The sequence below is a fragment of the Brevibacillus fortis genome, from assembly GCF_003013395.1.
In the GTDB taxonomy this organism is placed as follows: Bacteria; Bacillota; Bacilli; order Brevibacillales; family Brevibacillaceae; genus Brevibacillus; species Brevibacillus fortis.
The window spans coordinates 228,465-316,036 of the sequence record NZ_PXZM01000036.1 but is presented as its reverse complement, the minus strand read 5'-3'; the positions used below and the strand labels follow the sequence as shown (position 1 = coordinate 316,036).

Below are 87,572 nucleotides of genomic sequence, written 5' to 3'. Positions count from 1 at the left end.
TTTCTTGGGTAACAGTTCACGCTAGCGTCTTGGGACCTATTTTTCTATGATTCTCGAAGTATATTTGCTCATGTATCTTTCCATCATAGAGGTGAAGATTGGAAAATACACAAAACAGGAGTGAGTGACCTTTGAGCGTCAATGTCTACCTTACTTTCAATGGGAACTGTCAGGAAGCAGCCGAATTCTATGCAAAAGTCTTTCGTACAGAACCACCACAATTTATGAGATATGGCGATACGCCACCTGATCCGAATTTCACCATGCCTGAAGAAGCGAAAAATCTCATTATGCACACACGCCTTGTCATTGACGGAAGCTCTGTCATGTTTTCCGATGTATTCCCTGGCATGCCTTATGTCGAAGGAACAAACATCAGCCTAGCCATCGTCAATAAAGACCTTGAGGGCATTCACTCGTACTTTGAACAATTAAAAGAGGGCGGAACTGTCAGAATGGAACTGCAAGAGACGTTTTGGAGCAAATGCTATGGCAGTGTCGTCGATCGATTTGGTATCGAGTGGCAGTTTAATTACGAGGAATAGCGATCAGGTGAAAAGCATGCAATTCAGTCCTCTGAATTGCTTTTTTTGATGACTCCAAACCCTACCCTGGATGGGAGATTCTTTACATCCTCACTGTGATAAGCATGGATGATATCCGGTACATACTCTTCCGTCAATCGTATGCCTGCAAGAATCATTTCCTTCTCTTCCTCTATCACACTGAAGAACGGGTCACCACATTTTTCGCAAACCATCACCCACCGCTCTTCCAACTTTTGCAGGCGATTCATATCCCATTGCACATCTTGCTTACATGTTGGGCAGGCAATAGTTTTCATCGTCTTTTCCCCCTGTACTCACGGCTTGCTTTTCTTGCATTTTACTAGAAATGACAAAAAAAGACACTAACATCGTGTTAGTGTCTTCTTATATGATCGATACGATGGTTAGATTCCTATGGTGACGAGAATCCCCCCATATATGTAAAGCTTATCTCCCGCACCTGCACCTGCTGCCTGCCGACCGGACTTTCCAGCACAACAGAATCGTGTGGAGCCGCTAGCAGCAGTTGCCTGCCTATGGGCGATAAGAATGAAATTCTGTTGTTATCCGGGTCAATGTCTGTGGGGTATACCACAGTAAATGACTCCTCAAATTGATCATCTTCAAATAGCACTTTTACGTTGCTGCCTAATAACGTAATTGCTTTAAGTGATTGAAATAGTGCACTGTCTTCTTTTGCCAAAAGGTTTTCGAGTGTTTGCTTGTAACGCTCCACAATCTCATCGATGGCTTGCTTTTCTTTCCCATAATTCCGTACATATTGATCGTAAAAGAGTGAATACTGCTCGTCAAAAAAGACGAGCTGGTTGATCAGATGATTTCTGGTGCCATTCAAAATACTAGGGTTCATAGTAGATTTCACCCCCCAGTTGTTTTTCATAGACGTGTTTGATGAACGTAATGTTCTTCATCGGAAAAGCCCTCCTTAAAAAAATAGCCCCCGAAGGGACTCTCATCATTGTATCAATAATTTCAAAATGATTCCATCTACTGTTTAGGAATGCTTTGCAGAGGATGATCAAAACGATCACGCTCCGGCATAAAGAATGCTTCCTTCAATGTCCACGTGCCAATCTCAAAGATCAAGCCCGTTTCTTCCGCTATCGGGATGAACACACCCGGTGACAGAATTCCTTTTTCTGGATGATCCCACCGAGCGAGTGCTTCCACGCCAATAATCGAGATCATTGGTAAAAAACTGAAATCCGTTTTTCCCGTTTTTCTTCACTTCGTACATGGCAGCATCTGCATTTTTGAGCAATTGCTCCTCACTGCATCCGTGATCGGGATACACCGCGACACCAATACTCGCAGTGACGTAATAATCTTTTCCTTGCAAAAGATAGGGAATCTCAATTTCCTTTACCACCCGATCAGCCAACGTCGAAAACTTGTGGTCATCTTCAGCATTTTGGCAGATCAGTGTGAACTCATCACCACCCATACGGGCAATCGTCACATCGAATCCTTCCGCGCTTGTTTTGATCCGATTGCTCACTTCTTGCAAAAAACGATCCCCGTACGTATGGCCAAAAAAATCATTAATCATTTTAAAACGATCGATGTCCAGTACCAGCACAGCAAATCGCGTACCTTTTTCTCTATTATTAGCAATCGCCTCCTGCAAGGCTTGATGGAGCTTCCTTCTGTTCGGCAAGCCTGTTAATTCATCATGAAACGCTTGATATTCAATCATCGACTTGGCGCGCTGCTCCAGTATACGTGTCTGGTCTTCGTAAGCCTCCAGTACCAACTGCTGCTCAAAGCTGAGCAGCTTCGTAATGGCTTGTGCCAGTTTTTTCGAGTCAGGATACATTTCTTTCCGATCATCTATGATTCGCATAAGTGTGCCTAATAGGTTTTGAAAAGAACCCATGTACCACTTGGGAGGAAGTCCGATTTTTTGATGGACCATCGCAATCTTCAAGCGTTTTTCAATGAAGGTAGGATCGATCCGGCCGTCAAACATTTCGATTAAATGATTCTTTATGATTTGACGTAAACGGTCAACGGTAGTGTGCTCCATCACAATATGTTTCAAAGAGTCCACATGGAGAATCGATTCATAAAAAGAAGAAGTAATCTGCTCAATTTCGGTCTCAATGACAGGACGAAACGCTGCGATTAACTGCAAATCCTCTTCCGTCAAGCTAATCATGTTCATTTGTGCTAAAACTTCGGTGTTTCCTTCTATTAATATCCGAGCAGAATCGTCTGCCGGAGAAATCGACGGTTGGCAGCATGCAGTGCTTTTTTCTTTGGATGAACTTGATGACTTCTGCATTTACATAGATTCTCCTTTTCCATGGAACCAACGTACTTCTAGGCTCAGGCTTATTCATAAATATACGTTCGACATAATTCTACATTGTCCTCCCATGTTTATCCATGACAATGATGAATACTACTTCACGGGAAAAAGAGACGACAAAAGAAATCATGAAGCCGCAAACGATTATTGCACGAGAATTTGAACGGGGAAAGCACCGGCAAGCCGAACATCTACTATTTACGGCAATATTAGAACGCTAATCTTACATCCTCTTCAACAAAGTTGGTACGTGAACACACAAAAGCAGCGACAGACTAGGTTTTTCGGGTTCCTAGTTCTGTTACTGCTTTTTTAACCAATGATTCTATTAAATTGACTTCGATTTCTTAATAGGGTTTTGAGCCTGTTACTGTCTGACCTTATCTGGTTGAAGCTGACCTTTTCCGTATGGATTATCACCAATAAAAACGATCTTATCATCTTCGGTGACAAGCACATGGTAATGCGAGCCTGGCCCTTCGATCGCATAGTCGTACAAAGAGGAAATCAGTCTAACAGGACCAGCCACTTTTTGTTTTTTAAGCGGTTCCCATTCGTGTTCGAAGATTTGCCCATCCTTGGTTATCCGCAGACGTCCGCTCATCATGGCAATGTCTTCTTCGGTTTTTGGTTCCAGCTTCACTTTGATAGCTCCTGCGTCATTACCTTCGCTCTCTGGGTAAACCTGAATTTCGTGAACCTTGCCTGCGTCATTGATCGCCCATACTGATGCGGTATCCTTTGTATAACGGACAAAATACTCAGGCGCGAGCTCCCGAATCCCTTCTAAACCAGCTATCTGCGCAAATGAAGTGAACGGTTCATCATTCTTCCGTTCTGCGTACAATACTTGACCATTTTTCGTCACAGCAAAAAACGTATAAAGATTGGCATAAAGCTTACTCACATCCGCAGCTACTTTAGAATCTAGTTTGAGGGTTTCCACTTTTTGTGGGCGCAAGTTCGTGGTGACAGATAACCCTCCGCGTTCTGCGGAATCATAACTGAATTCCACCGTCAGGAATTGGTCATCTTCTGTACGCAACAAGAGATGCTCCTCTCCCCCAACGAAATCCTTGATGCGTGAAGGCAACGCCAATGTTTCACAGCTGCTAAATTCACTGGTCCACAACTGAATTTGTCCATTCTCATTCAAGGTAACGGGCGAATCCAGGATGCTATCCATTGTTTTTACTTTCTTAGGTCCTTTCACTTCATATGGCACTCGATCCAAGCCGAAACCCCATACAGAACCATCATTACGCACGAAGTATGGTTTATCCAGCTCTGTTACAACCTGCTTTACATCACGTAATTCGCCCAATTCTGTCCATTTGTCAAAAGTAACAGGGATTCGACCCAGCTGTCCTGTCATATTGCTGCCAAATGAATAGACGTTTCCTTTCTTATCGAGAGCAATCACATGATCTGTGCCCGCTTGTACGTCGGTGATATCAGAAAGACCTGCTAGTTTGACAGGCTCCTCGAGCTCATTTTCTAGATTCGCACCGAGCATTCCAAGTGTATTATGTCCCCATCCCCAAACAGTTCCGTCCGCTTTTACGATCAAGTACATTCCTTCTCCGCCAACTGCCATCCGCGTAGCACCATCTGCATGAGCGGCACGCACTACTTTTTTATCTTTTTTTGTACTGTAGCTATACACTTCGCCTTTTTCTGTTTGGATCAAGGCGCGATCCGTATAATCGACGGCTACCTGTTTGACTTTCCCTGAGATATCTATTACCTGTACATTTTCTGTGTGAAGCTCTCCGGATTTGCCATCGAGATAGAGAAGCTTCCCTTGGTCATCTACTGCAAACAAGGAAAAGGCAGAGCTATACAAGTCACGGATATTTGAAAACTTCGTCACCTTCTCTACTGCTTTCGCTCCTTTTTCCCATTTCAGTACGGTACCATCTTCTTTTAGTAAAAAGAGTACGCCTTCATGAAGATCGAGCTGCTGAATTTTCTTGATTTTATCCAGGCCGGCCAGTTTTTCAGGTGCCTTCTTCTCATCGATCTGCCATACTTCAGCTGCGCCCGTAAGGACATAATCCGTCGTGACTTGCTTGGCATCTTTAATCCCGGCTAACTTTTGTGGTTCATAATTCTCGTCAGATTGATATCCCCATTTCCACACTTGCCCATCCTCGGTGAAGGCATACGAAATGCCCGGTCTCCATCCATAACCTGCTTCATCAAAAATGATGCCTGTTGCAATGGCAGTAATCCCTTCCATTACCGGCTTATTCTCTAATGGTTTCCAGGACTTCATCGTCGTGTCCGAGTCATCCGCTACCGCATCATCTTGACTGCAAGCCTGCAACTTCACCTCGGTATTGCCCGTAGTACCAGCTGATGCTTCTACCTTTTGGGAATCTGTTTTCGCAGGGGATGCAGCAACAACCCCACCCGTCGTCAATAGGGAGAGTACCGCGGTATAGCTCAACAATGTTACCCATTTCTCTCTTCGTACCATCATGAATCTCCTCGCCATCTTCTAATGTAAACAATTGTAAGACGCTGGAAACTCGAATTGGGTTACTGTTTTTTTCGATTACTTTAACACGCTTCTCACTGTTTCAGCCCAGATATCCCTCTGATCAAGCTCAATCCCCATTAGCATGTAATTACTGATATTATCAACGACGAGTGCTAGAATATGAGCTTTTGCTACGACACGATCAGGCGTGACGACACCTAACTCTATCCCTCGCTCCAATAAGGAGGTAAAGCCCTGCAAAAAATCTTCTTGCATCAGACGCAGCTTGTCACGGTACTTCTCTTTTTGACTGACAGATAGTAGAAATTGATTGAAGACACGCAAAAAGGCATAATCCTCTTCCTCGCTCGGCAATAGCTTCAACCCATTTTCGATAAGGAGTTCCACGAAATTGTCAGCTGTAAAATCCGTAACCGTGAAAAAATGGGAAAATGTATAGTTTCCAAATAGTTGATCAAACAAATAATCGAGCAGTGCATCCTTTGATGCAAAGTGGTAGTAAATCGCCGGCTTGGTGATCCCTACTTCTGTAGCAATCATCGTCAGGCTCGTCTTTTCAATCCCATGCTCCGCGAATAATTGAAAGGCTGCTTCCACAATATGTTGATGTGTTTTATTATCTTTCGACATGAATGACGTCTCCTTTGGCAAATCGATCCTATACGTTTTAGCCTACTGATTGTTAAGTAAAAATGCAACCGGATACAAAAAAAGAGCTTTACCATGGATTCGGCAAAGCTCCGTTGTTCGTTCCATCTTGATTGTTCACTCGGGTCATCAGTAAGGCTTGGACGGACGAGACTTTTGTTCGGCTTCCTTGACAGCCGCTCCTGGATTCGTTGCGCCCATCGGTCCGCCCATCCCCTGATTGTTTCCGCCATTGTCCTGCGCGATTCCAGCTTTCAAGCGCTGACCGTACTCTTCGTCACATTGCGAGAAATATCCGAGCATTTTCTCTTGAATGCGCGGGTCACAGGAGAGGAGTGCATCCGTCAGATTGGCAATGAGGTCTTCTCGTTCCCAGTCTTCCAAGAGGCGATAACGTTCTCCCGCCTGTTTGAAATCGTTGGTGCGATCAATCTTTTGACGGACGACCTTCCCTTCCACTTCTGGCTGATGATCAGGAGCGGCTTGCTTGGCTTCCTGCAATCCGCCAATCGTCGATGGCTCATAGTTAATATGCCGTTGCGTCCGATCTACTCGATACAGCATTTGACCGCCTTCCTGGTTGGTAGCTACACGCTTTTTGGGAGCGTTGACCGGAAGCTGCAAGTAGTTGGCGCCAACCCGATAACGCTGCGTATCCGAATAGGAAAAGGTCCTTCCTTGCAGTAGCTTGTCATCGGAGAAATCAAGTCCATCCACTAAAACACCTGTCCCAAAAGCTGCTTGCTCGACCTCTGCAAAATAGTTATCCGGGTTTTTGTTCAATACCATTTTGCCTACAGGAAGAAACGGGAATTGATCTTCGGGCCATATTTTCGTTGGATCAAGCGGATCAAAATCGAGCTCAGGGTGGTCGTCATCACTCATGATCTGGACGCACATTTCCCACTCCGGATATTCGCCTCGCTCAATCGCTTCATACAAGTCCTGCGTGGCATGATTAAAGTTTTTGCCTTGGATCTCTTCTGCCTGTTTTTGAGTCATATTCTTAATCCCTTGCGTTAACGGCTGCCAATGGTATTTGACCAGGACCGCTTTTCCTTCGTGGTTTACCCACTTGTACGTGTTTACGCCAGAGCCTTGCATTTGTCGATAGTTCGCTGGTATTCCCCACGGAGAGAACAAAAACGTGATCATATGCATGGCCTCAGGCGTGTTTGAGATAAAGTCAAAGATCCGTTCCACGTCTTGAATGTTTGTCACTGGATCAGGCTTGAACGCATGTACAAGATCAGGAAACTTCATCGCATCCCGAATGAAAAAAACTTTGAGGTTGTTGCCAACCAGATCCCAGTTCCCGTCCTCTGTATAAAACTTCACCGCAAACCCACGTGGATCGCGTAACGTCTCGGGCGAATGCGTCCCATGAATAACCGTAGAAAACCGCACAAATACAGGCGTTTTTTTCCCCTGCTCCGAAAACAGCTTTGCCCTCGTGTGAGTAGAAATCGGCTCATCCCCTACGGTTCCATACGCTTCAAAATAGCCATGCGCTCCTGCACCTCGGCTATGCACGACACGCTCAGGTGTTTTCTCCCGATCAAAATGTGTGATTTTTTCCAGAAAGTCGTAATTCTCCAGAACGGTTGGCCCGCGATTCCCTACTGTTCGCAAGTTCTGGTTGTCTGTGATCGGATGGCCTTGGCGATTCGTCAGGATATTTTCTTCTGACTGGTTGATGGACTTGCTGTCGTCATCCATATGAATCCTCCCTGTCCAGTTTTTCTCATGTGTGGTTCATAACCATGGTTACCGAATGAGGGATTCTTTATGCGAAAAGACTAAATGGCTTCGTAAGCAAAATCATCGTTTAGGACTGGGACAGTGGAACTCCGATTCCATTGTGCTGCAAGTGCGACATCTTCCGGGTAGCCCATGCTGATCAGTTCTTGGCCTGACGCACATTTCTGCAAGTAAAAGGGAATATGATCTTGGGCAGATCGAAAGGCTGCCACCGCCATTTCGGCCTCTGGTGACAAGCGATATCCCTCCAATTCGTGAAGGAGTGAACCTGCTGCAATCATGTCCTCAATAGCGGGTCGCAACGCTCCATTCCCCCACCGTTCACCGCAAGCAATGACCGTTACGGTTCCTTTATGCTGCTGTATGTATCTGGCGACGGATAGCGCATTTCGCAAGCACGCAGCGATTACCTTCGCCCCTGATTTCTTTGCCAATACGGTACAGGTCGATCCGTTTGGCGAGGGTAACACCACCCTACTACCCATTGGTACCGTTTTCAGACAAGCAGGTGAAAGCGAAATTGGCTCTCCCCGTTTTCCAGCGAGCAGTGCTGCTTTTTGTTTGGCAAACTCCACAGCGGACGCATCCTTCATCTGATAAGGATAGACGATTCCCCCACGTCCAGTTACGATGTCGACACATGTACTAAAAGAGAGCACATCAATGATGACGATCATATCCGAAACGGCCCCGAGGTGCTCCACTCCTTCGTAGCCCCATTCAAAGCGAGCCGTATAGTCTAGTTGTTTGCATACATGATTGGCTACCATGAAACTCCACTCTCCTCTACCAAAAATAGGTACTCGTCCCCTTACGTTCGCCGTTACAAATTCACACAAGAAACAATATCGTATTATTGTCCCACTAGTTTATATCCAAATTGGAGTGATCAAGATGACGGAAAAAGAATTCGAAGAGCGTCATAAGCACCATAAGCATCATGGGCACCATAAGCATCACGATGATCGCAAGGATCGCAGGGATCACGATGATTGCAAGGATCACAGGGATCACGATGATTGGAAGGATCACAGGGATCACTGCGATCACAAGGATCACAAGGATCGCTGCGATCACAAGGATCACAAGGATCGCTGCGATCACAAGGATCACAGGGATCACTGCGATCACGATGATCACGATGATTGCAAGGATCGTAAGGATCGCAAGCACCGCAAGCCTCACAGAGATACACTTGTAAGAACAACTGGTATTTTGCAAAATAATCTCAATGTTACGCTTACAGCTCACCTTGACATCGTCAATCTATTTGACCGAGGCGTGGAAGTGCGCGTACAAGTATTGAACTGGGGTAATGCTGTTACTCAAACAAATCCAGTCAGTACATTAGTTGACGTTACGCAAGTTCTCCCAGCAAACACTCGCACTGTATTTAATGCGGCGATCCCTGCTTCCTTCCACTATGAGGTACGCCTTACTGTAGCCCGCAACAATGAAAACGTTCTTCTCACCACATACGGCCGCACTTCGATTGGCGGCGGACAAGTGAATGGCCTAACAGTGATCGATAGCCAATTTCAGACGATTGAACTCGAAACTTGCCCTTAGTATGTTAGCAAAATGGAAATAAGGAATTATGGTGTGGCGCCATAGTTCCTTATTTTCTCTTTTATTGAGTGGCTAGAAAAACCCTATCATTACTACCAAACAAAAAAAACTGCCCTTAAAAGGACAGTTTTTTTATAAGGAGACTTACAGTTTTACTACGTTCTCAGCTTGTGGGCCACGGTTGCCTTGAACGATGTTGAATTGAACTTTTTGACCTTCGTCCAAAGTTTTGAAACCGTCACCTTGGATTGCGCTGAAGTGTACGAATACATCGTCTCCGCCTTCTACTTGAATGAAACCGAAACCTTTTTCTGCGTTAAACCATTTTACTGTTCCGTTCGTTTGCATTTAAAAAGACCTCCAAAAATTCAATTTGAATATGCTAGTCATATTTACCGAAGCAAATAAAGCTCACATATCATGAAGAAATACCAGATCATGTACTTTGATACGCCTTCATGATATGTGAATTTTACCTACTCAGTGAATATGCGAATGTCATAGGACGGAACTGCAAAATTAAAAACTAAACCTTTTGAAAACCTAAAACAATGAAAGCCCTTCCTCTCTTCCATCCTTGCGGCTCCGATGACCGCGCCAGTGTGAATCGGGGATTCAAAAATGTTATCCATCAGCATACACCTCGATGAATGATAGGTATCAATTTTTCAAGTAGCAACCCCATTCTACCATGGTTGTCCAATAAAAGCAACCGTTCACCCTTATACTGGAGTAAGCGGAACTCTGTTACAATAAGAGTGGGAGGGATTTCATTGCAAAATCATACTTTGACAACTATTCAATTATCAGAAACGCTCCAACAGAAAAAGCCTGTGCTTTTATTGGACGTACGCGACACCGAAAAATTCATGACTGGCAGCCTCGTTCACGAAAACGCACCGACTCGTAACGTCCCCTATCTTCTAATGAAAGAACTGGACAAGCCGTTCGATGAAGAAACCGAAAAACTTGCGCAAAACGTACAGATCGTTACCGTATGTACAACAGGTAACAAAGCTCAAAAAGCTGCTGCTCTCCTTCGTGAGCATGGTTTTCATGCAAATGCATTGGAAGGCGGCTTAACCGCATGGAAGGAACAATCAAACGAAGCGAAATGAGCCTAATTTATCAACGTTTCTAGCTATTTGCCATATATTACTCCTTTATTTCGATTGGGATTGTCTGATATCGTTGTTCATGCCAAACGAAATAAGCCGAGACTTCCTCTTGCAAAGGAAGTGCGGGGGACTATCTTGTGGATGAGCTTTTCCACATTGGGGTGAATCGCCGAACTGGCGTAGGGTTGTTTCCTCAATCCGAATCCGACAACTAACCTCGTAGGCAAAAAAAAGGAGAGATTTGTTTAATGAAACGTTTTGGTTCTGTTACAATCGCGATGACTCTTGGTCTGGGCTTGGCTCTCACAGGCTTCGCTACTTCTGCTTCGGCTGCTTCTAATTGCCCTGTTCCTGGCGGACAGTTCCAATATTATATGCCACAATACCAAAAAGCTCCAAATTCCCAACAATTTTGGAACTTCTATCAACCAAAACAAGGCTTTGCCCCTGGACAACCAATGCCAGTACAGCAGCCAGTGACGCCGATGCAACCTGCAAAGCCAGTGCAACCAACGCCGGTACAACCAGCACCAGTTCAAGCTGCACCAGCGCAACCTAGCAATAATGTCACTCAGCCTGCCGCTCCAGTAAATCAAGTGGATCAAGGAAAAACTGGTGATTTTGCGAAACAAGTCGCGGATTTGGTGAACCAAGAACGTGCAAAAGCAGGTCTCAAGCCTATTCAAATGGACGCAGCACTGTCCAAAGTAGCTTTGGCAAAAGCACAAGATATGTCTGCTAACAACTATTTTGATCACAACAGCCCAACGTACGGTTCGCCGTTTGATATGATGAAGCAATTTGGCATCCAATACTCGACTGCAGGTGAGAATATCGCCATGGGTCAACAAAGTCCACAAGAAGTAATGACACAATGGATGAACAGTGAAGGTCACCGCCAAAATATTATGAACCCTGCGTTCACAAAAATTGGTGTAGGCTTCACAAATGGCTACTGGGTACAAGAATTTATCGGATAGATCGCAATGCACGAACCGAAAAGCCGGTGTCTCTTAATCGAGACCCGGCTTTTTCGTATAGGCGTTATTCCTGCTGTGCTTCAGATGCCTGTTTTTCGGGGGAACAACAGCAGCTATCCTGCTCATTTACCAAAGCGACATTTTTTTGATGCATTTTTTGTTTGGTTGGGTAAGCAGATACTTGCTGTAGCTCGGCATTGACATCAGACGATTGATTCATCCGTATGGCCCCCTCGCCGTTTTTTGTGGTGCATCCCTAGTATGCTCGCGGTTGTAAACGACTCATTCCTAAGGAACACTGGAAGCACATGCAAATTAGCCTATCTGCTAATGATATGTTCAAGGTCTTTTAAGGCAGCTGCTGCTGCCGCGACAGGATCTGATTTTCCTCCAACGACCAATAAATCCCCCATGACATCTGTTTCTACCCGTATGGCTTTTGTCGTACCTGATACAGATGCAAATGGATGACTATGATCCACTGCACTAAGCTCGACGGCTACAGAAAGCGTGCCATTCGCTTCCTTTTGGATGGTTCCGATCAGCTTGGGAATCTTTGCATGCTTTTTCCACGTCTCGATTTGTACTGATGTTATTTCGCGGATACTTGCGCGTGCGATATCGGACAGATTTACTTGCGCGCCAAAAGCGGCGTTTGCGAGGATCGTGAGCTTCGAAGCTGTATCCCAACCATCGATATCATAAGAAGGATCCGGTTCGGCAATCCCCATCTTCTGAGCGAGCTCGATTGCTTCCGCACAGGTGAGCCCCTCTTCCATCATTTTTGTGAGCACGAAGTTCGTCGTTCCCGTAAAAATGCCTTCCACTCGCTTCACTTCACAGCCTGCCAAGTTATACTGCAAAAGATCGATCGTCGGTAGAGCAGCTGCTGTTGCTCCACTAATTTTCAACGCGACGCCATGTTTTTTGGCTAGAGCGGCTAAACCAGCATAATCGACAACAAGTGCCCCTTTTGAAATGGCAATCGCATGCATGGCATTCTCCAATGCATAACGAATATAAGTCAGACCGGGTCCTCCCTCTTTTTCAGATGGACCTGCCTCGATGAGCACATTTGCTTGAGCTGACTTGATAAAATCCAGTGCGTCCCATGATGGATTCCGTGTTTGTTTTGTATGCGTATAGTCTTCCCATTTTCCTGAATCGATTCCGTTCTCATCATAGAGGCCGGACCCTGAACGAACAACTCCCACGAGTCTGACATCCGCTTGATATAGCTCGCGGTACCGCTCCCGGCGCTCCTCCAGCAGTCTAGCTACCTGCTGTCCTACTGTTCCAAAGCCAGTTAATATAATATTCCAACGTTTCATGAGTCAATCTCCTTGCTGTTTTATGCTCTGTTTATTTCCACCATTTTTTCCTACTTTCAACCTGTATCCGGTGCATATCTTTTCGATTCAGTTTCTTTCCTGTTTTTGCTGAGTAGAGCTCTTCCGTATGATCAATAAACAAAATCCCTTCCAGATGGTCCAGCTCGTGCTGAATGCACCGAGCAAGGAAATCTTCTGCTTCGATTATCATGTTTTCTCCTTCGCGGTTCAACGTCCGAACTTTGACATAATTCGCCCTACGAACGATTCCAAAAACACCCGGTATCGAAAGACACGCCTCTTGCCCTACCTGCTCACCTGATTTTTCCATCAACACCGGATTGATCAGTTCAATCAAGCCGCTGCCGCAATCCATCACAACCAAACGCTTCGGAATGCCAATTTGGATCGCAGACAAGCCTGCTCGACCTTTCGCAGCATAAATCGTTTGGGCCATATCATCCAAAATCTTTTCAACCTGCGGAGTAATGGATGGTACTCTTCTTGAAGTTTCACGCAAGATAGGGTCCCCTAGGCGAACGATCATGCGTTCTGCCATTTTCTTCTCCCTCCCGCATTACTCAGTTTTCGATTTCAAGGTAGCAAATCAGGTCCTCGCTGTCAAAAGGAACCTTGCAAAATCTGAAATATCCGGCTGGGCAAGGGTGACAAATGCATGTAGATACGCTATCTTTATTGGTAAAGATAGATGTTTGTAAATGAAAAGGGAGGCTACCATGCATTCATTGGCATCAACGCTGAACGAAACCATCCAACGGGAAAACCCGCACGTTTATGAAATGTTATCCGATATCGCCAAGCTGATTTATTTCCCAAAAGAGGGGATTCTCAGCCAGTCGGCAGAAGCGAAAACAAAAGCGAAAAAGTACAACGCAACCATCGGAATTGCACTGGAAAACGGTCAACCGATGCATCTCAAAGTCATCCAGGATAACCTATCTGCTTACGAACCAAAAGATATTTACGAATATGCTCCCCCGGCAGGAAAACCTGAGCTACGTGCAGCATGGCGTAAAAAAATGATCGAAGAACAGCCTGCACTGGCAAATCATACGTTTAGCAACCCAATCGTTACAAACGCTCTGACGCATGGCCTGAGCATCGTATCGGACTTGTTCGCTGACAGTGGCGACAGTGTCATCATCCCGGACAAAAACTGGGAAAACTACGAGCTTACCTTTTCGATCCGCCGTGGTGCTGAAATGGTCTACTACCCATTGTATAACGACGAGATGAAGTTTAATGCTTCTGCTTTGCGTGATGCGATTCTCGCACAAAAAGACAAAGGCAAAGCCATCGTTGTACTCAACTTCCCGAATAACCCAACTGGCTATACACCAGGTCCAGAGGAAGGAAAACAAATCGTCGCTGCACTCAAAGAAGGCGCTGAAGCCGGAATCAACATTGTCGCGGTAACAGATGACGCATACTTCGGCTTGTTCTTCGAGGATTCGATGCACGAATCTCTCTTCGCCAGCCTGTGCGACGTTCACCCGCGTATTCTTCCTGTAAAAGTAGATGGCGCTACCAAAGAAGATTACGTATGGGGCTTCCGTGTTGGCTTTATTACGTATGCAGCTCCATCCAGCGACTTGCTCAGCGCTTTGGAGCAGAAAACAATGGGGATCATCCGCGCTACTCTTTCCAGCGGATCACACCCTTCTCAAACGTTCGTTCTGCACGCAATCACTGCTCCGGACTACAAAGCACAGAAGCAGGAGAAATTCGATATCATGAAAGGCCGCGCCAACCGTGTCAAGGAAGTGCTCGAAAGCGGTAAATTTGATGATGTGTGGACCTACTATCCATTCAACTCCGGCTACTTCATGTGCCTCAAACTAAAGACTGTCGAAGCAGAAACATTGCGTCAGCACTTGCTGGAACAGTATGGCGTCGGTACGATCGCACTCGGTCAAACCGATTTGCGCATTGCCTTCTCTTGCATTGAAGAAGAAAACATTGCTGACTTGTTCGAATTGGTCTACAGTGGTGTGAAAGATTTGGAAAATGCATTGACCAAATAAATCGATTAAGCGTCTTGACCTCGTGTCAGGGCGCTTTTCGTTTTCTTTCAAAAAAAGCCCCGGATACCCCCGAGAGTGTACGCGAGGTTTTCCGAGACCTTTCTATCATGCCATATCTATCAGCTTTCCAGTGCTGAACTCGTACGTCGTGGCTGCTGTGTCCCAATAAAAATGGAGGCAAGCACCAGAACCATCCCTACTCCATGCATCCAAGTAAATGCTTCGTTCAAGAAAAAGACAGCCACGAGAGCAGCGCTTATCGGCATCATTCCTGTGAACAAGCCAGCCTTAGAAGCCTCCACCTTCTCCACTCCTTTGTACCAGAGAAAGAAGGATAAGACGCTGGCGGTAAACGCATAGTACGCGAGAAGCGACCATACATTTGCAGGTACGGCACTCCAATCAAAACGCAAGCTTTCCCAGATCGCAAACGGAAGAAACAAGACAAAGCTGATGACATTAATCGCAGCCGTCATTTGAAAAGGTGTAATTTTCCCAGACAGTCTTTTTGCGAATATCGTGAAGAGCGCTTCGCTGACGACTGCAAAAAATACGAGCAGATTGCCAATCATGTTGATCCAGTTTTGCTCCCCACCGCTTCCTGTGAACGTAATGAAACCGATGCCGCCCACTGAAAGACCGATCGCCACTAAGCTGTTGGCGTGTAATTTTTCTTTGAGAATCCAGAACGAAAACAATGCGATGCAGGCAGGTACCGTACTCGTAATGATACCAGCGGCAGTAGCTGTCGTCCACTGAACGCCATATAGCATGCAAATACTAAACAGAAACACGCCGAAAAACGACTGCCAGAATAACACCTTGCCTTCCTCACGGCTAAAGGTCGTTTTCCATTCCCCACGCATAGCAAGCAGCGGCAGCAGGATGACCATCGCGAGCAAAAAGCGAAGCTCCGAAAACAAAAACACAGGGACATGGGAAACAATTTCTTTGCCGATGGAGATGTTGCTTCCTACCAAAGCCATAGCCAAGGCTAACTGAATGTAAGCTAACAGCATGACGACTCGCTTCTCCCTTCATCCCCCTACTATTTCTACATCTGGCCAAACTGCTTTCGATTAACCTGCATTTTGCCATTCCTTTTGAGAGGACGGGATCTTTTTTGTCTTTTTCTCTGCTGCCCCCACCAGCCATGAACCAAACGGCAGTTTTCCTAGCCCATATGATATGGCAAAAGAAAGAATGGCGCACAAGACGAATGCTACCACACTTCCCCACACACCTGTGTGAAAAAGCTGAAGCCCGCGCAAACCTTTCATCAAGTACGTCAAGATCAGCGCATGAATCAAATAAGCTCCATACGAATATTTCCCAAGGAGTCCTAGCCAATGTGTCCATTTTGATTGCTTTTTGCTCAACCATAGGCAGAGACCGTACACAGCCAGCAAACAAGCCATTGTATAGAGGAACATGGACGGTTTCAATGACGTCGCGACATTTAAATCAATCTTGCCTTCCCCTGAATAACGGAAAAGTTCATAGCCAATGACTGCGTACAGGACACCAACCGAAACGATGATCCATTGCCAGTATCTTTTCAACATTGCACGAAATGCTGGCAACGTGAAGGCGACCAAGCCACCAAACAAAAAGTAATAGAAATAATAGAACGCATTGCGATCGCGGTATTTGATGAAATACGTATCCAACCAATTCATATCGAAGCGGAAGCCGTGCGCCGGGATGTATCTCGCTGAAAACCACATGAGGCCCCCATAAATCAATCCGGTAACTCCAAGAGCGACAACGAGACGGAAGCGACTTGTCACGAATCTGCGGAAAAGTTCAAATACTCTTCGCCAAAACGGATACAAAAGATAGAACTGAAAAATCATCACGACGAACCACAGATGATAAGAGGATGTCCCTGTCAGGAAATTTTTGCTTACATTCCAAACGAACGCTGCGCCCTCACCCAAGGGCTTTTCCATGAAATAAAGATAAACCACCGACCATATTCCATACGGAACCAAAATCTCCGTTATCCGTTTACGCGTGAAGGAAATATAGTTCACTTTTTCGGAGTAGTTGTAAAACAAAACAAGACCCGTGATGAAAATGAATGCTGGTACCGCGAATTTTAGCAAATGAAACACCATTCCGTAGATAATCGACACCTGCTCTGTCAATCCCGGCTCACGGATATACACACCAATGACATGCTGATAAACCACAGCCAAGAATGCAAAGGCCCGGATCAGATCCAACTCACCAATTCGTTCTTTTCGAGCCATAACCAAATACCAGATCCTTCCTTTTTTACGAAAAAAAGTGCTACCTCCCATCTTACCGACCAAAAGTCAGTCTGACAAGCCTCAAATCGAAAAAGACTGATACCCTGTTGTACTGGTATCAGTCACGAATATCCACCTTGATCCGAAGATAGATCCGCTAGACTTCGAATCGGCCAAATAAGACTTTGTACCCCACGTGAATACAGTGCAAGATCTGGAGAATCCGCTAGTGGGATCGACAGGTTTTCGGTCATCGAGTTTTCACGAATATGGAAGGCTGCCTCCTGTAGCTGCCATGGTTCGTGCACCACATCCGCATACATCATTTGCTTTGTTCTGTTACACCTGCAAAAAAGCGTGTATCGCTCCGTTAACCAATGCACCAGCGTTCCCTCTTTGGCGAAAAATTTGTCAGCGCGAGGCTGGTAGCTACCTTCGAACGAGGGGGAATGAGGTAGACCAGATATACGTCGAGAGGTAAAATCGATCCGATCCCCTTGTGGTTGAAAGGCCATCTGGGCCTGATAATATGGCAGTCGGTACCAATACGTTGCAATTTTGATCACAAGAGGATTTGATGCATCCAGCGAAAGAAAGTATACGCCCGTCTTCCCTTTCGCCTTCACATACGTCCGGACATTGATTTCAGGGAATGTCGTCGTGAATGGTACGGATGGCATCCGACGCAAACGCACGCTGCTCAGCAAAAACGGAATAATACTGATCCATGCCTTGCCATCGTAAGTATCGAGCTCAAGTCCTGCTGGAATCAGCGCTTGGATAGACGCTGGAGAAATCGCCCAATGTAAAAAAAGAAGATGCTCCCACGTCTGCGTCATGGTCCATCCGTTATACTGTGCAGCCGACTTGATTTGGATGATCCTCTGTTCGATACGAATCCCTCCCATTCGTACGTCTATCAAGCTGTTTAACTGGAAGAAGATGAATGATAGGCAAGGGGTACTTTCGTCACTTTGCTCGTCATCTCATCGAGTGAGACGAGATCCGCAGCCGTAACCTCACGAAGAGACGTTTTCCCCAGAGCGAGGATTGCTATTTCCATCTCATCCACAAACGAAAGAAAAAAGTTAGCCAAGTATTTCGTGGCTGAATCGGGATCGAACTTGTTTTTCAAGCTCCCTGGATAGGTGGTCAGCTCTGTTGGTGGTTCCCACGGTATTGCTTTTGTCACCTGATCATGAGTCATCGCCCACAGAACAGCCGTCCCCATAAATATGCCATCTGCTCCCAAAGCAATAGCTTTCAAGCATTCACCCGGGGTATTATATCCGCCCCCAGACAATAAGGTAATTCGTTCTTTCACACCTTTTTTCTTCAAATAGCGCACAGCCCGGGTCAGCGCATAAATGGTCGGCAAACCGAAATCATCCTCCAAGATTGGAGGTCCTCCTTTTGTTCCCGCTTGTCCACCATCGATACTGATGAAATCTACGCCGGCTTGGATCGCAATCTCCAGGTCTTTTTCAAGAACGGCACTCGCACAGATTTTGACGCCAATCGGGACGCCGTCTGTTATCGTGCGCAACTTGTCAACGAGCTTCTTGAGATCCTCCGGCTTCGATACTTCCGGCTGCCGCGAAGGAATGATGATCATTTCTTCATCCTGGACTCCCATGATTTCAGCAGCTCTTCCCTGAATATATTCAGCGGGAATAAAGCTCGCGGCAGCTGCTGTGGCCCCCTGCCCAAAATGGATTTCGATGGCATCTGCCTGTCGCAAAATTTCCGGTTCCTTTGCCCACTTTCCCGAGTTGTATTGGAGCACCAGATGTTTGGCGAATTTCCTTTCTTCCGGCAATAACGGACCTTCCCCCGTATTCGTCAAAGTCCCCACTGCGGCCGTTCCTTTTGCAATCGCGATTTTCACATCGGCACTCACACCGATACCGTACCCCATGCCCCCTACCATGAGCGGAATGTCCAAAGTTAACGGTTTTTTTGCCATGGGTCCAATCGTGATTTGCATATCCACTTCAGTATCCTCGCTAGAAGGTAGCACGGCCAACTGAGCGGGCGAAAATATCAAGCTATCGAAGTTTAAGAACTTGCGCGGACTCCCGAAAGGACGTTCGATGGCTTGGCCAGTAGCTGCTCGCAAGCTATTCTCCAAAATGTAGCGTGGACTGACTTTGGTCATTGCGGAGACCATCTCAAAAATATTTTCCGGATAGCGGTCTGACATGAGGCGCTTCATGAACTTGGCGAGCACCCACTGGGTAAGAGGTCGAAAAAGACAGATTAATAGCAGTCCCACCACGATGAGTGCAGCCATCGATCCTACAAAGGAGCCGATCAAAAACGGAATCCAGTTGCCAGCCATCCTCTTTCTCCTTCCTACTGTCAGAGCGCTGCTGCATGTTACGAGGCATGTGAGATAGGAAAATTTTGCCCCAATCCTGCCACTTTTATCCTATGCTCTACCCTTACGCTGAAGGTACAAAAAAACGCCCAGATTACCTGGACGTTTTCGAACAAAGCCATTTCCACAAATAAAAATAACAGGATGTCAGCACAAGCACGACAGCAATTGTCATGATAGTGTCAAATTGCATGAGATCCTCCTTATCTTTTCATTGGTACAAATTTTCCATATGTCAAACAGCGCCAAAGCCATTCTGCCGGACCAAACTGATAGTTGGCGAGCCACCAGCGACTCACGAAGATTTGTGCAATGAAGATTACCAAGCTAAACACCAATCCGAGAGCCAACCCAGGCGTTCCGTACAAATGTCCAACACGCACAACCACTACTGCAATAATGGTTTGACTCAAATAGTTGCTCAGCGCCATTCTGCCGACCGGTTCCAAATGCTTCAACATGCGCTTGCCGCTCTCTTTCCGATAAAGAAGCAGCAGTGACGTGATGTAAAAAGCGCACAGGCTAAGACCGCTCCAAGTAACAAATGTCTGAACGGCGATCGAGATCGAGGCTGGAAATTTTACGATACCAAATTGAACGAGCGGAATCATCGGTACAAGCACAGCACTCAAGCCCAGTGCCAGCCACCATACGCGGCGAATGACTGGAATAAATTCTTCGGTCCTCTCAAATACTCCCCGCTTGGCTGCCAGAAATCCGAATAAAAAGAGCGGCAGTACAGATAGGATAACAAAGAACTCAAGGGAGAAAACCACTGGAATTTCGTGAGCAACCCGGAATTGGAACCACTCGATAATCGACCCATTGGTATAAGCATCGATAGCTTTTTGTATGAGCGGTGACTGATCTGGTACAGGAACGAGGTCCTCAGGAACGGTCAGCATCAGAGCTGACAAGGCCTGCATACCAATCAAGAGCGTCCACGCCCATCTTTTGATCGTCTTTTCTTGCCTGTGGTAAAACAGCAACAAAAGAAAACCAGCTAAGGCGTACGTATGAAGAATGTCTCCATACCAGAGGAAAACAAGATGTGCCATTCCCACAATCAGCAGCACCAATAATCTGCGAGTAAACAGGCTTTGATAAGGCAGCTGTTTGCTCTCGGCACGATGCATAAACAGAAAAAAGCCTACCCCAAACAAAAACGAGAAGATGGTGTAAAACTTCGTCTGTACAAACATGTTAAACAAAAGCCGTATCCAACCATCTATATCCGAATGGGTATTGACCATCCCTGCATCTGGTAAAAACAAGAGCGGATACATAAATGACGGCATATTCACCAGCAAGATCCCAAAGAGGGCAAAGCCTCTAATCCCGTCTAGCTGTCGAATTCGCTGACCTTCCGCAACAGGTGCTACTTTCACGCAATGAACCTCCTCAACGACTCTTTTACGCTTTAACACTTTTAATACGAATGAACCTCGAAAAAAGTAACAAAATGCTTCTTCCACAACAAGAGAGCTTCGCGAAAACGAAGCCCTCTCTTGCATGCTAACTTATTTTGATGAAGAAGTCGTTGGTCCTGTTCTTGTACGGTTTGTCCTTTTACGAAAATCGAGCAGAATACCGACAAAACCAGCGAATAACGCTGGCATGATCCACCCGGCCCCTTCCTTATAAAACGGAAGAACACCCAAGATATCGTTCCAGCTCTTATTAAAAAAAGTAAGATTCATCAAATCCACGACACCAAAAACCGTCACAACTGCAACAGTCATCATATACACAGACGAATGCTCAGGTATCCAGCGCTCAAGCAACGCCAATAAAATAAGCACGATCGCAATTGGATAAATAGCGCCCAGGATTGGAACAGATACACTTAAAATCTCCGATAGTCCCAAGTTTGCCACTCCCATGCTCAGAACACAGAGAATCACTGCCCATTTATTGTACGACAAACGGCTGAATCGTCCATGAAAGTATTGACTGCAAGAAGTTACGAGTCCAATTGATACACAGAGGCAGGCAACGGTAAAGATGACACCAAGAATCAGTGTACCGCTTGTCCCAAAAAGCTGTCTCATGATAGCGGTCAGGAGCAGCCCGCCATTCTCCGGCCTACCTAAAGAGGCACCGGATGAACCCAGCAATCCCAAAATGACATAAATAAATGTTAGCAGCATACCTGCTCCGAGACCTGCTTTGATCATATTCGTGGACAGTTGCTTTTTGTCTTCGATTCCCTTGCTCCGCAGCGTGTTGGCAATCACAATACCAAATACGAGTGCAGCCAAAGCGTCCATCGTTAAATACCCGTCCAGAAAACCTTGCACAACCGGATTAGTGGCATAATTTCCTGCCGGTATCCCCGTTGGGCCCAGTGGTGTGAATAAGCTCTTGATGTAGATCAATGCAATCATGGTCAAAAGCGCAGGAGTTAGTATTTTCCCAAAGCGATCAATCAATTTGGAAGGAGTAAGACTAAACCAAAAAACAATGCCAAAAAATACGATCGTATAGAGGAAAAGACTCCAGGTAGAATCAGCGGCTTGTGCCGGCAAAAATGGAGCCATCCCCATCTCGTACGCAAGACTGCCTGCACGTGGGATCGCAAGTGCGGGTCCAATCGACACATAAATCAAAATAGGAAAAATAAGAGCAAAGCTTGGATGAACACGACTCGCTAATTGGTAAAAGCTCCCTGCTTTTGCGATGGCGATCACCCCAAGGATGGGAAGACCGACAGCAGATAACACAAAGCCTACAATCGACAGCCAAACATTGGTTCCAGCCTCTTGACCTAGATAGGGTGGAAAAATAAGGTTCCCCGCACCAAAAAACATCGAAAACAGCATAAAACTGACCAGCAGCATTTCTTTCTTAGACAAAGTTATCATCGACGTGTATATTACCTCCCACCTTATTGAGAGGCATTCTATCAACTTTTGCGTTCCTTAGCTAGTAGCAGCGTCATAGTTGTAATTGCAAGATCATTATCATAATTCACACGATAATTGTAAGTAGAAAAACAGGGAAAACCACCTGCCCATTTCTTACCGTTTGAACATCGACAAGTGGTTCTCCTCTTATCGTTTTCTCATGGAGACAATTCGTTTGTAAAAGGACTGATCCTCCAGTTTTTGAAAGAGAGAAAGGGATGGTCGGAAGTTCGCTTCAATAATCCACGGTTTGCCATCCACATCAATCCCTAAGTCCAAACCGATCTCACGAAGTGTCGGATAGGCTCTTCCCAATCGATGAGCGGCCGCCGCAGCTACCATGCGGATTTCACTCAAGAGATGCGGGCCAGCTTCTATATCCGACAGCTTGATTGCCGTGCGAACAGGCAATACTTTTCCACGGCTGCGAGCTACATTTGTCACAACAAAGCCCGGACCTGCAAGCTTTGCACACCACCCTGTTATGACCCAAGACTCTTTCCTGTTCCTTCGCTGAATCATGACACGCACATCAAAAGGCTTGCCGTTGATTTTACCGAGTGGGATACGCGGCTGGAGCAGGTATGTTTTTGGTCGAAACAACGATTCCACATATGTAATCGTGGCTTCCTTCCCAGTCACGAGACGCCGATGACTCCCACTATGCACCAAATAATTCTCTTCTCCTCGCGCTGTTACTTGAATAATTCCTGCCCCACCGCCGCCTCCCGAAGGCTTCAGCATCACATGTGTAAATGCTTCTGCATACTGCCATAGCTCTTCAGGAGAGTACACGCGGGTTTTGGGCAAATGCTCCTGCAAAAATTCATCTTTGACCAAGTGCTGATGCTTGCCCCATTTTCCAACGTTTGGCGGTTTTATGGCAGTGTCTCTCCATTCTTTATCAGATGATGCTCCTCTATTTTCGTGATACGATTCCGTTCGTCCACAAAGACGACCCTGGGAATGAGCTGTTCGATCTCGGATTCATCGTACATGCCCATACTCAAAATGATGACCATATCTCCTGGCGAGAATAAATGGGCAGGTGGACCGTTCAGGCAGATGACTCCGCTCCCCGATGCTCCGGGTAACGCGTATGTTTTCCAGCGCGTCGCATTACGCAGACTGGTTATTTGCACGATTTCATATGGCTTGATATCTGCCGCATTCATAAGGGCAACGTCAATCGTGATACTCCCCACGTAATCCAGTTCGGCCTGCGTAACTGTCGCCCTGTGAATTTTGCCTTTGCACATATGTCGTTGCATAGGCGGTTCACTCCTTTCCAAACCGATGACATTAGTCTATGTGCGATGCATTGTCCTTGAAACCATCGGCGAAAGAAATCTGGTTAGGGGATGTGATACGCTGCCTGCAAATCGACTCCATAGGTGCGGCATAATTGGCTGAGTTCTTCAGTCAGATTCGGATTGAATGGAATGCCATTTTCTATGCGTTGTTGCTTTTTTCGGCTCTCGATTTCCCCTGGTATGAAAATTTCGGATACGCCTTCTTTCATAGGAACGCTTTTCACCTCACGGATGTACGCATCCATATTGGCACAAAAATCGGGCAGTGGCATAAATCGTTCAATATTCACCGTCAAGAAAAGATGTCCGACGTTTTGAGGATCGTTCCAGTTGTCATATAAGCTTTTTACATGTGGTCCCGTCGCTGCACCCGTTAGCAGCCCACACAAAATATCGATGAACATCGCCAATCCGTAACCCTTTGCTCCCCCGATCGGCAAAAGTGAGCCTAGCAAGGCTTGTTTGGGATCAGTCGTTTCCTTCCCGTTGCGATCGATAGCCCAATCCGCAGGAATGGATTCCCCTTTTTTAACGGCCAAGGCGATTTTTCCCCTGGCAGCGACACTCGTGGCCATATCTAACAAAAAGGATGGCTCTTCCCCTGCCGGTATTCCCACCGCAATTGGATTCGTTCCGAAAAAAGGGCGAATCCCTCCAGTCGGTGCCATCGCTTCAGGGGCATTGGAAAGGACAAGAAGAATCATTCCTTCTGCTATCGCTCGTTCGGCATAGTATGAACAAGAGCCAAAGTGGTTGGAATGACGAACACCAACTATCCCGATTCCCATCTGCCGCGACAGCTTGATCGCTTCCTCCAATGCCACAACCCCGACTACCGCACCCAGCTGGTTTTTGCCGTCTACCAGAGCTGTTGCTCCCTCCTGTTTCCATACCACTGGTTCCTCGTTCAATTCGATCAAGCCAGCTACGATTCGTTGGAGATAAATCGGCAACCTCTCCAGACCATGGGACTCAATGCCTCGCAAATCAGCATGGACGAGAGATTCAGCGACAAGCCTTGCATGCTCGCGTCTGGCACCTGCCTGTACTAGCACTTCTGATACGACTTGCTCCAAACGCTTCCAATGAAAGAGTGCAGGGTGCATCTTCTCTTTTTCCCCTCCTTCACCGCTGTTCTGTACTTCGCCTGCTTCCTGATCTGAATATAGATATGTCTCCCGCTGATTGACCGCTACAGGCATTGACCCAGTTCATGCTTCGATAACAACCTAAAAAGGAGCTCCCGGTAGTAGGGCTCCTTTTTTGCGATATTCTTATTCATAACTAGCCAGTATCGTAATGATCTGGTCCTGCATCTTGGTAAATAGCTCTTCATCTTCGACATGTCCATTGAACATTATCGAAACAATGAGCTTCTCCCCGCCTTTGGTCGTGATATAGCCCGACAGCGTGTTCACCCCTGTCATCGAGCCTGTTTTCGCATGAAGATTATTCGCTGCGGGTGTTTCCTTCAAACGATTTTTCAAAGTACCATCAATGGCCGCTATGGGTAAAGATGCTTTATACGTGGCAAATGTCGATTCCTTGGTCATTCCCTCAAGTACGGATGCGATTTGCCGGGCAGAAATAAGATTGTAGCGCGTCAAGCCTGACCCATCCATCATGTCAAAGGTGGTATTCCCGCCGAGCGAAGATACGGTTTCCAGAACAACCTCTGCGCCAGTGGCTGCGCTCCCCTGCCCTTTCTTTGCGGCTCCGAGCGTCTTGAGGAGCATTTCTGCGTAGTAATTGTCACTGCGCTTGTTGAGGTACGCAACGATCTCCTTCAACGGCAGAGACTCAAATTGCGTCCATTTCACTGCTGCTGGGGGAATCGGCTGGATCAGCACTTCGCTTGTCGGAGCAAACGAAATTCCTTGCTGCTCCAACGTTTCCTTCAGCACGGTTCCAACGTACTTGGCTGGCTCTTCCACAGGTACGCGCTCGTAATCCCCTTCGTGATCAAGCGGGAGGTTCCCTGACAGTCTGATGGTATTTGTTCCACGGTCACGCAGGATAGCAAACGTATTTTCTTCCCCTTTTTGTACGGTCTTGGTTTCATTGATCACTTGCACATACGCTGTTTTGGGAAGCACGTTGATTTCCACTGGCTCGCCAGCATCGTTAGCGGGCTTAAATTCGATCATGACCGTCCCACGGTTCATAGCAAGAGCGCCAATGGTCGGGTTGTAATAGTAGCTCTCGTCATCCCATGCCCAGCCGAGGCCCAGCCGTTGTTGGTCAAAGTAGCTTTCATCCATCACGAGATTCCCGTTGATACGCGTGATTCCTTGTTGCTTGAGCCACCCTGCTATTTTTTCAATCGACACGCCTTCCTGCACCTGAAGCGCATTCTCCGTATGCAAGGTAGGGTCACCGTATCCTTTCACATACAGATTACCTTGTTGTACGCCCGTAGAGGTGATCGGTGCGTCTCCATACAGTTCCGTTTTGAATACGTAATCCGAACCAAGCTGGTTCAACGCTGTGGCAGTCGTCAGCAGCTTCAGATTCGAAGCTGGAGTAAGTAATGTGTCCGCATCCCTCTCGAATAATATGGGGTCACCTGATGAATCCAACGATTTGATCATGATGCTAGCCGTTACACCTGCTGCTTCTGGTGTATCGAGGATGGGATCGATCAAAGCAGAGAGTGGGTATGTCTTTTTCTCTGGAGGGCTGAATCCTTCCGGTGCTGCGATATCAGGGTAGGTGGTTAACAAAATTCCGATTCGATCCTGTAGCTCCCTCGCATACTTCGATTTATAGATGCCGTTGATCAAAATCGAAAAAGCCAGCTTATGACCATTTTTTGCCGTTACATAACCCGACATGGTGTTGACTCCGCTTAACGAACCTGTCTTTGCTACCAAATTCTTTTCCGCACTTGTTCCTTGCATGCGGTTTTTCAATGTGCCGTCCACTCCTGCGATTGGGAGTGATTTTTCCAATTCCGTTCGATATTCTTGTTCCTGCAAAAAGATGAGGGTTTCGATCATCTGTTCGGGAGTGATCATATTAAATCTCGACAACCCCGAGCCATCGACCTGGCGGAAGCCCGACGCAATGCCAGCGCGATTCATCACGTCAGCTACCGCTTCACTGCCTGCCTCAAAGCTGCCCTCGCTTTTCTCGGTGACGCCCAGCGTCTTTAAGAGCATCTCCGCATAGAAGTTGTCACTATCCTTGTTCAGCTCCACCGTAATCTCACCCAACGGTTTGGACAAGTGGGTATAGAGCGGTACTCCGCTTTGCAGGACTGTTTTTTTCACTTCTGTCTTTGGATGTAAGGCAATCCCTTGTTTGAGCAACTGATCCTTCCATAGATCGCCCACATAAAAAGCTGGGTCTTCCATCGTGACATCTTCATCATAAGGAGCCGCTTGTATCCCGATCGTGCCGGATACGATGATTTCATTTTTTCCGCGCGGTCGATCGACAAGCACGTTGCTCTCCTTGCCCTCTGTTGTTTTCAACTGGTTTGTGACTGTTATGTATGTGGTAGCCGGATTCATGGTCAGGACGGGGGCATCGTTCACCGTTTTTCCAGGGGTTGCGGTTAGGGTCGTAAAGTTTTTATTTACGGCTAATCCACTTACCTGAGCGCTGTACCCATACGGTTCGTCATCCCACATCCAGCTCGTGCCCAATCTGGCCTCATCGAAATAGCTGTCATCGAGAAGCAGGTTTCCATTGATTCGTTTGATCCCCGCATCTTTGATGGCTTTTGCCATTTGTTGCAAATCGTCTGGCGTCAGACTAGGATCGCCATAGCCTTTTAAAATCAAATCTCCTTGCAAAATGCCGCCGTTATTTACCTTTCCTGATACAAACACCTCAGTCTTCCACTGATAATCCGGCCCCAGCTTATCCAGGCCAGCGACTGTTGTAAACAGCTTCATGTTGGAAGCAGGGATAAAGTTACGCTCGGCATTGTGCTTATATACGTACTTTTTGTCGGTTAAATCGTAGACTGCGATTCCAGCGTACATCCCCTTGCTATTCTCATCGTTTTTCAAATCGGCGAGGAATTTTTCTATGCTGAGGGCAAGAGGACTGGAAGTAGCGGCCTCTTCTCTGGCGAGCGCAGGCGAAGCTGCTACCTGCAACAAAAGTGCCAACACGAAAAACCACATACCGGCACGTCGAAAAGCAACGAAATGATTCATGATAACCTCCTCATCATAGTCTGGGCGATTTCAACCAACAAATCACAGTACGCCATCATGATAGCACGAATTCTATTTATTCGGAATATTACCATTATACTAAAAGTCTATAGGCATGAATGATTCCCATTCCGTTCATACTATCTTCAAGACTTCTTTCGTTTGGAGGAAATGGTTTTATGTTCTATCGATTGCTGCTCTGTTTGTCACTACTCTGCGCCTTTTCATTCCCCGTTCATGCCCAAACCGACATCGGGCGTGTACATGTAGATCCCTCACCGTATCCTTCTCTTGCGGAGCTTGTAAAAAGGTCAGACTTGATCGTCATCGCATCGGTAAGCGGTGCTCATCAGCCTTATCCAACGGGACGCACCGTTCCCCAAGGCAAGATCGTGAATTACACACAAAGCCTCCAAGTAAAAACAACGATAAAAGGCACGTCATCCAGACGATTAACTGTGATTAGCACTGGTGTAGAGCCGCTTCCCGATGCCTCAAGTCCGCTCAACCTGCAATATCCCGGTCCGCTGTCGGAAGGGAATTATTTATTGTTCTTGCGAAAAGTGAGCGGATCACAGCTGTACAGTACAGCAGGCCTCTGGCAGGGCGTTTACCCGATCTATCAAGGAAAAACGATTGCCCTGTCCAATCTTGGCTTTACGGAGCTGAACCAGTTGTCACAAGAAGAAGCTGTCCGAAAAATAACAGCGATATCCCGCTAACGTCACAGCAAAAAACCGCTCTAGTAAGCGAGCGGTTTTTTGACGTTTCCATCAAGTGCTGTTAGTTGCGCATCACGTAGATGAATATCACCATAGACACAGCACAAGCGAGTACGCTGAGAATAAAACCCCAGATAACCCATTTGCTATTCGTCTTGTTTATGTGTTTGTCGTCCATGGAAACTTCTCCTCATTCAAAGCATTCAGCTTCTATTATAAGGCTGTTTGATAGGAAAGGGAAACGGTTAATGTGGCGAAAACTGTTAGATATCTGTTCTCTTCACCGAGCCATCACGAACCTGATTCAAAACAGCATCGTTCACAACCCCGAGGGCTGTCACATCCTTTTGCAAACCATGCTTTCATCTGACCAGCAGCACGCTCGCCTCATCGTCACTGACAACGGAAAAGGCGTCGCAAAACAATTGCTCCCTGACTTGCTGGAATTGCCGTATTCGTCGAAAAGAGTAGCGCCCGTACAAAATGGTCATGGATTGGGCCTACCGATGGTTGCGCGAATTGCCACAGCCCATCGTGGACGACTTCTGTTAGTAAGCGATATAGGAAAAGGAATGACAGTAGAAATTCTTTTGCCACGCTCTTCATGACGCAAATAGAAAACACCCCCTCTGTCTCGCTAGATGAGAATGGAATCTCAAAAGCGTGCAAAGGGGGTGCTTTCTTTTTTGTCGTCGGTTACTTCACGAGCGCGCGCATCATCTCGTCGGCTTTGACGTCAGTTGTAATCAGCTTCTCTTTTTTCATCCAATCAATCAGTGTTTGCCAAGATTCCACCGTCTGGTATCCAAATGGCTTTTCTCCCGCATCCATCAACGGAATCAGGATATCCAAGCTCTTGGTCTCAATGTCTTTTTCCAGCGGGAAATCGCCAGCCTGTTTGGACAACAACAGATCGAGTGCCTTTTCCTTATTATTTTTCACATAGTCCTGGCCCTTGCCAATCGCACGCAGGAAACCTTCCACAGCTTGCTGCTTTTTGCCCAACGTATCGTCACTGGTCGCCAATACGAGCTCATAGTAGTCTGGAACACCAAACTCAAAAGGCTTGAACACATTGACTGGAACGCCGTGCTTCTCCAAAATCGGTTGCTCATGGTTGATATAGCCACCTACCACTGCATCGACCTTTTTGGCCGTCAACGCTGGAACGATGTCAAAGCCGATATCCGTGAAGGTCAACCCGGAATCATCCCCACCAGCATCCTTCACAACTTGACGTACGATCGATTCATCGAGTGGAAGTGATGGATAACCGATATTTTTTCCAGCCAGCTTTTGCGGAGTATCGATTCCACTGTCTTGGCGCGTCATGATAACGTTTAACGGATGACGAACGAGTGCACCTACAGATACGACAGGAACTCCTTCGGCACGCGCTTGGATGAGCTGTGGTTGATAGCTGATAGCCAAATCTACTTTGCCCGCAGCCGCCATCTTCAACGGATCATTGCTGTCTGAAGGCATTTGCATGGTCACCTTGAGGTTCTCGTCTTTGAAATAGCCTTGCTCCTCTGCGGTATACAAGAAGGAATGTACAGCATTCGGATACCAATCGAGCGCAATCGTCAGCTCAGTCGGTTCCGCTCCTTTATCAACTGGGGCTTGCGTCTGACCAGCATCTGTGCTCGCCTGATTGCCGCAAGCAGCAAGACCAGTTGCCAATGTGAGTGCCATGAATGCTTTTGTCCATTTTTGAAAAGGTTTCATTGTTGTTCTCCTTTGATTTTCTTATGCGGGGAAAAATGGCGTTCGATCCGTCCTACCAGCCAGAAAAGCAGCATGCCGAGAATCGAGAGCAAAAGGACCGAGGCAAACAACGCGGGAGCCTGAAAATTGCCTGATGCCCGTCTGCCAAAATACCCGAGTCCCTCGCTAGCCCCCAGCCATTCCCCTATCGTCGCCCCAGCCACACTGTAGGTAGCCGCCACTTTGAGACCACTGAAGAAATGGGGTAAACTCGACGGGAGTTGCAGCTTCGTGAAAATTTGTCCGTTTGTTGCCCCCATCGTTTTTAACAGCTGGAGCATTTCCTTGTCCGTCGAGCGAAGTCCATCATACGTGTTGACGACGATCGGAAAGAAAGTAAACAGAATCGTAACGGCGATTTTTCCAGATAAATCATACCCGAACCACAAAATAAACACGGGTGATAATGCTATAATTGGGATCGTTTGGGAAATGACGATATACGGATAGACCAAGCGCTCTACAATCCGACTGCGAATCATCGCAAACGCAAGGCAGATTCCAAACACAATCGAGATCGATAGGCCAAGTAATACTTCCTTTAACGTCGCCCAAAGATGTACACCAACTAGAGAAGTACGTAAATCCCACAAAGACACGACTACAGCGCTAGGTGGCGGTAAAATGAATGGCGGCACTCCGAGGAAGCGACACCCAGCTTCCCACACCAGGAGAAAAAGGGCGATGGAGATGCCAAACCAGATGCCTCTCCCCATCATGCTTCTCTCCTCAACGGCTTCATCGCTTCTTGACGCTGCTGCCGAAGCAGCTCCCAGATTTGTTCACGCAATGCCAAAAATCCGCCTTGGTTGCGACTGCTTGCCGTTCGTGGTCTGCTCACCGGAACGATTAGTTCAATCGGCTTGGTGATTGGACTACCTGTCAGCACAACAATACGATCTGCCAGCAAAATAGCTTCGTCGATGTCATGTGTAATCATCAGCATCGTACTGCCTGTTTCCTGCCACTTTTCCATCAGCCACTCTTGCATGTCCATTCTCGTAATCCCATCCAATGCACTAAACGGCTCATCCAACAGCATCATCTCCGCGCCGGAAAACAATGCGCGCAAAAAGGAAACACGCTGACGCATTCCACCGGAAAGCTGGGCTGGATAACTGTCAGCCCAATCCTGAAGGCCGTACCTTGGCAATTGCAGTCTGACTCGCTCATGCGCTTCTTTTTTCGTCATACCTTTGATCTCTAGCGGCAAAGCTGCATTTTCGACAATCGTACGCCATGGCATGAGCAGATCGCGTTGGGGCATATAGCCGACCTGCCCCAAACGATTTGCTACAGGCACATTGCCGAGTCTGATTTCGCCTTGTTCCGGCGTAAGAACACCTGCGATGAGTTGAAACAAGGTGCTTTTCCCGATCCCGCTCGGACCGATCAAGCTGACAAACTCTCCTTTTTCCACACGCAGATCAAAATGATCGAGAATCTGCTTGTCGCCATACGAAAAGCTGACATCGGAGAAAGCTAGTTGTTCTCCCACGGCCACATTTCCTCTCTGTAGGACATGTCCCAGAACATGTACTCCATTTTGGAGGTATTGACAAAATACTCTTCCATTCTAGCCATCTCTTGCTCGCTCTTTCCTTCCGCCAATTGATTCATGATATCAATCAGCCAGATTGCAAGCTGCCCAAATTCATCGGAGCTGTACATGCGTACCCATTCCCCGTACAATTCGTGATCCAAGGCCCCTTCTACTTGTGCCAAGCGTTTTCCGATTTCCCAATAGCTCCATGTGCATGGGAGAAGTGCACTCACCAATTCCGCCAGCGATCCTTGATGAGCGACACGCAGCATGTAGCTGGTGTACCCCAGCATGACAAACGAAGACTCTGTCGCTTCCAGCTCCGCGCGGGAGATGCCAAAGCGCTCGGCATACTGGCGATGCAGCTCCATCTCTGTATTCAGCGTCGATTCTTGTAAAGCAGCGAACCTGGAGCTTGTTTCCAGATCGTACGCCTTGACACTCGCAATCGCGAACATTTTCGCGTAATCAATCAGATAGATGTAGTCTTGTTTCATGTAATATTTGAATGCACCAACAGGCAAGGTGCCATCACCAAGTCCAGTGACGAATGGATGCCGATGAACACGCTCCCAGATTGGAGCTACACTTTTTCTCAAACGATCAGTAAAGTTCGTCATGCGATACTCACTCCTTCGCTTCCTTTGGGGTATTGCACCAGGTGGCAATGAAGCGGGCCATGATCTGGGCAAAATGAACAAGCTGGTCAGGATCAATCGACTCGTCTACAGCATGCGCATACGTGAGCTCACCGGGTCCGAATAGCACAGCCGGAATGCCCGCATGCGCGAACCAGCCTGCATCTGTCACAGTCGGCGACATATTGACGACAGGTGCTTGCTGCAATTGACTCTCATATGCGGATTGCAGTGCTGCTAGACCCGGATGCTCGATATCCAACTCCAGTGAAGGGAAGATTTCACCGCGCTCTTCAATCATCGAACGTCCACCCCAGCGGAATGTTGGGGGATTGTCTCTCAGCCAAAGATCAGCTGCTGCTGCACGCCCGATGTGATCCTCGATCTCACGGATGATCTCTTCATAGGATTCGTTCGGATAAAAATGCACGGTAATCCACAGAGCGCAACGGTCAGCGATGAACGCAGCGTGACGACCTCCCTCGATGACTGCGGGATTGATCGTATTGCTGCCTGCCAGGAAGCCAGAATAAGACTTCATGACAGCCCAGTCCCGCTCCAGCTCCTGAAGTGCGGTGATCACCTTCGTCATTTTTTCAATGGCAGAAGCTCCCCGCACGCGCCCACCCGCATGAATAGTCTGTGCGCGCATTCCGTCATGCAGCGTCGTCGGACTCTCAATCGTAATCCAGCCTGTAATGACCCCGCCTTGTCCTTGCATTTGGAGATTGCTCGTATCCACGACGACGGCGTAGTCAGCCTGATAGCCGCGCTCGATAGCGACCAATGTCCCCGCTTCACCTGCTTCTTCTCCGATGACGGATTGAAAAAGCAGATCACCTTGGAGCTCCATTCCGTGTTCACGCAGCATTTGGATCGCAAACAAGCTCGCTGCAAGTCCGCCTTTCATATCGGCAACACCACGGCCGTACAGGCGCCCATCCTTGCCATGTGACAGAGCAAAAGGTGGATAGGTCCACCCCGTGTCATCTCCGACTTCAGCCACATCGATATGCCCGTTGATAATCAAACTGTTTGCCTGAGTTGAAGCACTCCCTGATAGCCGCCCGACGATGTTGTCGTCTCCTGGATATACCGTCCAGCGATCCACTTCGAATTCCATCGCTTGCAGCCTGTTGGCGATGACTCCTTGTGCGGCATCGCTGTTTCGCGCGGGAGGACTCACTGTCGGATGAGAGATGAGCTCTGCCAATAATGCGAACAACTCCTCTTTACGGCTGGCAATCGATTCTACCGCTTCCGTCAGCCGATCCATGTTACTCAATCATCCCTTCGGTCGGGCTGCTCGCGGATGCGTAACGCTTTTTCGCGATACGGCCTGCCAAGAAGCCTTTGCGACCTGCTTCCACGCCGAGCTTCATCGCTTCTGCCATCAGGACCGGATTGTCTGCGAGCGCTACTGCCGTATTTAACAAGACACCGTCCGCACCCAGCTCCATCGCTTTGGCGCAGTCTGCTGGTGATCCAATTCCTGCATCCACGATAATCGGTACTTTCGCATCCTCGATGATAAAGCGGAGGTTGTTTTCGTTGACAATCCCTTGTCCGGAACCGATTGGTGACGCACCTGGCATAACCGCATGTACGCCAACCTCTTGCAGACGTCTAGCGAGAATCGGGTCATCATTGGTGTAGGTCAGTACGATAAAGCCTTCTTCCACCAAGATTTTCGAAGCCTCTAGCGTGCCAATTGGGTCAGGGAGAAGTGTTTTCGGGTCTCCAATGACTTCGACCTTGATCATGTCACACAGTCCAGATGCTTTAGCCAAACGGGCAATGCGCACTGCTTCTTCTGCTGTATAGGCACCTGCTGTATTCGGTAGCAGGGTGAATTTTTTCAAATCGAGTTGTTCCAAAAAGTTCGGTTCTTGCGGATTTTCCAAATTCAAGCGACGAATCGCAAATGTCAAAATTTCTGCTTCCGACACCTCTACCGCTTTCCCTTGAGTATCCAAATCAGTGAATTTACCAGTCCCGAGAAGCAAGCGAGAGCGAAACTCGTAAGATCCAATTTTCAATGTATCCATCATGATCATCCTCCTCCGACAAAATGAACGATTTCTATGCGATCTCCGTCTGCAATCGGTGTTTGTTCGTACGCTGAGCGATCAATAATTTCACCATTTCGCTCTACGACGACAATTTTCTCTTGCAGGGAATAAGAAGCAAGCAAGGCTCGCACTGTTGTGATCTCTTCCGCCAACTCTACTTTTTTCCCATTCAGCTGAACAATCATGGATAACCTCCTTCTACTGGAAAAAAACGGCTTCCCCCGCCTGCCTGAGTCGATTCAGACAAACAGAAGAAGCCGTATACCCATCCCATCTCACCGGACGAATGGCATAAAAAAACCATCCGCCTCGGATGGTTGAGTGTCATCTTATCATACGTGCACGCAAACAAGCTTTTCTTCGCCTCGAATGCGACACCGTGATTCCGATTCCCTATACCTCTTCCTCCGCTGGCATGACCCAGGTCAGGTTCAACGGTCAGTAACACACTCGTTACAATCTCAGCCAACGTTGCTTGGCCCCCGTTTGGTAGTAAAGCTATGCAATTGTCGTACATTCGAGTACTACAGTACCACTCTATTTCGTGTTTGTAAAGGCTTCCTTGTGCATCTTTTCCAGCTCAACGAGACAACGCTCTGCCCAAGTAGCCATTTTTTTCAGCTTATCCATTTCTCTCTGCATTGCCTGACGCACGGATTCCTTATAGTCTGGAATCGCCCCATTATAGCGAATGACTCCTTGAACAGGCGTCATGAATTTTTCCATGTAAGAGAGTGCTGGACGCTGGTGAAACAGCGGCACATCTACTTCGTAGGAAGAATGCAAATCGCCTTGTGTCGGGTATTTGGTGACTGCCAACACTTTTACCAACAGCTTCGAGTCGTGGATTTCCAATACTTCTGCAATATATTCTCCCGTTCGCTGCGCAACGCGAACGATATCTCCCGGATTCCAGTTCATCGCGGTTTCCTCCTTTAATTAAATCGAATGCATTTACATTAGTGAGGCTTCGAGCAGTTTGCGAGCATGCAGCAATACTTCTTCCGCATCCACTGCGCGCTGCCCGCCGCCCTGTGCCATAGCAGGATTTCCCCCACCTTTACCGTCAATAACCGGCAAGGTTTCTTTCAACACTTGATTGATGGCTACGTTGGCTTCTTGCCCACGAGCAAACACGAGTTGCATCTTGTCTTCGGTAGTAGCAGCCAAGAGGCAAATCGCATCTGGCGCCATAGCAGTAGCCAGCTGTGCAAACTGTTGAAGCTGTTGAATGGTTTTCTCTGTGAAGGTACGCATAATGAGGCGAGAATTCCCCAGTTGGCTAGCAGCAGATAGTTGTTGATTGACTTCCACTTCTAAGAGCTGCTTATCCACTTCAGCCAATTTTGCCTTCAAGGCATCGCGCTCAGTAAGGAGGCGTTCCGTCTGTGCGATCAGTTCACCTTCATTGGTTGCCAGCAGCTTCGCTGTATCGCGAACGACAGCTTGCTTTTGGTTGTAATCCCGCAAAGCTCGCCAGCCACAGATGAATTCCAGACGAATGTTTCCGCGATGTCGCTCCCAGCCCAAGATCTTGATCATCCCGACTTCGCCCGTATGCCCTGGATGTGTTCCTCCACATGGATTGTAATCAAACTCAGGTATCATCACGACGCGAATATTTTCGGTAACAGTCGGCTGTTTTTTCAAGGGCAGCGTTGCCAATTCCTCATCATCAACGAACCGCGCAATGATGGGGTGGTTTTCCAGAACAATCTGGTTGGCTCGCTTCTCTACCTTCTCCCATACATCTGCTGTCAACTCATCCAGTCTTACATCAATGGTGACACGCTCTTTGCCCAAGTGAAAGGCAACGGTCTCAGCCTGCACGACTTCCAGGAAGGACGCAGATAAAATGTGCTGACCAGCATGCTGCTGCATGTGATCAAAGCGGCGGTCCCAATCGATGTGACCCGTTACTTCCGCTATGCTTTCGGACAAGGGAGCTTCCAGTCGGTGACGAATTACGCCTTCTACTTCTTCCACATCTACTACGCGAATCTCTTCCAATACTCCCAGATCGGATGGCTGTCCACCTCCGGTTGGGTAAAAAGCCGTTTGATTAAGGACCACATAAGGTGTTCCATCTTGTTCGACACCTGATCTTGTCACCTGGGCCGAAAATGTTCTCGTATAGGCATCCTGATAATAGAGTCTATCGTCCATCGTTACTCCTCGCTGCATGGAACAAAAGTTCCAGCCTGATTCTCCCACTAGGGGGCAAAGCAAAAAACATATGTATAAGACTTAACCAAACAAACGATCCATTTGTTTTTCGCGCTCTTGGCGCTCCTCTGGGCTTGCCAGGTCATACTTTTTCAATAAATGAAACAGCTCGTTTAGACGCTCTTGGCTGAGTTCGCCATTCAACTGATTTTTGAATTGACTCACACGCAGCTCCGACAGATGTGGAGCTTGTTCTGCCAGTTTTTTGAGTACGTCCTCATGGCTGTGATCCAATTTGCATTCTCCCATGATTTCTCCCCTTTTCCTTCCTGTCATCTTCATCATACCATGATTTTTCATTCGAAAAAAAGGCGTACAAACCGAGATGGAATGTACGCCAGATGACTATGCCCGCTTACGGACACGAAAGTTCTCCTCGATCAACAACCAATTTTGCGGAAATGGCAAACCGAGTTTCCAGTAACTGACGCCCCTCAAATCAAGTTGTTTAACCAGATTAAACTTGGCTTGGATCGACCGCGCATCCTCAAACCACACCTGATGTCGCTTGCCTTGATCATCGGTGTACGTAAAAAACGGAGCCTGCGCGCGATAGTCATACCGGATGACTGCATTATGCTGCGCAGCCAGCGCAATTGCCGCCTGTGGACTCAGAGCTTTCGCTGTTGTCCCTGGTTCATACGGTAAGGTCCAGTCGTATCCGTACAGATTTTGACCCATCAAAATTTTCTCGGCTGGCATCTCGGTAATGGCGTATTGCAAGACACGTCGCACCGGCCCGATCGGAGAAACCGCCATGGGAGGACCACCACTATAGCCCCATTCATACGTCATGATCACGACAAAATCGGCAATGGCTCCAATCACCTTGTAATCATGGGCGGAATACCATTTACCTGCTTGCTCGGCACTCGTCTTCGGTGCTAGCGCAACAGACATCATCAACCCCGCTGCATGTATACGGTCCCTTGCTTTTCGCAAGAAGTTCGCGTACGCTTCTGCACCTGTTGTGGGCAATGCTTCCAAATCAAAATGGATATCCCCCATTCCCAGCGCACGAGCTGTCGCGAGAATATTATCCAACAATTTGCTCTGGAACTCTTGATCATTGAGGATAAGTGCACCCAATTCCGTACTGAACTGACCTTTTTCCAGATTCGTAACGACCATCATGAGCAGGACTTGGTTTTCTTTTGCGATCGCAGGAAATTCGTTCAGCGTTGGTCGCTCGAGGGTTCCATCTCGTTTGATGCGAAAGCTGAACGGTGCCAAATACGTAAGATGAGGGGCAGCCGTCCGAACATCCGCTTCCATCTCTGGTGGGACGGTGCGGCGCGGTTCCACATACGCATTGAAATCCGCCGCTCGTCTAGGGCGAGGCGGGATGTAAAGCTTTTGCCCAACTTGTAGCGGTTTATAGGGAGAAATCCCATTGACGCGAGCAAGCTCTGCTGCGCTGATCTGATAACGCTGCCCGACGGTATACAGCGTATCTCCTTGTTTGACCCAATAATAGCTTCCTACAATCGGAATCACCATCGCCTGACCGATAGCCAGCTTTTTGGGGTCTGGTAATTCATTTGCCTTGGTAATCGCTTCGGGCGTCGTTCCGTACGTCTCGGCGATGCTCGCTAAGGTTTGTCCTTCTTCCACTACGTGGATTTGCATACGCCTCCTCCTTCGCATTTCATCTCTCTTTGTCATATTCATCGCGAAGGAAATAGGTGTATGTCTAGGCAAGTGGTTTCAGAACTTCGTACAAAAATCCAACAGACTGGATGGCGTAATGGCGTTCCATTAATTCATTTCTGCGAAAAATAAGCAAGGCGGGAACGCTGGTCACATGCCATTGTTCAGCTAATGCAGGCGCCGTATTAATGTTGATCTGATACAGAGGAACGGTAGGCAATGTTTCTTGCATGATGCCGAGCATACGTGCTGCGAGCTTGCAGGTCCCACACATCGGTGTATAGACAAAAAGAGCGACCGACTCTTTTTCTTGCAGATATTGGATCAGTTCTGTTGAGGTTAGTTCTTGCAAGTCGTTCACTCCTTTCTATCACATCGAACATGATCCTTCATGCTAGACTCACTGTTCGTGGATGTCAACAGAGAATACATAGACTCTCGGAACAGTTGACAGTCTAATTAATGTAAAATCTTGGTGCCATTCATGATCGAAAAGATAATGTCAGAGCGTTTTTGCTGTTTGCCTGTTTTTTCGCCTTTTATTTGTCGATGAATGTGCCTTTCCTCACTTATATGAATCAAAACATAGCCGCTCTTGCCCCAATTAGCCCTTTCTACGGCGTGCCGTTTACGTTAAATCTGCTTCTTTATTTTGCAGCAAGTTATGTTCGGACAATTCTGGTTTTCGACCTGGTTCAAAGCAATCCATGCCGCACGCTTCATCATGCATCTACGCCATGTGAAAGTAAAGAAAGCATTGCTTGGGATCATCCTGTTGTTCGACATAGTGACGTTAGGGAACAATGTCGTGAAGAACTTAGAGGCTTTGCATGTGATTGAACAGTCTTATTTACAGATGAACAAGACAAGTGAGTAAATGCTTCGGGAAGAGGGGCTTACGGAAAAAAGTAGACTACAAGCAATAGTTGCTGTAGTCTACTTTCTCTTTCAAACTCAACGCTTAACGCGCAATCGTTGTATGAGCCAGTTCCTCAGTCACAGTACAAACCGCACTCGAATCCCAGCTTCCCTTACCCTGTGCTTTCGCTGCCTCATACATTTGTGCAACCGTTCCTCCAACGAGAACAGGCACTTGCTGTTCACGTGCGGTTTGCGCATAGAGCTGCAAATCTTTGTGCATATGATCCAAAGAAAAGACCGTATTTTCATACGTACCGTACAAAATGTTTGGCCCAAAAACGGAGAGCACACGATTGTGGGCTGAGCCTTTGTCCATGACGGCTGCCAGCTTGTGTGGATCGACGCCAGCTTTTGCCCCGACACTGAACGCCTCGCCCAACGCTGCTGTGATAACTGCAACGACAGAGTTGTGACAAAGCTTCGCCACTTGTGCAGAGCCGGATTCCCCCAGATAAAAAATTTCCTTTCCAATTACCCTGAGATAGTCCATGATTTCCGGAAGCTTTGCCTCATCACCGCCGACCATAATGGTCAACGTTCCGGCCGCTGAACCCGCAGGTCCTCCACTCACCGGACAATCGTAGTAGTAGACCCTTTTTTCTACGCTGTGCTGATTCAGACGTTTTGCTGTAGCAGGATCGATCGTACTTGTATCAAATACGAAACTGCCCGCGCCTAATGATAAGAAAAGTCCGTCCGCACCCAGCATGACTTCCTCAACAATCGCAGGACCTGGAAGCGAGGTGAAAACGACACGTGCTACGCTACCCACTGCCTGTGGAGACTCGACGACCGTCGCTCCTTTTTCCTTCGCCCAGGCTTTTGCTGCCGGACTTGGATCATAGGCATACACGTGGTAGCCTTTTTGCAACAGATTGCAGACCATCCCTTTACCCATTGCACCAATGCCGATAACACCAATCGCTTCCATCTTCGCTCCTCCTGCTTTCCTTATACTTATGGCCGAATATAAACCGTCTTTGTCTCGACGTAAAAATCGAGCGCTGACTCCCCTTGCTCTCTCGGACCCAATCCGGATATCTTTTTGCCACCAAACGGAAACTGTGATTCAAAATGAGTCGACGGCATATTTACATGCGTGACGCCTGACTGAATGCCTTTGACAAATTGGAAGGCTTTTTGCAAATCGTTCGTAAAAATCGTGGAGGACAAGCCGAATTCCACCTGGTTAGCCACTTCCAAAGCATGTTCGAAAGAATCCACATCGATCACGGCGATCACAGGGCCAAAAATTTCTTCGTTGGCAATCGTCATCTCCTGCGTAATACCGGTAAACACAGTCGGCGCGACGAAATAGCCTTGGGAGAGATCACCTTCTACAAGGCGCTTACCCCCGCATTCCAATACGCCGCCTTCTTCGATCCCCCTCTGCACATAGTGCAAATACAGATTGAGCTGATGCTCGTCCACTACTGGACCATTATGATTGTCTGGATCGAATCCATTCCCGATTTTCAAGCTCTTCGCTCGCTCGATCAGTTTTGCTTTTACTTGTTCGGCTACTTCGGGGACGACCAAAACTCGACTAGTACCCGTACAACGTTGTCCATTATCGAAGAAGCCACTCAGTACGATGGAATCGATGGCGAGGTCAATATCGGCGTCCGCGAGAATGATCGCCGGATTTTTCCCGCCCATCTCCGCCTGAATCTTGCCTCCTCTGGCTCCTACTTCTCTCCCCAAGGCAAGTCCCACTTCAGAAGAGCCCGTAAATGAAATGCCCTTGACCAGTGGATGTTTCGCCAATTCATCACCAATTACCGAACCCGGTCCTGTTACCAGATTCACTACGCCACTCGGAACGCCGCTTTCAATCAGGAGCTCTACCAGCTTTACACTAATCAAGGAGGTGTTGCTCGCCGGCTTAAACACAACCGTATTGCCTGCGAGGATGGCAGGGACGATCTTCCACAAGCTAATCCCCAGTGGGAAATTCCACGGAGCAATAATCGCGAAAACTCCGATTGGTTCTCGCACCGTATAACCGATTACCCGTTCATCAAAGGAAGGCACCGTTTGACCTGTCAAGCGAGTGGCTTCCCCAGTCAACTGCTTCATGGAAGTGATTGTCTTGGTGACCTCGCCTCTCGCTTCCCGCAGTGTTTTTCCTACTTCACGGGTGATCGTTTCTGCGAGCTCTTCTTTATGTTTTTCCAATAAGTGAATGAGAGAGAACAAGAATTCTCCACGTGCGGGAACCGATTTTTGCGACCATTTACCAAAAGCATTGGCAGCAGCTTCAATGGCAGCACGCGCATCCAGCCCGTCCGATTTTTGAAAATAACCGAGAACCTCATTCGTATTGGCAGGGTTCGTGCTAGGAAAAACTTGTCCAGTATGGCTCGTCACCCAAGCTCCATCGATGTAGTTATTGTAGGTTGCTGTCAAATCGTCTCCCACCTTCCGCATCTTATAGGAGTATTGTATATAGTAAAAATTATGAATACAATGTATATACAGACACTTTTTTCCAACTATCAATGTGTATTTCTCTACATGGAGGACACGTGGATGAATTCATTTTCGCTCCTGCTTGAAAAGCTGCACGAATGGCTCGGCGATCAGCCTTTTTCGATATGGTTCCAATTTTCGCGTGATCGACATTTTCGGCTTATTTTCTCATCTGTTCATGAAAGCGCTGCCACGATGACTCCCCCGGTGACAGTCCCTTTCAGTGACAACGACGCTAGCCACATGCGTTATGGATATGAGTCCCTTCGCTCACAACAGATGTACCGTTTTTTCTACGAAAAGGAAGGACAAGCCGTTATTTGCCTTGAGCAGAAAGCCAAACAACAGATCATCCTTACCTCTGACCAATGGGACCTATTATGGTTCGGGATTCGCTTGTTGTTGGCAGAAGAAAAAGTGACAGCCAAAGCGGAGGAAAGCAAGAAGCTCTTTGAAGGGATTCGCTCGATCTCTGCTACCCTCGACCTTCACCAAATCATCCGTGGCATCATTGGTAACGCACTTGCTGTTATCCCAGCTGCTGACGCAGGTCTCTTGCACTTGTATGACTCCACTATCGACCGTTTGATTCCGAAAGCGACCGTCGGTTTTCATGATACGGTGTTCCAAGATCTCAAAATGCGGGTTGGAGAATCCATCGCTGGCAAAGTGTTTGAGGACGGAATCCCTCGCATGTACAAAACCAGCCAAGAGACAACCCTCGCGATGAAGGATATCTCCGCTGACAACTTCCACTCCCTGAACCACGCAAAAACATTACGAGACTTGAATGGGTTGCTATGCGTTCCGATATCACGTGAAGAAAAGCGTATCGGCGTGCTTGTCCTGCATCAGTTTCATCAAGAAAATGTGTTTACCAAGTACGACCTCGACCTTCTCCAAGGCTTCGCAGACCAAACCTCCATCGCCCTGCAAAATGCCGAGCTCTATGCAGAAGTCAAGCAAGCGTATGAACATATGGCTGGCATTAGCGCCCAACTGCAAGCCAAGCACGATGATTTGATACACCGCAACCATATTCATGAATCCATCAAGCAGTTGTCCTTGCAAAATAAAGGGGCAGAAACAATCGTAAAAACCCTCGGCAAAATGACATGCCATCCCATCTATTTCGCCGATTGGCTTGAGCAGAAAATGTATCCTGAAAAAAGTGTTTTATTTTTTAGCTGGGATGAGCTGCATGTCTTGCTGAACAAAAGAAGACAGCCTGTTTTAGTAAACCTGTTCTCTCCCACTTCTGGTGACGTTCAACTGTTCTGCTTGTATCCGCTGATCAATGGGAGCATCTTTCTCGGATGTCTCATTCTTCACTTAGAGGAACGGGGGCTATCTGATCTTGCACGGATGACCGTCGAGCAGGGAAGTGCTGTGCTCATACTTGATTTAGTGAAAAAGCAATCAATTAGCTCCGTGCTGTACAAACGGGCACACGATCTTTTTCAAGAGCTGATCGCAAGCAAAGGAAATGAACTGTTTGACCGCGCTCGTTCGATGGGGTTACAGTCGCAAGCAAAATACTACGTGATTTATGCCCATCTGACGCAATGCCACGATCTGGCTTTGCTAGAAGCGAACATTCACCGTCTCATTACCCGCTGGAAATGGGAGTTCAGTAAAACACAGGTGTTTGTCTACGGATTCCACAACCATGTCACCCTACTTATCCGGTCTCTCGGCTCCCGAGATGGCAAGGACATTCGGGAGAGGCTGCAACAGGCGTCCTATGAGTTTGAGCTCGGCAAAGTAGCATCTTTAGCGATTGGCGTGGGAAGTATGGCTAGCGGGATTGAGCAAATCAGCAAAAGCTACGAAGAAGCCAAGAAAGCCGCTCACTATTTGACCAACCGCAGTCGTTCTGGTGTGGTGCACTATAAAGACCTGGGTGTTAATCGCCTCATGCTGAACCAGAGTCAGGCCGATATTGATGCATTCATTCACGATGTCTTCGCCCCTTTCGGGCAAGACCCGGAAAAATATCTGGAATGGGAACAGACGATCATGACTTATATGAAATGCAGTCAATCCCCGCAACTGACCGCCAAAGAGCTGCACATTCACGTCAATACGTTGTATCAGCGATTGCGCAAAGTCGAGGAGCTTCTTCAAATCGATTTGCGAAATCCGGAAGACTTGCTGAAATTACAGCTCGCTTGTCATTTGCGCCAGGAAGGATAAATCGAAAAAGGCAGGAGTAGCTTTGGACTGGAAAAAGTCCTGGACTACCGCTGCCTTTTTTGTTAACAAATTCTTTTTACGTGTGCTTGATAATCAGTTTACCATAATTAAGTTATGTAAATATTTTCGTCTCGTTCAACATGCCACAGCTTTGCTTACTTTAATACATCCATCACGAGCTTGGTAGCCTCTGCAATGAGGGCATTATCATAGGTAGCGTCCTTTGTATCTCGGCTGGACAGAACAGCCAGGACGATGGGCTTTTTGTCAGGTGGCCAAATAACGGCAATGTCGTTTCGCGTTCCATAGCTTGCGGCTCCGGTCTTATCTCCGACCTTCCATTCTTTCGGTAAGCCTGCACGGATCAATTTATCTCCGGTGGTATTCCGCTGTAGCCAATCATTGAGAATTTTCTGCTTGTCTTCTGTCAACACGTCACCGACGGTATAAGCCATGAGGCTGGTTGCAAGTGCTTTTGGTGTGCTTGTGTCTCGAATATCTCCAGGGATGGCCTCGTTCAATTCCGGCTCATTACGCTCGGATGTGGTTACTTGATCGCCGATCTTTCTTAGTGCTGCTTCGAACCCTTTAGGGCCGCCCAGTTCTTTGAACAATAGATTTCCTGCCGTGTTGTCGCTATAGCGAATGGCAGCATCAGAGATTTCCCGAAGCGTCATTCCAGTGGAGACATGCTTTTCGGTAATCGGCGAATAGGTGACTAGATCACTGCTTGTGTACTTGATTACTTTGTCGAGCTCGTCCAGCGATTTTTGATGGAGTAGTGCGCCTACCACGAGAGCCTTGAACGTAGATGCAAAGGCGAAGCGCTCATCAGATCGAAAAGCAACCACTTGATTCGTGTTCGTGTCGATCGCATAGACGCCCAATCGAGCTTCAAACTTTTTTTCAAGATCAGCGAACTTCTGATCAATCTGAGATACTTGTTCTGTTTGTTTCGAGATTTCCGTTTGGGTAACAGGGGCTTCTACAGCCGCAGAACAACCGGCAAGCGTGAGCGTGAGCAAGCAAGCTTTCGCTGTGATTCCGATGAGTCTAGATGGATAGATTTTCTTCAAGTTCCTAACCTCTTTCTGTAATATCTTTCTGTAGAAGCGTAATACGATTAGGACTTGGATTCTATGACAGTACAATCATAATTCCATGTAAAGAGTGCAAAAACAGATGTCTATTTTTCACTTGTAAAATTTGGTTAATCATCCATAATGAACATGGGGGCATCAGGCACCAATCACCCCAGAGATTCGCGCCCTACTACAGGTAAAGGAGTGATGATGTTTTGGATTCGCAAAAACAAATGGAAAAGCATATGAGAGGTGCCAAACGATAATTTCATCCCTTCTCTCATATGCTATGGGAGGAAATGAACGAAATGTTTGCTCAAAAGATGGTTGAAGGAACGGAACTCACAATGGATTGCTTCCATAGCGCGACCAATCTGTTCGAAGCGCTGAAGCATCATGTATCAATCAAAGGGGTACTGGCAGGTGTTATTCCTGGTAGAGTATTCCTGTCAAATGACGCGAGATCAGCCTTGTTGACTAGCCCCCAAGGTATTTTTCTAGGAGGCAGTGTTGATAATCCCCTCTTCTTTGAAGAAGTGAATACATTGCTCAAAGAGGAGATATTACCACAGCTTGCTGCTGATGAACAGCTTGACTACGTCCTGTTTTATCCTACTGATGAGAAGTGGGATGACATTCTCGATATCGTGATGAAAGATGTATTTCCCATGAGAAGCGGACGAATGACTTTTACTCACCATTTACAGAATCTTTCCTCTTATGCTGACGACCATATTGTCCCGATCGACAGTGACTTGTTGAATCGTAAACAATTGGTAGGTCTTGAGGATATCATCGATGAAATAGCAGAGAACTGGCCATCCATGGCAGCCTATGAAAACAAAGGCTTCGGTTGTGCCGCGATTCAAGATACCGATGAGGGTACTACCATTATTAGTTGGTGCATGACGGATTGGGTAGTAGAAGACGAATGTGAATTGGGTATAGAAACCCATGAAGACTATCGGGGTAACGGATGGGCACGAAAGACAGCCTTGGGTGCCCTCTCACTCGCCAAACAACGTGGAATCAAAAGAGTGGGATGGCAGTGCTGGTCGAACAATGATGGATCGCAGCGAACAGCCTTGTCTGTCGGTTTCGAGCTACTCGCGGAGTTCCCGGTTCTGTTCGGATGGAACCTTCCTTTAAACAATTTCCTTGTCAATGGCAACCACTATATGCGTGGCGATCTGAAAAGTGGCGTGGAAAAAGACTACGCCCGCGCAGCATGGAGTTACGCCCAAGCACTTGATAAAGGCTGGGATTGGGATGGCGATGCAGCCTTGTATTGGAATGCTGCTTGCTTGTTCTACCTGATTGGTGAAGAAGACCGCGCAAAGCAGTACTATAAAAGGGCGATCGAGCATGGCTGGGTAAGCATTCACCACCCTCATTATCATGATTATGTGTACCGAGAACCGGACAGCGAACAGATCGCTCGCATTCTTGCTGCATCACTTAAATAAATGAAAGGGCCGCCGTTATATCGGCGGCTTTTTGCTACTTCTGTTCCTTTGAATGAAAAAGAAATGGCGTGCCTTTCAAGTAGTTTTTGATGATAGCCAGCGCATAAGGCTGTTCTTCTTTTACCCCCTCGGTTTCCCTGGGGTCAGGAGCATGATGAGCATAATTTTCAATCATGACCATCACCGTGAAACTCTCTAGCGTGGAGAGCCAGTCCCCTTCTAGTTTTCGCAAACTCTCGTAACCTTTTATGACAAGCTCTCTTTGTACAGGATATAAACCCAAAATGGTATGGGCGATATCATAAAGATAGTAGCCAAACCCACATCTCCCAAAATCGATTGGTCGAGGATCTCCGTTATGAAAAACGATGTTACCTTGGTGCAGATCGCCGTGAATGATGCCATAGCCGTTGCGATCCTTATCCAAGTTGTCAAAACAAGTGAGTATTTTATCCGCAGCCAATTGATATAGCTCGAATTCTTCGTCTGTGAGAAACCGATCGTAATGCTCGGTCAAACGAGTCATCGAGTGCTGAAAGCTATCCGCTCCCCAGACAGGACAGGCAAATTCTGGAGACAATTGGAAATCCTCAGATGCTGTATGGAGCTTTGCCAAAAGGACGCCTTCTTTGTAAACTTGGTCTTGCGAAATCTCTTCCTCTGCATGCTCCCCTTCGACCCAACGCATGACAGAAACGAAGACGCACTCACCTCCCGCAAGTTCGATGCTCACTGTCTTGGAACCATTTCGGTAATCTAATCCCGTTGGAATCGCTACATCTATTTTTTCATGCAAATAACTAAGCCAAGCAAGCTCGGATTCAATTTCATGTCTGTTCTTGGTTCCGTGAATACGAAGTAAATATTTCCCATCCCGGTCTGTTTCAATGACAAAGGTACAAGTGTCGGACAGTTGATTGAAACGAATGTGTTTCCAATCCAAGTCGTATTCGTCCATCGCTTTTTGTGCGATTTGCTGCGACTGGGCCACTGCTTTCTCGATTTCATCTTCAGAATCCAACTGAAATAACCTCGTCATGCGAATCCCCCCATCCAATATATGGATCATATGCTTACATTCGTTTGATTTCTTCCATACTCCTCTTTTCATTTTTTACGCTTGACTCCAACCTAAGGTCAGACTGCAAACTCAACTTCAGGAGGTGAATCGCTATGTTGTATACCGTTAACGATGTAGCCAAACTGTCTGGTACCACAATCAAGACACTGTACCATTATCAAAAGATTGGTTTGCTAATGCCCGCAATCATTACAGAAAATGGATACAGATATTATGGTGAGAATGAACTCAAGCGGTTACAACAAATCTTGTTTTATCGTGAGCTTGATTTTTCATTGGACGACATTAAAGCTGCACTTGATCACAAACCAGACAGACTTCGTTGCTTATGTGAGCAGCAAGCGATGTTACAGGCACGAAAGCTTCGATTGAAGCGCATTTTGCTTACTTTAGAAGAAACGATTCGACATGAAAGGAAGAGAGAAAATATGTCCACTACAAACATGTTTGATGGATTGAACGAAGAAGAATGGAAGCAGGCATTTGCTCAACAAAATGAGCATTTGCAGGCGGAATATGATTATCAATTGGATACAGAAAATCTGGACGCGGCTACCATGAATGAAAAAGCTGCCGAAGCGACAGCATTCATGACGTTTATGGCAGAGGCGTTGATAAACAACAAAAGTGTCGACGATGTAACAGTTGTTTCTGCGATTGAAAACCATCTTGCTTTTTTACAAAAGGACCATCCGATTGACGCGAAGGCTTTTGCTGAGCAGTCAAGGTTCTTCCTATCCGATGAGTTCCACCGTGCTATGTTGGAAGAACAACAAACGGGGTTAAGCTACTACATTTGCATTGCTGCCGAAAATTACGCTTCTAAGTAAAGTGTGGTTAAACGAGCGTTTAACAGTTAAACCGGGTGAGCTGCAACTCCCCGGTTTATTGTTCCAATTTCTACCTGTTTCCTAATACACTTCCGAGGTCTCAAATCAGCAGGGATCAAATGCTCCTTGATCAGCATCCACCGATCACGAGGATTCACAGGTTTCTTCCTCTGCATCACTTTCAAAAAATGGCATATTGATGTATGGTAATGTATGTGCATTTATCTACTATACTTTACTAAGGAGAGTGTACTTTGTGCGTGAAACCTGTGTTCCAACTGGCGTAGAGCTGAAAGACACTGGCTTTGGATACACGTTGTCCTTAATAGGCGGTAAATATAAAATGATCATTCTGTATTGGCTAGCTGAAAAAAAGGTGATGCGACATAATGAATTAAAGCGAAGTATCGGTACCGTTTCCTTTAAAACGCTTAGCATGATGTTAAAAGAGCTGGAGGCAGATGACTTGATCATCCGCAAGGAATATCCCCAAGTCCCTCCTAAAGTGGAATATTCCTTATCAGAGCGTGGTCTTTCTCTCATTCCCTTGTTAAACATGATGTGCGACTGGGGAGAGAAAAACAGCTTACCCCCTCAGGAGGCTGTAAAACAGCAGGCATAACGATTGATTCTAACAGCAAAAGAAGTATCTCCTACACGAGGAAATACTTCTTTTTTCATGCACTCTCTTACAGATTATCAACGAATTTCAAATAATCTTGCGCGCTCTTATCCAAGAGGCTACCAGTCGGCTCAAGCTCGTTGCCAGGTTCATTTTCCCCTGACTCAGTCTCTGTACCATAATACGCAAAGAATGAGCGATAATCTGCATAGCAGTAGCGGAAGGTTAATTCAAAAGGTGTCAATATTTGCTCAAGTGTATACCGATATCTTCCCTCTTCATGATAATCCTCTTCCCTAATTCCGGCAGATACGGCTAATGCAGCTTTGCGATTCTTTAATTTATCGCCTCCCTTTGAACCGTATGCCCAACCATATGCGAAAACATCGTCAAGCCATTTTTTCAAGAGAGGCGGACAATTAAACCAGTAAACTGGGAACTGTAAAACAAGATTCTCATGGGATTCAATCAATTGCTGTTCTTTTTGCACATCAATGTTTCCATCTGGGTAAACCTTATGCAATTCGTGTACGGTATACTTTTCTGGATATTTTTTGAGTTCTTCTACCCATCGTTTATTGATGACGGATGTTTCGATGCTTGGATGAGTGACGATTACAAGTGTTTTCAAAGTATGGTCCTCCTTGAAGGTTTGTTGTTTTATGAGTATAAAATACTCGCTGCAAATTTGTAAGTATGCACATTTTGTTCAGTTACTTACATAAAGGTGAGTGTAACGAACAGAAAGAAGCCTCCCCTCGACCTAATAATTCTAGGTTGCATCGGTGGGAGGCCCTTTGAAAATGTTTGTTTTATAGCAGCTTGTTCTCCATATACAGCGTGCCTTCAATCGGATTAAAACGATAAGGATCAATTGGATAGAACCCTAACGCGCGGTAAAGCTGAATCGCTTGTTCCATCGTAGGTAGTGTATCTAATCGAATGAATGAATAACCTCGTAGTTTCGCTTCGTCCATGATCGCTAAAGCTAATTTTTTCCCTACTCCTCTTCCCTTACATGCAGGCTTCACGTACAGTCTCTTCATTTCGCAAACCTGTTCATCTATTTTTCGTAAGGCGACACATCCTGCTGGCTGCTCGTTATCTAACGCCAACAAAATGCATCCGTCGGGGGGTGCGTATTCGCCCGGTATATTTTGTAATTCGGTCGCAATGTTTTGAAAACTCAAATCAACTCCTAATGAATCTACATATTCCAAGAAAAGCTCACGTGCTTGTTCGTATTGATATTCCTCCGTTGCATGAATCAAACGCAGCAATCCAAACACCTCCACATTCCGTTATAACACGGCAAGCTGAAGCTCGTACAGCTTCCTTACACGAAAAATCCAGCTTACAACGAATGAAGATCATTGTGTAAGCCGGATTTTTATCATTTGGTTGACCGGTCGTTTAAGAGGTGCGTAATGAGCGACGCAAGATTTTCCCCGTACTGTTTTTGGGAAGCTCTGCTACGAATTCGACTTGACGAGGAACTTTGTATTTCGCGAGCTTGTCACGACAAAAGGCCATAATATCCTCTTGGGAAACGGCTACTTCCTTCAATGCCACAAATGCCTTGACTGCTTCGCCATGCACCTCGTCAGGAATTCCGATCACAGCCGCCTCGATGATTGCTGGATGCTCGTAAAGCACTTCTTCTACCTCACGCGGGTACACATTATAGCCGTCAACGAGAATCATGTCTTTTTTGCGATCAACGATGTAGACATATCCTTCTTCATCCATATGGGCCATGTCTCCCGTATACAGCCAACCGTCCCGGAGCGCCGCAGCCGTATCATCTGGCAAGCCGAGGTACCCTATCATGACGTTGGGCCCTTGTACCACCAGCTCGCCCACTTCTCCACGTGCGACTTCCTTTCCTTCGGGATCGACGACTTTGTTCTTCACAAGCGGAATATCGACTCCAACTGATCCAGGCTTTCTGGTCCCGTGCAGTGGATTAAATGTTGTAGCTGGAGCTGCCTCTGACAAACCGTAGCCCTCCAGTACCTTCGCATCGTATTTCGCTTCGAACTTGTGCAGGAGCTCGACGGGCATGGATGCACCTCCCGAGCAGTATATCCGGATGGAGGAGAGATCTTCTTTTGTCGCAGTCGGCAATTGTAGCAGATAGTTATACATGGTCGGGACACCTGCAAAACATGTGGCTTTTTGCTCACGAATCGTTTGGACGACGTCTGCCGGATGAAATTTCGGCATGATAATAATGGTCGCTCCCGTGCGAATCGGGCCATTCATGCATACTGTCATGCAGAAGACGTGAAACATCGGCAGTACCGCAACCATGCGATCTTCTGGCACCAGCTCGAACAATTTTCCCATCGCTTCCGCATTCGAATCCATATTGCGGTGAGAGAGCATCGCTCCTTTTGGCTGGCCAGTCGTACCTGAGGTATAAAGGATTACAGCGAGGTCATCCTCGTTACGTTCCGGTTCCTCGTACCCTGCGTCTGACTCCTGCCCTTCCTGTACAAGCTGATCGATGGTTAATTCATTTTCAATGGGCTCCGTGTATATGAGAAGCTGCAAATCTTCTATTTGGTCCTTCATCGGGGTTAATACCGGCTGCAGCGCGGATAAGGCAATGGCTGCCTTTGCCTTGCTGTTCGATAGGATAAAGCTAATTTCGCGCGCCGTATAGATGGGGTTCATGGGAACAACGACAGCTCCTACGCGGAGAATCGCATAGTAAGCGCTAACAAAATGCGGCCGATTATCCATGAGCAGGGCGACAGCGTCCCCTTTTCCAATCCCATGCTGGGCAAGTCCTGCTGCGAGATGTTCGACTTGCTGATAGAAGTCCGCATACGTAGTCGTTTCTCCCATGAAGACGTAGGCTGGGCGATCCGGAAACTGTTTCGCACTCTGAATGAGGCTCTCATTCAAATGATACATCACACATCTACCCCCTTTTCAGAAAATTTTAACACTTAGAGCCAAGCCTATAAAGTATTACTTTTATGAAACATGGGAGATTGGCGGTGCTGATTGACTTGCTTGTTCATTGCGCTTCACAAAGAACAGGAAAAGCACGCCGCAAATGATAAAGAGCAACCCGTTGACGATCATGGCGTTACCAAAACCTGTGCCAATATCTCCTGCTGACTGAACGATTGCGCCCGTTACCAGCGGCGAGATGATCCCTGCCAATGTAACCAGGCTGGACAACACACCGACCAAAAGTCCCGTGCGTTCCGGCAACAAGCTGCTTACAATGACAGAGGCAGCTGTACCAACAGAAAAAGCAAATCCTTTTCCCAGGCACAGGAGGATCAAGACAAGTACCGTAGATTGAGCAAGGGTAACGCCGTAAAAGCACAGTCCCCCTAAAATAATCGAAACACCGCCAACTAGAACGTATGATTTACGATAGCTGCGGTGCTTCTTGAAGAAACGATCACCAATCGAAGAAATCAGTATGGTCATAAGTCCAGCCAAAAGCCCCGTGCCGGCAATCGCATAAGCCATTTCCTGATTCGTAAACTGGAAGACCTTGACGAGATAGACAGGCTCCCATACAGATGCGAAGGTCGTCCCCCAAATTTGTGCGAAATAGATCAAAAAGCAGAAAAGAAACGTGGATGAGAGCAAGACACTGGATATTTCCGACCATTTCGCTTTTGGCAAGGCAGGAGCTTCGACTTTTGCAGGAGCTACGCCGACAAGTGGCTTTTCTTTCCCAATCCACAGCCAGACCAAGAACCATATCAGACTGAGTGCGCCCATAAACGCCCAGGAAAATCGCCATCCATAGCTATCGATTAGCGCGACGATCAGCGGTGCCGAAGCAACCGCACCGACGAAAGCACCGAAGTTCACGGTGGAATAAACCAGTCCACGCTTTTCTTCGGGAAACCATTTGTTCAAATGGCTGACAACCGTTGCCCAAAATGGCCCTTCGCCTATTCCAAGCAATACCCGCGCAACAACGAGCATCGGCAGACCTGCGATCGCATAAGCGCCGAATTGGATGACTGTCCAGGACAGCGCCATGATTGCCAGCATTTTTTTCGTCCCGATGCGGTCCGACAATGCCGCACCTATAATCCCGGCAATGGAGAAAAACCAGAAAAAACTGCTTCCGACAAGCCCCCATTCCTTCTCATTCAACGAAAATTCCGCCATAATCGGCACTGCAGAATATCCCGCAATTGTTTTGTCCGCATAATTGATCATGTATAGCACAAACAACATAACCATTGTGATTCTGGCCATCATGTGAATCACTCCATTTGTCTAGGAAATAGACTGCCACTGCTCCCCACTATTTTGAAAGTCTCACGCGCCCAATTCCATCCGTGATCTCGATCACTGTGCCATATGGTTCACTCAAAGTCTTGAGCCCCTCCAAGATCGAGGTATCGCCGCTTATTTTCGGCCACCCCATACGATGTACGGGCTGATCAAAGCCTAATTCAATCGGATGCAGCTCCAGTTCGAGCAGTTCACCATCTTGCATTTTCCACAAGGGAATAACCGACTCCCACACCTCTTTGTGCACACATAGTCCGCGTGTGTAGTTGGCACTCATCGCTTCCAAGGCATCTGCCACATTATGGGTGTGGTTCAGGCCATAGTGCTCGTAGAAATCAGCGGGCTGACTCGTAACAGCTTCTGTCTGAAAAATAAAATCTCCCAAGCTGTAAAAGATCGGCCGATTGTTGTAGATTTCAATGCCACGCAATAAATGGGGGCCGTGTCCTACCACAGCGTGTGCGCCCGCATCAATGCAAGCTTTTGCAAATACAGGCAAGAAATCAGCCGCAACCTCTTTCGCATCACCTTTCATCTCATGAGCGTGAATACTCACGATAACGTAATCAGCCCGCCTTTTTGCCTCCTCAATCGTTCCCACGATTCTGTTCAGATCGCGCGGATGCGGATGGGTAGTCGTCCCCTCTTCGTCGCTTACCATAAAACGTGCATTTCCGAACAGAAAGATCTCCTTGCCCGGATCGTTCATGAAGCCTTCCTCGATCAGAAGCTTGTTGAAGGCGTTAATGTCCGTTGATTCCGCAATAGCTTGCAAATCAGCCAGCTTTTCTTCCGTAATGTGATGTGTCATCACATAGCGCATCGGATTGATTCCTGGTCTGCCGATACTATCCGAACGCTGATCTCCGGCCGCCCACCATGGATGAAAGGTCGACGTCGCGGCGATCAAGGCTACCCTGGCCCCTTCGCATTCGAGATAACGCGGTGCTCCCGCTTCTGCGAGATTTTTCCCTGCGCCAGCATGGACAAAACCATACTCATTGAGATACCGTTCGGTTGCTTCCAGTCCCCCATACAAATAATCGAGTGTATGATTGTTCGCCCAGCCAATCATGTTAAAGCCATAATCTTTCATGACTTGCAAAACGGAAGGTGGTGACATCGCCCACGTGCCTCCGCTCTGCGCGCTGGGATAGCCCTCGTTATCGTGTACAGTTGTCTCCAGATTCGCAATACGTACGTCTGCACGGTGCAGCAAATGGGATACTTCTTGAAAAGCTTGATCCTTGTATGGCAGATTGCGTGTAATGAAGCTGTCGCCAGTCGCTGTGAACCAAATCGGCTTGATCATTGGCAGAATTCCCCTTTCCCTTTGCATACCTTTCCGATCTCAATAGATCGAGAAGTCTTCCTCTTCCTCTCCGACAAAAGAATATAGCTTCGAGCTGATTTCATCATAGTGCTGCAATCGTTTCTGGACATTTTCCGCATCGTGGAGCATCACGCCTTTGATCAAAACATTCAGTATGGAGAATAATGTAGGCATTCCGCTAGTGGCAACAGGCTGCGGTGTGGTGATTTTCAGAAGATGATCTGCGACTTGACTGATGGGGGATAGCTCGCCTTCCGTAATCGCCAAAACCTTCGCCCCCAGCTCTTTCGCTGAGTGGACCATTGCGACCGTCTCACTAGGATGACGAGGAAATGAAATCGCAATGACTAGCCATTCTTGATCTCGTTCGGTGAGAAAGTAATCCGCGTTATCAACTGCTCCCGTATACAGATGCGTGTTTCCTTTGATCGCATTCAACGCCTGGAACAACCATTTTGCAGGGATATGGCACCAACGAAAGCCTACCACTACGATTCGTTTTGCCTGCACGATGCTCTTGACCACCTCTTGGAGCAACGTGTAGTCAATTTGCTGCAAGCCTTGTTGGAGATACGCAATATCACTCTCCATCACTTGATGTGCGTAATTGCTCAGATCGAGTGTAACCTCTGTGTCTCGATATTTCTGGATCGGCCCCTTCCTCTGGTCTCCTATTAAAAGAGACTTTTTGATTTCTTCCTGAAGCTCTGTGTATCCCGAGTAACCTAATGCATAACAAAAGCGAATGACAGTCGCTTCACTGGTATTCGTAAACTCCGCGATTTTTTTGGCGGTATGGATCGCTAGTAGGCTTGGCTTTTCAATAGCGATCTTACAGATGATTTTTTGGCTTGCTGTCAGCTTCCCATACTGCTTCCGAATCCGTTCTTTTACGAGTTGTGCCATGCTGAAGCTCCTTTATCATTCTAATTTGTTTTAATTTTGAGAATAGTATATCTCTTGCAATGAATGACTTCAATACTTCTCGATAAATGTAGTTTATGCTTCATTTTGGCAGTCTGTAAAAAGGGACCTCCCCAGTTGGAAGGCCCCTTCTCTTCTCTTTATTGTTCCGTACTGAGACATTCATTTGGAATCCAACCGCATTCCCCTGTGCTCTCTAATTCGCACCAACTCCATCCGTTTAACTCATGCAGAAAGATTACGCGATCACCAGCGTCCACATTTAGCTCTTTTGCCGTGTAAGCAGCGGTCAATATCCCAATCTCTCCATCTTTTTCAATGATTTGCTCTGGTACCCAGCCCTGCAACTGTTCATCCACGGTGTAGCAATACCGCCAATTGTGCCAATTTTCCGGACCATCATACAGCTCTCCCATTCGAACTCTTTGTCCTTCTACAAGTGTAATTGGATTGGGGTACTTGGTTCGATGATTTTTGATTACGACATCGTTTTTCCTTGTCATCATTGAACACCTCGCTAGAATAGGAACGTATATTCTTATTATATCTGAACTCATGTGCGTTGGTAGATACTTTTGCACGAAGACACGATCAATGATACTTTAGATTCAAATTAAGCTAATATCAAGCTACACTATTCAGCTTCATCTGGATTAAGCCAATCACCACCTTAACTCCTAGAAGTCAATCCTTAAAACCGTAGGGTACCATTCCATGACTTCTAATTATAGAATATGGTAGTTAATCGAAAGGCTTCAAACATGACTGAAAATCATAACAAGGACAAACCCCTGTAGGAAAACCGTATTATCAAGACCTAAATTAAAAAAATACAGTAAAATAAAAGGCGGACACATAATATATATGTATAATATGTGTCCGCCTTTCTATCAGTTCAACTATCGTGTCCCGTTAGTTGAATCCTAAACTGTCCAAAATTGAATTTATAAACTCAGTTTTTTCATCCGTATACAGTAGTTTATCTTTTTCGTGTTTCTGGGAGAGTTTCACTTTCAACTCTTGATATTCGTTTAGTGCTGCGTCATTTTTCAATAAATAGTCTCTAAATGCAAGTATCTTTTCTAGATACAAACTGCCTGTTTGGAACATGTGAATTTGATGAGTTCTTGGCTCACCCTTACTGAAATAATGTCTGTCGGGAAGTATGTTTGTTCCCCTATAAGCATATCCAAGCCTCTCTAAGCCTTGGACACATTCACTCCCATGTTGATAATCTTTTAATTCAATTCCAATATCAATTATAGGTTTCGCCGATAAGTTTTTCACAGCCGTACTGCCTATATGGTGGACTGCCAAGATAAGTTCGCCAAGTTCATTTTCTATCTGTGTTTTCTCCCTTATAAATTCCTTCTCCCACTCTGCCGTCCAAGCGATAAGAAAGACTTTACCTTTGGGTAGCCCTAGCACTCCTATCACCTCTGCATCAAATTAATCATTCTATTATAATCCAAATTCGTTGAGCGTAACTGCCCGTTAGATTCCTGTAAAACGAATAATATGGCGTTTGAACAAAAACGAGCGCCTCGGTAAGATGGGGTTGCACACGAGGTCATAGCCTCAAAAACCCATCAGGAGGTCGCTCTTCTATGAAGTTTAAGGCACAGGACAAGCAAAATCAACTAATTGAAAACATTACTGTTCATCACCTAGTTGTCGGGGTAGACATTGCTCAAGACACTCACGTGGCTCGTGCCGTCAGTTTCCGTGGAATTGCATTAGGTACCCCACTTGCGTTTAATAGCCATCTTGAAGGCTTTGAGCAGTTTGGCCGCTGGATCCAGGATCTATTCAAAACCTATACACTTAACAAAGTCATTGTCGGTATGGAACCTACCGGTCATTACTGGCTGAGTCTGGCTCGCTGGCTTGCTTCTCAAGGCATTGAGGTCGTTCTAGTAAATCCCCATCTCGTCAAAAAGAACAAGGAAAATCAGGATAATACCCCATCTAAAAGCGACCGTAAGGATGCGCTTGTCATTGCAGATATGGTAAAAAACGGATATTACTCCCCTGTTCGGTTTCCTTCGGAAACTTTTGAGGGACTACGTATTCTAATGGCTAATCGGGAAACAGTTACGAAACGCCTAAACAGCGCTGTTAATCAAATTCATCGCTGGGTCGACATTGTCTTTCCTGAACTGCGTCAGGTCTTTAAAATCCTTACCTGCACCAGTTCTATCGCAACACTCAGACTCTTTCCCTTACCGAAAGAAATCAGTCGATTATCCACTGATCAAGTCCTTGCCGGTTGGAAGCAGTTTGTGAAGCGTCATGCTGGTGTTAAACGAGCAGAGCAACTCATTGCACTAGCAAAATGCAGTGTTGGCACTACCCAGGCGCTCCACGCTTACAAACTTCATCTGGGTCAACTGCTTGAGGAATATGATTTGGCGTTGCGTCAACTTGCACAAATAGAGCGTGAGCTCCATCTCATCCTTGAATGTATTCCTTATGCGAAGAAACTACTCGAAATTCGTGGCGTTAATGTAACGGGCTTAGCGGGTGTTCTAGGCGAGGCCGGCGATCTAAGCGGCTTTGCACACGGAAATGCTCTACTACGGCATGCAGGCTTAAACCTAGCTGAAGCAAGTTCTGGGAAATGGCAAGGAAAGATGGTGCTTAGCAAACGCGGCCGCCCACGTCTGCGTCATTTCCTTTATCTCATGACAATGTGCATGGTGATGACCAATCCAGAAATTCGAGCTTTACACCGCTACAATGTTGAAGAAAAGAAACTAAAAAGAATGAAATCCATTATGAAATTATGCGGTAAAGTAGCGCGCATGCTTATCGGTCTTGCAAAAAGCAGCGAAGCTTATAATCCGACCAGAGTATTTCCGCAGGCAGCATAAAATCAGCTTCTTCTCACCAGTTCATGTATTCGCAGGATGTTAAAGAAGCACGGAGTATCGGGAGACGTTACGCAAAAGGGCTCGGACCCGTTCCGTTAGAAAGACCGACCTCCATCCCCTTAGTTTAGATGTGACGAAGGAATGAAAGGACTTAGACCCGTTGAGACATGGGAGCGAAAATCGCTAGGGCGAGGTGGAGACGTGCACAAATGGAACAATTTGGGTGATTGCATCTCACCTCTATTTACGCATGCCCTTCTTATGTTCCCCAAGCCACAAGCGCCTCCATTGAATCTTCTAACACACTTACATAAGGGTGAAATCCTGCGAATTCATGAGCTTGAGTGAGGATACTGAATCACTTCGAGGGAGCGTAACAAAGCTACCGATCATCTTCTCGGCAGCTTTGACTTGGTGTGTTTTTACGTTATCAAACCCGTAAGTTCAAGTAGTTATCAGTTATCTTGAACAGTATGATTTGCCCCATTGCATGAATTTCTCCCATATCATTTCATCGAATACTGCGTATTTATCCAGTTGGTAGTGCTTCCCAAGTTCTATCCATTCCAAATAATCAAAATTAGATGGGTATCGTCGTACACTAATAAGCTCAATTAAGAGTCCCTCAAACGCCATATCATACTCAGCATGCTTATAAAAATGCATGACTTCCTCGAGATCATTAATGCTAAACAGTTCTTTAGAGGATAGAATACAATTTTTTAGACTTGTTCAAATGGTCCCATTACGCTTCTCCTATGAGTTCGTTTTAGTTTTACAGATCGGATACCATATTTATTAAGCTTTTGCCACTACCTCCAACACCTTCCTCACCCTCTGTACTAAAGATGGCTCCAAGAGAAATACGCATGTGTAATATTTGGCATTAGAGGTTAGTAACACCTCTTTACGCTGATGCTAACTACACATTATTGAACAAGGAAAAGGTACAAAATATAGATTAATCATTGATTTTCTTACCTTTATACCAAAGATTATTATTGAAAACACTCAAGACGCTGCACCTGTTATGAACAAATTGCATCACTATCACCGTCCTACATTGACGAGCACCCACCACAAATATCCAACTTGACATGTGTAAAGGTCTATTGTAAATTGGGTTAGTGACTTGAACCATTAACCATATAACCTTAAGAAATACAGGTGGTGCAATGAGAACTGAGAAACCCGTATTTGCACAGGTTGCAGAGATGATTGAAAATGACATTTTATCAGGAACATACAACCCGGATGACTTGATTATTTCAACCACTCAAATTTCTAAACTTCTCTCAGTAAATCCAACTACATCGGTAAAGGCTGTTAGTATTCTCGCAGATAAAGGGGTCCTCTACAAAAAGCGTGGAATCGGAATGGCAGTCACTCACGAAGCAAAGCAAATCATATTGAATGAGAGGAAAAAAGAACTGTTAGATACGCTGCGACAATCGGTGAAAATTGGTATCTCACGAGACGAAATTATTAAGTTAATAAAGGAGGAAATCGATGATTAGTCTATCCAATGTAACCAAGAATTATGGAAAAAACATTGGGTTACGGAACTTTTCCGTAACCCTGGATTCACCCGGCATCTATTGTCTGCTGGGTAGAAACGGAGCAGGCAAAACGACCTTTCTCAAATTAATTGCAGGTCACCATAATGCTAGCTCCGGTAAAGTCACAGTGAACGGAAATCCAGTGGATATGCTTCATATGCCGGAGCAAGTCCATTTCGTTGCTAGTGATGCAGAGCATTTTAACATGCGTATTAAGGATTTGTTTAAGACGGCAAAAGAATTGCATAGTCAGTTTGATATCCATTTTGCAACCGAGATTTCTCAAAGATTCAAACTTGATTTGAACAAAAAATATGAGCAAGCATCTTTTGGGATGAAGGTTATGGTCAATACGATTCTTGGTATGGCCAGCAACAAAGCAGTAATTATTCTGGACGAACCGGTTTTAGGCTTTGATGCTATCACTCGTAAAAATTTTTACGACCTCTTACAGGATTGTAACGAACAGAAACAAAAAGTGATTATTGTTTCCACGCACCTGATAGATGAAATCTCCAGAGTAGCAGAAAAACTCCTTATCATTGACCAGGGAGAACTCAAATTATATGCCGATACTACCGATATTGATGAAATGGCCTATTCCGTAACAGGTCCGGCTAAAGTCGTCGAGCAGTTGACTCAAGGTCTGCATATAATCGGTGCAAAGAAAGTGGGTGGATTTGTATCGCAATACATTTTTGACAAGCCAATTGAGGATACAGATATGGTAATGGTTTCGCCATTGGGTCTACAGGATTTCTTCATTAGTCTTGTTGGGGAAGAATAAAAAGGCTTTCGTGAAGAAACATAGAATGAGGAGGAATAAAAGATGAATGCACTAGCAGTAGCAAAATTGAATTTTAAGAAGGTCAAATTATCTTACTTCATTTTTTTAGGGCTGATCGGCCTACAACTAATCAGCTATATCATTAATAATCTATTCAATACATCTAATGAAGGGGGCTTTTCGCTTAGCTTTGGTTTTTACTCCTATTTCATCATCTTAATAAGTGCTATTCTAATACCCGCAAGGAATTTCCGAAAGCTTATGAATTTTAACGTGAAGAAGCTCGATTATACGAGAGGTGTCGTAATCAATTATGTTGTTTTCTCTTTCGTTATTTCTCTATTTACTGCGTTTTGTTACTTTTATTTAGATAAATCCCTGCCTGTAGGTACCAATGGCGTTGTCGCCAATCCATTTACAGTCTTTGGTTGGAATAACAATGGTGCTATTGTTGCCTTTATTCGCCACTTTGTATTCTTGTTCATGGTTGCTTTGATTGTTCACACACTTACTACTATCCAAGGAACTTGGTATGGCTGGCTTACGAATATTTTAATTGTAGCCGTCATTAGTGTATTTACACCGATTGCTTCACTTAGAAAAGTATTGGTCTCAATATTCGATACTTTAATCTTTACTCCAAACGCGGTCATTCAAATCTTAGGTTGTCTTGGGGTATCAGTTGTTGTCTATATTTTATGTGTTCTGGCCGTGAGTCGCAAAAGAATCTAAATCAGTTAGACTCCAAAGGCACTTCTCTACTCCCTGCTTTCTGCTGTACACACTATGAAACTACTTATAAATGGAGGGTAATATAATGAACAAATTTTTCCAACCTATTATTGCGGGTGCAATCGTACTCTCGCTTGCAGCATGCTCCACGACTCCGTCAATGCCTAATGAACTTTCACAAAATCAAAGCGCAACTCAACGTTTTGATGAAAAGACTTTGAAAGTAAAAAGCGCTGCCTATTTAGAGCAGTTTCAAAAGCAAGATTTCGATCAACTATATGTAAATGTAACGGATGAAATGGCTAGTAAACTGTCAAAGGAAGAGTTTGCCAAAAAGTGGAACAATCTTTTCGCTCAATTAGGATCTGCTCTAGATGTTGAATCCGAAGCATTTAATTTGGATGACAAAACTGGGAGATTATCTATTACTACCGTACATCGAAAATTTAATTTGCAATCTACTTTTGTGTATACGGAGAATGGCAAAGTATCCGACATTCAAAGTCAACTGCAGCCACTCATAGTTAAACCACAACAAAGCGACAAATGGGCGGAATCTTCGATTAAGGTTGGGAATTCGGAGAAAAAATTGAATGGGTTGCTCACTCTTCCAAAAGGAATAGAAAAGCCACCTGTAGCAATTTTGCTCTCTGGCTCCGGTCCTAATAATATGGATTCGATTATTGGCACAGGTCTTAATCGTCCCTTAGCGGATATTGCACATGGCCTTGCTGATAGAGGGATTGCCTCTATCCGTTTTGACAAACGCTCTTACGCCTATCCTAATGAGATCGTCCCGGACATTGAAACTGAATATTTGTTTGATGCTAAGGATGCTGTTCGACTTGCCAAAGAAGATACAAGAATTGATAACAACAGAATCTATCTGATCGGTCACAGCCAAGGTGGTCTAATGGGACCAAAAGTTGCGCAGGACAACCCAGAAATAAAAGCTTTTGTCTCAATGGCAGGTACCTTGAGCCGCTTAGAAGATGCCGTTTTGTCCCAAACTAAAATGCGCTTGGCACAAGATACAACTCTAACGGAAGAACAGAAAAAAGCGGAATTGGACAAGATAAAATCAGAAGTACAGAAGGTTAAAAAACTTGATCCGTCTGAGAACTCCGGTGTTTTACTAGGCTACCCCACTAGTTACTGGAAAAGTCTGAATGCTATTGATGGAGTTAGCATCACCCATAATCTTACCATACCTATGTTTATCATTCAAGGGACAAGTGATTTTCATGTCTCAACTCAAGTAGATTTTAAACTGTGGCAAGAAGCTGTAGCCGGTAAAAACAACGTGAGTATGAAACTTTATCCAGGATTGAATCACCTTTTCATGCCAGGTGGCTCTGCGGATAAATTTGACGGTAGTATTTATAATATACCCGCTCATGTTGATTCACAGGTAATTGCAGATGTCTCTGACTGGATTAACAATCTTCATTAATCCTAAATAGGAGCAGCACTACTCTTTTGAAAAGCTACTCAGGGGTTTGGCCAGGATACACGTATCTTGCTCAACCCCAATATGCAAAACGATTCGCCTTATTGAGAGATCACAAGATTGGAATGTAGATTCGTATTTATTTGAAAGAGGTTTAATTAATTGTGAGAAAAACATTTAATAATCTTTTGTCTGCATCTGTTGCACTTGGTTTGGTACTCTTCACTTCGGCGTGTACATTTGATTCTGGCTTGCAAATGTTCATTTTAAGCGGTTTTCTATCTTCATATTCGTTTCCCTTTGAAAAATAAGTTGTAGACTGGTGGCCAAGTTCGTGTGAGTCTATAACTATATTTTATCGAGTCGAATACTTTATTTTCACAGTCTAAAACAATATTTTCATCGAACACCTTGAGACGACGCCAATGCTAGGCGCACCAAAACAGCCGATATTGCTGTGAGAGCAAATCGGCTGTTGCGTCAATTATTGGCGGGACACCTTGACGAGCTCCCCTGTCGAAGCATCGATAAAGCTATATCCATTCTTCCATTTGCGCTGATAGACCAACTGCGGTTTGGGAGCTCTTTGACCATCATACTGCTCCCACACGTAGACCAGTTCCAGGTCAATTTCTTGTTGAATCGATTCTTTTGCTTCTGCTGCACTTACAATCTTCTTAGAATCTGGAAGGGTAATGCCCGGTTTGAGAGGCTGGAGGTTTAACTCTGTAATTGTACCCGTTGCCTTGTCTACACCCACCATATAAGACTCGTCAGATACTTCGATCCCGTTGCGTTTTCCGAGGAAAGTGAATGAATACTCTTTATCCTCTTCCTTATCCAGCTTGCTCTTGTCTACCCACTCTGGAATATCTTCTTCAGGAGTCTCTACGATAAGCGAGAGCTCAGTTAACGCCGGGTCAAGATAAGGTACGAGTGCTGCGATCGCTTTATTCTTCGCTTTCTCTACACTAATTTTCAACTCTGATTTTCGTTGGTTTGACAAATTCAGATCGAAGTCGATGAGCCGATCACTCTGTTCATCTGTCGTGAGGCTCACCAGCTCAAATGCAGGCGTACCTTTATTTGAATCGTTCATCCAACGATAGGATTCGATTGTCTGAAGTCCTTCTAAAAGATTGTCCTTGTGATCATCGTATTCAAAGGTCGCACCTGAAACATCAATACCAAACTGCGTTTTCAGCCATTTCTCTCCTTGTTCGCGGGAAGCTATTTTGATGCTTTTCCCTTCTCCTTTTACACGAACACCCTCCTCTACCAGTTCAGCTTCTTCCCCTATGACTTTGCCGGTTAGAGCATCGATCCAACCAATGGTATTCAGTTGATAAATAAGCATCGGTTTTTTTTCTGCCGGTTTTCCATTTTGAGCATAGGAAATCGGCTGCTTCGATATGTATACCAGGTCAATCTTAATCTTGTCCTTATAGATTTTGCTAGCTTCCTCAAGTGTTATCGCTTTTTTCGGATCAGGCCAGTTCACTTCGCTAGGACCGATGAAATCATACGCTTCATAGCGAATAATATGGCCAGCATGATCAACGGATACGGAGATAGAGTTGTTGGACAGAGGGATGTCATTGATGAGAGAGTGGTATTTCACGGTGGAGCGAGCCCATTCCAGCTTGTTGCCTTTCCCGTCACCTGATCCTGCTTTTCCTCTGCTGAGTTTTTGTTCGTCCCTCAGCTGTTTTGCTTCCGTACCGAATAAGTCCTCGATAAAAGTTGAAGCCTTGTCTCTGGCAAGCTTTTCTTCCGGATAATCGGTTGATGCCCATGCTGGATTTTGGATATCCATGAAAAGCAGTCGGCCCGTATGCGCATCCAGCTCAAGGCTAACTGAAGAGTATGCGTCATACTCTTCTGTTTCATCTGTTTTTGGCATGTTGGTGAAGTTCAAGCTCCAGATCGGTGACGGATAACCGCGAAAGCTGTCTTCCTCATAATGTTTATCTATTAGTCGATAACCTTTCAACTCTGGAATCGCCTCAAATAGCTTGTCCAGAGAATTCTGAACATATTGGGAATAATCATTTTTTTGAGTCTCTTCCTTTTTCACATCGCTTGCTCCTTGTACCGTTGGTTGATGGGTAGTCCATGCTGGTGCAGAGGCAAGTAAGCACGCCGCTATAACCGACATCATCGATGGATTGAGTTTCATTGGGCACCTCCAAAAAGTGTTCAGATTTGTGGATAAGTTCGGTTTGACCTTACCAATGGTAAGACGGAGGGGCAATTGTTTGTGTCACATATTATTCCAACATTTCAAGATAATATCATTAAAAAGCACGCCCTCGTGTTAATCGACGAGGACGTGTTGGTACCACATAAGTTAAATGTTACTTGAACAATAGCACAAAAAAATGCAGCCTATTTTAGCAATTCAAAAGCTAGGATGGGCTGCTTTTTTCCGCTTAAATTTACTTCTAACACTCCCAAAAAAACCGCCTTTACGTCAAGGGTGATCTGTGACCCGTATGGTGGAAAAGTGCCCCCTTGCGGGTCATTTGTGTTTTAATCAAAGTAATTAAGAATACACTGAGGGATGTATATATGTGTAAAACAGGGCAAGTATTTCAAAGATTTTTAGCGTACATGCAAAATAAAGATGCCCCCGGTGATCTGTTGCAAGCAAGCTGACCAGAGGCATCTATTGTATTTTTACTTACATCTCTACCTTCCGCTTCCTTCTCAATACATGGCGTTCCTTTGCTTTTTCATACTGCATGCGTTCTTCCGCTGTCTCAGGTATGACACCTGGAACAACTGTTGGCTTTCCTTCATCATCGAGGGCAATCATCGTCAAATAGGCACGGGCTGTTATCCGTTTTTCCCCCGTCAACAAATTCTCTGATTCCACCTTCACGAATACTTCCATCGATGTCTTATGGGTCCAAGTAACATATGCTTCCAGGTTGATCGCTTCCCCCGTCTTGATTGGTGCAAGAAAATCGAAGGAATCGCTGGACGCAGTGACAACAGGCTTACGGCAATGTCGCATCGCAGCAATGCAGGCGATCTTGTCCACATACGCCATGACTTTCCCGCCGAAAATGGTATGGTGGTGATTGGTATCCGGTGGAAAGACGAGATCCGTCAAAAAGGTCCTCGATTGTTGGATCGGTCGTGATTCCGTCATCATTTGTATGGCTCCTCCCATGATGTTCATCTTTGCGACTGAGCTGTCAAACGACTCCGAATCGCCTTCGTTGCCGCTACCATGTTGCGCAATGACTGAACCGTTTCATCCCTTCCTCTTGTCTTCAGCCCGCAATCCGGGTTAATCCAAAATTGACCTGGCGGAAGTACTTGTACACCCCGTGCTACCATATCTTCCATTTCTGAAACCGCTGGAATTCGGGGACTATGGATATCGTATACACCGAGCCCGATACCTTTGTCATACGTACTTGTTTCGAAAACAGACACGAGCTCTCCGTGGCTTCGGGAAGTTTCAATCGAAATCACATCGGCATCGAGTTCGCTGATGACATCCATAAAATCATGGAATTCGCAATAGCACATATGTGTATGAATCTGCGTTCTCGGCGCAACAGTGGAGGTCGCTAGACGAAACGCTCTGACAGCCCATTCGAGATAAGCTGCTTGCTCTTCTTTTTTCAGCGGCAATCCTTCGCGAAGTGCTGGTTCATCGACTTGAATCATGAGAATCCCCGCCTCTTCCAAGGCTTCTACTTCTTTTCGCAATGCCAATGCGATTTGATCGCACACTTCTTGTCTGGAGACATCGACTCGAGGAAATGACCAATTTAAGATGGTAGCAGGACCTGTTAGCATGCCTTTCATTGGTTTTTCTGTCAAGGATTTTGCATACACACTTTCCTTGACCGTCATCGGTGCAACAAACTCCACATCTCCGTAAATAATTGGTGGCTTCACGCAACGTGAACCATATGACTGAACCCAGCCATTTTTCGTGAACAAAAAGCCATCGAGCTTTTCGCCAAAATATTCCACCATATCTGTTCGTTCGAACTCCCCATGGACGAGGACATCCAGACCCAGCTCTTCTTGTATATCGATCCATTCCTTGATTTGCGCCTGAATGAAAGCATCGTATTGCTCCACTGTCCAGTTCCCTTTTTTAAACTGTTGTCGGGCTTGGCGAACCTCCGACGTCTGCGGGAAGCTTCCGATTGTAGTCGTTGGCAGCAATGGCAACTTCCACATCTTTTGTTGAATCTCTCGACGTTCGAGATAAGGAACACTTCTTTCAGGATTTTCAGCAGCCAGTTGACGTAAAGCCTTCTTCACTTCCTGTCGATTCCTTGCTGGGGAGAGTGCCACCTTGAGCAAGTCTGCTTCATTTTGGGCGATCTCTTTTGAAATCACATATTTTCCATATCGGATTCCTTGGACTAAGAGCTGTACTTCCCCCAGCTTTTCGTCAGCAAACGCCAATGCAGGTACGACTTCCTCTGGCAAGTCACCCTCTCCTTCAACCGATACAGGTACATGTAACAAGCTGCTGGACGGCTGGAGCCACAGCTTTTCGAGTGGTACAATCTCGGATAGTTCTTTGACTAGCTCCCATTTCTCCTCAATAGACGCACGCCATATGTTTCGACCATCGATGATTCCCGCCGCAAGAATCTTGTCTGCTGGAAACCCGTTTGTTTTCAGATTGGCCAGATTGCGCTTCGCTCCGTGTACAAAATCAAGACCGATTCCTTTTACTGGTAAGGAAACCAGCTCCTTGTACCAATCGACTGCTTCAAAATAGGTTTGCAGCATGCACTGTAGATGCGGTAGAGCCTCACCGATTTGCGCATAGATGCGTTTGATGATGGCGCGATCATGCTCCGAGACATCCAGTACAAATGCAGGCTCATCGATTTGCACCCATTCCACGCCGTGTAGCTCCAATTCCCGGAGAACGTCTATGTAGAGTGGAACAAGTTGATCCATGACGCACTCAAATTCGTTTTTCTCATATCCTTTAGACAATTTGACAAACGTATACGGGCCTACGATGACAGGCTTTCCGATGATTCCGAGCTTTTCTTTGGCCTCCAAGTATGCCTGGAGAGGCTTGTTCTCCGTTATGACTGGTTGTCGTTCACCGAACTCCGGGACGATATAGTGGTAGTTCGTGTTAAACCATTTCGTCATTTCACTGGCTACCGCTTCCTTCGAACCGCGAGCCATGGCAAAGTATGTCGTTAAGGAAACCGGACCTCCCTCGTATTCATAACGCTTAGGGACCATTCCAAACATCACAGCCATATCCAGCATGTGATCATAGTACGTAAAGTCACCCACAGGGATCAGTTCAACCCCTTTTTCCTGCTGACGCAACAGGTTTTGGTGACGGATTTGCTCCATTTGCTGAACCAGGCTCGCCTCATCGATGGCGCCTGCCCAAAATGCTTCCAATGCCTTTTTCCACTCCCGGTTCTCCCCGATCCGTGGATATCCCAAATTGCTGCTTTTCATGAGCTTCCTCTCCATTCTTTATTCGATCTTGACTCGAATCCGCCCAATAAAAAAGGCATCTCCAACGATCAAAAAGAACGTTAGAAATGCCAAATAAGCACTGAGATCACAGCATCCTAACACCTCCCTATCTCCCGTAGGTTAAGCAGTGTCGTCGAAACAGGCAGGTCTCCTGACTTTGGGATCATCATCTGCACATGCCTTCCCAATCCGTTTAGATCAGTGGCTGAAAATGTGCCGACTCCCCTCATACAGTGGCGGGACCGTGTCGGATTCTCACCGACTTCCCTTTTCATCCTTGGTCGCTCTTTCTGACCAAAGAACCTGTTCCCACTCCTATGAAGTTGTAAGATTATGTGAAGTGCCCTTAAAAACTAGCAAGGCAACATTCTTTTCATACAGTAACACAGAATCCAATTTTTGTCATACTAAAAACGAAAATCGTCATCCGTCAATGGCTCTACGTTCAAGGTACGGACATAGCCATTTCCTTTTTTCGAGAAGAAGTCATGCTGCTTCGTCTGCGTGCGAATACCGTTCAGCACGATCGGATTCACATCTTCCTCCGGGAATAGCGGCTCCAGCCCCAGATTCATCAACGCTTTGTTCGCGTTGTAGCGCACATACACATGAACCTCGTCAGCCAATCCGATTTGCGTATACAACGAAGTCGTATAGGCCTCTTCATTTTCTTGCAGTTCATGCAAAAGGGCATACAGCTCCTCTTTTGCTGCGGTCTGCTCGACTACACTCAAACCTTGATATACTTCTTGCGCGAGAACGCCGACATAAAGTCCATGAATGCTCTCGTCGCGAACGATCAGGTCGATGATTTCTCCGCTGCTTGTCATCTTGCCTTGACCAGCCAAATAGAGCGGATAGAAGAAGCCGCTGTAAAACAGATAGCTTTCCAAGAAGACGGACGCTACCATTGCCATGTACAAGTCTTTCGGTTTCTCGATTTCCTGATAGCGTTTAGAGATGAGGGCCGCTTTCTTTTGCAGATCCGGATTGTTTTCTACCCACGAAAAAATACCGTCAATTTCTTCAGTCGTTGCCAGCGTGGTAAAAATACTGCTGTACGATTTGGCGTGGATTTGCTCCATCATGCCCATGAAGGCGAGGACCGCTTTTCTTTGCAGTCCATCGACATGCTCCATGATCTTCGGCATCCCTACCCCACCCTGAACCGTGTCCAACAAGGTGAGACCGCCCAATACTTTTTTATACGTTTCCCGTTCAGTCGCACTGAGCTCCATCCAGGACATCTTGTCATCTGACAGTGGGATCTCATCATCTGTCCAGAACTGCATGATGTTTTGATTCCAAAACGTCATCGTAAAATCGTCGTCCGGCCTGTTCCAATTGACTGCTTTCATATGGCGTTCCTCTTCTCTTTTTGCTTGATGCTTTTCCTTTTTATGAATCGGTTTCCCTAAACTGCGCAGCTAATGCACTCTTCTACAGTCAAATGCTTCGTACGCGTATAGTAGAGTGACTTCAGACCTTTTTTCGCTGCGTAAATGTAATAGCGAGCCAGTTCTCTGGTAGAAATATTGCTGTTCACGTGCAGCACAGTCGAAATTCCTTGGTCGACGTGCTCTTGAATTTCTGCAATCAGATCAATCACTTTGAATTGATCAATGACATACGCCGATTTGTAGTAAAAATAGTTTTCCTGCGACAAGTACGGCATCGGGTAGTACGTCGTAGAGTTGGCATACGTTCTCGTTTCGATATGCTCGACGATTGGCATCACGCTAGAAGTCGCATTTTGAATGTAGGAAATGCTCTGTGTCGGTGCAATCGCCAAACGGTACGCATGGTAAACGCCATGCTTTTGCACCTTTTGCTGTAGTTCCGCCCAATCCGCTGGCGTCGGAATGTGCATCCCATCGAAGAGGAGCTTTCCTTTTTCCGTCTGCGGGCTGTAATCGTTCGTCACGTATTTGGTAAAATAAGTGCCTTTAGCATATTCCGATTGTTCAAAGCCCAAGAAGGTCTGGCCTGTTTCCTTAGCAATTTCCATGCTCTTTTCCAAGGAGTAGAAGTTCATCATCATGAAATACGTACGAGCGAAATCTTTCGCTTCTTCACTCTCATAGGCGATTTTGTTCTTTGCCAGATAGCCGTTTAAGTTCATCGCCCCGAGACCTACTGAGTGCAGCTCACGGTTCGCTTTTTGAACGCCTGGAGCGTTTTCTACACGCGTCATGTCACTCACGGCTGTAATGGCTTCGATCCCTTCGTGGACGGATTCACGGATCATCTTGCGTTCCATCACGTTGACGATATTGAGCGACGCGAGATTGCAGCTAATATCTCGACGGATGATGTCCATCTCGCCGTAATTGGTGATCGTCGAAGTCTCCTGCAGCTGGAAGATTTCCGTGCACAGGTTGGACATTTTCACTGATCCGAGATCTTTCAGCGCATGGTTGTTGTTCGCATTCGTTTTGTTCATGATGTACGGGTAGCCCGATTCCATTTGGATCATCGCGATTTTGGTCAACATCTCGCGTGCGCTCATCACGGTCTTTTTCTTGATTCGATCATTTGCCAAGAGTTCCTCGTACATGTCATCGAGGTCCATATCATCCAGATGCACGCCGTATTCTTTGTACACGGAGTACGGAGCAAACACAGTCAATGGCTTGTTTTCCTCAGCCAGCTTGTAGAAAACGTTTGGTACGATCAGGCCGATGGACAACGTTTTGATGCGTGCTTTTTCATCCGCATTGATCTTTTTGCAATCGAGAAACTCGTTGATATCCCAGCCGAAGATGTTGTAGTACGCTGCACCCGAGCCTTTGCGTTGTCCCATTTGATCCGCGTAGGAAAATGCATCTTCCAACAGCTTGAGAACTGGCATGACACCTTTTGCTGCGCCCTCGACGCCTTTGATCGGCTCTCCTCGTCCGCGAAGCTTGGACAGGTTCACGGCTACACCGCCGCCAATTTTGGATAGCTGCATACAAGTTCCCAGAATAAAGTTGATGGAGTTCAGGGCATCATCCATTTCGAGCAGGAAGCAGGAGACCATTTCTCCACGGCGGCTTTTGCCTGCATTCAGGAAGGTTGGTGTTGCTGGCTGCAAGCGTTGATCCATCATGGAAATCGTTAAACGCTTGGCGAGCTCAAAGTTACCTTGTCCAAGGGACAGTGCCACAACGGCCACCCGGTCTGGATACTGCTCCAAATACATCGATTTATCGTTCGTTTTCAAAGCGTAATCTTTATAAAATTTGGAGATAGCCATGTACGAAGCAAATTGAAAATCAGCGTCATAGGCCAAACGGAAAACTTCATCGACCTGTTCAACAGTGTAAGTTTCATAGACGTTTTCATAGAAATCATTCTCGATCAAATAGTCCATACGTTCTTTGACACTGCCAAAGGTCATCGTGTTGGACTGCACTTCTTCCATGAAGACCGCAACCGCTTCCCGATCCTTTTCCAGTTGGTAAAATCCGTCGTTGCCACGCTGCATCAGTTCGTTGTTCAATTCAATATGCCGCAATTGCTGCCACCCCACTCGTAAATTGTTCCACGTCACGGCCGGTACCGGACAGTTCAAATTTAGAAATCACCGGAACGCCATATTGGCTTGCGATCGTATCCGCACTTTTGGCAAAGCTAGTCCCCCAGTTGCGGTTCCCGCTGGCGGATACCCCGCGCAGATGAACATGATTTCGCTTCAGGAACGTCGCCACCTTCTCCGGCACTTGTCCGAATCCCGTCGTGTATGTAATCAAAATGAATGGCTCGTCCACCACCATATCTTGATCAATTTCCACATGTGGCAAATTAATTTTGTTGACGAATCTTCGGACATTTCCTGTTTTTGAATCATAAGCGATTAACATGTCCCTCATCCTATCCTGCTTTTTTTACTCTGTATGTATGTTATTTAGCCAAAGTAAAAGCGCATCCGACGTTTTACATGCCGAATGCGCGTGATGACTTCCATCTAGCAATTCGCCAATGCGAATTGAGCGCTCGAACACTTCCCTATCTCCCGTAGGTTAAACAGTGCAAGCGGTTAGGCAGGTCTCCTGGCTTTTGGATCATCGCTCCATTTTCACCTTCCCGATCCTTCATGATCAGTGGCATTCTCTCGCAAATGGAACTCTCTCATTACAGTGGCGGGACCGCGCCGGATTCTCACCGACTTCCCTATTAAGTCTACCAGATCTGACTGGTAAACACCTCACCGCATCAATATGTAGTTGGTAAAACTTACTTTACCTCAATATATCGTAGGAGTCAAGATCAGTATGCGCTCTTTTCGAAAACTAACTATTCTCCTTTTTCGGCTATTGCCAATCTCTGGTTTCCGTCCATATAATAGATTTTGTGCGTGTTGGTTAGCCTTGGAGAGATTGGAGTGTAGCCCTCATGAAAAGCACCGACTATCAACCTGTTGTCATTCCTCGTTCTTACAGTAAAATCATGACTTATCAAGAGCGTGACTATCACATTTTCGTAAGTATACCTGCCGATCCCCCTCCGGAATCAGGCTTTCCCGTCATATATTTGCTAGATGGCAACTCTGTTTTTGCAACCATGACAGAAGCGATACGGATACAATCACGCGGTCCTGAGCGAACCGGCGTGTGTCCTGCTATCGTCGTCGGGATTGGATATCCAACAGACGGGCCGTTCCATCCTGCCCGTTTCTTTGATTACACGTATGAGGTTCCCGTCTCAGAGCTTCCTGGCAACCCAAGAGGATCTGAGTGGCCTCAGATGGGGGGAGCTGAGCAGTTCCTCACCTTTTTGGAGGAGGAGCTCAAGCCTAGCATTGAAAGCGACTTCCCCATCGATCGGACGCAGCAAGCGATTTTTGGACATTCGCTAGGTGGCTTGTTTGTCTTGCATGTACTTTTGTCGAGACCACATGCTTTTCAGCGATATATAGCTGGCAGTCCTTCCATCCACTGGAATGAGAGCGTACTGCTTGCGAAGGAGAGTCAATTGCCGACCCTGCTGACCGATGACCTCAACGTCCATGCGCTTCTTACCATTGGGGAATTGGAAAACGATGGCCGATTCTTGGTCAAAGAAAAATCTCTGGCGATGATCGAACGATTGTCTTCCATGGGCAAAGGTCAAATCAACGCTTCCTTTAAAGAATTTGCTGACGAAACTCATTCGTCCGTATTGCCAGTCTTAATTAGCCATGGACTCAAATTCGCTACGAAAAAAACTGCCCGCTAAAATCGGGCAGTTTTTTTATCCTGATTTGCTTACTGTAGAGATAGCACTTTGATGATTTTGGGCAACTCTTCAATGGTAGATACAATCGCCGGTGTAATCTCTTCATCGGTCACAGAAATAAGCAGGGCATTCTTCCCTTTTTGCTCGCGCGATACATTCAGCTTGGATACATTGATTTGATGGTCGGCCAGCTTTTGTGAGACATCATAAATCACGCCGGGATAATCGATATGGTGAACCAACAATCCATGGGCCCCTGGAGGTATGCGACACGCGCAGTAATTGATTTCACTGATGTACACTTCTCTCCAATCCTGCGCAAAGGTGTACTTGTTCACCCCTACCCGCAAAATCGCCAAATGATTCGCATATTCGCCGGAGCTATGTTGGACAGAAACTTTCGTACCGAATCCTTCCACTAATAGCGTTGCGATTTCCTCTTTATTTTCATGAGCAAGAATACTTAATTGTGCACCCGCTAACTCTGGCTCGAGTCTTCGGATCAGTTCAGCCAGCTCACGCAGTCCATCGTATTGGGTCATGTGATGCCTTCACTCTCCCAGTCAGGTTTATCCTTTTTTACGGTAGAATCCATGCTTCGGGCTCTTTTTTAATAGAGGAATTGTTATCAGCACGATACCAAGCCGTCAGCTGTTGCCCATCTTTCGTATAGAGGATACGGTAGATCGTATTACCTTTTCCACTGTTCGTAAATGGACTTTCCTCCAGAGGAACCGCTGTCACTCCACCTGTCGTAACAACCCCGCCCTTCTCCTTGATGACACTATGGATCGTCGCCATATGCTCTTGTCCCAAGGAGGCCATCCCAAAGTAAGCGAGGATCCCCAAGAGAACAGCCGCAGACAAAAACGATACGATAATCACTTTTGATTTTTTCGTAGCATCCACCGAGCGCTTCCCCCGTCTATCTTAGTTCTCTTTATCGACTAAGCGTACCTTGTCTATCGTACCGCCACCCAAGCATACTTCCCCATCATAAAAGACGACGGCTTGACCAGGTGTCACCGCTTTTTGCGGCTGTTCAAAAACAACTTCTACAGTTCCATCCTCCATCAGGTGAACGGTTACTCCCTGATCTGGCTGGCGATAACGGAATTTGGCTGTACAAGTAAACGTTTCGGAAGGCTTCTTATCACTCACCCAGCTAACGTTGGTTGCCAGGAGGCTCTTCGAGTACAGACGAATATGATCAGAACCTTCACCGACAATCAGGACATTCCGCTCCAAATCCTTGTCTACAACAAACCAAGGTTGTCCGCTCGTGCCATGACCTCCGCCTATCCCTAAGCCTTGTCGTTGACCCAATGTATAGTACATCAGTCCGTCGTGCGTACCGATGACTGCTCCATCTACTGTCTCGATATTTCCTGGTCTAGCAGGCAAATAGTTTTGTAGGAACTCGCGGAAGTTGCGCTCTCCAATAAAGCAGATCCCTGTACTGTCCTTCTTTTTCGCTGTATAGAGTCCTGCTTTCTCCGCGATCTCTCTTACTTGAGGTTTCGGGAGATGACCAATCGGGAACATCGTTTTAGACAGCTGTTCTTGGCCCAATACATTCAAGAAGTATGTCTGGTCCTTGTTATTGTCAGCTCCACGAATGAGTTTGTACTCGCCGTCGATGTACTTGACCTGCGCATAATGGCCGGTGGCAATATAATCCGCCCCAAGATCCATGACCTTGCCGAGAAGCTCACCGAACTTGATTTCACGGTTGCACATGACATCCGGATTCGGTGTACGTCCCCGTTTATATTCATCCAAAAAATACTGGAATACCTTGTCCATGTATTCTTTTTCAAAGTTTACCGTGTAATATGGAATGCCGATCTGTTCACAGACGCGCCGGACATCCTGGAAGTCTTCTTCCGCCGTGCAGTGGCCGAATTCATCGGTATCATCCCAGTTTTTCATGAAGATGCCGATGACGTCATATCCCTGTTGCTTAAGCAGGTAAGCCGTCACGGAGGAGTCGACTCCGCCGGACATGCCGACAACGACGCGTGTATCTTCTGGTCGCTTCATAAGTCTTTCTCCTCTTATTCAATTTTGTACCATTACAGATTACCATGTTTCGTAAAACAAATCATGTTTTGTTGCACTTTTGCCCGATAGAATGAAAAAACGCCTGACGCATAGTTGGCGCCAGACGTTTGGTAGCAAGTTTATGCCTGCGAAGATTCATCCTTGATTTCCGCACGATATCCCTCGATGCTTTCTCCACGACGCTGATTTTTTGCTTCGAGGTTTGCTCTTTCTTCATCAGAAATCTCTCCAGCATTAGCCGCCAGGTAAGCTTCGGACTCGCGAATGTTTTCTTCCGTATTGGAAATCATGTTTTGCAGCTTTTCTGCGTTGTCAGAACGGTCATCCGGCTTCGCCATAATCGATACGCCTCCTACAAAGGGTTATATTCAACACCTTTACCATTGTGCGCCAATCATGGTTTCTTTATGTACCCGTGCTATAATAGAAGAAACGGATTAAAACGAAAAAGAGGGTTTCACCTATGGCTTCCTTAGATTTGTTGGAAAGAAAGCTGCTTCGAATCATCTCTGATATTGATCCCGTCCGCCTGAAACGACAATGGGTGAAGGGGAAAAAGGTACCTGAATCCGAAGTGGAACAGCGCATGCGAATCGATCTTCTCTTGCGTAGACTCGACAAGCTACCTGAGGCCAAGCGTCAAGAAGTGCTTGCGCTACTCAAATGGTTTAACTGGTAGAGCTTAGCGGATGGACGTTCCCAGACGCCATTGGCCGTCTATCCGCTTCATTTCCTTCATATCCACGATCGCATCTTGATTCAGCGGTCCGTAGATGTGCGGATACAGCAGTCCATCCTTCGCAGCCTCGTATTTGACTTCCGAAGTCGATTTCGTTTCATCGACAACGAGTACATATAACTCCTCGTCAAACTGTGCGTAGACGCGGTTTGCTACTTTTTCAAGCAACTCGTCCCCTTTTGTCGCGTGAATAAAGCCTTCCTGCTCGTAATCGCGCGGTAAGTAGTGATCCTTATCGAGCCACTTTTCCCAGTAAGCTTTTGGTACCATGCAGTAAATGATAGAGTCTTGCATGTTTCTCCTCCAAAATGAATTATTTTTTAGGCATTGCTTTGTTCAGGTGACGCATAGCTTTATCATAGAACATCTGATCCATTCGTCCCTGATCATATCGCCATTGAATGAAGTTACGCAGAGAGTGCAAATCTACCCAGGCATCCTTTGCTTGCGGATTGCGTTCAGGTACGTCTCCTGTTACTTCACCATCGTAGACAAGCTTTGCCATCTCGGTTGGGTGCATACCGATCTGATAAGCGATTTGGTGTAAAGCTATTTTCATGGTACCTCCCCTTGCTTTCGCATGGATACATCTTATCTTCCGTCTATTGTGCCAGTCTTTTCGAATGATGCCAAGTCCCAAGCACTACTCCCAAAGGATGTACCTTCCTCCCTTGCGTTTTGCTACAATGAACAGAGTATTTTAAGGAAGGGGCCGTATCCCATCATGTCAAAACAACGAGATCAACTACGAAAGAAATGGTTCCTGCGAAAACGCGTCTGGATTCCCCTTCTTTTCATCGCTTTCCTGTTTTTGGGTAACAGCTCTTATCTTGCAAAAGAGCCAGAAGGCGAGCCTTTTTTACTTGCTCACCGCGGGATGGCCCAAACATTTCACATGGAGAACATCACCAATGAAACTTGTACGGCGGAACGGATTTATCCACCGGAGCATCCGTACCTGGAAAATACGATTCCTTCCATGCAAGCGGCTTTTGATGCAGGCGCGGACGTTGTCGAGCTCGATGTACAATGGACCAAAGACAATCAATTCGCCGTGTTTCATGACTGGACGCTCGACTGTCGCACAAATGGTACCGGCGTCACGAGAGATTATACCTTGGCCCAATTACAACAGCTCGACATTGGCTACAATTATACAGCGGATGAAGGGAACACCTTTCCCTTCCGCGGAAAAGGGATTGGCATGATGCCATCTCTCGATGATGTGCTACAAACATTCCCTGATCGCTCGCTGCTTATCCATATCAAGAGCAACGACCCACTTGAAGGGAAAGCGTTAGCGGATGTTTTGGCAGCATTGCCTGCCGAACGACTGGCACAGCTCTCTGTTTACGGCGGTGACAAGCCAATCGAGACATTGAAACAACAAATGCCAGAGCTGCGTGTCATGTCCAAAGCAACACTAAAAAGCTGCCTCATTCCTTACATAGCAGTAGGGTGGTCCGGATATGTGCCCGATGCCTGTTCACAGACTCAACTACATATTCCTGATCAGATTGCCCCATGGCTCTGGGGTTGGCCGAATCGTTTCATGGCAAGAATGGAAGCAAAAGACACGCGCGTTATCTTAGTCGCAGGCAGTGGAGATGTGTCGCAAGGCTTTGATATTCCGACTGATTTAAAACGAGTGCCTGCAAGCTTTACAGGGGGAATCTGGACGAACCGAATTGATTTGATCGGTCCAGCTTTTCACGAAAACGTAGAAAAATAATGAAACGATCTTCTGACATATTCGTATATACTTATACGGAATAGACTTCCAACCTAACTAGGAGTGATTGATATGCTCAAAAAGCTTTTGAAAAATTTACTCGGTAATCACTCATCTTCGCATAAGCACCGGAAATACAGCAGCAGCGATTACAAACATCGGAGAAAGTACAGCTCTAGTAATCGGTACGGCCATTCCCATCACGGCAGCTCTCATTATAAAAGAAAGCGCTCCAGCCGTAGCTTCTTCAGCAGTTAAACATCTGTTTAACACAAATGAGTACACTGCAAAACTCCGCTAGCGTTTAGCGGAGTTTTTTCATTTAACGAGACATGATTTCTACGAAACGATCCAGCGGCACTGCATGTACGGTTCTGTTTTTCTGGCCTTTGATTGTTTCCGCCATGAACATGGAGTTCAGGATCGCTTCGTTGACCGCTTCGATCGCCGCTTCAAACAGCGCATCCAGTTGTTCAGACGGAAACATTTTCACTGTGCTCATTTGCTCGTCGCCATACGAATAGCAATTTCCTGTAGAAAAGGTCAGGAAGAAATCACCGCTGCCCTCCTCACCAATCGCACCGAGCTGTGCCATCGCGAGTGACGCTCGCTTGGAAATGCGCTTGCATTGTGTCGGCAAAAGAGGCGCGTCCGTCGCAATGGTGACTAAAAAGGAGCCTGCATTTTCCGGTGTTATCCACGGCAAAGGGACTACATTTTCAGAGATCATCTGTCCAACAGGAATGCCATTTACTTTCAAATCCTGTCTTCTGCCAAAATTCGTCTGAACCAATACGCCAACAGTAAAGGAGCCACATTCGGTCTCGACGATACGTGAGGAAGTCCCGATTCCGCCCTTGAATTCGAAGCAGATCATCCCAGTACCTCCGCCCACATTTCCTTCCTCGATATGTCCTGTACGGGCCTCTACAATCGCTTCTTCCAAATCCTCGTACTGTATCTGCGTCTTTTCGAGATCACTTAGCCAACCATCCCATGTCTCCGCTACGATTCCATTGGAAAACGGTTCTAGCCCATCAATTTTTCTCGTCGCACGCGCAAGATGATGATGTGCTAACCCGAGTAGATGACTACCTGTAAATACGATCGGTGTCACGAGTGTCCCCGTCTCTTCTATCCAGTGACTGCCCGTAAATTCACCCGTACCATTAAAGGAGAAAAAGCCAGCAGGAAAATGCTGCCCCTCCAATTGACCGTCGTTGGGAACGATCACCGTCACTCCGGAACAAACGTCTTCCTTTTGAATCGTTTTATGACCGACCCTTACTCCTTTTACATCCGTAATCGCATTATACGCACCTGGTACACCCGACCCAATGAGTACGCCACATTCCCTCGCTCGTTTTCTCGTCATGTTACTCTCCTGTCATTTTTGAACCTTCCCATAATAATGGTGTTGTAATAATTGCCATCGGAAAGAACTTTGTCGTTTCTGAGTATCCCTTCGACTTCAAAGCCAAACCGTTTGTACAGCTCAATTGCCTTCTCATTCGTTTCCATCACATTCAACGTCATTTTGGTAATGTGGTTGGAATCTGCCCAGGCAACCGATTCTTGCAGGAGATTTTTCCCAATGCCATAACCCCAGAACTCTTGTAAGACACATACACCAAACTCTACTTTGTGAGCAAATCTGTTTAAGTAAACACCTGCACATCTGGAAAACCCGACAATCCGATCCTGTACTACAGCTACTAAAAACAAGTTTCTTGAACTTTCTGCATCCGTATTGATGATGCGTTCGAATCCTTGCCCATCGATGAAAGCCTCTCCTCTTTCTCTGTCCAAATTTTCAGTCTCTCCATCGATTTGCAGTCGGAGATCCGACAACTGTTGTGCATCTGCTTCCATTGCAGAACGAATCGTGTACGATAACCCATTCACAGAAAGGAGTTGTTGGCTGATTATCATCATTTTTCTCCTATTGGTAAAATTTTGGTCTTTCATTCTATCATAGGTAAAACTCTTTGTGAATCTTCTTTCTTCAAAAGGAAAGAGGCGGCCAGTTTGTTTACATAACATTTATTATGTTCATTTATACGGCAAACTGTGGATATGCTACAATAAGGGAAAGGAGCGTGCTCGTATGAATTTTTCCAAATCATTTTATTATACGGTCGACCATTCTAAGGTAGAGGAATACAAGAAGATGCTTGATCTGATGAAAATCCCCTACATGGTGGAAGCACCGATCGCCTTGCTGAATCAAGGAGCGAATGAATACTCCTTCGTTTTTCCCAACATGTCAGGTCGTCTTTATGGGATGGTGACCAAGTTATTTCAAGCGGATGGCAAGCCATATCCGAAGAATTGAACATAGACAAAAAAAGGACCCATTTACTGGGTCAAAATCGGAAGTGGAGAGAATGCATGCTATGTAACATATTTTAACGCAGAAAAGGCAGATGTCAATCAAACTTTCGAATTTTCTGCATTTTCACGTTAGGTTTTATTACACACTTGCTTTAAAAGCAAAAAAATTATACTGCGCATCTGTTTTTGTGTCAGGTTTCCGCACGTCTACGCACGTACATTGACAATTTTCTCCATCTCTATCCATTGACTACTCGTTTGGTTTGCTAATTGAACACGCCTCGCCTGTGGGTCTACCCATTTGACTACCCCCCACATGCTGCACGTATTCCCCCGCTCCCCCTCAAAGGACACACACCAGCTCACATTCAAGGGATAATTCTCTCTTGCCGAATCTCGCAGCATGTACATAAATGCCTCTCTTTCTTCGTTCGTTACTTCAAAATTGCCGTTAGCCACGCTTTTCCACCCGCCTATTTACGAACATTTGTTATCCAGATACTCATCCTATGTGGGAAATTGTAATTTCATTATATGAGTGCGAACATGAGTTCCCAACCTTTTTTTCAATTCATTGTCTGCCAAAAAGCCGTTTTCCAATTACTTAACGGAAAACGGCTCTTGCTTTTAGCTTGATAGTTCCTGTGGTTGATGTTGTGGTCTTTTCTCGACCAGCTCCAAAAACTTTCCGAAGGTAGAAGCGAGTATTTGCTGGAAAAGCATGCCGAGAACAACTGGAAGAGCAACAGGCGCAGGAAAGTACGTGATCGCCATAACTGCACCTGCACTAATGTTTCGCATTCCACTGTTGAAGGTTAACGTGACGATAACATCACGCTCCCATCCGAACAGCCTTGCTATCCCCCACCCCATCAAATATCCCAAAATGGCTACTACTAGTACGAGGACCGCCATTCCCACCAATTTGGCGTCCATCATATGAAAGTAAGACGAGACCATCGAACTGTTGATGGCAACGACAACACCCATTCCCATCTTAGAGAATGGCGCTAATTTAGGTGCCAGCGTTTTTTTGACGTTCCCTTTTGACAAATGATTCAGCAGCATACCGACAAGAGACGGCAATACGATCATATAAAATAAACCCTTCATCAGTTCAGCCAAATCCATCTCGACCGTTGCCCCTAAAAACAAGGACATTCCCAATGGAACAATCAATGGGGAGAGCATCGTATCTAACAAAATAATGGATAGCGTCAATGCGATGTTCCCGAAATAAATCGATGACCACAAAAAGCTCGTGATCCCTGTGGGAATTAAAGCAGCCAACAAAAAGCCCGTGATGACATGGATATCATCTGGATAAAACAACGTAGCCATTGACCAAGCAACAAGTGGCATTAGTGCATGAAGAATCAACAAGTTGACGATTAAAGGAAGCGGTCTAGTCAGTACCTTTGCAAATTCTTTAAATCCTGAACCCAGACTGCCGGCAAATGTCATGAAAGCAAACACCCAAGGAGACAAAAAAGCAAATGGTTGGAGATGTGTCCCCGCTATTACCCCAATGGCAACACTACTCGGCGTTAATATGGGCATGATTTTTTCAAGCGATCTATTCAGTTTGGCTAACCCGTTCATCTGATACACCTCAAGTCTCGTCCTTTGATGCTATTGATGTGAGGTATGTTATCATGAACAGATTATCGTTACAAGACCAAAGTTCATTATTAGATTACATACGCATCATTTATTCGTAATTTCACGTTGCATACTTTCACGCATGGGAGTAAAGCCTATGACGGAAAGGAGGTATTTTATGAACGGAATGGATTGGGTAGAATTTATCCGAAAAACCGAAGATAAGATGTATCACCTCCATCGAGCGATAGATGGAATCTGTAATGATCCCGACTATAAGGAATCCGTTACTACCTTGACGGAAGTGGTAAGAGATTATCAAGTCCTTGTGGAAAAAGCCAAGGGTGAATTACGCGGCATCGACCTCCATCGAGATCGAGAGCGCGCGCATCATTACGATCGTGATCACCATTAGCCTACATAGACTCCCAGTCAGGGAGTTCTTCTTTGTTGATTACTCACAGAATATTCATTTCACCTCGATCATTCCGTCAAAATAGACAATAAAACCTCACTCTACCCATGTAGTGTGTGAGGTCTTAAAAGTAGGCTAGCCCTTCATTTTCTTTTCAAGTTCTTTTAAGGATTTCTTCTTCTGACATGCCGCTTTTACATCGGTTGGCCACGGTTCGTCACTTAGCCTTTGCAAATCTTTTATTAATCGCTTGTCAGCTGTCACATGAATATTAGCATCTGGGAAGGCCTCTTTTAATTTCTTTCCGACTTCTTTTTGAATCGATTCCAGCTTGAACCGATTAAAATTCGTCACTTGAATAGCCACATCGAGCTCTTTATCGATTTGCACAGCCACTATTCTATCGATGCCCTTCACCCTGGTTGTAATCGATCTTGCTTGCTCTTCCCATTGATAATGTCTGACGGGAACAGGTATGCACAACGGTTCCGCTTCCGTTTTTTGCTTCGTTTCTGTACCAGACTGCTTCGTACACCCCGTTACGGTCAAAGCAAAAGCCAGTGTCAGTACCACGAAAGTTACCCGCACACAAAACACCTCCTGACCAAAATCACCTGTTACTAGCTTGACCTTGATCGGAGGAAGTATGTAAAGAAAAAAGCGGTGACTCCTCTGCGTAGTTTGAGTCACCGCGGACCCCAAGAACATCGTAAGTCCTATGTACAAGGATATAAAAAATCACATCAAAACGCGATAGGAGATGACTGGATATAAAATTCGAACAAAAAAAAATCCCAACCAACAAGAAGTGGTTGGGGCGTACGGGGTAGTACGCATATGTCATACGTGAATGATATAAGCATATAGGACTTCGTTTCTGTTGACAACGAACAATAATAGGTACATTTACCTATTGGTGGATTAAAAAAATTGCGCCGACTTTGACTGCATCATTTAGTCGAACGCGTGGAATAGAATCCCCAAGGTTGGATTATACTAGCTAGCTTGGATTACTTTTCTATTATCATGAAAATTTACCGTTCACGCTATGCGAAAATAATGGTAACAGGTGAAAATCTTACCTAAAAAGCTTGATCCACCAAAGATACCTCCGCTGAAATATGTCATTCGCTCCAAAAAAGCCAGCCAGAAGTTTCTAATCGTGTTATGATATCCCTGTAAAATCATGAGGAGATGAGATCATGAATAGAGAGCAATGGACAGCGGTCGATCACTATTTTACGGATAAATTACAGGAAGTCGATTCCGTTCTAGACACAGTTCTCCAAGAGAACGCAGCTGCAGGCCTGCCAGCTATCGATGTCGCACCCAATCAAGGGAAGCTCCTTCATCTGTTAGCACGAATCCAAGGTGCTCGTTCGATCTTGGAAATTGGCACTCTCGGTGGTTACAGTACCATCTGGCTAGCCCGCGCACTCCCTGCTGACGGTCGTCTCATTACTCTCGAATATGATCCTAAGCATGCAGAAGTCGCACAATCGAACATTACCCGCGCAGTACTAGATCATATCGTGGAAGTGAGGATCGGACTTGCCCTTGATTCGCTGATCCAACTGCACAAAGAAAATCAGGGTCCGTTTGATTTTATTTTTATTGATGCGGATAAAAAAGGAAACCCCGACTATTTCCAATGGGCATTGAAACTCTCTCGCAAGGGGACTGTGATCATCACGGATAACGTTGTACGAAGTGGTCAAGTCGTAGATGAAACAAGCACGGACCCCAATATTGTCGGAGTACGCCAATTCACTGATTTGGTAGCTGAAGAGCAACGTGTCAGTGCAACCGTTGTACAGACAGTTGGCAGCAAAGGCTATGATGGCTTTGCGATCATGCTAGTCACCGGGGATAACTAGTCTTTTTCACTTTCAAAGGTTGTCATGAGTAGGAGTGTGTACGTTTTGTTTAGGCTTGGTTTACCTAGCTTTATGCTCATCGCTAATGTGATTTTGGTTCTCACGGTACTGTCGTTAATTATTAAAGTGTTTGTGAAAAGAGAATAGCTGATGTTTCCGGAGGTGCTTTTCCTTGGAGCCTTTGCATGATCAGTCGCTTTATTTACGAGAAGTAACAGAGGCAGATCTCCCTATATTTTTCACTCAGCAATTGGACAAATCCGCTCATATGATGGCGGCATTTACTGTCAAGGACCCTGCTGATAGAGATAGATTCGCCGCGCATTGGGCGAAGATTTTGAACGATGATTCGATTGTGAAAAGAGCTATTCTTATGAATGGACAGATTATCGGTAATATTTTGTGCTTTGAGCTGTTTGACTTACCTACGATTGGATATTGGATTGACAAAAGCTGTTGGGGCAAAGGAATCGCGACAAATGCACTTTCTCTCTTTTTAGAAGAACTCCGAACACGTCCTGTATATGCGCGCGTCGCCCATGACAACATCGCATCCATTCGTGTCTTAGAAAAAAACGGTTTTTTGCCTTTCGATATAGATCGGGCATTTTCGGAAGCACGAGGCGAAGAAGTGGAAGAACTCATTCTGATCAAACACACATGAGGTCAGAGGCGCTTACCTTCAGCGCTTCTCCTCTTTTTAAGCAGTCTTCATTTTCTAAATCGAAAGGACATCCTACATGTGTTATAATAAAAGGACAGTATTCTCTTCTTACCGAATTTTTGAGTAACCAACACAATTGAACGCGGCAGTTCTTAAGATGATCTCCTGATTCAAGGGGGATCATCTTTTTTGTTTTTCTAGCAATCATCACAAAACGAAAGGTTGTAGATTCAATGGAAGCATTACCTTGCCAAGGCTGCAAAGGATTGTGCTGTGGCCCTGTTCCCGTAACAGAGAAGGAATATAAAATGATACACAAGAAATTGAAAGCGCTTCCAAAAAAACTTCGGGACGATCTGAAAAATCAACCGCGAATGTTCGGGACGTGTATCTTCTATGACTTGCACAAAGATCAGTGTGGCATTCATAGCGTTCGACCGGAAGTTTGTCGCGCTTTTGGCTATCACAAAGATCTCGTTTGTTTTCGCAAACCGGAATTGGCGACAAAGGAAACGCTGACCTTCAAAGAGACGCATATTGGGTATTTGAGTATTGATTTTACCTGGAAGCATTTTTAATGAAATGGACCCTTTATGGTACAAGGATTCTCGGTCTTTTAAATCACCAGATATTTGAAAATTAGTTTTAGACTCAACGTCAGAATGAAGCAAATCATGCATATAAACAGAATAATAAAGTTACTGATCCGATACCGGTTGTAAATGAGAAATTGTCATTGTCGCTACTTCTTTGACCTCGTAATTCGCGCGTCCCGCAACCATCCGCCAAGGGTAGGTATTATAAGGAGGCTAATTATGTTGAGGAAGAGTACAAAATCAGGTAGAAGGTCTGCAGTCATTACTGGGGTGTTATTAATAGTCGGGTTGGTTACAGGTATATTTAGTGTTGTTCCTGTTATAGATGGAGCAGACTACCTTGTCAAGGCTTCTACAAATGAAAATCAGGTACTACTAGGAGCGTTTTTCCAGTTGTTAATGGTTGCTGCATATGTTGGTATTCCTATTGTGATGTATCCGATTTTAAGTAAGCATAATAAAGGTATAGCTCTTGGATCTGTTGCTTTTGGCATCATTGCGGGTGTGTTCATCATGATTGGTGTAATCATTCTTCTGTTGCTATTGACAGTAAGCCACGAATTTGCGAAAGTCGGAACTCTACATGTATCGTACTTTCAGACTCTGGGTGGATTGCTGCGGGAAGGACGTGATTTGGTGAACCATGTGGCAACGACACTGGCATTTGTTTTGGCTATGTTCTTTTTTACCTGCATCTTTTACCAAACAAAATTAGTTCCACGTTGGTTGTCAGTTTTCGGTCTTATTGGGTCTACATTGTCCATATTGGCAAGCTCATTATTTATGATTCGCTTTATCGGTCTGGATGCAACCTACATGATGTTGAACATTCCCATAGCCTTTCAACAATTGATTTTGGCTATATGGCTCATCATTAAAGGATTCAACCCAACGGAACCAGGATTCTATATCCACGTAAGATAAAGGATGAACATTTAGACATAGAGGGATGTCTCCTGACTATTCACTGGAGACATCCCTTTTTCGTTTACACACAGCCAATTACTCTACACTTACCAAAACGCGCTCCAACGCATCCAACGCCTGCTCCGCGTCTGCACCATCCGCAGTCAATATGACCGACTGTCCTTTTGAAACAGCAAGGGACATGACCCCGATAATACTCTTGGCATTCACCTTCTTCTCCTCTTTGTTCAATCCGATTTCACTGGAAAAGGAAGCTGCCACTTTCACAAACAAAGTAGCTGGTCGCGCATGTAAACCTTGTGCCAACTGGACGATAACCTGTCTCTCTCTCATTTGATTCACTCCTATCCCTTTCTCATATAATGGCTACAGTCCTTCTATAGCAGCCAGTAGTTCTTCTACTTGGTCCAATCGCGTCAACCCCGTTTCCTTGTCGACGATCGATGTATAAATGTGCGGAATGACCTGCTTTGCACCTGCTGCGAGGCATACCTCCACAATCTGACGAATCGAAGCTGTATCTATCCCGCCTGTCGGCTCAAAAACTGGAATCCCGTAACGTACGGCTGCTTCTGCCATCGCCTTGATTTCATTCAGCCTTTCCAGCCCGTCGACTGGATAAAATTTGACTGAGTGTACGCCAATCTCCGCCAGCATCGCGGCGGCTGCATCGCAAGAGAGCAATTCTGACACTTTGTTGCTCATTGGTCCTGTGGTGACTTGAACCTTTCCTGATTGTCCACCGGGGGCAATCAATGCATTCACGATGGTATGTGAGTTGCCGACTGCCTGTAGCCCCCCGAGCGTATAGCCTGCTGCCGGAAATACTTGATTGACGT

General features: G+C 46.0%; 92 protein-coding genes and 4 riboswitches (1 of these 96 only partly in view). Of the genes, 27 read left to right on the top strand and 65 right to left on the bottom strand.

The features are described 5' to 3' along the window. Positions 1-131 precede the first annotated feature (131 nt). Complete coding sequence (locus C7R93_RS22120) at positions 132-545, top strand: VOC family protein (RefSeq protein ID WP_106840837.1); 414 nt, start codon at positions 132-134, stop codon at positions 543-545. A gap of 23 nt (positions 546-568) precedes the next feature. Here the strand turns inward: C7R93_RS22120 and C7R93_RS22115 are convergent, their stop codons facing one another. From C7R93_RS22115 to C7R93_RS22085, 8 genes are all read right to left on the bottom strand, one after another. Next, a complete protein-coding gene (locus C7R93_RS22115) occupies positions 569-844 on the bottom strand; it encodes a hypothetical protein (RefSeq protein WP_106840836.1) in 276 nt (91 codons plus the stop codon). 116 nt (positions 845-960) lie between these two features. Further along, positions 961-1,419 carry a GreA/GreB family elongation factor gene (locus C7R93_RS22110; RefSeq protein WP_106840835.1) on the bottom strand — a complete coding sequence of 153 codons (459 nt, stop codon included), beginning with the start codon at positions 1,417-1,419 and terminating at the stop codon, positions 961-963. 137 nt (positions 1,420-1,556) lie between these two features. After that, positions 1,557-1,697: a hypothetical protein gene (locus C7R93_RS30765; protein WP_244191629.1), complete on the bottom strand. Its 141-nt coding sequence runs from the start codon at positions 1,695-1,697 to the stop codon at positions 1,557-1,559. Further along, the gene (locus C7R93_RS22105; protein WP_244191621.1) at positions 1,645-2,853 is read right to left on the bottom strand and encodes a diguanylate cyclase domain-containing protein; all 1,209 of its coding nucleotides are present in this window, start codon (positions 2,851-2,853) and stop codon (positions 1,645-1,647) included. Before C7R93_RS22105 ends, C7R93_RS30765 begins: the two co-directional genes overlap by 53 nt. Before the next feature lie 394 nt (positions 2,854-3,247). Beyond that, positions 3,248-5,362, bottom strand: a complete 2,115-nt coding sequence (locus C7R93_RS22100) for an RCC1 domain-containing protein (protein WP_106840834.1) — start codon at positions 5,360-5,362, stop codon at positions 3,248-3,250. Between the two features lie 78 nt (positions 5,363-5,440). Beyond that, positions 5,441-6,016 carry a TetR/AcrR family transcriptional regulator gene (locus tag C7R93_RS22095; RefSeq protein ID WP_106840833.1) on the bottom strand — a complete coding sequence of 192 codons (576 nt, stop codon included), beginning with the start codon at positions 6,014-6,016 and terminating at the stop codon, positions 5,441-5,443. Between the two features lie 147 nt (positions 6,017-6,163). Then, a complete protein-coding gene (locus C7R93_RS22090; RefSeq protein WP_106840832.1) occupies positions 6,164-7,753 on the bottom strand; it encodes a catalase in 1,590 nt (529 codons plus the stop codon). Positions 7,754-7,833: 80 nt separating this feature from the next. Further along, positions 7,834-8,565: a 2-phosphosulfolactate phosphatase gene (locus C7R93_RS22085; RefSeq protein WP_106840831.1), complete on the bottom strand. Its 732-nt coding sequence runs from the start codon at positions 8,563-8,565 to the stop codon at positions 7,834-7,836. Between the two features lie 124 nt (positions 8,566-8,689). On the opposite strand from C7R93_RS22085, the gene C7R93_RS22080 reads away from it, so the two are divergent. Continuing rightward, positions 8,690-9,364, top strand: coding sequence for a hypothetical protein (locus C7R93_RS22080; protein ID WP_244191619.1), 675 nt, complete (start codon positions 8,690-8,692; stop codon positions 9,362-9,364). Positions 9,365-9,508: 144 nt separating this feature from the next. Here C7R93_RS22080 and C7R93_RS22075 read toward each other — a convergent pair whose 3' ends face one another. After that, positions 9,509-9,712: a cold-shock protein gene (locus C7R93_RS22075; protein ID WP_007729289.1), complete on the bottom strand. Its 204-nt coding sequence runs from the start codon at positions 9,710-9,712 to the stop codon at positions 9,509-9,511. Between the two features lie 425 nt (positions 9,713-10,137). Here C7R93_RS22075 and C7R93_RS22070 point away from each other — a divergent pair, with 425 nt between their 5' ends. Continuing rightward, complete coding sequence (locus tag C7R93_RS22070; protein ID WP_244191618.1) at positions 10,138-10,482, top strand: rhodanese-like domain-containing protein; 345 nt, start codon at positions 10,138-10,140, stop codon at positions 10,480-10,482. Between the two features lie 84 nt (positions 10,483-10,566). Beyond that, positions 10,567-10,723, top strand: a riboswitch (cyclic di-AMP (ydaO/yuaA leader). 7 nt (positions 10,724-10,730) lie between these two features. Beyond that, the gene (locus C7R93_RS22065; protein WP_106840830.1) at positions 10,731-11,462 is read left to right on the top strand and encodes a CAP domain-containing protein; all 732 of its coding nucleotides are present in this window, start codon (positions 10,731-10,733) and stop codon (positions 11,460-11,462) included. Positions 11,463-11,526: 64 nt separating this feature from the next. On the opposite strand, the gene C7R93_RS30390 is transcribed toward C7R93_RS22065, so the two are convergent. The 3 genes from C7R93_RS30390 to def all read right to left on the bottom strand — a co-directional run bounded on the left by C7R93_RS30390 (position 11,527) and on the right by def (position 13,352). Continuing rightward, complete coding sequence (locus C7R93_RS30390) at positions 11,527-11,682, bottom strand: hypothetical protein (protein WP_167402493.1); 156 nt, start codon at positions 11,680-11,682, stop codon at positions 11,527-11,529. A 100-nt stretch (positions 11,683-11,782) separates the two neighbouring features. Continuing rightward, the gene (locus C7R93_RS22060) at positions 11,783-12,793 is read right to left on the bottom strand and encodes a homoserine dehydrogenase (protein WP_106840829.1); all 1,011 of its coding nucleotides are present in this window, start codon (positions 12,791-12,793) and stop codon (positions 11,783-11,785) included. Between the two features lie 31 nt (positions 12,794-12,824). Then, entirely contained in the window at positions 12,825-13,352 is a 528-nt protein-coding gene (gene def, locus C7R93_RS22055) for a peptide deformylase (RefSeq protein ID WP_106840828.1), read from the bottom strand. Between the two features lie 178 nt (positions 13,353-13,530). Between def and C7R93_RS22050 the strand changes: the two genes are divergently transcribed. Further along, on the top strand, positions 13,531-14,838 hold the full coding sequence (locus C7R93_RS22050) for an aminotransferase class I/II-fold pyridoxal phosphate-dependent enzyme (protein WP_106840827.1): 1,308 nt from the start codon (positions 13,531-13,533) through the stop codon (positions 14,836-14,838). Positions 14,839-14,957: 119 nt separating this feature from the next. Here the strand turns inward: C7R93_RS22050 and C7R93_RS22045 are convergent, their stop codons facing one another. The 10 genes from C7R93_RS22045 to dacB form a co-directional block, all read right to left on the bottom strand. Next, positions 14,958-15,857, bottom strand: a complete 900-nt coding sequence (locus C7R93_RS22045) for a DMT family transporter (protein ID WP_106840826.1) — start codon at positions 15,855-15,857, stop codon at positions 14,958-14,960. A gap of 60 nt (positions 15,858-15,917) precedes the next feature. After that, positions 15,918-17,093 (bottom strand): acyltransferase, encoded by a 1,176-nt coding sequence (locus C7R93_RS22040; RefSeq protein ID WP_106840845.1) that lies wholly within the window; start codon positions 17,091-17,093, stop codon positions 15,918-15,920. Between the two features lie 122 nt (positions 17,094-17,215). Then, a complete protein-coding gene (locus C7R93_RS22035) occupies positions 17,216-18,001 on the bottom strand; it encodes a YqjF family protein (protein WP_244191617.1) in 786 nt (261 codons plus the stop codon). A 20-nt stretch (positions 18,002-18,021) separates the two neighbouring features. Beyond that, a complete protein-coding gene (locus C7R93_RS22030) occupies positions 18,022-19,434 on the bottom strand; it encodes an FMN-binding glutamate synthase family protein (RefSeq protein ID WP_106840824.1) in 1,413 nt (470 codons plus the stop codon). Positions 19,435-19,676: 242 nt separating this feature from the next. After that, a complete protein-coding gene (locus C7R93_RS22025) occupies positions 19,677-20,861 on the bottom strand; it encodes a DUF418 domain-containing protein (RefSeq protein ID WP_106840823.1) in 1,185 nt (394 codons plus the stop codon). Positions 20,862-20,993: 132 nt separating this feature from the next. Beyond that, positions 20,994-22,337: a branched-chain amino acid transport system II carrier protein gene (gene brnQ / locus C7R93_RS22020; protein ID WP_106840822.1), complete on the bottom strand. Its 1,344-nt coding sequence runs from the start codon at positions 22,335-22,337 to the stop codon at positions 20,994-20,996. 189 nt (positions 22,338-22,526) lie between these two features. Further along, the gene (locus tag C7R93_RS22015) at positions 22,527-23,219 is read right to left on the bottom strand and encodes a YheC/YheD family protein (RefSeq protein ID WP_244191616.1); all 693 of its coding nucleotides are present in this window, start codon (positions 23,217-23,219) and stop codon (positions 22,527-22,529) included. Between the two features lie 38 nt (positions 23,220-23,257). Beyond that, positions 23,258-23,650, bottom strand: coding sequence for an aspartate 1-decarboxylase (panD, locus tag C7R93_RS22010; protein ID WP_106840820.1), 393 nt, complete (start codon positions 23,648-23,650; stop codon positions 23,258-23,260). Between the two features lie 83 nt (positions 23,651-23,733). Then, complete coding sequence (locus C7R93_RS22005) at positions 23,734-24,798, bottom strand: Ldh family oxidoreductase (protein ID WP_106840844.1); 1,065 nt, start codon at positions 24,796-24,798, stop codon at positions 23,734-23,736. 168 nt (positions 24,799-24,966) lie between these two features. Further along, complete coding sequence (gene dacB, locus C7R93_RS22000; RefSeq protein WP_106840819.1) at positions 24,967-27,861, bottom strand: D-alanyl-D-alanine carboxypeptidase/D-alanyl-D-alanine endopeptidase; 2,895 nt, start codon at positions 27,859-27,861, stop codon at positions 24,967-24,969. A 179-nt stretch (positions 27,862-28,040) separates the two neighbouring features. On the opposite strand from dacB, the gene C7R93_RS21995 reads away from it, so the two are divergent. After that, a complete protein-coding gene (locus tag C7R93_RS21995) occupies positions 28,041-28,583 on the top strand; it encodes a hypothetical protein (RefSeq protein ID WP_106840818.1) in 543 nt (180 codons plus the stop codon). Positions 28,584-28,831: 248 nt separating this feature from the next. Continuing rightward, complete coding sequence (locus tag C7R93_RS21990) at positions 28,832-29,191, top strand: ATP-binding protein (RefSeq protein WP_244191615.1); 360 nt, start codon at positions 28,832-28,834, stop codon at positions 29,189-29,191. 88 nt (positions 29,192-29,279) lie between these two features. Here the strand turns inward: C7R93_RS21990 and C7R93_RS21985 are convergent, their stop codons facing one another. From C7R93_RS21985 to C7R93_RS21930, 12 genes are all read right to left on the bottom strand, one after another. Next, entirely contained in the window at positions 29,280-30,311 is a 1,032-nt protein-coding gene (locus C7R93_RS21985; RefSeq protein WP_106840816.1) for an ABC transporter substrate-binding protein, read from the bottom strand. Further along, positions 30,308-31,066 (bottom strand): ABC transporter permease, encoded by a 759-nt coding sequence (locus C7R93_RS21980; protein WP_106840815.1) that lies wholly within the window; start codon positions 31,064-31,066, stop codon positions 30,308-30,310. Before C7R93_RS21980 ends, C7R93_RS21985 begins: the two co-directional genes overlap by 4 nt. Next, a complete protein-coding gene (locus C7R93_RS21975; RefSeq protein WP_106840814.1) occupies positions 31,066-31,848 on the bottom strand; it encodes an ABC transporter ATP-binding protein in 783 nt (260 codons plus the stop codon). Before C7R93_RS21975 ends, C7R93_RS21980 begins: the two co-directional genes overlap by 1 nt. Beyond that, positions 31,833-32,513, bottom strand: a complete 681-nt coding sequence (tenA, locus tag C7R93_RS21970) for a thiaminase II (RefSeq protein ID WP_106840813.1) — start codon at positions 32,511-32,513, stop codon at positions 31,833-31,835. The genes C7R93_RS21975 and tenA overlap by 16 nt, the downstream gene beginning before the upstream one ends. Before the next feature lie 7 nt (positions 32,514-32,520). Next, positions 32,521-33,807, bottom strand: coding sequence for an acetylornithine deacetylase (locus tag C7R93_RS21965; protein ID WP_106840812.1), 1,287 nt, complete (start codon positions 33,805-33,807; stop codon positions 32,521-32,523). A gap of 1 nt (position 33,808) precedes the next feature. Then, a complete protein-coding gene (locus tag C7R93_RS21960; RefSeq protein WP_167402492.1) occupies positions 33,809-34,582 on the bottom strand; it encodes a thiazole synthase in 774 nt (257 codons plus the stop codon). A 2-nt stretch (positions 34,583-34,584) separates the two neighbouring features. Next, on the bottom strand, positions 34,585-34,788 hold the full coding sequence (gene thiS / locus C7R93_RS21955) for a sulfur carrier protein ThiS (protein WP_007729348.1): 204 nt from the start codon (positions 34,786-34,788) through the stop codon (positions 34,585-34,587). Between the two features lie 200 nt (positions 34,789-34,988). After that, positions 34,989-35,099, bottom strand: a riboswitch (TPP riboswitch). 41 nt (positions 35,100-35,140) lie between these two features. Further along, positions 35,141-35,524: a kinase-associated lipoprotein KapB gene (kapB, locus tag C7R93_RS21950; protein WP_106840811.1), complete on the bottom strand. Its 384-nt coding sequence runs from the start codon at positions 35,522-35,524 to the stop codon at positions 35,141-35,143. 33 nt (positions 35,525-35,557) lie between these two features. Next, on the bottom strand, positions 35,558-36,769 hold the full coding sequence (locus tag C7R93_RS21945) for an alanyl-tRNA editing protein (protein WP_106840810.1): 1,212 nt from the start codon (positions 36,767-36,769) through the stop codon (positions 35,558-35,560). A gap of 81 nt (positions 36,770-36,850) precedes the next feature. After that, positions 36,851-37,078, bottom strand: a complete 228-nt coding sequence (locus C7R93_RS21940; RefSeq protein WP_244191614.1) for a hypothetical protein — start codon at positions 37,076-37,078, stop codon at positions 36,851-36,853. A 96-nt stretch (positions 37,079-37,174) separates the two neighbouring features. After that, positions 37,175-38,458 carry a glycoside hydrolase family 18 protein gene (locus C7R93_RS21935; RefSeq protein WP_106840808.1) on the bottom strand — a complete coding sequence of 428 codons (1,284 nt, stop codon included), beginning with the start codon at positions 38,456-38,458 and terminating at the stop codon, positions 37,175-37,177. Positions 38,459-38,522: 64 nt separating this feature from the next. After that, on the bottom strand, positions 38,523-38,840 hold the full coding sequence (locus C7R93_RS21930; protein ID WP_244191613.1) for a thioredoxin family protein: 318 nt from the start codon (positions 38,838-38,840) through the stop codon (positions 38,523-38,525). Positions 38,841-39,143: 303 nt separating this feature from the next. On the opposite strand from C7R93_RS21930, the gene C7R93_RS21925 reads away from it, so the two are divergent. Then, complete coding sequence (locus C7R93_RS21925) at positions 39,144-39,356, top strand: hypothetical protein (RefSeq protein WP_106840806.1); 213 nt, start codon at positions 39,144-39,146, stop codon at positions 39,354-39,356. Between the two features lie 84 nt (positions 39,357-39,440). On the opposite strand, the gene C7R93_RS21920 is transcribed toward C7R93_RS21925, so the two are convergent. Continuing rightward, complete coding sequence (locus C7R93_RS21920) at positions 39,441-40,331, bottom strand: NAD(P)-dependent oxidoreductase (protein WP_106840805.1); 891 nt, start codon at positions 40,329-40,331, stop codon at positions 39,441-39,443. Between the two features lie 26 nt (positions 40,332-40,357). Next, on the bottom strand, positions 40,358-41,830 hold the full coding sequence (locus C7R93_RS21915) for an aldehyde dehydrogenase family protein (RefSeq protein ID WP_106840842.1): 1,473 nt from the start codon (positions 41,828-41,830) through the stop codon (positions 40,358-40,360). Between the two features lie 102 nt (positions 41,831-41,932). Between C7R93_RS21915 and C7R93_RS21910 the strand changes: the two genes are divergently transcribed. After that, positions 41,933-44,068, top strand: a complete 2,136-nt coding sequence (locus C7R93_RS21910; RefSeq protein WP_106840804.1) for a helix-turn-helix domain-containing protein — start codon at positions 41,933-41,935, stop codon at positions 44,066-44,068. A gap of 155 nt (positions 44,069-44,223) precedes the next feature. Here the strand turns inward: C7R93_RS21910 and bla are convergent, their stop codons facing one another. After that, complete coding sequence (gene bla / locus C7R93_RS21905) at positions 44,224-45,144, bottom strand: class A beta-lactamase (RefSeq protein ID WP_106840803.1); 921 nt, start codon at positions 45,142-45,144, stop codon at positions 44,224-44,226. Between the two features lie 314 nt (positions 45,145-45,458). On the opposite strand from bla, the gene C7R93_RS21900 reads away from it, so the two are divergent. Continuing rightward, positions 45,459-46,616 (top strand): GNAT family N-acetyltransferase, encoded by a 1,158-nt coding sequence (locus tag C7R93_RS21900; RefSeq protein WP_106840802.1) that lies wholly within the window; start codon positions 45,459-45,461, stop codon positions 46,614-46,616. Positions 46,617-46,650: 34 nt separating this feature from the next. Here C7R93_RS21900 and C7R93_RS21895 read toward each other — a convergent pair whose 3' ends face one another. Continuing rightward, on the bottom strand, positions 46,651-47,655 hold the full coding sequence (locus C7R93_RS21895; protein ID WP_106840801.1) for a phosphotransferase enzyme family protein: 1,005 nt from the start codon (positions 47,653-47,655) through the stop codon (positions 46,651-46,653). 134 nt (positions 47,656-47,789) lie between these two features. On the opposite strand from C7R93_RS21895, the gene C7R93_RS21890 reads away from it, so the two are divergent. Next, positions 47,790-48,527: a MerR family transcriptional regulator gene (locus tag C7R93_RS21890; protein ID WP_106840800.1), complete on the top strand. Its 738-nt coding sequence runs from the start codon at positions 47,790-47,792 to the stop codon at positions 48,525-48,527. 256 nt (positions 48,528-48,783) lie between these two features. Beyond that, positions 48,784-49,149, top strand: coding sequence for a winged helix-turn-helix transcriptional regulator (locus tag C7R93_RS21885; protein ID WP_106840799.1), 366 nt, complete (start codon positions 48,784-48,786; stop codon positions 49,147-49,149). Between the two features lie 67 nt (positions 49,150-49,216). On the opposite strand, the gene C7R93_RS21880 is transcribed toward C7R93_RS21885, so the two are convergent. The 8 genes from C7R93_RS21880 to C7R93_RS21845 all read right to left on the bottom strand — a co-directional run bounded on the left by C7R93_RS21880 (position 49,217) and on the right by C7R93_RS21845 (position 57,115). Further along, positions 49,217-49,780, bottom strand: a complete 564-nt coding sequence (locus C7R93_RS21880) for an NAD(P)H-dependent oxidoreductase (RefSeq protein ID WP_106840798.1) — start codon at positions 49,778-49,780, stop codon at positions 49,217-49,219. Positions 49,781-49,961: 181 nt separating this feature from the next. After that, positions 49,962-50,438, bottom strand: coding sequence for a GNAT family N-acetyltransferase (locus C7R93_RS21875; protein ID WP_244191612.1), 477 nt, complete (start codon positions 50,436-50,438; stop codon positions 49,962-49,964). A 124-nt stretch (positions 50,439-50,562) separates the two neighbouring features. Beyond that, positions 50,563-52,071 carry a fatty acid--CoA ligase family protein gene (locus C7R93_RS21870; protein WP_106840796.1) on the bottom strand — a complete coding sequence of 503 codons (1,509 nt, stop codon included), beginning with the start codon at positions 52,069-52,071 and terminating at the stop codon, positions 50,563-50,565. A 63-nt stretch (positions 52,072-52,134) separates the two neighbouring features. Beyond that, a complete protein-coding gene (locus C7R93_RS21865; RefSeq protein ID WP_106840795.1) occupies positions 52,135-53,394 on the bottom strand; it encodes an MFS transporter in 1,260 nt (419 codons plus the stop codon). 46 nt (positions 53,395-53,440) lie between these two features. Then, a complete protein-coding gene (locus C7R93_RS21860; RefSeq protein ID WP_106840794.1) occupies positions 53,441-54,742 on the bottom strand; it encodes a CapA family protein in 1,302 nt (433 codons plus the stop codon). Between the two features lie 39 nt (positions 54,743-54,781). Then, the gene (locus tag C7R93_RS21855) at positions 54,782-55,669 is read right to left on the bottom strand and encodes a MurR/RpiR family transcriptional regulator (protein WP_106840793.1); all 888 of its coding nucleotides are present in this window, start codon (positions 55,667-55,669) and stop codon (positions 54,782-54,784) included. 158 nt (positions 55,670-55,827) lie between these two features. Beyond that, positions 55,828-56,193, bottom strand: a complete 366-nt coding sequence (locus C7R93_RS21850) for an SH3 domain-containing protein (protein WP_244191611.1) — start codon at positions 56,191-56,193, stop codon at positions 55,828-55,830. Between the two features lie 406 nt (positions 56,194-56,599). Next, complete coding sequence (locus C7R93_RS21845) at positions 56,600-57,115, bottom strand: GrpB family protein (protein WP_106840791.1); 516 nt, start codon at positions 57,113-57,115, stop codon at positions 56,600-56,602. A gap of 179 nt (positions 57,116-57,294) precedes the next feature. Here C7R93_RS21845 and C7R93_RS21840 point away from each other — a divergent pair, with 179 nt between their 5' ends. From C7R93_RS21840 to C7R93_RS21815, 5 genes are all read left to right on the top strand, one after another. Beyond that, complete coding sequence (locus C7R93_RS21840) at positions 57,295-58,560, top strand: IS110 family RNA-guided transposase (RefSeq protein ID WP_106840790.1); 1,266 nt, start codon at positions 57,295-57,297, stop codon at positions 58,558-58,560. Between the two features lie 1,175 nt (positions 58,561-59,735). Continuing rightward, positions 59,736-60,077 (top strand): GntR family transcriptional regulator, encoded by a 342-nt coding sequence (locus C7R93_RS21830; RefSeq protein WP_106840788.1) that lies wholly within the window; start codon positions 59,736-59,738, stop codon positions 60,075-60,077. Beyond that, the gene (locus C7R93_RS21825) at positions 60,070-60,906 is read left to right on the top strand and encodes an ATP-binding cassette domain-containing protein (RefSeq protein ID WP_106840787.1); all 837 of its coding nucleotides are present in this window, start codon (positions 60,070-60,072) and stop codon (positions 60,904-60,906) included. Before C7R93_RS21830 ends, C7R93_RS21825 begins: the two co-directional genes overlap by 8 nt. Before the next feature lie 42 nt (positions 60,907-60,948). Continuing rightward, the gene (locus C7R93_RS21820; protein WP_106840786.1) at positions 60,949-61,638 is read left to right on the top strand and encodes a permease; all 690 of its coding nucleotides are present in this window, start codon (positions 60,949-60,951) and stop codon (positions 61,636-61,638) included. An 85-nt stretch (positions 61,639-61,723) separates the two neighbouring features. Beyond that, positions 61,724-63,091 carry an alpha/beta hydrolase gene (locus tag C7R93_RS21815; RefSeq protein ID WP_208637842.1) on the top strand — a complete coding sequence of 456 codons (1,368 nt, stop codon included), beginning with the start codon at positions 61,724-61,726 and terminating at the stop codon, positions 63,089-63,091. A gap of 481 nt (positions 63,092-63,572) precedes the next feature. Here C7R93_RS21815 and C7R93_RS21810 read toward each other — a convergent pair whose 3' ends face one another. The 6 genes from C7R93_RS21810 to nrdI all read right to left on the bottom strand — a co-directional run bounded on the left by C7R93_RS21810 (position 63,573) and on the right by nrdI (position 72,429). Beyond that, positions 63,573-65,267: a YcdB/YcdC domain-containing protein gene (locus C7R93_RS21810; RefSeq protein WP_106840785.1), complete on the bottom strand. Its 1,695-nt coding sequence runs from the start codon at positions 65,265-65,267 to the stop codon at positions 63,573-63,575. 504 nt (positions 65,268-65,771) lie between these two features. Continuing rightward, positions 65,772-66,248, bottom strand: coding sequence for an acyl-CoA thioesterase (locus tag C7R93_RS21805; RefSeq protein ID WP_244191610.1), 477 nt, complete (start codon positions 66,246-66,248; stop codon positions 65,772-65,774). Between the two features lie 23 nt (positions 66,249-66,271). After that, on the bottom strand, positions 66,272-68,563 hold the full coding sequence (metE, locus tag C7R93_RS21800) for a 5-methyltetrahydropteroyltriglutamate--homocysteine S-methyltransferase (RefSeq protein WP_106840784.1): 2,292 nt from the start codon (positions 68,561-68,563) through the stop codon (positions 66,272-66,274). A gap of 145 nt (positions 68,564-68,708) precedes the next feature. Continuing rightward, positions 68,709-68,906: riboswitch (cobalamin riboswitch) on the bottom strand. Positions 68,907-68,991: 85 nt separating this feature from the next. After that, positions 68,992-69,942 (bottom strand): class 1b ribonucleoside-diphosphate reductase subunit beta, encoded by a 951-nt coding sequence (nrdF, locus tag C7R93_RS21795; protein ID WP_106840783.1) that lies wholly within the window; start codon positions 69,940-69,942, stop codon positions 68,992-68,994. 56 nt (positions 69,943-69,998) lie between these two features. Further along, positions 69,999-72,083 (bottom strand): class 1b ribonucleoside-diphosphate reductase subunit alpha, encoded by a 2,085-nt coding sequence (nrdE, locus tag C7R93_RS21790; protein ID WP_106840782.1) that lies wholly within the window; start codon positions 72,081-72,083, stop codon positions 69,999-70,001. Beyond that, positions 72,070-72,429, bottom strand: a complete 360-nt coding sequence (gene nrdI, locus C7R93_RS21785; RefSeq protein ID WP_106840781.1) for a class Ib ribonucleoside-diphosphate reductase assembly flavoprotein NrdI — start codon at positions 72,427-72,429, stop codon at positions 72,070-72,072. Before nrdI ends, nrdE begins: the two co-directional genes overlap by 14 nt. Before the next feature lie 162 nt (positions 72,430-72,591). Beyond that, a riboswitch (cobalamin riboswitch) is annotated at positions 72,592-72,791 on the bottom strand. Between the two features lie 170 nt (positions 72,792-72,961). Here nrdI and C7R93_RS21780 point away from each other — a divergent pair. Next, positions 72,962-73,783, top strand: coding sequence for an alpha/beta hydrolase (locus C7R93_RS21780; protein WP_106840780.1), 822 nt, complete (start codon positions 72,962-72,964; stop codon positions 73,781-73,783). 29 nt (positions 73,784-73,812) lie between these two features. On the opposite strand, the gene C7R93_RS21775 is transcribed toward C7R93_RS21780, so the two are convergent. The 4 genes from C7R93_RS21775 to tlp all read right to left on the bottom strand — a co-directional run bounded on the left by C7R93_RS21775 (position 73,813) and on the right by tlp (position 76,185). After that, complete coding sequence (locus C7R93_RS21775) at positions 73,813-74,325, bottom strand: ACT domain-containing protein (RefSeq protein WP_106840779.1); 513 nt, start codon at positions 74,323-74,325, stop codon at positions 73,813-73,815. Between the two features lie 37 nt (positions 74,326-74,362). Beyond that, positions 74,363-74,692 (bottom strand): hypothetical protein, encoded by a 330-nt coding sequence (locus C7R93_RS21770; RefSeq protein ID WP_106840778.1) that lies wholly within the window; start codon positions 74,690-74,692, stop codon positions 74,363-74,365. 21 nt (positions 74,693-74,713) lie between these two features. Next, positions 74,714-75,826: a tRNA 2-thiouridine(34) synthase MnmA gene (gene mnmA / locus C7R93_RS21765; protein WP_106840777.1), complete on the bottom strand. Its 1,113-nt coding sequence runs from the start codon at positions 75,824-75,826 to the stop codon at positions 74,714-74,716. 140 nt (positions 75,827-75,966) lie between these two features. Further along, positions 75,967-76,185 (bottom strand): small acid-soluble spore protein Tlp, encoded by a 219-nt coding sequence (gene tlp / locus C7R93_RS21760; RefSeq protein WP_106840776.1) that lies wholly within the window; start codon positions 76,183-76,185, stop codon positions 75,967-75,969. Positions 76,186-76,310: 125 nt separating this feature from the next. On the opposite strand from tlp, the gene C7R93_RS21755 reads away from it, so the two are divergent. Continuing rightward, positions 76,311-76,526, top strand: a complete 216-nt coding sequence (locus tag C7R93_RS21755) for a hypothetical protein (RefSeq protein WP_106840775.1) — start codon at positions 76,311-76,313, stop codon at positions 76,524-76,526. Positions 76,527-76,529: 3 nt separating this feature from the next. Here C7R93_RS21755 and C7R93_RS21750 read toward each other — a convergent pair whose 3' ends face one another. Together C7R93_RS21750 and C7R93_RS21745 are read right to left on the bottom strand one after the other, a co-directional pair. After that, positions 76,530-76,880: a DUF952 domain-containing protein gene (locus C7R93_RS21750; RefSeq protein WP_106840774.1), complete on the bottom strand. Its 351-nt coding sequence runs from the start codon at positions 76,878-76,880 to the stop codon at positions 76,530-76,532. A gap of 19 nt (positions 76,881-76,899) precedes the next feature. Beyond that, on the bottom strand, positions 76,900-77,145 hold the full coding sequence (locus C7R93_RS21745) for a hypothetical protein (RefSeq protein WP_106840773.1): 246 nt from the start codon (positions 77,143-77,145) through the stop codon (positions 76,900-76,902). Positions 77,146-77,310: 165 nt separating this feature from the next. Between C7R93_RS21745 and C7R93_RS21740 the strand changes: the two genes are divergently transcribed. After that, complete coding sequence (locus tag C7R93_RS21740; protein WP_106840772.1) at positions 77,311-78,318, top strand: glycerophosphodiester phosphodiesterase family protein; 1,008 nt, start codon at positions 77,311-77,313, stop codon at positions 78,316-78,318. Positions 78,319-78,390: 72 nt separating this feature from the next. Continuing rightward, the gene (locus C7R93_RS30760; protein ID WP_106840771.1) at positions 78,391-78,576 is read left to right on the top strand and encodes a hypothetical protein; all 186 of its coding nucleotides are present in this window, start codon (positions 78,391-78,393) and stop codon (positions 78,574-78,576) included. Positions 78,577-78,640: 64 nt separating this feature from the next. Here C7R93_RS30760 and C7R93_RS21730 read toward each other — a convergent pair whose 3' ends face one another. Continuing rightward, positions 78,641-79,693 (bottom strand): P1 family peptidase, encoded by a 1,053-nt coding sequence (locus C7R93_RS21730; RefSeq protein ID WP_106840770.1) that lies wholly within the window; start codon positions 79,691-79,693, stop codon positions 78,641-78,643. Then, positions 79,690-80,250 carry a GNAT family N-acetyltransferase gene (locus C7R93_RS21725; protein WP_106840769.1) on the bottom strand — a complete coding sequence of 187 codons (561 nt, stop codon included), beginning with the start codon at positions 80,248-80,250 and terminating at the stop codon, positions 79,690-79,692. The genes C7R93_RS21730 and C7R93_RS21725 overlap by 4 nt, the downstream gene beginning before the upstream one ends. A 175-nt stretch (positions 80,251-80,425) precedes the next feature. On the opposite strand from C7R93_RS21725, the gene C7R93_RS21720 reads away from it, so the two are divergent. After that, complete coding sequence (locus C7R93_RS21720; protein WP_106840768.1) at positions 80,426-80,653, top strand: hypothetical protein; 228 nt, start codon at positions 80,426-80,428, stop codon at positions 80,651-80,653. 206 nt (positions 80,654-80,859) lie between these two features. On the opposite strand, the gene C7R93_RS21715 is transcribed toward C7R93_RS21720, so the two are convergent. Together C7R93_RS21715 and C7R93_RS21710 are read right to left on the bottom strand one after the other, a co-directional pair. After that, positions 80,860-81,111 carry a YolD-like family protein gene (locus C7R93_RS21715; protein ID WP_106840767.1) on the bottom strand — a complete coding sequence of 84 codons (252 nt, stop codon included), beginning with the start codon at positions 81,109-81,111 and terminating at the stop codon, positions 80,860-80,862. Positions 81,112-81,279: 168 nt separating this feature from the next. Further along, a complete protein-coding gene (locus C7R93_RS21710; RefSeq protein ID WP_106840766.1) occupies positions 81,280-82,254 on the bottom strand; it encodes a bile acid:sodium symporter family protein in 975 nt (324 codons plus the stop codon). Positions 82,255-82,432: 178 nt separating this feature from the next. Between C7R93_RS21710 and C7R93_RS21705 the strand changes: the two genes are divergently transcribed. After that, a complete protein-coding gene (locus C7R93_RS21705; protein WP_106840765.1) occupies positions 82,433-82,669 on the top strand; it encodes a hypothetical protein in 237 nt (78 codons plus the stop codon). Positions 82,670-82,804: 135 nt separating this feature from the next. Here C7R93_RS21705 and C7R93_RS21700 read toward each other — a convergent pair whose 3' ends face one another. Further along, a complete protein-coding gene (locus C7R93_RS21700) occupies positions 82,805-83,257 on the bottom strand; it encodes a YhcN/YlaJ family sporulation lipoprotein (protein ID WP_106840764.1) in 453 nt (150 codons plus the stop codon). Between the two features lie 614 nt (positions 83,258-83,871). On the opposite strand from C7R93_RS21700, the gene C7R93_RS21695 reads away from it, so the two are divergent. From C7R93_RS21695 to C7R93_RS21680, 4 genes are all read left to right on the top strand, one after another. Beyond that, complete coding sequence (locus C7R93_RS21695) at positions 83,872-84,546, top strand: O-methyltransferase (RefSeq protein WP_106840763.1); 675 nt, start codon at positions 83,872-83,874, stop codon at positions 84,544-84,546. 172 nt (positions 84,547-84,718) lie between these two features. Then, entirely contained in the window at positions 84,719-85,210 is a 492-nt protein-coding gene (locus C7R93_RS21690) for a GNAT family N-acetyltransferase (RefSeq protein ID WP_106840762.1), read from the top strand. A gap of 233 nt (positions 85,211-85,443) precedes the next feature. Next, positions 85,444-85,788: a YkgJ family cysteine cluster protein gene (locus C7R93_RS21685; RefSeq protein WP_106840761.1), complete on the top strand. Its 345-nt coding sequence runs from the start codon at positions 85,444-85,446 to the stop codon at positions 85,786-85,788. 237 nt (positions 85,789-86,025) lie between these two features. After that, positions 86,026-86,730: a DUF4386 domain-containing protein gene (locus C7R93_RS21680; RefSeq protein WP_106840760.1), complete on the top strand. Its 705-nt coding sequence runs from the start codon at positions 86,026-86,028 to the stop codon at positions 86,728-86,730. 78 nt (positions 86,731-86,808) lie between these two features. On the opposite strand, the gene C7R93_RS21675 is transcribed toward C7R93_RS21680, so the two are convergent. Next, positions 86,809-87,066, bottom strand: a complete 258-nt coding sequence (locus C7R93_RS21675) for an HPr family phosphocarrier protein (RefSeq protein ID WP_106840759.1) — start codon at positions 87,064-87,066, stop codon at positions 86,809-86,811. Between the two features lie 33 nt (positions 87,067-87,099). Next, positions 87,100-87,572, bottom strand: partial view of a KDGP aldolase gene (locus C7R93_RS21670; RefSeq protein ID WP_106840758.1) — the 3' portion only. 250 nt of this gene lie beyond the right edge of the window; 473 of the gene's 723 nt are visible here — the last part of the coding sequence; the start codon falls outside the window, past its right edge; it ends in the stop codon at positions 87,100-87,102.

What these genes read in the sequence shown, in the direction of transcription:
- C7R93_RS22115 (WP_106840836.1), bottom strand. Translation starts at nt 844, where the DNA reads ATGAAAACTATTGCCTGCCCAACATGTAAGCAAGATGTGCAATGGGAT.
- C7R93_RS22110 (WP_106840835.1), bottom strand. Translation starts at nt 1,419, where the DNA reads ATGAACCCTAGTATTTTGAATGGCACCAGAAATCATCTGATCAACCAG.
- C7R93_RS22105 (WP_244191621.1), bottom strand. Translation starts at nt 2,853, where the DNA reads ATGCAGAAGTCATCAAGTTCATCCAAAGAAAAAAGCACTGCATGCTGC.
- C7R93_RS22100 (WP_106840834.1), bottom strand. Translation starts at nt 5,362, where the DNA reads ATGGTACGAAGAGAGAAATGGGTAACATTGTTGAGCTATACCGCGGTA.
- C7R93_RS22095 (WP_106840833.1), bottom strand. Translation starts at nt 6,016, where the DNA reads ATGTCGAAAGATAATAAAACACATCAACATATTGTGGAAGCAGCCTTT.
- C7R93_RS22090 (WP_106840832.1), bottom strand. Translation starts at nt 7,753, where the DNA reads ATGGATGACGACAGCAAGTCCATCAACCAGTCAGAAGAAAATATCCTG.
- C7R93_RS22085 (WP_106840831.1), bottom strand. Translation starts at nt 8,565, where the DNA reads ATGGTAGCCAATCATGTATGCAAACAACTAGACTATACGGCTCGCTTT.
- C7R93_RS22080 (WP_244191619.1), top strand. Translation starts at nt 8,690, where the DNA reads ATGACGGAAAAAGAATTCGAAGAGCGTCATAAGCACCATAAGCATCAT.
- C7R93_RS22075 (WP_007729289.1), bottom strand. Translation starts at nt 9,712, where the DNA reads ATGCAAACGAACGGAACAGTAAAATGGTTTAACGCAGAAAAAGGTTTC.
- C7R93_RS22065 (WP_106840830.1), top strand. Translation starts at nt 10,731, where the DNA reads ATGAAACGTTTTGGTTCTGTTACAATCGCGATGACTCTTGGTCTGGGC.
- C7R93_RS30390 (WP_167402493.1), bottom strand. Translation starts at nt 11,682, where the DNA reads ATGAATCAATCGTCTGATGTCAATGCCGAGCTACAGCAAGTATCTGCT.
- C7R93_RS22060 (WP_106840829.1), bottom strand. Translation starts at nt 12,793, where the DNA reads ATGAAACGTTGGAATATTATATTAACTGGCTTTGGAACAGTAGGACAG.
- def (WP_106840828.1), bottom strand. Translation starts at nt 13,352, where the DNA reads ATGGCAGAACGCATGATCGTTCGCCTAGGGGACCCTATCTTGCGTGAA.
- C7R93_RS22050 (WP_106840827.1), top strand. Translation starts at nt 13,531, where the DNA reads ATGCATTCATTGGCATCAACGCTGAACGAAACCATCCAACGGGAAAAC.
- C7R93_RS22045 (WP_106840826.1), bottom strand. Translation starts at nt 15,857, where the DNA reads ATGCTGTTAGCTTACATTCAGTTAGCCTTGGCTATGGCTTTGGTAGGA.
- C7R93_RS22040 (WP_106840845.1), bottom strand. Translation starts at nt 17,093, where the DNA reads ATGGCTCGAAAAGAACGAATTGGTGAGTTGGATCTGATCCGGGCCTTT.
- C7R93_RS22035 (WP_244191617.1), bottom strand. Translation starts at nt 18,001, where the DNA reads ATGGGAGGGATTCGTATCGAACAGAGGATCATCCAAATCAAGTCGGCT.
- C7R93_RS22030 (WP_106840824.1), bottom strand. Translation starts at nt 19,434, where the DNA reads ATGGCTGGCAACTGGATTCCGTTTTTGATCGGCTCCTTTGTAGGATCG.
- brnQ (WP_106840822.1), bottom strand. Translation starts at nt 22,337, where the DNA reads ATGATAACTTTGTCTAAGAAAGAAATGCTGCTGGTCAGTTTTATGCTG.
- panD (WP_106840820.1), bottom strand. Translation starts at nt 23,650, where the DNA reads ATGCAACGACATATGTGCAAAGGCAAAATTCACAGGGCGACAGTTACG.
- C7R93_RS22005 (WP_106840844.1), bottom strand. Translation starts at nt 24,798, where the DNA reads ATGCACCCTGCACTCTTTCATTGGAAGCGTTTGGAGCAAGTCGTATCA.
- dacB (WP_106840819.1), bottom strand. Translation starts at nt 27,861, where the DNA reads ATGAATCATTTCGTTGCTTTTCGACGTGCCGGTATGTGGTTTTTCGTG.
- C7R93_RS21995 (WP_106840818.1), top strand. Translation starts at nt 28,041, where the DNA reads ATGTTCTATCGATTGCTGCTCTGTTTGTCACTACTCTGCGCCTTTTCA.
- C7R93_RS21990 (WP_244191615.1), top strand. Translation starts at nt 28,832, where the DNA reads ATGTGGCGAAAACTGTTAGATATCTGTTCTCTTCACCGAGCCATCACG.
- C7R93_RS21985 (WP_106840816.1), bottom strand. Translation starts at nt 30,311, where the DNA reads ATGAAACCTTTTCAAAAATGGACAAAAGCATTCATGGCACTCACATTG.
- C7R93_RS21980 (WP_106840815.1), bottom strand. Translation starts at nt 31,066, where the DNA reads ATGGGGAGAGGCATCTGGTTTGGCATCTCCATCGCCCTTTTTCTCCTG.
- tenA (WP_106840813.1), bottom strand. Translation starts at nt 32,513, where the DNA reads ATGACGAACTTTACTGATCGTTTGAGAAAAAGTGTAGCTCCAATCTGG.
- C7R93_RS21965 (WP_106840812.1), bottom strand. Translation starts at nt 33,807, where the DNA reads ATGGATCGGCTGACGGAAGCGGTAGAATCGATTGCCAGCCGTAAAGAG.
- C7R93_RS21960 (WP_167402492.1), bottom strand. Translation starts at nt 34,582, where the DNA reads ATGATGGATACATTGAAAATTGGATCTTACGAGTTTCGCTCTCGCTTG.
- thiS (WP_007729348.1), bottom strand. Translation starts at nt 34,788, where the DNA reads ATGATTGTTCAGCTGAATGGGAAAAAAGTAGAGTTGGCGGAAGAGATC.
- kapB (WP_106840811.1), bottom strand. Translation starts at nt 35,524, where the DNA reads ATGAACTGGAATCCGGGAGATATCGTTCGCGTTGCGCAGCGAACGGGA.
- C7R93_RS21945 (WP_106840810.1), bottom strand. Translation starts at nt 36,769, where the DNA reads ATGGACGATAGACTCTATTATCAGGATGCCTATACGAGAACATTTTCG.
- C7R93_RS21940 (WP_244191614.1), bottom strand. Translation starts at nt 37,078, where the DNA reads ATGGGAGAATGCAAATTGGATCACAGCCATGAGGACGTACTCAAAAAA.
- C7R93_RS21935 (WP_106840808.1), bottom strand. Translation starts at nt 38,458, where the DNA reads ATGCAAATCCACGTAGTGGAAGAAGGACAAACCTTAGCGAGCATCGCC.
- C7R93_RS21925 (WP_106840806.1), top strand. Translation starts at nt 39,144, where the DNA reads ATGTTCGGACAATTCTGGTTTTCGACCTGGTTCAAAGCAATCCATGCC.
- C7R93_RS21920 (WP_106840805.1), bottom strand. Translation starts at nt 40,331, where the DNA reads ATGGAAGCGATTGGTGTTATCGGCATTGGTGCAATGGGTAAAGGGATG.
- C7R93_RS21915 (WP_106840842.1), bottom strand. Translation starts at nt 41,830, where the DNA reads ATGCGGAAGGTGGGAGACGATTTGACAGCAACCTACAATAACTACATC.
- C7R93_RS21910 (WP_106840804.1), top strand. Translation starts at nt 41,933, where the DNA reads ATGAATTCATTTTCGCTCCTGCTTGAAAAGCTGCACGAATGGCTCGGC.
- C7R93_RS21900 (WP_106840802.1), top strand. Translation starts at nt 45,459, where the DNA reads ATGTTTGCTCAAAAGATGGTTGAAGGAACGGAACTCACAATGGATTGC.
- C7R93_RS21895 (WP_106840801.1), bottom strand. Translation starts at nt 47,655, where the DNA reads ATGACGAGGTTATTTCAGTTGGATTCTGAAGATGAAATCGAGAAAGCA.
- C7R93_RS21890 (WP_106840800.1), top strand. Translation starts at nt 47,790, where the DNA reads ATGTTGTATACCGTTAACGATGTAGCCAAACTGTCTGGTACCACAATC.
- C7R93_RS21870 (WP_106840796.1), bottom strand. Translation starts at nt 52,071, where the DNA reads ATGTATCATTTGAATGAGAGCCTCATTCAGAGTGCGAAACAGTTTCCG.
- C7R93_RS21865 (WP_106840795.1), bottom strand. Translation starts at nt 53,394, where the DNA reads ATGATGGCCAGAATCACAATGGTTATGTTGTTTGTGCTATACATGATC.
- C7R93_RS21860 (WP_106840794.1), bottom strand. Translation starts at nt 54,742, where the DNA reads ATGATCAAGCCGATTTGGTTCACAGCGACTGGCGACAGCTTCATTACA.
- C7R93_RS21855 (WP_106840793.1), bottom strand. Translation starts at nt 55,669, where the DNA reads ATGGCACAACTCGTAAAAGAACGGATTCGGAAGCAGTATGGGAAGCTG.
- C7R93_RS21850 (WP_244191611.1), bottom strand. Translation starts at nt 56,193, where the DNA reads ATGATGACAAGGAAAAACGATGTCGTAATCAAAAATCATCGAACCAAG.
- C7R93_RS21840 (WP_106840790.1), top strand. Translation starts at nt 57,295, where the DNA reads ATGAAGTTTAAGGCACAGGACAAGCAAAATCAACTAATTGAAAACATT.
- C7R93_RS21830 (WP_106840788.1), top strand. Translation starts at nt 59,736, where the DNA reads ATGAGAACTGAGAAACCCGTATTTGCACAGGTTGCAGAGATGATTGAA.
- C7R93_RS21825 (WP_106840787.1), top strand. Translation starts at nt 60,070, where the DNA reads ATGATTAGTCTATCCAATGTAACCAAGAATTATGGAAAAAACATTGGG.
- C7R93_RS21820 (WP_106840786.1), top strand. Translation starts at nt 60,949, where the DNA reads ATGAATGCACTAGCAGTAGCAAAATTGAATTTTAAGAAGGTCAAATTA.
- C7R93_RS21815 (WP_208637842.1), top strand. Translation starts at nt 61,724, where the DNA reads ATGAACAAATTTTTCCAACCTATTATTGCGGGTGCAATCGTACTCTCG.
- C7R93_RS21810 (WP_106840785.1), bottom strand. Translation starts at nt 65,267, where the DNA reads ATGAAACTCAATCCATCGATGATGTCGGTTATAGCGGCGTGCTTACTT.
- C7R93_RS21805 (WP_244191610.1), bottom strand. Translation starts at nt 66,248, where the DNA reads ATGATGACGGAATCACGACCGATCCAACAATCGAGGACCTTTTTGACG.
- metE (WP_106840784.1), bottom strand. Translation starts at nt 68,563, where the DNA reads ATGAAAAGCAGCAATTTGGGATATCCACGGATCGGGGAGAACCGGGAG.
- nrdF (WP_106840783.1), bottom strand. Translation starts at nt 69,942, where the DNA reads ATGAAAGCAGTCAATTGGAACAGGCCGGACGACGATTTTACGATGACG.
- nrdI (WP_106840781.1), bottom strand. Translation starts at nt 72,429, where the DNA reads ATGTTAATCGCTTATGATTCAAAAACAGGAAATGTCCGAAGATTCGTC.
- C7R93_RS21780 (WP_106840780.1), top strand. Translation starts at nt 72,962, where the DNA reads ATGAAAAGCACCGACTATCAACCTGTTGTCATTCCTCGTTCTTACAGT.
- C7R93_RS21775 (WP_106840779.1), bottom strand. Translation starts at nt 74,325, where the DNA reads ATGACCCAATACGATGGACTGCGTGAGCTGGCTGAACTGATCCGAAGA.
- mnmA (WP_106840777.1), bottom strand. Translation starts at nt 75,826, where the DNA reads ATGAAGCGACCAGAAGATACACGCGTCGTTGTCGGCATGTCCGGCGGA.
- tlp (WP_106840776.1), bottom strand. Translation starts at nt 76,185, where the DNA reads ATGGCGAAGCCGGATGACCGTTCTGACAACGCAGAAAAGCTGCAAAAC.
- C7R93_RS21755 (WP_106840775.1), top strand. Translation starts at nt 76,311, where the DNA reads ATGGCTTCCTTAGATTTGTTGGAAAGAAAGCTGCTTCGAATCATCTCT.
- C7R93_RS21750 (WP_106840774.1), bottom strand. Translation starts at nt 76,880, where the DNA reads ATGCAAGACTCTATCATTTACTGCATGGTACCAAAAGCTTACTGGGAA.
- C7R93_RS21745 (WP_106840773.1), bottom strand. Translation starts at nt 77,145, where the DNA reads ATGAAAATAGCTTTACACCAAATCGCTTATCAGATCGGTATGCACCCA.
- C7R93_RS21740 (WP_106840772.1), top strand. Translation starts at nt 77,311, where the DNA reads ATGTCAAAACAACGAGATCAACTACGAAAGAAATGGTTCCTGCGAAAA.
- C7R93_RS30760 (WP_106840771.1), top strand. Translation starts at nt 78,391, where the DNA reads ATGCTCAAAAAGCTTTTGAAAAATTTACTCGGTAATCACTCATCTTCG.
- C7R93_RS21730 (WP_106840770.1), bottom strand. Translation starts at nt 79,693, where the DNA reads ATGACGAGAAAACGAGCGAGGGAATGTGGCGTACTCATTGGGTCGGGT.
- C7R93_RS21725 (WP_106840769.1), bottom strand. Translation starts at nt 80,250, where the DNA reads ATGATAATCAGCCAACAACTCCTTTCTGTGAATGGGTTATCGTACACG.
- C7R93_RS21720 (WP_106840768.1), top strand. Translation starts at nt 80,426, where the DNA reads ATGAATTTTTCCAAATCATTTTATTATACGGTCGACCATTCTAAGGTA.
- C7R93_RS21710 (WP_106840766.1), bottom strand. Translation starts at nt 82,254, where the DNA reads ATGAACGGGTTAGCCAAACTGAATAGATCGCTTGAAAAAATCATGCCC.
- C7R93_RS21705 (WP_106840765.1), top strand. Translation starts at nt 82,433, where the DNA reads ATGAACGGAATGGATTGGGTAGAATTTATCCGAAAAACCGAAGATAAG.
- C7R93_RS21695 (WP_106840763.1), top strand. Translation starts at nt 83,872, where the DNA reads ATGAATAGAGAGCAATGGACAGCGGTCGATCACTATTTTACGGATAAA.
- C7R93_RS21685 (WP_106840761.1), top strand. Translation starts at nt 85,444, where the DNA reads ATGGAAGCATTACCTTGCCAAGGCTGCAAAGGATTGTGCTGTGGCCCT.
- C7R93_RS21680 (WP_106840760.1), top strand. Translation starts at nt 86,026, where the DNA reads ATGTTGAGGAAGAGTACAAAATCAGGTAGAAGGTCTGCAGTCATTACT.
- C7R93_RS21675 (WP_106840759.1), bottom strand. Translation starts at nt 87,066, where the DNA reads ATGAGAGAGAGACAGGTTATCGTCCAGTTGGCACAAGGTTTACATGCG.